General features: G+C 43.9%; 119 protein-coding genes and 3 riboswitches (2 of these 122 cut by a window edge). Of the genes, 86 read left to right on the top strand and 33 right to left on the bottom strand.

From position 1 onward, the window contains the following. Together pdxR and GC093_RS36240 are read left to right on the top strand one after the other, a co-directional pair. On the top strand, positions 1 to 122 hold the final stretch of the coding sequence (gene pdxR, locus GC093_RS33780) for a MocR-like pyridoxine biosynthesis transcription factor PdxR (protein WP_171656353.1). The gene continues 1,324 nt to the left of window position 1, outside the view; the window shows 122 of its 1,446 coding nt (coding positions 1,325-1,446); the start codon falls outside the window, past its left edge; the stop codon is at positions 120 to 122. Between the two features lie 56 nt (positions 123 to 178). Continuing rightward, complete coding sequence (locus GC093_RS36240; protein ID WP_246315803.1) at positions 179 to 394, top strand: S-layer homology domain-containing protein; 216 nt, start codon at positions 179 to 181, stop codon at positions 392 to 394. Between the two features lie 260 nt (positions 395 to 654). Here GC093_RS36240 and GC093_RS36535 read toward each other — a convergent pair whose 3' ends face one another. The 4 genes from GC093_RS36535 to GC093_RS33760 form a co-directional block, all read right to left on the bottom strand. Then, the gene (locus GC093_RS36535; protein WP_281365359.1) at positions 655 to 786 is read right to left on the bottom strand and encodes a hypothetical protein; all 132 of its coding nucleotides are present in this window, start codon (positions 784 to 786) and stop codon (positions 655 to 657) included. Continuing rightward, positions 786 to 995, bottom strand: a complete 210-nt coding sequence (locus GC093_RS33770) for a hypothetical protein (RefSeq protein ID WP_171656352.1) — start codon at positions 993 to 995, stop codon at positions 786 to 788. The genes GC093_RS36535 and GC093_RS33770 overlap by 1 nt, the downstream gene beginning before the upstream one ends. Before the next feature lie 109 nt (positions 996 to 1,104). Then, a complete protein-coding gene (locus GC093_RS33765) occupies positions 1,105 to 2,121 on the bottom strand; it encodes a phosphotransferase (protein ID WP_171656351.1) in 1,017 nt (338 codons plus the stop codon). 44 nt (positions 2,122 to 2,165) lie between these two features. Continuing rightward, positions 2,166 to 3,287 carry a glycosyltransferase family 4 protein gene (locus GC093_RS33760; RefSeq protein WP_171656350.1) on the bottom strand — a complete coding sequence of 374 codons (1,122 nt, stop codon included), beginning with the start codon at positions 3,285 to 3,287 and terminating at the stop codon, positions 2,166 to 2,168. 757 nt (positions 3,288 to 4,044) lie between these two features. Between GC093_RS33760 and GC093_RS33755 the strand changes: the two genes are divergently transcribed. The 3 genes from GC093_RS33755 to GC093_RS33745 all read left to right on the top strand — a co-directional run bounded on the left by GC093_RS33755 (position 4,045) and on the right by GC093_RS33745 (position 8,921). Next, complete coding sequence (locus GC093_RS33755; RefSeq protein WP_171656349.1) at positions 4,045 to 6,720, top strand: winged helix-turn-helix domain-containing protein; 2,676 nt, start codon at positions 4,045 to 4,047, stop codon at positions 6,718 to 6,720. Between the two features lie 109 nt (positions 6,721 to 6,829). Further along, complete coding sequence (locus tag GC093_RS33750; RefSeq protein ID WP_171656348.1) at positions 6,830 to 7,756, top strand: NAD(P)-dependent alcohol dehydrogenase; 927 nt, start codon at positions 6,830 to 6,832, stop codon at positions 7,754 to 7,756. A 118-nt stretch (positions 7,757 to 7,874) separates the two neighbouring features. Beyond that, positions 7,875 to 8,921: an NAD(P)H-dependent flavin oxidoreductase gene (locus GC093_RS33745; RefSeq protein ID WP_246315801.1), complete on the top strand. Its 1,047-nt coding sequence runs from the start codon at positions 7,875 to 7,877 to the stop codon at positions 8,919 to 8,921. Positions 8,922 to 9,125: 204 nt separating this feature from the next. Here the strand turns inward: GC093_RS33745 and GC093_RS33740 are convergent, their stop codons facing one another. Beyond that, the gene (locus GC093_RS33740; RefSeq protein ID WP_171656346.1) at positions 9,126 to 9,581 is read right to left on the bottom strand and encodes a CBS domain-containing protein; all 456 of its coding nucleotides are present in this window, start codon (positions 9,579 to 9,581) and stop codon (positions 9,126 to 9,128) included. Between the two features lie 192 nt (positions 9,582 to 9,773). Here GC093_RS33740 and GC093_RS33735 point away from each other — a divergent pair, with 192 nt between their 5' ends. Beyond that, the gene (locus tag GC093_RS33735) at positions 9,774 to 10,196 is read left to right on the top strand and encodes a MarR family winged helix-turn-helix transcriptional regulator (protein ID WP_171656345.1); all 423 of its coding nucleotides are present in this window, start codon (positions 9,774 to 9,776) and stop codon (positions 10,194 to 10,196) included. Between the two features lie 152 nt (positions 10,197 to 10,348). Here the strand turns inward: GC093_RS33735 and GC093_RS33730 are convergent, their stop codons facing one another. Both GC093_RS33730 and GC093_RS33725 read right to left on the bottom strand, forming a co-directional pair. Beyond that, complete coding sequence (locus GC093_RS33730; protein WP_171656344.1) at positions 10,349 to 11,134, bottom strand: SDR family NAD(P)-dependent oxidoreductase; 786 nt, start codon at positions 11,132 to 11,134, stop codon at positions 10,349 to 10,351. Between the two features lie 116 nt (positions 11,135 to 11,250). Then, entirely contained in the window at positions 11,251 to 11,889 is a 639-nt protein-coding gene (locus GC093_RS33725; RefSeq protein WP_171656343.1) for a TetR/AcrR family transcriptional regulator, read from the bottom strand. Positions 11,890 to 12,168: 279 nt separating this feature from the next. Here GC093_RS33725 and GC093_RS33720 point away from each other — a divergent pair, with 279 nt between their 5' ends. From GC093_RS33720 to GC093_RS33695, 6 genes are all read left to right on the top strand, one after another. Next, positions 12,169 to 12,456: an STAS domain-containing protein gene (locus GC093_RS33720; RefSeq protein ID WP_171656342.1), complete on the top strand. Its 288-nt coding sequence runs from the start codon at positions 12,169 to 12,171 to the stop codon at positions 12,454 to 12,456. A gap of 44 nt (positions 12,457 to 12,500) precedes the next feature. Further along, positions 12,501 to 14,585: a sensor domain-containing protein gene (locus GC093_RS33715; protein ID WP_171656341.1), complete on the top strand. Its 2,085-nt coding sequence runs from the start codon at positions 12,501 to 12,503 to the stop codon at positions 14,583 to 14,585. Next, entirely contained in the window at positions 14,582 to 15,898 is a 1,317-nt protein-coding gene (locus GC093_RS33710) for a globin-coupled sensor protein (protein WP_171656340.1), read from the top strand. The genes GC093_RS33715 and GC093_RS33710 overlap by 4 nt, the downstream gene beginning before the upstream one ends. A 475-nt stretch (positions 15,899 to 16,373) precedes the next feature. Next, positions 16,374 to 16,700, top strand: a complete 327-nt coding sequence (locus GC093_RS33705; protein WP_171656339.1) for a potassium channel family protein — start codon at positions 16,374 to 16,376, stop codon at positions 16,698 to 16,700. Positions 16,701 to 16,808: 108 nt separating this feature from the next. Continuing rightward, complete coding sequence (locus GC093_RS33700) at positions 16,809 to 17,435, top strand: nitroreductase family protein (protein ID WP_171656338.1); 627 nt, start codon at positions 16,809 to 16,811, stop codon at positions 17,433 to 17,435. 219 nt (positions 17,436 to 17,654) lie between these two features. Further along, complete coding sequence (locus tag GC093_RS33695; RefSeq protein WP_171656337.1) at positions 17,655 to 19,487, top strand: UbiD family decarboxylase; 1,833 nt, start codon at positions 17,655 to 17,657, stop codon at positions 19,485 to 19,487. Between the two features lie 251 nt (positions 19,488 to 19,738). Here GC093_RS33695 and GC093_RS33690 read toward each other — a convergent pair whose 3' ends face one another. The 3 genes from GC093_RS33690 to GC093_RS33680 form a co-directional block, all read right to left on the bottom strand. Then, a complete protein-coding gene (locus GC093_RS33690; RefSeq protein WP_171656336.1) occupies positions 19,739 to 20,473 on the bottom strand; it encodes a cupin domain-containing protein in 735 nt (244 codons plus the stop codon). Between the two features lie 442 nt (positions 20,474 to 20,915). Beyond that, complete coding sequence (locus GC093_RS33685) at positions 20,916 to 21,584, bottom strand: hypothetical protein (RefSeq protein WP_171656335.1); 669 nt, start codon at positions 21,582 to 21,584, stop codon at positions 20,916 to 20,918. A gap of 169 nt (positions 21,585 to 21,753) precedes the next feature. Further along, positions 21,754 to 22,332: a TVP38/TMEM64 family protein gene (locus tag GC093_RS33680; protein WP_312886678.1), complete on the bottom strand. Its 579-nt coding sequence runs from the start codon at positions 22,330 to 22,332 to the stop codon at positions 21,754 to 21,756. Positions 22,333 to 22,530: 198 nt separating this feature from the next. Between GC093_RS33680 and GC093_RS33675 the strand changes: the two genes are divergently transcribed. The 9 genes from GC093_RS33675 to GC093_RS33635 all read left to right on the top strand — a co-directional run bounded on the left by GC093_RS33675 (position 22,531) and on the right by GC093_RS33635 (position 28,959). After that, positions 22,531 to 23,100 (top strand): non-canonical purine NTP pyrophosphatase, encoded by a 570-nt coding sequence (locus tag GC093_RS33675; RefSeq protein ID WP_171656333.1) that lies wholly within the window; start codon positions 22,531 to 22,533, stop codon positions 23,098 to 23,100. Positions 23,101 to 23,203: 103 nt separating this feature from the next. After that, a complete protein-coding gene (locus GC093_RS33670) occupies positions 23,204 to 23,800 on the top strand; it encodes a YdcF family protein (RefSeq protein WP_171656332.1) in 597 nt (198 codons plus the stop codon). Between the two features lie 142 nt (positions 23,801 to 23,942). Further along, the gene (locus GC093_RS33665; RefSeq protein ID WP_171656331.1) at positions 23,943 to 24,611 is read left to right on the top strand and encodes an RNA polymerase sigma factor; all 669 of its coding nucleotides are present in this window, start codon (positions 23,943 to 23,945) and stop codon (positions 24,609 to 24,611) included. A 78-nt stretch (positions 24,612 to 24,689) separates the two neighbouring features. Further along, positions 24,690 to 25,163 carry a VOC family protein gene (locus GC093_RS33660; RefSeq protein ID WP_171656330.1) on the top strand — a complete coding sequence of 158 codons (474 nt, stop codon included), beginning with the start codon at positions 24,690 to 24,692 and terminating at the stop codon, positions 25,161 to 25,163. A gap of 13 nt (positions 25,164 to 25,176) precedes the next feature. Beyond that, positions 25,177 to 25,587, top strand: coding sequence for a VOC family protein (locus GC093_RS33655; protein ID WP_171656329.1), 411 nt, complete (start codon positions 25,177 to 25,179; stop codon positions 25,585 to 25,587). Between the two features lie 222 nt (positions 25,588 to 25,809). Further along, the gene (locus GC093_RS33650) at positions 25,810 to 26,868 is read left to right on the top strand and encodes an ROK family transcriptional regulator (RefSeq protein WP_376768698.1); all 1,059 of its coding nucleotides are present in this window, start codon (positions 25,810 to 25,812) and stop codon (positions 26,866 to 26,868) included. 5 nt (positions 26,869 to 26,873) lie between these two features. Further along, on the top strand, positions 26,874 to 28,106 hold the full coding sequence (locus GC093_RS33645) for an MFS transporter (RefSeq protein ID WP_171656328.1): 1,233 nt from the start codon (positions 26,874 to 26,876) through the stop codon (positions 28,104 to 28,106). A gap of 420 nt (positions 28,107 to 28,526) precedes the next feature. Next, a complete protein-coding gene (locus tag GC093_RS33640) occupies positions 28,527 to 28,715 on the top strand; it encodes a hypothetical protein (RefSeq protein ID WP_171656327.1) in 189 nt (62 codons plus the stop codon). Positions 28,716 to 28,770: 55 nt separating this feature from the next. Continuing rightward, complete coding sequence (locus tag GC093_RS33635) at positions 28,771 to 28,959, top strand: hypothetical protein (protein ID WP_171656326.1); 189 nt, start codon at positions 28,771 to 28,773, stop codon at positions 28,957 to 28,959. Between the two features lie 306 nt (positions 28,960 to 29,265). Here the strand turns inward: GC093_RS33635 and GC093_RS33630 are convergent, their stop codons facing one another. Both GC093_RS33630 and GC093_RS33625 read right to left on the bottom strand, forming a co-directional pair. After that, on the bottom strand, positions 29,266 to 29,946 hold the full coding sequence (locus GC093_RS33630) for an LrgB family protein (protein WP_171656325.1): 681 nt from the start codon (positions 29,944 to 29,946) through the stop codon (positions 29,266 to 29,268). Next, positions 29,943 to 30,314 (bottom strand): CidA/LrgA family protein, encoded by a 372-nt coding sequence (locus GC093_RS33625; RefSeq protein ID WP_171656453.1) that lies wholly within the window; start codon positions 30,312 to 30,314, stop codon positions 29,943 to 29,945. Before GC093_RS33625 ends, GC093_RS33630 begins: the two co-directional genes overlap by 4 nt. Before the next feature lie 115 nt (positions 30,315 to 30,429). On the opposite strand from GC093_RS33625, the gene GC093_RS33620 reads away from it, so the two are divergent. From GC093_RS33620 to GC093_RS36530, 10 genes are all read left to right on the top strand, one after another. Beyond that, positions 30,430 to 31,320, top strand: a complete 891-nt coding sequence (locus tag GC093_RS33620; RefSeq protein WP_171656324.1) for a LysR family transcriptional regulator — start codon at positions 30,430 to 30,432, stop codon at positions 31,318 to 31,320. Between the two features lie 82 nt (positions 31,321 to 31,402). Further along, entirely contained in the window at positions 31,403 to 32,092 is a 690-nt protein-coding gene (locus GC093_RS33615) for a metal-dependent hydrolase (protein ID WP_171656323.1), read from the top strand. Between the two features lie 142 nt (positions 32,093 to 32,234). Beyond that, positions 32,235 to 33,239 (top strand): AI-2E family transporter, encoded by a 1,005-nt coding sequence (locus GC093_RS33610; RefSeq protein WP_171656322.1) that lies wholly within the window; start codon positions 32,235 to 32,237, stop codon positions 33,237 to 33,239. Between the two features lie 672 nt (positions 33,240 to 33,911). Continuing rightward, positions 33,912 to 34,637 carry a metallophosphoesterase family protein gene (locus GC093_RS33605; protein ID WP_171656321.1) on the top strand — a complete coding sequence of 242 codons (726 nt, stop codon included), beginning with the start codon at positions 33,912 to 33,914 and terminating at the stop codon, positions 34,635 to 34,637. Between the two features lie 30 nt (positions 34,638 to 34,667). Further along, positions 34,668 to 35,141: a Cys-tRNA(Pro) deacylase gene (ybaK, locus tag GC093_RS33600; RefSeq protein ID WP_171656320.1), complete on the top strand. Its 474-nt coding sequence runs from the start codon at positions 34,668 to 34,670 to the stop codon at positions 35,139 to 35,141. A gap of 41 nt (positions 35,142 to 35,182) precedes the next feature. Further along, complete coding sequence (locus tag GC093_RS33595) at positions 35,183 to 35,410, top strand: helix-turn-helix domain-containing protein (protein ID WP_171656319.1); 228 nt, start codon at positions 35,183 to 35,185, stop codon at positions 35,408 to 35,410. Positions 35,411 to 35,460: 50 nt separating this feature from the next. Next, positions 35,461 to 36,234, top strand: a complete 774-nt coding sequence (locus tag GC093_RS33590) for a YhfC family intramembrane metalloprotease (protein ID WP_171656318.1) — start codon at positions 35,461 to 35,463, stop codon at positions 36,232 to 36,234. A 168-nt stretch (positions 36,235 to 36,402) separates the two neighbouring features. Beyond that, positions 36,403 to 37,011 (top strand): transglutaminase-like domain-containing protein, encoded by a 609-nt coding sequence (locus GC093_RS33585; protein ID WP_171656317.1) that lies wholly within the window; start codon positions 36,403 to 36,405, stop codon positions 37,009 to 37,011. A 154-nt stretch (positions 37,012 to 37,165) separates the two neighbouring features. Then, the gene (locus GC093_RS33580; protein ID WP_171656316.1) at positions 37,166 to 38,365 is read left to right on the top strand and encodes a PD-(D/E)XK nuclease family protein; all 1,200 of its coding nucleotides are present in this window, start codon (positions 37,166 to 37,168) and stop codon (positions 38,363 to 38,365) included. Between the two features lie 187 nt (positions 38,366 to 38,552). After that, entirely contained in the window at positions 38,553 to 39,971 is a 1,419-nt protein-coding gene (locus GC093_RS36530) for a peptidoglycan DD-metalloendopeptidase family protein (protein ID WP_281365358.1), read from the top strand. A 6-nt stretch (positions 39,972 to 39,977) separates the two neighbouring features. Here GC093_RS36530 and GC093_RS33570 read toward each other — a convergent pair whose 3' ends face one another. After that, a complete protein-coding gene (locus GC093_RS33570; protein WP_171656315.1) occupies positions 39,978 to 40,901 on the bottom strand; it encodes a LysR family transcriptional regulator in 924 nt (307 codons plus the stop codon). A gap of 307 nt (positions 40,902 to 41,208) precedes the next feature. Between GC093_RS33570 and GC093_RS33565 the strand changes: the two genes are divergently transcribed. After that, positions 41,209 to 42,477 (top strand): MFS transporter, encoded by a 1,269-nt coding sequence (locus tag GC093_RS33565; RefSeq protein WP_171656314.1) that lies wholly within the window; start codon positions 41,209 to 41,211, stop codon positions 42,475 to 42,477. Between the two features lie 48 nt (positions 42,478 to 42,525). On the opposite strand, the gene GC093_RS33560 is transcribed toward GC093_RS33565, so the two are convergent. Further along, on the bottom strand, positions 42,526 to 42,981 hold the full coding sequence (locus GC093_RS33560) for a chemotaxis protein CheX (RefSeq protein WP_171656313.1): 456 nt from the start codon (positions 42,979 to 42,981) through the stop codon (positions 42,526 to 42,528). Between the two features lie 96 nt (positions 42,982 to 43,077). Beyond that, positions 43,078 to 43,164, bottom strand: a riboswitch (cyclic di-GMP riboswitch). 217 nt (positions 43,165 to 43,381) lie between these two features. On the opposite strand from GC093_RS33560, the gene GC093_RS33555 reads away from it, so the two are divergent. The 9 genes from GC093_RS33555 to GC093_RS33515 all read left to right on the top strand — a co-directional run bounded on the left by GC093_RS33555 (position 43,382) and on the right by GC093_RS33515 (position 52,496). Continuing rightward, positions 43,382 to 43,681 (top strand): hypothetical protein, encoded by a 300-nt coding sequence (locus GC093_RS33555; RefSeq protein WP_171656312.1) that lies wholly within the window; start codon positions 43,382 to 43,384, stop codon positions 43,679 to 43,681. A 268-nt stretch (positions 43,682 to 43,949) separates the two neighbouring features. Then, positions 43,950 to 45,161, top strand: a complete 1,212-nt coding sequence (locus GC093_RS33550; RefSeq protein WP_171656311.1) for an aspartate aminotransferase family protein — start codon at positions 43,950 to 43,952, stop codon at positions 45,159 to 45,161. 252 nt (positions 45,162 to 45,413) lie between these two features. Continuing rightward, positions 45,414 to 46,622 (top strand): sn-glycerol-1-phosphate dehydrogenase, encoded by a 1,209-nt coding sequence (locus GC093_RS33545; protein WP_171656310.1) that lies wholly within the window; start codon positions 45,414 to 45,416, stop codon positions 46,620 to 46,622. 51 nt (positions 46,623 to 46,673) lie between these two features. Beyond that, positions 46,674 to 47,435 carry a DeoR/GlpR family DNA-binding transcription regulator gene (locus GC093_RS33540; protein WP_171656309.1) on the top strand — a complete coding sequence of 254 codons (762 nt, stop codon included), beginning with the start codon at positions 46,674 to 46,676 and terminating at the stop codon, positions 47,433 to 47,435. A 30-nt stretch (positions 47,436 to 47,465) separates the two neighbouring features. Beyond that, complete coding sequence (locus tag GC093_RS33535) at positions 47,466 to 48,518, top strand: ABC transporter ATP-binding protein (protein ID WP_171656308.1); 1,053 nt, start codon at positions 47,466 to 47,468, stop codon at positions 48,516 to 48,518. Further along, entirely contained in the window at positions 48,511 to 49,389 is an 879-nt protein-coding gene (locus GC093_RS33530; RefSeq protein WP_171656307.1) for a carbohydrate ABC transporter permease, read from the top strand. The genes GC093_RS33535 and GC093_RS33530 overlap by 8 nt, the downstream gene beginning before the upstream one ends. Positions 49,390 to 49,449: 60 nt before the next feature. Continuing rightward, complete coding sequence (locus GC093_RS33525) at positions 49,450 to 50,259, top strand: carbohydrate ABC transporter permease (protein WP_376768697.1); 810 nt, start codon at positions 49,450 to 49,452, stop codon at positions 50,257 to 50,259. A gap of 52 nt (positions 50,260 to 50,311) precedes the next feature. Continuing rightward, positions 50,312 to 51,655 carry an ABC transporter substrate-binding protein gene (locus GC093_RS33520; RefSeq protein WP_171656305.1) on the top strand — a complete coding sequence of 448 codons (1,344 nt, stop codon included), beginning with the start codon at positions 50,312 to 50,314 and terminating at the stop codon, positions 51,653 to 51,655. A gap of 19 nt (positions 51,656 to 51,674) precedes the next feature. Then, on the top strand, positions 51,675 to 52,496 hold the full coding sequence (locus GC093_RS33515; RefSeq protein ID WP_171656304.1) for a glycerophosphodiester phosphodiesterase: 822 nt from the start codon (positions 51,675 to 51,677) through the stop codon (positions 52,494 to 52,496). A 98-nt stretch (positions 52,497 to 52,594) separates the two neighbouring features. On the opposite strand, the gene GC093_RS33510 is transcribed toward GC093_RS33515, so the two are convergent. Continuing rightward, the gene (locus GC093_RS33510) at positions 52,595 to 53,353 is read right to left on the bottom strand and encodes a C40 family peptidase (protein WP_171656303.1); all 759 of its coding nucleotides are present in this window, start codon (positions 53,351 to 53,353) and stop codon (positions 52,595 to 52,597) included. Positions 53,354 to 53,557: 204 nt separating this feature from the next. Next, positions 53,558 to 54,340, bottom strand: coding sequence for a class I SAM-dependent methyltransferase (locus GC093_RS33505; RefSeq protein ID WP_171656301.1), 783 nt, complete (start codon positions 54,338 to 54,340; stop codon positions 53,558 to 53,560). A gap of 279 nt (positions 54,341 to 54,619) precedes the next feature. After that, a riboswitch (PreQ1 riboswitch) is annotated at positions 54,620 to 54,666 on the top strand. A 127-nt stretch (positions 54,667 to 54,793) separates the two neighbouring features. Here GC093_RS33505 and queF point away from each other — a divergent pair. Both queF and GC093_RS33495 read left to right on the top strand, forming a co-directional pair. Then, entirely contained in the window at positions 54,794 to 55,294 is a 501-nt protein-coding gene (gene queF / locus GC093_RS33500) for a preQ(1) synthase (RefSeq protein WP_171656299.1), read from the top strand. Positions 55,295 to 55,318: 24 nt separating this feature from the next. Further along, on the top strand, positions 55,319 to 55,960 hold the full coding sequence (locus GC093_RS33495; protein WP_171656297.1) for a queuosine precursor transporter: 642 nt from the start codon (positions 55,319 to 55,321) through the stop codon (positions 55,958 to 55,960). Positions 55,961 to 56,109: 149 nt separating this feature from the next. Here the strand turns inward: GC093_RS33495 and GC093_RS33490 are convergent, their stop codons facing one another. Next, positions 56,110 to 57,720 carry an S-layer homology domain-containing protein gene (locus GC093_RS33490; protein WP_171656296.1) on the bottom strand — a complete coding sequence of 537 codons (1,611 nt, stop codon included), beginning with the start codon at positions 57,718 to 57,720 and terminating at the stop codon, positions 56,110 to 56,112. A 180-nt stretch (positions 57,721 to 57,900) separates the two neighbouring features. On the opposite strand from GC093_RS33490, the gene GC093_RS33485 reads away from it, so the two are divergent. The 19 genes from GC093_RS33485 (at position 57,901) to GC093_RS33395 (ending at position 80,058) form a co-directional block, all read left to right on the top strand. Beyond that, the gene (locus tag GC093_RS33485; RefSeq protein WP_171656295.1) at positions 57,901 to 58,353 is read left to right on the top strand and encodes a GNAT family N-acetyltransferase; all 453 of its coding nucleotides are present in this window, start codon (positions 57,901 to 57,903) and stop codon (positions 58,351 to 58,353) included. Between the two features lie 141 nt (positions 58,354 to 58,494). After that, positions 58,495 to 59,607: a Gfo/Idh/MocA family protein gene (locus GC093_RS33480; RefSeq protein WP_171656293.1), complete on the top strand. Its 1,113-nt coding sequence runs from the start codon at positions 58,495 to 58,497 to the stop codon at positions 59,605 to 59,607. 130 nt (positions 59,608 to 59,737) lie between these two features. Continuing rightward, positions 59,738 to 59,929 (top strand): hypothetical protein, encoded by a 192-nt coding sequence (locus tag GC093_RS33475; protein WP_171656292.1) that lies wholly within the window; start codon positions 59,738 to 59,740, stop codon positions 59,927 to 59,929. Positions 59,930 to 60,040: 111 nt separating this feature from the next. Continuing rightward, complete coding sequence (gene gutB / locus GC093_RS33470) at positions 60,041 to 61,159, top strand: sorbitol/xylitol/iditol dehydrogenase GutB (protein WP_216624996.1); 1,119 nt, start codon at positions 60,041 to 60,043, stop codon at positions 61,157 to 61,159. A gap of 9 nt (positions 61,160 to 61,168) precedes the next feature. Continuing rightward, positions 61,169 to 61,927 carry an IclR family transcriptional regulator gene (locus GC093_RS33465; RefSeq protein ID WP_171656291.1) on the top strand — a complete coding sequence of 253 codons (759 nt, stop codon included), beginning with the start codon at positions 61,169 to 61,171 and terminating at the stop codon, positions 61,925 to 61,927. 76 nt (positions 61,928 to 62,003) lie between these two features. Beyond that, complete coding sequence (locus GC093_RS33460; protein ID WP_171656290.1) at positions 62,004 to 62,885, top strand: fumarylacetoacetate hydrolase family protein; 882 nt, start codon at positions 62,004 to 62,006, stop codon at positions 62,883 to 62,885. A 132-nt stretch (positions 62,886 to 63,017) separates the two neighbouring features. Beyond that, entirely contained in the window at positions 63,018 to 64,484 is a 1,467-nt protein-coding gene (gene gucD / locus GC093_RS33455; protein ID WP_171656289.1) for an alpha-ketoglutaric semialdehyde dehydrogenase GucD, read from the top strand. 110 nt (positions 64,485 to 64,594) lie between these two features. Continuing rightward, positions 64,595 to 66,544, top strand: a complete 1,950-nt coding sequence (locus GC093_RS33450) for a YjhG/YagF family D-xylonate dehydratase (RefSeq protein WP_171656450.1) — start codon at positions 64,595 to 64,597, stop codon at positions 66,542 to 66,544. Positions 66,545 to 66,799: 255 nt separating this feature from the next. Further along, a complete protein-coding gene (locus tag GC093_RS33445; RefSeq protein ID WP_171656288.1) occupies positions 66,800 to 67,456 on the top strand; it encodes an SGNH/GDSL hydrolase family protein in 657 nt (218 codons plus the stop codon). Positions 67,457 to 67,603: 147 nt separating this feature from the next. Continuing rightward, entirely contained in the window at positions 67,604 to 68,302 is a 699-nt protein-coding gene (locus GC093_RS33440; RefSeq protein WP_171656287.1) for a GntR family transcriptional regulator, read from the top strand. Between the two features lie 195 nt (positions 68,303 to 68,497). Continuing rightward, positions 68,498 to 68,854, top strand: a complete 357-nt coding sequence (locus GC093_RS33435) for a Na-translocating system protein MpsC family protein (RefSeq protein WP_171656285.1) — start codon at positions 68,498 to 68,500, stop codon at positions 68,852 to 68,854. A gap of 225 nt (positions 68,855 to 69,079) precedes the next feature. After that, complete coding sequence (locus GC093_RS33430) at positions 69,080 to 71,431, top strand: FdhF/YdeP family oxidoreductase (RefSeq protein ID WP_171656284.1); 2,352 nt, start codon at positions 69,080 to 69,082, stop codon at positions 71,429 to 71,431. 6 nt (positions 71,432 to 71,437) lie between these two features. Continuing rightward, complete coding sequence (fdhD, locus tag GC093_RS33425; protein ID WP_171656283.1) at positions 71,438 to 72,226, top strand: formate dehydrogenase accessory sulfurtransferase FdhD; 789 nt, start codon at positions 71,438 to 71,440, stop codon at positions 72,224 to 72,226. A gap of 236 nt (positions 72,227 to 72,462) precedes the next feature. Continuing rightward, positions 72,463 to 74,049, top strand: coding sequence for a glycoside hydrolase family 43 protein (locus GC093_RS33420; protein ID WP_171656282.1), 1,587 nt, complete (start codon positions 72,463 to 72,465; stop codon positions 74,047 to 74,049). 226 nt (positions 74,050 to 74,275) lie between these two features. Then, positions 74,276 to 75,793 (top strand): spore germination protein, encoded by a 1,518-nt coding sequence (locus GC093_RS33415; protein ID WP_171656281.1) that lies wholly within the window; start codon positions 74,276 to 74,278, stop codon positions 75,791 to 75,793. A gap of 31 nt (positions 75,794 to 75,824) precedes the next feature. Further along, positions 75,825 to 77,006, top strand: a complete 1,182-nt coding sequence (locus GC093_RS33410; RefSeq protein WP_171656280.1) for a Ger(x)C family spore germination protein — start codon at positions 75,825 to 75,827, stop codon at positions 77,004 to 77,006. Beyond that, on the top strand, positions 77,003 to 78,109 hold the full coding sequence (locus GC093_RS33405; protein ID WP_171656279.1) for a GerAB/ArcD/ProY family transporter: 1,107 nt from the start codon (positions 77,003 to 77,005) through the stop codon (positions 78,107 to 78,109). The genes GC093_RS33410 and GC093_RS33405 overlap by 4 nt, the downstream gene beginning before the upstream one ends. A gap of 28 nt (positions 78,110 to 78,137) precedes the next feature. Further along, positions 78,138 to 79,121: a cation diffusion facilitator family transporter gene (locus tag GC093_RS33400; protein WP_171656278.1), complete on the top strand. Its 984-nt coding sequence runs from the start codon at positions 78,138 to 78,140 to the stop codon at positions 79,119 to 79,121. A gap of 172 nt (positions 79,122 to 79,293) precedes the next feature. Beyond that, on the top strand, positions 79,294 to 80,058 hold the full coding sequence (locus tag GC093_RS33395; RefSeq protein WP_171656277.1) for a sugar phosphate isomerase/epimerase family protein: 765 nt from the start codon (positions 79,294 to 79,296) through the stop codon (positions 80,056 to 80,058). A gap of 75 nt (positions 80,059 to 80,133) precedes the next feature. Here the strand turns inward: GC093_RS33395 and GC093_RS33390 are convergent, their stop codons facing one another. Together GC093_RS33390 and brfA are read right to left on the bottom strand one after the other, a co-directional pair. Continuing rightward, complete coding sequence (locus tag GC093_RS33390; protein ID WP_171656276.1) at positions 80,134 to 80,277, bottom strand: DUF6254 family protein; 144 nt, start codon at positions 80,275 to 80,277, stop codon at positions 80,134 to 80,136. A gap of 114 nt (positions 80,278 to 80,391) precedes the next feature. Beyond that, entirely contained in the window at positions 80,392 to 80,625 is a 234-nt protein-coding gene (gene brfA, locus GC093_RS33385; protein WP_171656275.1) for a ribosome rescue factor BrfA, read from the bottom strand. A 186-nt stretch (positions 80,626 to 80,811) separates the two neighbouring features. Between brfA and GC093_RS33380 the strand changes: the two genes are divergently transcribed. Next, positions 80,812 to 81,102: a hypothetical protein gene (locus tag GC093_RS33380; protein ID WP_171656274.1), complete on the top strand. Its 291-nt coding sequence runs from the start codon at positions 80,812 to 80,814 to the stop codon at positions 81,100 to 81,102. 124 nt (positions 81,103 to 81,226) lie between these two features. On the opposite strand, the gene GC093_RS33375 is transcribed toward GC093_RS33380, so the two are convergent. Next, positions 81,227 to 81,853: an FMN-dependent NADH-azoreductase gene (locus tag GC093_RS33375; protein WP_171656273.1), complete on the bottom strand. Its 627-nt coding sequence runs from the start codon at positions 81,851 to 81,853 to the stop codon at positions 81,227 to 81,229. A 200-nt stretch (positions 81,854 to 82,053) separates the two neighbouring features. Beyond that, positions 82,054 to 82,311, bottom strand: a complete 258-nt coding sequence (locus GC093_RS33370) for a hypothetical protein (RefSeq protein WP_246315800.1) — start codon at positions 82,309 to 82,311, stop codon at positions 82,054 to 82,056. A gap of 284 nt (positions 82,312 to 82,595) precedes the next feature. Between GC093_RS33370 and GC093_RS33365 the strand changes: the two genes are divergently transcribed. Next, positions 82,596 to 83,264: a tetratricopeptide repeat protein gene (locus GC093_RS33365; protein ID WP_171656272.1), complete on the top strand. Its 669-nt coding sequence runs from the start codon at positions 82,596 to 82,598 to the stop codon at positions 83,262 to 83,264. Here the strand turns inward: GC093_RS33365 and thiO are convergent. Together thiO and GC093_RS33355 are read right to left on the bottom strand one after the other, a co-directional pair. Continuing rightward, the gene (thiO, locus tag GC093_RS33360; RefSeq protein ID WP_171656271.1) at positions 83,261 to 84,385 is read right to left on the bottom strand and encodes a glycine oxidase ThiO; all 1,125 of its coding nucleotides are present in this window, start codon (positions 84,383 to 84,385) and stop codon (positions 83,261 to 83,263) included. The genes GC093_RS33365 and thiO overlap by 4 nt on opposite strands. Positions 84,386 to 84,421: 36 nt before the next feature. Further along, positions 84,422 to 85,063, bottom strand: a complete 642-nt coding sequence (locus GC093_RS33355) for a thiamine phosphate synthase (protein ID WP_171656270.1) — start codon at positions 85,061 to 85,063, stop codon at positions 84,422 to 84,424. Positions 85,064 to 85,375: 312 nt separating this feature from the next. Between GC093_RS33355 and thiD the strand changes: the two genes are divergently transcribed. The 3 genes from thiD to GC093_RS33340 all read left to right on the top strand — a co-directional run bounded on the left by thiD (position 85,376) and on the right by GC093_RS33340 (position 87,599). Next, a complete protein-coding gene (gene thiD, locus GC093_RS33350) occupies positions 85,376 to 86,218 on the top strand; it encodes a bifunctional hydroxymethylpyrimidine kinase/phosphomethylpyrimidine kinase (RefSeq protein ID WP_171656269.1) in 843 nt (280 codons plus the stop codon). A gap of 121 nt (positions 86,219 to 86,339) precedes the next feature. Next, a complete protein-coding gene (locus tag GC093_RS33345) occupies positions 86,340 to 86,777 on the top strand; it encodes a DUF86 domain-containing protein (RefSeq protein ID WP_171656448.1) in 438 nt (145 codons plus the stop codon). A 186-nt stretch (positions 86,778 to 86,963) separates the two neighbouring features. Further along, the gene (locus GC093_RS33340; RefSeq protein WP_171656268.1) at positions 86,964 to 87,599 is read left to right on the top strand and encodes a helix-turn-helix transcriptional regulator; all 636 of its coding nucleotides are present in this window, start codon (positions 86,964 to 86,966) and stop codon (positions 87,597 to 87,599) included. Positions 87,600 to 87,660: 61 nt separating this feature from the next. Here the strand turns inward: GC093_RS33340 and GC093_RS33335 are convergent, their stop codons facing one another. The 3 genes from GC093_RS33335 to GC093_RS33325 all read right to left on the bottom strand — a co-directional run bounded on the left by GC093_RS33335 (position 87,661) and on the right by GC093_RS33325 (position 89,807). Beyond that, positions 87,661 to 88,401, bottom strand: coding sequence for a hypothetical protein (locus GC093_RS33335; RefSeq protein WP_171656267.1), 741 nt, complete (start codon positions 88,399 to 88,401; stop codon positions 87,661 to 87,663). Between the two features lie 14 nt (positions 88,402 to 88,415). Beyond that, the gene (locus GC093_RS33330) at positions 88,416 to 89,042 is read right to left on the bottom strand and encodes a YhbD family protein (RefSeq protein ID WP_171656266.1); all 627 of its coding nucleotides are present in this window, start codon (positions 89,040 to 89,042) and stop codon (positions 88,416 to 88,418) included. Between the two features lie 129 nt (positions 89,043 to 89,171). Then, on the bottom strand, positions 89,172 to 89,807 hold the full coding sequence (locus GC093_RS33325; RefSeq protein ID WP_171656265.1) for a bifunctional 4-hydroxy-2-oxoglutarate aldolase/2-dehydro-3-deoxy-phosphogluconate aldolase: 636 nt from the start codon (positions 89,805 to 89,807) through the stop codon (positions 89,172 to 89,174). A 200-nt stretch (positions 89,808 to 90,007) separates the two neighbouring features. Between GC093_RS33325 and GC093_RS33320 the strand changes: the two genes are divergently transcribed. Together GC093_RS33320 and GC093_RS33315 are read left to right on the top strand one after the other, a co-directional pair. Beyond that, on the top strand, positions 90,008 to 90,469 hold the full coding sequence (locus tag GC093_RS33320) for a DUF948 domain-containing protein (protein WP_171656264.1): 462 nt from the start codon (positions 90,008 to 90,010) through the stop codon (positions 90,467 to 90,469). 14 nt (positions 90,470 to 90,483) lie between these two features. Then, the gene (locus tag GC093_RS33315) at positions 90,484 to 90,861 is read left to right on the top strand and encodes a YtxH domain-containing protein (protein WP_171656263.1); all 378 of its coding nucleotides are present in this window, start codon (positions 90,484 to 90,486) and stop codon (positions 90,859 to 90,861) included. 93 nt (positions 90,862 to 90,954) lie between these two features. Here the strand turns inward: GC093_RS33315 and GC093_RS33310 are convergent, their stop codons facing one another. The 3 genes from GC093_RS33310 to GC093_RS33300 all read right to left on the bottom strand — a co-directional run bounded on the left by GC093_RS33310 (position 90,955) and on the right by GC093_RS33300 (position 94,921). Next, the gene (locus GC093_RS33310) at positions 90,955 to 92,097 is read right to left on the bottom strand and encodes a phosphodiester glycosidase family protein (RefSeq protein ID WP_171656262.1); all 1,143 of its coding nucleotides are present in this window, start codon (positions 92,095 to 92,097) and stop codon (positions 90,955 to 90,957) included. 93 nt (positions 92,098 to 92,190) lie between these two features. Further along, positions 92,191 to 93,999 (bottom strand): EAL domain-containing protein, encoded by a 1,809-nt coding sequence (locus GC093_RS33305; RefSeq protein WP_171656261.1) that lies wholly within the window; start codon positions 93,997 to 93,999, stop codon positions 92,191 to 92,193. A 265-nt stretch (positions 94,000 to 94,264) separates the two neighbouring features. Then, positions 94,265 to 94,921 (bottom strand): helix-turn-helix domain-containing protein, encoded by a 657-nt coding sequence (locus GC093_RS33300; protein WP_171656260.1) that lies wholly within the window; start codon positions 94,919 to 94,921, stop codon positions 94,265 to 94,267. 213 nt (positions 94,922 to 95,134) lie between these two features. Between GC093_RS33300 and GC093_RS33295 the strand changes: the two genes are divergently transcribed. The 3 genes from GC093_RS33295 (at position 95,135) to GC093_RS33285 (ending at position 99,012) form a co-directional block, all read left to right on the top strand. After that, positions 95,135 to 95,572, top strand: coding sequence for a hypothetical protein (locus tag GC093_RS33295; RefSeq protein WP_171656259.1), 438 nt, complete (start codon positions 95,135 to 95,137; stop codon positions 95,570 to 95,572). A gap of 168 nt (positions 95,573 to 95,740) precedes the next feature. Next, positions 95,741 to 97,780, top strand: a complete 2,040-nt coding sequence (locus GC093_RS33290) for a glycoside hydrolase family 15 protein (protein WP_171656258.1) — start codon at positions 95,741 to 95,743, stop codon at positions 97,778 to 97,780. Beyond that, on the top strand, positions 97,777 to 99,012 hold the full coding sequence (locus tag GC093_RS33285; protein ID WP_171656257.1) for a glucose 1-dehydrogenase: 1,236 nt from the start codon (positions 97,777 to 97,779) through the stop codon (positions 99,010 to 99,012). The genes GC093_RS33290 and GC093_RS33285 overlap by 4 nt, the downstream gene beginning before the upstream one ends. A gap of 135 nt (positions 99,013 to 99,147) precedes the next feature. On the opposite strand, the gene GC093_RS33280 is transcribed toward GC093_RS33285, so the two are convergent. Continuing rightward, positions 99,148 to 100,008 carry an AraC family transcriptional regulator gene (locus tag GC093_RS33280; protein ID WP_171656256.1) on the bottom strand — a complete coding sequence of 287 codons (861 nt, stop codon included), beginning with the start codon at positions 100,006 to 100,008 and terminating at the stop codon, positions 99,148 to 99,150. 361 nt (positions 100,009 to 100,369) lie between these two features. On the opposite strand from GC093_RS33280, the gene GC093_RS33275 reads away from it, so the two are divergent. From GC093_RS33275 to GC093_RS33250, 6 genes are all read left to right on the top strand, one after another. Beyond that, complete coding sequence (locus tag GC093_RS33275; RefSeq protein ID WP_171656255.1) at positions 100,370 to 101,668, top strand: alpha-glucosidase/alpha-galactosidase; 1,299 nt, start codon at positions 100,370 to 100,372, stop codon at positions 101,666 to 101,668. A 156-nt stretch (positions 101,669 to 101,824) separates the two neighbouring features. Next, positions 101,825 to 101,950, top strand: coding sequence for a hypothetical protein (locus GC093_RS36525; RefSeq protein WP_281365357.1), 126 nt, complete (start codon positions 101,825 to 101,827; stop codon positions 101,948 to 101,950). A gap of 21 nt (positions 101,951 to 101,971) precedes the next feature. Then, a complete protein-coding gene (locus GC093_RS33265; protein WP_171656253.1) occupies positions 101,972 to 103,012 on the top strand; it encodes a polysaccharide deacetylase family protein in 1,041 nt (346 codons plus the stop codon). A 232-nt stretch (positions 103,013 to 103,244) separates the two neighbouring features. Further along, positions 103,245 to 104,054: a glutamate racemase gene (gene racE, locus GC093_RS33260; RefSeq protein ID WP_171656252.1), complete on the top strand. Its 810-nt coding sequence runs from the start codon at positions 103,245 to 103,247 to the stop codon at positions 104,052 to 104,054. Between the two features lie 175 nt (positions 104,055 to 104,229). Then, positions 104,230 to 105,435 (top strand): M14 family metallopeptidase, encoded by a 1,206-nt coding sequence (locus GC093_RS33255; protein WP_171656251.1) that lies wholly within the window; start codon positions 104,230 to 104,232, stop codon positions 105,433 to 105,435. Between the two features lie 68 nt (positions 105,436 to 105,503). Then, the gene (locus GC093_RS33250; RefSeq protein ID WP_171656250.1) at positions 105,504 to 105,740 is read left to right on the top strand and encodes a hypothetical protein; all 237 of its coding nucleotides are present in this window, start codon (positions 105,504 to 105,506) and stop codon (positions 105,738 to 105,740) included. Positions 105,741 to 105,829: 89 nt separating this feature from the next. Here the strand turns inward: GC093_RS33250 and ytvI are convergent, their stop codons facing one another. Continuing rightward, on the bottom strand, positions 105,830 to 106,909 hold the full coding sequence (gene ytvI / locus GC093_RS33245) for a sporulation integral membrane protein YtvI (protein ID WP_171656249.1): 1,080 nt from the start codon (positions 106,907 to 106,909) through the stop codon (positions 105,830 to 105,832). A gap of 26 nt (positions 106,910 to 106,935) precedes the next feature. Next, positions 106,936 to 107,307, bottom strand: coding sequence for a winged helix-turn-helix transcriptional regulator (locus GC093_RS33240; RefSeq protein WP_171656248.1), 372 nt, complete (start codon positions 107,305 to 107,307; stop codon positions 106,936 to 106,938). Between the two features lie 177 nt (positions 107,308 to 107,484). Between GC093_RS33240 and GC093_RS33235 the strand changes: the two genes are divergently transcribed. Then, positions 107,485 to 108,351, top strand: coding sequence for an NAD-dependent epimerase/dehydratase family protein (locus GC093_RS33235; protein ID WP_171656247.1), 867 nt, complete (start codon positions 107,485 to 107,487; stop codon positions 108,349 to 108,351). Positions 108,352 to 108,426: 75 nt separating this feature from the next. Here the strand turns inward: GC093_RS33235 and GC093_RS33230 are convergent, their stop codons facing one another. After that, on the bottom strand, positions 108,427 to 109,338 hold the full coding sequence (locus GC093_RS33230; RefSeq protein WP_171656246.1) for a LysR substrate-binding domain-containing protein: 912 nt from the start codon (positions 109,336 to 109,338) through the stop codon (positions 108,427 to 108,429). Between the two features lie 138 nt (positions 109,339 to 109,476). Between GC093_RS33230 and thrC the strand changes: the two genes are divergently transcribed. The 7 genes from thrC to GC093_RS33195 all read left to right on the top strand — a co-directional run. Continuing rightward, on the top strand, positions 109,477 to 110,760 hold the full coding sequence (gene thrC, locus GC093_RS33225) for a threonine synthase (RefSeq protein ID WP_171656245.1): 1,284 nt from the start codon (positions 109,477 to 109,479) through the stop codon (positions 110,758 to 110,760). Between the two features lie 128 nt (positions 110,761 to 110,888). Continuing rightward, positions 110,889 to 111,191: an iron-sulfur cluster assembly accessory protein gene (locus tag GC093_RS33220; protein WP_171656244.1), complete on the top strand. Its 303-nt coding sequence runs from the start codon at positions 110,889 to 110,891 to the stop codon at positions 111,189 to 111,191. 76 nt (positions 111,192 to 111,267) lie between these two features. Further along, the gene (locus tag GC093_RS33215) at positions 111,268 to 111,489 is read left to right on the top strand and encodes a YuzB family protein (RefSeq protein ID WP_171656243.1); all 222 of its coding nucleotides are present in this window, start codon (positions 111,268 to 111,270) and stop codon (positions 111,487 to 111,489) included. Between the two features lie 233 nt (positions 111,490 to 111,722). Continuing rightward, positions 111,723 to 111,812, top strand: a riboswitch (cyclic di-GMP riboswitch). 105 nt (positions 111,813 to 111,917) lie between these two features. Beyond that, positions 111,918 to 112,193 carry a hypothetical protein gene (locus GC093_RS33210; protein ID WP_246315799.1) on the top strand — a complete coding sequence of 92 codons (276 nt, stop codon included), beginning with the start codon at positions 111,918 to 111,920 and terminating at the stop codon, positions 112,191 to 112,193. A gap of 208 nt (positions 112,194 to 112,401) precedes the next feature. Further along, positions 112,402 to 113,316: an exopolyphosphatase gene (locus GC093_RS33205; protein WP_171656241.1), complete on the top strand. Its 915-nt coding sequence runs from the start codon at positions 112,402 to 112,404 to the stop codon at positions 113,314 to 113,316. Between the two features lie 332 nt (positions 113,317 to 113,648). Beyond that, positions 113,649 to 114,851: an enolase C-terminal domain-like protein gene (locus tag GC093_RS33200; RefSeq protein WP_171656240.1), complete on the top strand. Its 1,203-nt coding sequence runs from the start codon at positions 113,649 to 113,651 to the stop codon at positions 114,849 to 114,851. A gap of 26 nt (positions 114,852 to 114,877) precedes the next feature. Then, positions 114,878 to 115,343 carry the 5' portion of an NAD-dependent epimerase/dehydratase family protein gene (locus GC093_RS33195; protein WP_171656239.1) on the top strand. It continues 377 nt past the right edge of the window, so 466 of the gene's 843 nt are visible here — the first part of the coding sequence; the start codon lies at positions 114,878 to 114,880; its stop codon lies beyond the right edge, outside the window.

The following is a 115,343-nucleotide window of genomic DNA, read 5'->3' as shown; positions in this document are numbered from 1 at the left end:
CCTATTGTTTGGAAAGTAAACGAAAGGGATGGGTGTTGGGGTTTGCAAAAGTAGATGAAGGATCGATTGAGCTGGGGATTTATCGTCTTGCGGAGTTGATCTTATATAATCTTAAATTATGAGCTTCTTTACTAGTATGTAGAAGGAACCAAGGCTACGTGATCCAATAAGTAAGAGCGTGTACGTTGAAATTTTTGGACATGTAGTATTGGGCAATCGACCAAGCCATTGGAGCCGATCCTATGCCGAGAGACTCATCGGTATGGGCGTCATTGAGGGGTTTGAGGATATTATCAGTGGTTTCCCGGATGGCACGTTCCGGCCCGGTGCACCCGCCACCTGGGCGGAAGCTGCAGCCATGCTGTATCGATTAATGGAGGCTTTGGATATTTGAGGTTAGATAGGACGTTAATCATTCACGCGATACTTAGCGTGTTTGGAAGAGTTCCGGCTCCCCTGTAGCGGAAGGTCTAGGTAAGTTTGTTTAATAAGGTAAGTCCTAATTGAGATCGCCGCCCGTAATCTTCGGAATACAGGGTGGCGGGGACTGCGGTATTCTCCTGGCGTGAGCTAATGTAGCAGGCTGCGGCAATCATTTCTGTGCTTGGATTATCATAGAACTGGCTTCGCGTATATTGGGCGGCTACTTCGAGACTAAGGACTAATGCCGCTGCGATAGGAAGCAATCGCTGAATTAGCGGTACTGAGTGGTCCGACCTCATTCAAGGTAGGCTCAAGTGTGGGCCGCAGCAGCTCGGCTAGGCGTGTGGAAGCGTTTCCGATCATCAAGAAAATCGGGCTGAAAGTTGAAAAAGTAAGATCCCGTAGGAGCCGCATATTCGCTCCAATGCCCAAGTAAATTCATGGGGCGGCACCATGTAAATAATGTCCGGGTACAGGTTCGGCATGCCATCGGCTAGCTGATAGCCTTTCCCTCCGTGACGATTGCATCTCGAAGGTGCTGTGGACATAGCATCCATGATATTTATCAGCATTCAAGAAAGTGATACTAAATATTCCCGAATGGACAGTAACAGGCCAGATGAGACCTCTGCATCCTTAGTCCGAGATATTGCTGGCAGTGCCTTAGCATCTTCGATAGTTCTATCTCCTTATCCCCGCGTAAGCATCGAGTTTCCTTAGAAATAAGCCCCTTTGCCGTTCGTGGAATAAAATTCGCGGGAAATCCCGTTCGACCTTGCGCTTCGCTTTCGCTGTACTAAGGTCATAATGATCAAGGAGTCTGCATATTCCCCGGGGGAATCGAAGCAGCACCCTCAACATTTCGTAGTCCTCGCGCTTCAGCTTGCAGACGGTCTGATAGCCGTCCAAAAGTGATCGAGCGACGGAGAAGTTCCAGTTTTGGCACTGACAGAAGTTATAAATAGCGCGGTTAAGATCATACGCGCGCAAATCCACTCTCAGCGTCTCAAAGTCGATTAAACTGATGCCTTTTCCCGTTCTGATCGCATTGGTCGGTCCGAAATCCCCGTGGCATAAAGTTGGCCTTGTTTTTCGGCATATCAAACGGTAACGGCTTCTTCGTAATGCCCGCATAGAGCTCCCCGCCATATTCAATAGTTCGCTGCCATGCGCCTGAAGCATGCGGTCAAGCGGACTATTAAAGCCGTTTCTTCTTGCCTTCCGGATGATGACGAGTAGTTTTCTCTGATCAAGGCGAAGTAAGGCGGGCCATGATCCCAACATATTTTGCTTCCCGCCGGCTGGAACTTTAATCTGAGCGCTGGATTGATGAAACTTAGCCAGAAGAATGCCGCATTCTCTCATTTGCTTCTTTGAAAGCGATGAGGGCCAAGCACCTTTCAACCATGGGATAAGAATAAAAGGTGGGCTATCTTGTTGTAGCTTGGCAAACAAGCGTTTGCCCGAATTTTCGCGAAGGTTGCGCCACCCGAGCCGAATAGATCCTTTGCGCCGCATCCGCTGCAGTGTCTTGTCAATCCAGCGAATCTGGCTGAGAGGATACGGCATTCTCTTTAAACAATAATCGGCTCCGTTAGCAGCCGTTATTCGGTAAACGCCATTTTTGACAACCTCCATTCGTTTCGCCAGGATGCCGAATTTTTCGGAAAGCTGCTTGACTTCCTGATTAATGCGCATGGTCCGATTTGACCTCCCTTATCGGTGGCACTCTTACTCTTAGATTAGAGCTGCCGGAACAGCTTCTTGTACCGGCTGGCAGCCACTGGCCATTGATAACGGGACGCCAGCCGTCGGCCGGACGCAATTCGCTTGTCAGTGAGCCGTTTGTTGTTCCACATCGCTTTAATGGAAGCGGCAATTGTGGTACCGTCCACTCTGGGTATCGTTTGAGCTACTCTGCTGTTCACAAATTCGGCAAGTCCTCCAGCACGGGTCGACACCAATGGAATTCCGCTGGCCAGCGCCTCAAGCGCGACCAATCCGAATGATTCCTGATTACTCGGCATCACCACTGCACCACATGTAGCATACATTTTCTGCACCTTGCTCTGATTGCGAAACCCGAGCCAATGCACCTCGGATGATATGCTAAGCTTTCTGGCAAGAGTCTTCAGATGGTGTACATAACCCCCCGGACCTGTTCCGACCAGATCCAGCCGAACTTTATTACCATCTTGTTTCAATTTTGAAATTGCCTTCAGGAGCGGTTCTATTCCTTTCAATGGAACGAGTCTGCCAACGTATAGAAGGTGTCGCCGTGAGGAGCGAGCTTCAGATTTACGCAAAACTATGCCATGGCTGACGATAGCGGTTTTTCCTGCGACGAAAGGATACAGCTTCTTCAGCTTGCCGAGCTCCGACCGGCTTGGCACTGCGATCATATTAGTCTTTTTAAGCAGTAATGCCTGTTGGCCCATAGTCATCCGTTTCCTCTTGCTTGAAGGGCCTTTTTCCAAAGCAACCAGAGAATGACTAGTATAAATAACCGGAATGCGGCGCTTTAATCGGAAATATTTGGCCACATTCATAAATTGCAGGCTGTGTATATGGATCCCGTCCGGTTTGAGGTATCCTTGTTGCTTGATCCATCGCTCTATAGCGGCGGGATTAAACTGCCGTGTCTTCGAAGAGTAATACGGGGCTCTTGCCGGGAAACGTACGATACACAGCCGCTTGCGGTTCGTAATACTGATTCGGGAATAGTTGCTCTTGCTCAAGACGGTGATATGAACGCCACTACGTACATATGCCTTGGTCAAATTAGTAACAGCTGTCCCTAAACCCCCAATAATATGCGGCTCATATTCAGTCGCGAGGATCCATAATCGTTGGGGTTGTCTCAAGATGCTTCCTCCCTCATTAAATACTGGCTTCTCCGTTTTTTTACTCTGCCCGATACAATACACAGAATATGACGCGCGAAGCTTGCTGCTTGTGCAGAAGGCTAGAGCAAGAAAATAACTGTAGTTTGGTGCTAACTTGTTTTCACATAAAGGATTAAGAGCGATCAATATACAGGAAATTACATCAATAGTCGGTATCAGCGATGGATAAATGACAATGTACGCCGATAAAACAATTAAGTTTGATCCGGCTAAGTCAGCTGAATGAAGGAGATTTTGTACTAATATCCAATGCCTTTTTTGCTGAAATTGAAAGCGAAAATTTGTAAATCCCCATGGCCGCGGACTAAAGCCGACCGACAACAGAAGAAGTTGCCTCATTGAGCTTGATCGATTAATTTAGAATTCATGATCTTTTCGACAGCTGATACCCAGCACGGTCACATTTCTGGTCACACTTTTTCATTTCTAGGAGCCGCGGCGCACTCGAAGGAAGAAATTTATAAACCCAAAAAGACTTGTCCCACAAGACTTTCTTTTGATCTTTCCCTAACGTACAAAACCCTATCTCTCCACTGGCAGTGATGAGGTCAGGGGTTCGATCCCCTTGGACTCCACCAAATCAACAAAGAAATAGAATATCGTAGCTCATTGGTTTGCTGACAAAGGACGCAAAAGGGAATTACAATTAAACTGTCGAACATAATAATAAAACGTATCAAACCGCTGCAACTGTCGGCGTAGAACGGTGGTAATGATGTCTAAGCCAATTGTATTCACTAAACTATATATCCCCTCGCCACGTTCTAAAGCTGTTCTACGCCCCCGCCTGATCGAGCGTCTGAACGAGGGGATACAACGCAAGCTGACTCTTATCTCTGCTTCCGCCGGTTGTGGCAAAACTACGCTTGTCAGCGAATGGATCGCCGGTTGCTCGCAACCAGCCGCCTGGCTGTCACTGGAGGAGGGAGATAACGACCTTGTTAGCTTTCTAACATACCTCATCGCTGCTGTGCAGACGATTGCGACGAATATTGGAGAAGGCGTTTTTGGTTTGCTTCAATCCCCTCAGCTGCCACCAGTCGAATCCATTCTAACGATTTTGCTCAATGAAATCGCTGCACTCCCGAGCAATTTTGTACTTGTCCTTGACGATTATCACGTAATTGATGCTATACCGATTGACAATGCTATCGCCTTTTTTCTGGAGCACATGCCACCACAAATGCATCTGGTCATCGCCACACGCGAGGATCCGCGCCTGCCCTTGGCACAGTTACGTGTTAGTAACCAATTGACTGAAGTGCGCGCCACAGATTTGCGTTTTACCTCCACAGAAGCGGCAGAATTTTTGGGCCAGGTGATGGGGCTACAGCTTTCTTCTGATAACATCGCCTTACTGGAATCCCGTACAGAAGGCTGGATTGCCGGACTGCAATTAGCCGCGCTTTCGATGCAGGGACATGAGGATCCAGCCAGTTTCATTAAATCCTTCTCTGGCAGTCACCATTTCGTACTAGACTATCTGGTTGAAGAGGTACTGAAACAACGCTCTGTGAGCATACAGACTTTCTTGCTATGCACATCAATCCTTGACCGGTTGTGCGGCCCTCTTTGCGATGCCGTTCTTCGCAAAGGAGTTGGGGAAAACATCGCTCCCACTGCTTCAGGACAAGAAACCCTGGAATATCTCGAACACGCCAATCTTTTTATCGTCCCGCTGGACAATGAGAGGCGCTGGTACCGTTATCATCATCTCTTTGCTGATTTGCTGCGGAAACGGCTGCGCCAGAGCATAACCTCGAATATAGGGGATGATGTGAGGGGCGTGGCTGAATTACATATACGTGCGAGCATTTGGTATGAAGACAATGGACTAGAAATTGAAGCTTTTCAGCACGCTACCGCCGCCAATGATACCCAGCGCGCTGCTCGCCTGATGGAAGGAGAGGGGATGCCCTTAATCTTTCGCGGAGCGGCGGTCCCTGTATTGAATTGGCTAGATTCAATGCCGAACGACGAACTGGATGCACAACCTCAATTGTGGGTGATGTATGCCTCTGCAATGCTGATGGTGGGTCAAATGATCAGCGTTGAACCGAAACTTCAAGCTGCTGAAAAAGCCCTGCAAGGTAACGAGCAAGACGATAAGACCCGGGATCTTATCGGACATATTGCCGCCATACGCGCCACGCTGGCTGTTAGCAAGCACCAGGCAGAAACTATAATTGCCGAGTCGCGTCGTGCCCTGAACTATTTGCACCCGGACAACCTGCCTGTCCGCACAGCCACTACCTGGACGCTGGGATATGCTTACCAGCTCCAAGGGGATCGTGCCGCGGCTAGCAAGGCCTATGCTGAAGCATTATCGATCAGTCAGATGATTGGGCATGTCATGATCACTCTTATGGCTACACTCGGCTTAGGGAACATACAGGAAGCACAAAACCAGCTTCATGTGGCGGCCGAGACTTATCGGCATGTTCTAGATATGGCAGGTGATCCGCCGCAGTTGGTTGCTTGCGAAGCGCACCTAGGCTTAGCCCGTATATGTTATGAATGGAACGACTTGGATGCCGCTATGCACCACGGTCAAAAGAGCGTTCAACTGGCGAAGCAATTTGAACATACAGACAGAGTCGTTGCAGGTGAGGTGTTTCTCGCCCGACTGAAGCTTGCACGGGGAGAGGTGAGCGGGGCTGCTGCTATTTTAGCTAAGGCTGACCATTTCGCTCGCCAACAAAACTTCGTAAATCAGGTGCCCCATATTGCTGCCGCACATGTGCTTGCGTTGCTTCATCAGGGCAATCTGGTGGCCGCCGTTCATTTGGCACAGAAGCACGAGCTTCACATCAGCCAGGCTCGTGTACACCTGGCACAGGGAGACGCGTCCGCAGCGCTGGCATTGTTGGAAACATGGCGAGGGCAGGCGGAGGAAAAAGGTTGGGAGGATGAACGGCTCAAAGTAATGGTTGTACAAGCGGTTGCTCTGTATGCGCACGGCGAAATATTCAAGGCTGTGCAACTGCTTGTAGATGCTCTGACGATGGCCGAGCCTGGCGGCTTCATCCGGATTTTTGTCGATGAAGGTATTCCGATGCTTAGGTTGTTGTCCGAAGCAGCTGCTCATGAAAATATGCCAAACTATCTAGGGAATCTGCTGGCTGAATTTGATGCTGAGGAACTGAATACTGAAATCAATTATGCTCAGCGCGAAGCCAAGCCTGCCCAACCCCTTATCGAGCCACTGAGTGGGCGGGAGTTGGAAGTACTGCACCTTATTGCACAAGGACTCTCTAATAGTGAGATTAGCGAGCGACTTTTCATCGCGTTGACTACGGTTAAAGGGCATAATCGGATTATCTTTGATAAACTGCAGGTTAAACGGCGCACCGAAGCTGTAGCACTTGCCCGCAAGCTGGGTCTGTTGTGAGATTTACCCACTTAATAGCCGGAATAATTTCAAAAACAATACTTTAGTATCTACATGACCCTACCTTGTTGCAGATATACTAATTGCATATTGAGGTTGGAGGAAACCCATGAGAGCGATTGTATGCACAAAATACGGATCACCCGAGGTTCTGGAGCTCAAAGAGGTAGAAAAATCTGTTCCCAAGGATAATGAAGTGCTGGTAAAAGTTCATGCGACAACCGTAACATCAGGGGACTGTAGAGTTCGAAGTTCCAACATTCCTATCTTGTATCAGATCCCAATGCGATTATTCTTAGGTTTCAGAAAACCAAGAAAATCTATTCTGGGGACGGAGTTAGCCGGAGAAGTTGAATCAATAGGCAAAGATGTAAAACGATATAAGAAGGGCGATCAGGTTTTTGTATTTACTGGGATGAGTTTTGGTGCTTATGCCGAGTACATGTGTATGCGTGAGGACGGATTGATGGCAATAAAACCGGCCAATATGACCTATGAGGAAGCCGCTTCCGTACTTTTTGGGGGAACCACAGCATTGCATTTTCTTAGAAAAGGAAATATCCAGAACGGTAAAAAAATGGTTGTCTATGGAGCTTCTGGAGCTGTAGGGACCGCCGCGGTACAGCTTGCCAAGTACTTTGGGGCAGAAGTTACGGGGGTATGCAGTACTACAAATATAGAATTGGTGAAATCTCTGGGAGCGGATAAGATCATTGATTATACGAAAGAGGATTTTACGAAAAGTGAAGAACATTATGATATCATCTTTGATGCAGTTGGGAAAACCACAAAATATAATTGCAAGAAAGCACTAGTTCCGAACGGGAGATATCTGTCAGTTGAAGGGCAGGGGGTCGCAAAGGTTCGTACGGAAGACTTAATTTTCCTCAAAGAGCTTATAGAGATGGGGAAGATAAAATCGGTCATAGATAGATGCTATCCGCTAGAACAAATTTCTGAAGCCCATCGATATGTAGAAAAAGGGCACAAGAAAGGAAATGTAGTTATCATGGTGAAACATGATAACAAAACTTAGCATATAATCGTGGTGAAGATCAACAAGCGGCAATACAATGTGGCTAGCGAGTAATAGGAATAGGTTAAATCAAGGAGGAAATCATCTGAATATTCAACTCAAGACGGATCTTTGCGAAATGTTTCATATTCGTTATCCACTCTTTTTAGCAGGAATGGCTGGGGGGCCATCGACGGTTAAGCTGGTAGCTGCAGTGTCTAATGCAGGGGGGCTTGGAACGCTGGGTGCAGCATATATGGAGCCGACTGCAATTCGTGAATCCATCATAGAAATCCGTAAGCTGACAGATAAGCCTTTTGCAGTTAACCTTTTTGCGGCTCAGACTTCAGACAACAATACTAGAATCGGAGAAGTTCAGCGAGAGTTAAACCGGATGCGGGATGTGCTTAAAATACCCCATGCCGTTGCGGATCCCGTGAGGACTCCAGATCTATTTGAGAAACAATTTGCTGTTTTGCTCGAAGAAAAGGTACCTGTCATCAGCACAGCATTCGGTATTCTTCCTGAGCCTTTAATGCAGCAAGCTAAGCTAGCTAAACTTCTTGTTGTTACGATGGTAACAACTGTGAGTGAAGCACTCTTGGCGGAGCAAGCAGGCTGTGATGCAATAGTTGCCCAAGGCAGCGAAGCGGGTGGGCATCGAGGAACGTTTGATATTACAGAGCACCCGATGGGCGCCAATATTGGGACGTTTGCTTTGGTACCGCAAATTGTGGATCTTGTTAAGATTCCAGTTATTGCTGCGGGAGGCATTATGGATGGACGTGGACTTGTCGCCTCACTTGTACTAGGAGCACAGGGGGTTCAGATGGGTACGCGATTTCTGACAGCGATTGAATCTGGTGCGCATGAGGTCTACAAACAGGCACTGTTGGAAAGCACGGAAGAAAGCACAGTCATAACCAAAGTGTTCTCAGGTCGACCTGCAAGAGGAATACGAAATCCATTTATTAGGCAGTGGGATGCCAGTGGTATAGAGCCTCTGCCTTTTCCAACACAGAATACGGCGACTCGTGATATAAGAAATGCCGCTAGCCGTCTGAGCAATCCAGACTATATGTCATTGTGGGCAGGACAAGGTACAAGACTGCTGACTTCTGGACAAACTGCAGAGGATATTGTTGCTGAGACAATCCGACAAGCACATTCGATATGCCTAAGATAGCAAATCCCTTTGACTTATATATTCTTATACCCGATTGAAGAACTGGGATTATTTGTTTAACAGTTTAATGGTAAGGCAGCATTTCAAGCTGAAGTCGATAAAAATGCACCTCGCGTTGTGGTTAATGGTGGTAGTAGGCTCCCATTTTCCATTTTTCGCTTCGGTGCATTTTGATTATTAATGAAACTGTTATTGATGGAACCTTTAAAGGATCGCATTAAAGGAGTGACGGATGACATCACCGCGGCTAATGATACCCACTAAAACCCCATTACGCTCAACTGGCAATTTTTTGATTTGCTTTTCACCTAAAATAGCAGCGACATATTCAATTTCTTCATCCCATCTAGCTTTGATTACCTTTTTCTTAGCGATACTCAAAACATTTAAATCGAGTATTTTCTTTGCCCTTTCCTCAAACTCCTCATCGTCTCCTTTCACCACGTTCACGAAGTAAACTGTATCCAGGATGATGTCCTTATGCTTGCCGATATATCGCATAATATCACCGTCACTTATATAAGCAACGATTTCATTTCTCTCGTTAACAATTGGAAGACCGCTGATGCGATGCTCAATAAACTTTTCGATGACTAAACGAACAGTATCGGTTTCTTTGACTTTATAAACGTGAGTATTCATGATCTCATGAGCTTGCATGCTAATCCCCACCTTTTTATCAGGATATTGATTCATAGAAACTAGTTGTATTATACAACTACATGGCTGTACGATACAACCATTAAATAAAGTCAAGAATGTGGTTAGCTGGAAGGCTGAGTGAAGAATTGACAAACGGCTGTGGTGGGTTATCATGGTTCCTATGAGGAATAATAATGGGGTGGTAAAGGAATGAATGAACACTCACTTGAAACCATAGAGCTTGAAATGGCGGTCTTAGTTCGACGCATCAATTCTCTTACATCTGACTTTAGGAGACTGGACCGATCTGCTTATTTGCTTTTACATCAATTATCCATTGAGGAAGCCTCAGGAGTAAAAACCTTGGCTAACAATCTCAAGTTGGATATTTCCACAGTAAGCAGACAAACCGCAGCTTTGGAGCAAAAAGGCTTTGTTTCCAAAGTTCCCGATCCACAGGACGGAAGATCCCATTTTTATCAGATTACGGATTTGGGATCCAAGGAATTGATCGAATACAGACAAGAACGATTGGACAAAATGGTAACATTGCTAAATGGATGGTCTGATGAGGAGTGCCAAAGCTTCGGGGATTTATTGAAAAAGTTTAATGATGCATTGATGAGAAATTAAAAGATAACGATTGAAAGATAAACGCCGAATAATAGCATATAAGATATAAAGTAAACGTCACTACTTTAGCGTAGTGACGTTTTCCTTGAGTATGAGATCCACCGCGGGGCAGAGTGAAAGCGTAGAAGCAGATTTTAGAGTAGTCCTAATATTTAATTACGTGGTCGGAGAGTACGTTCAACAATGCCTAGTGTAAAATGACGGGAGAAAAATCTTGAAACCTGGGCGACCAAATAATTTTGACGACCGGATATAATATGACTACGCCCTTGCTCGAGAGCTCTTAGAGCATTAGTTACAACGGCTTCGGGTGTTTGCCTGGAGCCAACGGATGCTTCATTCGATCCTACAATATCAAAGAATGAGGTATCCGTTGCACCTGGACAGAGTGCGAGAACCTTAAGCCCACGTTTACGATTTTCAGCCCAAAGCGCTTCACTAAAGGAGAGCACGAACGCTTTGCTTGCTCCATACACGGCCATATAAGGATCGGGCTGAAATGCGGCCGTGGAAGAGACATTAATTAAACCGCCATCCCGATTACGTAACAAATCAGGCATGAATGCATGTGTGATGTCGACTAGAGCAGCAACATTAAGCATCACTTCTTCATGCTGTCTTTCTGCAGAAACTTGCTCAAAGTACCCATAGGTGGCGAAGCCTGCATTGTTGATTAAAAGATCAACCTTTAAATGATGTTTTTGAACCTCATGGAGTAAAGCTTGTGAAGCTCCCGATGTGGAAAGATCAAGTACGATGACTGTTGCTTTAATCTTGTAAGCAGCTGAAAGCTCTGCAGCCAGCGCATTTAATTTCACTTGATTACGTGCAACCAAAATGAGATTGCATTTCTTGGCAGCCAGTGAATGGGCAAATGCCTCACCAATGCCGGATGATGCACCTGTAATGAGAGCCGTTTTATTGGAATAATTAAACATAAAAATTAACCTCCGTAGTAACGTAATTTTATTTTGGTAACACTGTTTCTTAGGACTAAAGATGAACTGAAGTCATCTGTTGAAGGGACTTCAGTATACTTTATTTTTGATTCATTTTATGATAATATGGAAGGCTTCTTAAATGCAGAGAGCGTATTATTCAGTGTGAATGCATAGATCTCTTGGGCCATACTTAAGCTTGAAAAATGACCGGCAAACTGAAGATGTATGACTCCGTGTAAAGCTGACCAAAGCATTTGAACAATAAGTAACGGGTCATTATCTTTAAATTCACCTTGCTCAATAGTGCGTATGACGGTTTGCTGAATTCGTGAAAGTGCAGTAGCAGTGCCCTCGAGGCTTTGTTCATCCGGCTTGAAATCAGATAACGCCCCACCGAACATCATTTTGTAATAGCTGGAGTGGAGCTGTGCAAATTGCCAATAAGCCCAGCTAAGAGCATTCAACTCATCCATTACTTTTTCTGTGACAGGTACTTGTTGAAATGCTTCAGCTAATAGCCGGCACCCATCCATATACATTTCATTGGCAAGACCGTCTTTACTGCCAAACATACTGTAGATAATTTTGGTGGAACAACTTAATTTCTGAGCGACTCGTCGCACGGTTACTGACTCAGGCCCTTCCTCTATAAGGAGGAGACATGCGGCATCGATGACATTCTTACGAAGTAATTGTTGCTGTTGAAGCTTCGCTTCCGAATAGGTTGTATAGGAATGCGAGGGCTTTGACATAAATTAATACACCTCCTTAAAAGCCTTATTGAAAAAAGCTTAATGTTCTTTTGGGAACGGTAACAGTGTTTCTTTATAGAATCATTGTATTATCGTTAGGAGTCTTTGTCAATTATTGAAATTTGGATCCAATCAATACTTGACCACGAATGTGATCAATATCATATGTTAATATTGGCAATTAAGGTATAGTCAGGTATAACTACCCTATTTAAGCCTAATAGGGAATAATTCTACATCATGACAATTTCGTTTGGAAACTCCAAAGGAGGTTTGCTTATGTGCTATGAAATTAAAAATAGCGACCAACATATTGACGTCTTACTCACAGGAATTATCAGCGTTCAAGAAGCGACCTCTATCAGGCAGAAATTGTTTCCCCTCATCCAACAAAGATTTCACAGCCTCACCTTCCATCTAGGAACCGTCACGGAATTGGATAGCTCGGGTCTAGGTTTATTACTAGCGGTCCAGAAAATAGCTATGGATTGCAATGCACATGTTGCATTTAAAGATGTCAACGCACAGCTGAAAGAACGTCTAAACATGGCCGGTATTACGTTATAGCATTTGGATGCAGCAGCGGTATTGAAGTAGAGAGGGGTTCATAAATGTATCGAAATATAGATACCCTTTGGAGTAAACACGCATCAGAACACCTCGTATTGCCATATGCCCACATATTTCATGACTCGCGGGAAGCCATTATGGTTACGGACCCGTATGCGAGAATTGTGAACGTGAATCCAGCATTCATCGCCATTACTGGCTATTCAGAATCGGAAGTCATCGGACAGAAGCCAAGCATATTGAAATCAGATTGCCAAGGTTCAGATTTCTACGTCAAGATGTGGGCAGCCATTCATAAAGATGGCAAGTGGCATGGAGAGATATGGAATCGCAGAAAAAATGGGGATATTTATCCAGAGTGGCTCTCTATTCATTCCGTAAAGGACGAAAATGGGGTTTTGATTAATTACGTGGGGATGTTTTCGGATATGACTCATCGTAAAGAAACCATTTCCAAGCTTAGGCTGCATGCACAAGTGTTCAGTAATGCCAGTGAGGGAATTATGATTACGGACAAGCAGCTCCAAATTTTGTCGGTCAATCAAGCCTTCACCAAGATGACTGGATACACGGAAGAGGAAGCTTGCGGGCATACTCCAAGATTGCTTCACTCCGGCCGACAGAATCAAATCTTCTATATTAAAATGTGGGAAAGAGTTCACGCGACTGGGTTTTGGCAAGGAGAAATATGGAATAAAAGAAAGAACGGGGAGATTTACCCCGAGTGGTTGTCCATAACGACCCTGCGTGATGAAATGGGGAATATTACTAATTACCTGGGAATGTTCACCGATATTACGGAGCGCAAGCAGTCGGAGGATCATCTGAAATATTTGGCTCATTTCGATAAGCTGACAGGGCTGCCTAATCGAGCTTTACTTGGTGAATTGGTGAATGAAGCAATCGAGAGGACGGGAAAAGCCAACGGGATTTTGGCTGTTTTCTTTATTGACCTTGATCGGTTTAAGATGGTTAACGACTCCTTGGGACATAACATTGGTGACAAGCTTCTTCAGCAGGTTGCTGAACGGATGCGCACTGTTGTGGGAAAGATAGGTATCGTGTCTCGGTTGGGCGGGGACGAATTTATTATTGTATTGCAGGAATTGCAGGAGCAGGAAGAAGCTAAGCGTATTGCCAAACAGGTAATTGCTAGTATCAAGAAACCGTTCTGGGTGGAGGACAATGAGCTTTATATCAATGCAAGCATCGGAATCTGCATATACCCGATGCATGGCGGTGATTTCGAGACATTGCTCAAGCACTCGGATTTAGCTATGTATCAAGCCAAAATCCAGAATGGCGGCTGCCAGTTTTTTAACGATAGTATTATTAGAACCTTCCTTCGAAAGCTTGATCTGGAGAACGAGCTTAGATGGGCGATTTCTAGAAATCAATTGACCTTGCTTTATCAACCGCAGGTCAACATAAAAACAGGTCATTTGAATGGAATGGAGGCGCTAATCCGCTGGAATCATCCTACGCTTGGCCCCGTCTCCCCAGTAGAATTTATCCCAATTGCGGAGGAGACCGGTATCATAATGGACATCGGCAAATGGGTGCTTATAGAGGTTTGTAAGCAGCTCAATAGATGGCTCTCTGCATCGTTGGTTGTACCGACAATTGCTGTTAACTTATCAGCAAGGCAGTTTCTAGCAAGGGACTTGGCTTCATCCATAAGTGATATTGTAGGCGAGAACTGCTGCGACCCTCAACATATTGTAATTGAAATAACGGAAAGCAGCAGCATGAACGACATTGAATCGGTCTTGCCCATTTTGCATGAATTTAAGGCATTTGGCTTCCAGATCGCTATAGATGACTTCGGTAAAGGCTACTCAGCGCTTGGTTATATGAAGCAGTTTCCCATCGATATACTGAAGATTGATAAAAGCTTTGTTCAGGAGCTGACAAGCGACTCGAAGAGCGCGGTTATTACGAAAGCGATTATCGATATGTCGCATGGCATGGACCTTCGGGTAATTGCGGAGGGTGTCGAGACGCAGGAGCAACTGGACCGTCTGCGCATGATGAACTGCGACATCATACAAGGCTATGTGATTGATCCGCCAATGTCGACGGAACAGCTCGAAATTCGTTACTTAAAGGGAGTGCGGTCCACATGACAAAATGGTTTGGTAAATCAACCCATCATCGCCTCATGCCATCGAGCGGGTTGAAAGATGTCCTGTTAAATGAAGTTTCTATTGAAGTGGATAATCACAATCAGGAGCTAACCACGCAATTGAAGATGATTGATCTGTCTGCAGAAGATTTGCGACTTATTCGTTCCATGCAACCAGTGATTGTGTCGAACATCGACGAAATCATCGATGCTTTTTATGCGACGATTCTTGAAGTGACGGATCTTAAAGAAATGATTACCAAGCACAGCACACTTGATCGACTCAAAGGTACCCTGAAAGCGCATATCATTGAAATGTTCAGCGGCAGTATTAACGATGCTTATATCCAGAAACGTTTGCAAATAGCCGAGGTCCACCAGCGAATTGGGCTGGAGCCGAAATGGTATATCGGGAGCTTTCAGAATCTGCAGAGTACTTTTCTGAACATCATTTACCGATACACCTTAGATGGTCAGCAGAGCTTGATCTATGGTAGGGCGATAACCAAACTGCTTAACCTGGAGCAGCAGCTGGTTATCGAGGCATATGATAAGAAGAATGTAGAGCAGAAAGAACGATACAACAAGCAAGTGCGAGAAGAAGTGAAGCACAATATTGGTCTTGTAAGCCAAGAGCTTGCCGCTTTAACGGAACAGACGAATGCTTCAACCCAGCAGTTGATCGCTAGCAGCTTTCAGGTGAATGAATCGTTCCTGCATAGCGCAAATATGGCCCAGAGCTCACGTGTGCTGGCGCTAACGGGGTCAGAGAAGGTTAATGAGCTCGAATGTAGGATTGCGTCCATTCATAATCGTTCCTTATTGATGGGGGATTCTGTTAAGCAGCTCATCGAGTCTTCTGAGCAAATTATAACGATTGTGCGGATTGTGCAGAATATTTCCGGCCAGACGAAGATACTATCGCTTAATGCTAGTATTGAGGCAGCAAGATCAGGTCAGCATGGCGCTGGATTTGCAGTTGTGGCGGGAGAAATGAGAAAGCTGTCTGAGGATAGCAGCAAGGCGCTAAAGCAAATTAATGAATTTATGGAACAATCCAGCACGCATACGCATGAGGTTGTGAAGTTAATAGAAGAGGTCAAGCATCAGGTATCTTTGGGGCAGCTAGAGTCAGAGCAAACCCGAGGGATGTTTAACCAGATCCTGCTTTCTCTTGAAAGCAGCTTAAGCGAAATTAATACAGTAGAAACGGAGCTAGAAGCGTTAGTTAAGGTGATTGAAGAGGTTGGCTCGGCGACATTGAAGGTCGCAAGCTCTGCCGAAGATCTAAATGTGGCTACTCAGAATTTCTAATATTTTGAATAAGGAGGCGAAGGGACCGCTAAAACGGTAGGTTCGTCTTTTTGCTATGTCTGTTATTGCGTGGGCTTTTCTACCAACTGAGTCTTGAGAGGTTTTTTCTATTATCATTTCTCCCTAAGATAGCAATCCGGAAGAAATAGGGGACTACTTGATAGGGTGCTCCACAAGATACCCTTCAGCACGCCAACTGTGGCGTGTTTTTTTGAGTTTAATCGAAGCTCATAGAGGGAACAGTGTTCCACGTTTGAGGGTTGAATGTCTTTTCTTCACTATCCCATCTGATCAGGAATGGTTGCTTCGCATAGCATAACAACGGCGGGAAAGCTTGCTAGAGAAATGGAAATTTTGCATAAAGATGAATTTTACAGTAAAGAGTATAGGTACATTCAGAATGCTACATGAACCGATAATTATACGATTAAATCATGCAGGCCTAAACTGCCTTAGACGAAGGGATATGGGCAAAATGATATCATTTTTGTTGACTTTAAAACGATTGCTGAGCGGATTATGGAGAGCATTCAAGCAGAAGAACTTCCAGACACTTTTTGTACTCGTAATGATTATGTTGGCATCAGGTACTTTGTTCTATGTGCGTGAGGAAGGGATCTCGGCGATTGATGCGCTATATTTTTGCGTAACTACTCTCAGTATGGTAGGGCATCCTAGCTTTCAGCCTCAAACGATGCTTGGCAAAATATTTACGATGGTCTATATCATAGCTGGTACCGGTTTATTCCTTGGAATGGTTGGACATATTTCCTATGCGCTCATCAAACAATCGGAAAAATAGGGTTATTTGCTTACATATAATTTTTTACTTACATTTTTAAAGTGACTATGTTATTATAACTAATAGAAAGTTGTTGGAATAATTTACATACGGGGGAGTGAAGATAGAATGAATGCATTTACTGAGCTATTAAAATCCAGGCGGTCAGCTAACAATTTCATATCAGATGTGGAAATCAGCAAGCAGGAGCTGGATGAGCTGTTCACTCTCGCTAAGTTTGCTCCATCAGCCTTCAATTTGCAGCATACGCACTATGTGGCTGTAACGGATAAAGAATTGAAGGAACAAGTACATGAAGCTGCCTTCAAGCAGTATAAAGTACTAACAAGCTCTGCGGCGATTGTTGTGCTTGGAGATTTGGAAGCTTATCGCAATATTGGGCCTATTAACGAGGGATTGTTAAGCCTTGGCATTATAGATCAGCGGGAATTTGATGAGACAGTTAGTAGCGTGCATGCCATGTATGAAGGCGGGGGTGAGAGATTCAAGCGTGATGAGGCAATCCGTAATGCAAGTCTATCTGCTATGTTATTCATGCTGATTGCTAAGGATAAGGGATGGGATACATGTCCTATGATAGGCTTCGATCCTGAACGTATGCAACAAGCTCTTAACATACCCGATCGATATGTACCGGCTATGCTGATTACGCTCGGAAAGGAAGAGCCAAGCAAACAAAGGCCACGCGGCTATCGTAAACCGATTGGGGAGTTTGTTAGTTATAACCGTTTTTAAGCTGGGACTCGATGGTAAGTAACTCAAAAGTAAACCGTGACCTGGAGGATGGACTCTTATAAAGAGCGCCCGTCTTCCGGTTTCTTTGCGTTTATAAAGATTGTAAGAGATAGTGGTGGAGGGGAATTGTCCTTTAAAGGGGCCATTGTTTGACAACTATCCTAAATTCATTTTAACTATAATTAATAGACCTGTACCTTCAGAGATTGGAGAAATTCAATGATATACAGAAATTTGGAAGAATGCATTATCGATTTAGAGAAGAATGGACATTTGGTTCGTATTCATGAAGAAGTTGATCCTTATTTGGAAATGGCCGCCATTCACATAAAGGTTTATGAGTCCGGTGGACCGGCATTATTATTTGAAAATGTAAAAGGCTCGAAGTTCCGCGCAGTATCTAACCTTTTCGGTACAGTAGAACGAAGTAAGTATATATTTCGGCAGACCTGGGATGCGGTACAAGACGTAATGTCCTTGCGTAACGATCCTATAAAAGCAATAAAGAATCCGTTTAAATATATGGGAACCGGTTTGGCTGCATGGAAAGCCCTGCCTCTAAAATCGGATAGTCATCCGGCTGCATTGCAGGAAATAAGTATATCTGACCTTCCTCTTATTCAACATTGGCCGGAGGATGGAGGCGCATTTATCACCTTGCCCCAGGTGTACACGGAGGATCCGGATAAGCCGGGAATTATGAATTCCAATCTAGGTATGTACCGGATACAACTCAATGGAAATGAATACGAAATGAATAAAGAAATTGGTCTGCATTATCAGATTCATCGCGGTATCGGAGTACATCAAGACAAAGCTGTTAAACAAGGAGAGCCTCTTAAAGTGAGTTGCTTTGTTGGGGGGCCACCAGCACACACATTGTCAGCTGTTATGCCCCTGCCGGAAGGCTTGAGTGAAATTACTTTTGCGGGTTTGCTGTCGGGGCGGCGATTCCATTACAGCTATATCGATGGTTTCTGTATTAGCAACGATGCTGATTTTGTTATAACCGGAGAAATTTATCCGGGAGAGACCAAACCGGAGGGTCCTTTTGGCGATCATTTGGGCTATTACAGCCTTACACATCCTTTTCCTGTAATGAAGGTTCATAAAGTGTATGCCAAGCCTAATGCTATATGGCCATTTACCGTTGTGGGCCAGCCGCCTCAAGAAGATACAGCATTCGGTCAGCTGATCCATGAGTTAACAGGCGATGCGATCAAACAAGAAATCCCTGGAGTAAAAGAGGTTCATGCTGTAGATGCTGCGGGTGTGCATCCCTTGCTGTTTGCGATTGGCAGTGAACGCTACACACCCTACCAGCAAGTGAAACAGCCGGCCGAGCTGCTGACGATTGCCAATCGTATTTTAGGTACAGGACAATTGAGCTTGGCGAAGTATTTGTTTATAACGGCAGAAGAGAATCAACCTTTAAGTGCGCATCATGAAGTTGATTTTTTGACCTACATTTTGGAACGTATCGATCTGCATCGAGATATTCATTTTTATACCCAAACAACAATAGATACCCTTGACTACTCGGGAACTGGATTGAATAGCGGGAGCAAGGTTGTGTTCGCAGCATTTGGAGATAAAAAAAGAGAGCTATGCACAGAGGTTCCCAACGTTTTGAATGAGTTACGGGAGGTTGAGCATGCACGCTTAGTGATGCCTGGTATCGTAGCAATTCAAGGGTCCAAGTTTATCAATTACACTGAAGCTCAACAGGAAATGAAAGATCTGAGCGATGCTATTCAGGCAAAAGGTCCGCTCCCTTCTTGTCCGATGTTAATATTGTGTGACGACAGCCAGTTTATGAGTGAAGCCATTAATAATTTCCTTTGGGCTACATTCACACGCAGCAATCCTTCCCACGATATTTACGGTGTCAACAGTTACTACGAGAATAAGCATTGGGCTTGTGATAATGTGATTATCGATGCCCGTATCAAACCGCATCAAGCACCGCCATTAATACCGGATCCAACGGTTGAAAAGAACATCGAGCGACTATTTGTCAAAGGTGCTAGTTTGGAAGGTATGAGGCTGTGATGAGTGGAAAAAGCAGCTAAAAGCATTAAATAGTCAATGCAATAATGAGTGTGAAAAGTAGGTATCCGCTTAAGCAGTCAATGCAAATAAGTACAAAAAGAACCTTTTAGCCCACTATGAAGTGGTAATCTGTAACCCGAAAGACGCGCACTTTTTAACAAAGTGTCTGACTATCTTTCGGATTACGGTTCATGCTAAAGGTTCTTCTTTTTAATCTATATTGGCGTGCGGGGAATTCGAGGGGCCCTCCGTTAGTAACCTTGATTGTTTAAATAGTCCCATCCATTTCCGATGTAAGTCTGTTGTTGTTGCAGGTGCTGCTGATATTGCTCGTATTGCTGCTGCTGTTGATAGTCATATTGTTGGCGATTAGGATGAACGGGGGCCTGGTTGTTGTAAGGTTGATTCGAATAAGGTGAATTGGCGACAGAAGTTCCTTGGACACTATCTTTCTTACAATCGCTAGGAGGTCCGATGAAAACTGTTTTTGTGATGGGTGCCAACGTATCCTTCACTTTTGCCTCATTAAGGCAATACGTATGAGCCAAAACACTAGCTGGAGTTAATCGCAGCAGGTCGGAGCCTCCTATGAATTCCGGAGTTGGTGCATCGAATATGGCCAATAAATGGGTGTTATCCATCGTAGCAATTTCATAATGCCACCAGCCCTGAGGCACATTAGCCACTTGGCCCGGCTGGATTGAAAAGTTGAGGAGCTCTTTTGTAAATGGGTTTACTATAGAGACAACGGCTGCTCCGGAAATACAGTATACCAATTCGGAAGCATTTTGATGGATGTGGGGTTCAATTACGTTTCCCGTACTAAGAAAAATGTCCAGCAGAGACGTATTACCTAATGTGTTTAGTTGCTCGATGGAAAGCACATTAATGTAATTCTGAGTATCCTTTTTGAAAAAGAGGTTGTTATTTACATCGTACGTGAATTGCACGGATGGTGATGTGAAGTCCATATATGAAACCGTCATTTTGTTCCCTACCTTCATGTAATAATAGGCTTTTGACTAATGGGATATCTTATGTTTTTTCCCTAAAGTAAGTGCACTATTTTTTTGGAGGCATTTCAAAACGAATTAATCCTTTGCTGTTAGCCTTCTTCAGAAGCGAAATGCTGTGCGTTAGCACAGAAGCACCCCCGCGCGCCCGCGATCCGGCGACCGAGCACCCACGCGCCCCGTGACCATAGAAAACTGCCCCTCCGCCCCCCGCACTCCCAGACTCCCGCAAAACTGCAAAAGTGCAGTTTTATTCAAGCGAAACCACTGGTTTGGAGCAAATACCTACAATTATGCAGGAATTTTAACTTTTGATTGCTTAAGATCGAGTTTGAAAGTCAAAAAGATGTACGATTGCAGGAATGCTTCGTCGTGAACATATGAAGAATCAAAAAGATGTAATTTTGCAGGCTTTCTACAATCGCTTCATCGCTGTGGGGTGGAGCTCGTACCTTACAACATGCTTGCCTTCCGCCCCAGTTACTGGGGAAAACAATCCCTTTGCGCAGAGCGAGTGCAGGATTCGAACGGAAGTGCGGTGGTTTATGCTTAAATGAGTCTCCACATCGATAGGACGCAGCGGACGAGCAAGTATACAGGCCAGACGGATGATTTCCAGTTCCGCCACACTCTTCATGCTTGTAGGAGAAAATTCCGGTCGATAGCGGCTAAGTACCATTCGCAGCAGCGTTAGGCACAGATCAGGACGGTGAGCAACATCATCGTAAGCAATTGAAATCACCTGAAAACCCATAGCTGCTAAGAAAGTTTCCCGGTTCAGTTCATTGCAATATTTTTGCCTGTCCATATCCCGCACGTGCGGGCCGAAACCTTTGATTTCTATGATTAGCTTCACAGGAGAAGTTATCAAGGCGAAATCACAGAAGTAGGATAGCCCCCGCCAATCGAGCACTTCGAATTCTGGATGCAAATTGTCAAACTTCCCCTCTAGAGGCCACCAGATGTTACGGCAAAACAGCTTCTCAGCATCCCGATGTCCCCTTTCCAAGCGTCCTTTTCGTTCACCCGTTCTCCTCTGCAAATGAGATTGAATAAATGCAAGGTGCGCGGCATCAAAATTCATTTTTATCATCCCTCCTGTATTATTAAAAAAAGAACGTCCCGATCCATTCGCATCGGAATGGATCGGGACGTTCTTCGTCTCTTACAATTCATTATAATAAAGAATTTATAGTTGTATATAGTACAAAGCCAGCAATTGGAGTAGAATAATCTGTTGAGCGTTGAATGCTTCACCTGGCTTGAACCCAGCGACGGTAAATCAGGTATGTCAATAATAAGAATAGAGCATAGATCCCTATTGCCATTAGAATCTTATCCACACCGGAGAACAGATGTTGTCCGATATAAGCGTATACCAGCATAGCGGGAATTTTACCGACAGCTGAGGCTACTGCATAAGTTAATAACCGAATGGATAGAAGGGCTGAATACACGTTGACTAAGGATTGGGGCAAAACCGGGATCATGCGGGCAAAGACGATCGTCCAGAACGGATGATCCTCGATGGTTAGCGTAAGCTTTTCCAGTCGGTTAAATTTGGCTAAATACGCTCTGCCTTGTTTTTGGAAAAAGACTTGCACCAACAGGTAAATGATTACACTTCCTACTGATGCAGCCAGCCAGCTTATTAATGCACCCAGCAAAGAGCCGTAAAAGTAACCGAGCATTCCAATAATAATTTTGAAAGGAATGACGGGAAACAGGATGAAGCCCACGGCTATGAGAAAAATAAGGGCCAGTGGAGCTTCCCCGTTCTGAAGCCAGTTCACGATTTCGTTTCTGTAAATATAGCAAATTATTATTGCCACAGAATAACAGACACCTGCGATTATGCTTTTCATAATATTTAAATGGAGCCCCACTTCATCTAATAGCTATACAATTAGTATTGAATTAGTAAATAATATCAATTATAACAAGCTTGCTTGTCCAAAGAAAGAAACGTAGATATTCAACCCATTCAAAATTATGGTGACCAAAGAGAGGTCCAGAGGGGCGCGATTTAATTGGAAATTATTTATGCAACTTCAAATGCAGTGAAATTTGAAATTGCGACAACGGTTCTTAGAGAAACGAATATGACTTTGAAACAAAGTAATATCGATGTTCCTGAAATACAGAGTATGAAGGTCGAAGATATAGCACGATTTTCGAGTATTTGGGCAAGAGATAAGCTTGGTAGCTCGGTAATTGTTACTGATGTTGGATTATACATAAACGCTTTAAACGGATTTCCTGGGCCATTTGTAAAGTTTGCTAATTACTGGCTAACTGCGGAAGATGTTATTAAGTTATTAGAGGATAAAGAAGACCGCACCGTTTACATAAAAGAATGTTTGGCTTTTTGTGAAATTGATTCTGAACCGTTGATTTTTCAAAAGCAGATTAAAGGTACAATCACTAAGGAAATCAGATCGGAGAATGGTTCGCTAATGGATAAGTTGGTCATACCTGAAAATGACAGTTTACTATTAGATATTCCGAGTAATGAGTTCATTAGCTTTTGGGTGAAACACAGTGCGTTTAATCCATTTAAGGAATGGATTCAAACTGGAAAGACATTCGATAAATGCTAGGTCGGTCACCAGGATGAGGCTGCCGGCATGAATAAATAGTCCCGCCGCGTTAAAGGACAGGATTGTTGAAAGTAGTATAAATTTGTAAAAGGGTTGGATAAGAATGCTAAAAAAAATAATAGGCAGATTGTTTAAAGTACTTATTCTGCTTTTTGCAATTTTTATTTGCTTTTCAGCCTACAGTATTTGGTCTTATAGCAAAATCAATCAATTAGTTAAATCTGATGCTGCAATTGTTCTGGGTGCAGCTGCTTGGGGCGATGAACCGTCACCCGTCCTAAGGGAACGGATAAATCATTCAATTTGGCTTTATGAAAATGGATATGTAGATAAAATTATTTTCACAGGTGGCAAAGGTGTCGGTGATAAATATGCGGAATCAGAAGTTGCCAGGGATTATGCAATCAAAAATAAGGTTGTTGCAGAAGATATTTATATTGAAACTGAATCAAAAATAACGGAAGAGAATCTCCAGTACGCAAATATAATTGCCACTAAAAATAACTTTAAGACATTCATCATTGTAAGTGACCCAATGCATATGAAACGAGCGGTTTTAATGGCTGAAAATAGGGGGATGGAGGTATATTCATCACCGACACCTAGTTCGGCCTATAGGTCGTTAAACAGTAAACTTCCTTTTTTCTTACGAGAATTATTCTTCTATATAGGATATATTTTCAGTCTGCCATTTCGGTAATTGAAAACGGTCAATTGGTAGCAGAAGGGAAACTATGGCCCGATAAGCAACCAGCAAGAGGCTGTCGGCATGAATCGGTAGCCTTGTCGCAGGAAGAATCTTTCATAAAAGGAAATAACAATTCGTCATAGAATTAATAAGGATGGACTGGAAACCTATCTTATACCAATATAGCATGCGGATTACAGGTAACCGCTGGGATGCTGATGATTTGACGCAAGATGCATGGTTTAAAGTAGTTGAGGCTGTCCGAAATAACCCGGAGAGGCCTATAACAAGAGCATTCCTGTACCGTGTTGCGAGAAATGCGTGGATTGACGTTCAAAGAAAACAAAAAATCCGAACTGTGCCGTTTGATCGAAGTTATGAAGCGGCTGCTCCGGATCCATTGTTATCTAGTCGGGAGCTGTTGGAGCAACTCGCGGAACGGCTGTCGCCTAAAATGGCCGTTATTTTACTGTTAATGGATGTATTCGATTTTACAGCAAAAGAGACTGCGGAATTCGTGCGAATGAAGGAAGCTACAGTACAAGTAACTTTAGGACGTGCCCGCTTGAGACTCAAGCAATTCTCTCAGGACTCATCCTCAGATAGACCATCTATAGTTCCGAATGAAGATAGGGCGTTTCCCATTGATTTTGATGGACTGGTTGAAGCTTTCCGCAGACGTGATCCAGACGCAATTTACCGGGCATACATCGGTTTAACCAAGGAAGAAATTCATCTTACTCAGCTTCAGACAGTGGGCGCGCTATTGCATTTTACATTCAGAGATCCTGACGGCAACATATTCAGAGTCGTTTCAAATTAATAATAATCGATTGTTTGATTTTGTTCCGTCTTTCCGTTACTTAGGTTGAAGGAATTAACAATTGAAGGGATGATTAGGATGTCTGGAATTTCGAATGAATTTATGGGAAATGCATTGAAGGCTGTATGTTCGGTATATGTGCCTGTTAGAAACCCGATAAAGTCTGCACAATGGTGGCAGCAAAACTTTGGATTGGAGTACGCGGTACCATTCAATCCTTTAGAAGCTCAAGCGATTATGAAGCTTGCCGATGGACAATGGTTGCATTTGGTCGAAACTGCGGGACAGATCGATAACCAATTCTCTAACAAGTCGGGTTATGAAATGTTTAGGTTCACCTTTGAGGTAAGGAGAATAGAGGTACTGCATGGCCATTTGCAATCAAACGGCGTCAGGATCGAGCATCTTAAGGACCGTGACAGCTGCGGCATTAACTTCGTATTTTACGACCTGGACGGAAATAAATATGACGTGAACGAAGTTGTCAACGTTCATCGAACGCCTACAGAAGTAGATAAGTTAAAGGCTCATTTATTCAGTCTTGCAAAATAAGGAGGATTAAGAGATGCCGATTCAACAGATTGGCGGTTTATTCATATCCGTGAGCAATTTGGAGCGGTCCATTTCATTTTATACGGAAACTCTTGGACTTGTTTGTAGGGGAATAGAGGATTGGGGAGATGGCAAGAGGGGCGCTACGCTATTTTGCAATCCTCATCCGGATCATGCGGCATTGCTAAGCTTGGCGGAAGTGAAGGGACCATTCACAGTGATCGATCGTCCTATGTTTAATTTCAAATGCAGCGATGTACCGAGTATGCACAAAGCAATAAAGGCGAAAGGGTACCGAGTTACCGAAATGGTAACGTGGGATTCTCCCTGGAATAAACATGTCATGTTCGACTTGTTTGATCCAGATGGGAACTTGGTCAATCTGATTGAAATGGTGCCTATTAATGTTGAACAAACAACCTAGCAGTTGTGAAATTTAGTAAGAATCAGCTAACCGTAACTATATCTCGATAAGCAACCAGCATGAGGCTGTCGGTTATGTGATCGGCAGCCTCGCTGCGTTACGAACAGGCTGTATAGTTCAAAAAAAAAGAAAATTTCTTTTCATGGCTTAGAATTTTTGATATTATCGTAATAACTTATTAAATGCGTTTAATAAGTGTTGCGCTATGAGGTGGTGATCATTGTGGATGAGTTACTTGCAACTCCAAAAGAAATGAAGAGAGTTATCTTCCGTGGTATACGTGCAGCTCTTCTGGCACTAGGAAGTGCAACGAAGGTTGAACTGAGTCACAAATTGGGAATTAGCTTTCCTACAATCAGTAAGTTCCTTACGCAAATGGAAAAGGACGGGGAGCTAATTTTAGTTGGTCTTGATGATTCTAGTGGTGGAAGAAGAGCAAAAAGATATGCTTATAATCCGGAGTATATGCTGGGTTTGGCTATTTTTTTAGAAAAAACAGAAACCAACTACATGATTTTTAATTGTTTAGGAGAAGTGAAAGAACAAGGTAACACAACAAGTGTCCTAATGGATGATGTTCTAAGCTTAACGAAGCAGATTGAAGACATCATTGTAAATAATCCGAAGATCAGTTCCATATCAATCGGTGTACCTGGTGCGGTCAAAAATGGCCGAATTATTTATATGCCAAGCTACGAGCAGTTTCATAATTTGGATTTGAAGGGATACTTTGAAGAACGTTTATCAATACCTGTCGTTGTAGAGAACGATATGAATGCTGCTGTACTTGGATACAACAATAATAGGCGAAATAAAGAGAATTCTTCCTTGATCTATTTGTATATGGGTCACAATGGTCCTGGTGCTGGTATTTTGATTAATGGAGATCTGGTGCGAGGAAGTACGTTTTTCTCAGGTGAAGTTTCATTCGTCCCTCAGTATGATGACAGAAACTTTCTACAATCTTTAAACAATGGTAGCACGACTGAAAAAGAAACAGCGAATCTTAGGAAGGATGAAGAGATTGATGCTATTAGTCGGTTGGTAGCTTCTTTTACAGCTATGATAAACCCCCACACGGTTATTTTTTGTAACAATGAAGTGAACCAAACAATTATCAACCAAATAGCAATTAGGAGCGCAACCTATATCCCAGAAGAACATCTTCCAGAGCTTACAACAAGTGATTGGAAACAAGATTATTTGTACGGATTACAGAAACTCGGACTTGACCTTATGATCTCTGGAACAAAAATATCAAATGATCAGGAGAACAGGTAAACAATATGGCTACATTCTTTTTGTTAATTATCTATTTGGCTTTCATCAGCTTGGGATTGCCTGATTCATTGCTGGGAGCAGCGTGGCCTGTCATGCAATTGGACTATAAAGTGCCGCTTGAGACGGCCGGCTTGTTATCTATGACAATAGCGGCTGGCACGATTGTGTCCAGTTTGGCAAGTGGAACCGTACTTAAACGTTTCGGAACGGGTAAAGTAACACTGGTCAGCTGTATAATGACAGCCGGCGCTTTGCTAGGCTTTGCTGTTTCTCCATCGCTTGTTTGGTTATTGATATGTGCTATCCCTCTAGGATTAGGCGGAGGATCGGTGGATGCAGGACTAAACAATTACGTTGCTGCTCACTACAAAGCACACCACATGAGCTGGTTGCATTGCTTCTGGGGAGTCGGGGCTACACTCGGTCCGATTATTATGGCTCAGTTTATTTCGGGGCAAAACTTCTGGAGACAAGGTTACCTGACGGTTGCCGGAATTCAGTTTGCCCTGGTTGTCATCCTTTTTATCACGCTGCCTTTATGGAATCGGGTGGCTAGTAATAGCAAGGTCCCATCAAGTGAAGAACCGGAAGATAGCAAGGGGCAAGCAGATGAAGAATCATCTGAAAATAATAAACCTTTGCAGATTAAGGGGGTTAAGCTGGCTCTGTTCTCCTTCTTGTTTTATTGCGGTGTCGAAGCAACGATGGGGCTGTGGGGAAGCAGCTTTCTTGTAAATGTGAAGGAATTGCCCGCAGCGGTAGCGGCACAATGGGTTTCCCTATTCTACGCGGGCATCACAATCGGCAGATTTGTTACCGGTTTTATTACTTTCAAGATGAGTAACCGTGTTCTCATTCGGGGAGGGCAAATCACGGCATTAGTCGGTGCGGCGCTACTATTCTTGCCATTGCCTACCGGCTTCTCGCTTGCGGGTTTTATGATAGTCGGATTAGGTTTGGCACCGATTTATCCGTGTATGCTGCATGAAACGCCGGTACGTTTCGGGAAAAAGCATTCACAGACCATTATGGGTTATCAAATGGCTGTAGCCTATACGGGGAGTACGTTTATGCCTCCTCTTCTCGGTTTCCTAGCTTCCTATTCAACCATCGGAATCTTTCCGTTTTTTATCGGTGCTTCTGCTGCAGCTATGTTCTTGTTTTCAGAAAAATTGAATGGCTTCTTGAAAAGGAAAGATTTTTTAAATGAGCGTAAATCGAATTCCACAGCCTTTTAATCACAAGTTCCTTTTTTCGCAACGCGTATTACGGGTTTAAAAACTCATGAATAATAATGCAGCAATAGAGCCATAATACAATTAACGGTGAAAAGAGAGGTGTGGTTCCGTTGGGCGATCTAACGAGCAATACTAGGGAATTTGTTGTTGAATCGATATAGAAGCGGAGGGATGTGCCAAATACACGTTAGTGTAGTACACGTACTGCAATATTGTGGATAGGTTATACTGAGCTTTCGTTAAGATTCATGGCATTTGTACCAACAATCAATTCACCGTTGAGAGGGGCCTCGAGAGAGGTCCTTTTTCCATTTAGAATAATCTTTGAACTTTGTATGTTAGAATAATAAGGAATAGAATTAATTGGTTAATGCTAAATACTGTGAAAGTCCAATTTTATTTGCACGGGAGAGGGGAACTATGGATAAGGAATTTTTGCTGCAAAATGCAATTGAAATAATGGCAGACCGTTACAAAGAAGCCCAAACTCCAGAACTGGAGCTTGGTGCCGATCTATTTGCTGTGAGAATTAAAAAGAAGCTGATTAAGGACGGGTTTACTGAGGCAGAGGCCGAAGCGGCAAGATTAAAAGCTAAATTCTCTAAATAAGGAAGGCTGAAATTAAATACGATAAACTATTAAGTTCATATGAGGGAGAAAACTTTTGGACGAATTAAATGCAAGAGAAGAGTTAGGGGTCAGATTAATTATAGCAGAGCAAGAATTAAAAGCAGCTGAGGAAGAATATAAGCTCTTCTTAAAACAATTAGAACAGTATAAGAAAACAATCGATGAGCATAAAATGACCATTTCATTAATTAGAAGCAAAATGGGTATGCCATCTATTCAATAATCTAATTTTTCATATAAAGGAGCTTTATTAATGTCACAAATGCTAAGAAGCTTGTATTCATTTTGCCAAAAAACAAAACATAATTCCAATAAATTAATAGTCTCACAATATAATCATAGTAAAGAAGTTACTGAGTTTGCTTGTGATCGTATTGAATTTGAAACATCTCCTGAACCTAATTGAGGACAATGGCGAAAGGGTATTATCCTTCATGATTCAAGATTGTGTTATTAACTTCGATGGGAATAGCGCTAAAATACATCATTCAAATAAAATATACTTAGAATTTGATTTTCTGGATTAGGATCATTGAAACATTAGAACGAGCCAGGGCGCTGCAATCAGTGTAATGAAAGCAGTTGCCATCATGGCTATAGCAGCAATGGAACCGGAGACGGCATCATACTCCATAGCTTTGCTGATTCCTGCCGAATGTGCGCTGGTTCCATACAGAACGCCCCGCGCAAGGGGATGCTGAATACGGAACCATTTAACGATTAACGGGCCTACGATCAAGCTGAGCAGTCCAGTGAAGAGAGTGGCGACAGCGGTTATCGTAGGAATACCTCCGATATTGGATGATATAGAAATAGCTATTGGAGTTGTGGCAGAACGCGGTGCCAGACTGTCCATAATTTCCGGCGATAGCCCGAGCAAATAAGAGAATCCTGCTGAGGTCACAATAGCCGCAATTGCGCCGCAGCCGACGCATACGATAATGGCCCAAGCATTCTTCTTCAAATGATCCCAATTTTTGTACAGAATTACCGCAAGTGCAATAGTAGCAGGCTCCACCAAATCGGTAAGCCAACCGACTCCTTTATCATACGTATTAAAAGAAACACCTGCCCATTCTATGACAGTGATAATGATCATCGGCGTAACTAACAGCGGTGTCAAATACATTTTTTTATAAGTACGGTATAAGCATTTGGATGCCCAATAAACTAATAGGGTGCCGAATAACCAGAAAATGGCGCTCATCATCGGCTTGACCTCTCTTTGCGCCCCATAAATAATTGGCCCATGAGACCGGTGCAAATCATGACGGCGATTGTGCTGCATAAGATTATGATTGCTATTCGGAATCCGCTATGGATCACCAGATTTTTATAATTGATGATCGCAACCGTTGAAGGAATGAAGAACAGGAGCATCTCGGATAGCAGCCACTTGGAGCCATACTCAATCCAATCCAACCGGAGGACTTTGAGTTTAAGAAGCGTGAATAGGATGATAATGCCTATAATACTGCCGGGCACTGGAATATGAAGCCATGCAACGATTAAATTGGATATTCTGGCGAGGACGATAAATAATAGGACCTGGATGATTGTTTTTAACAGCAGCTTCATTATTTCCGCCCCTTTCTTCTCTACACCTAGTATACGAAGTTGGTTAACATGAGTAAAATGAATATATAGAATGATTTTCATTCCATTTGTCTATGAGAACGAGGGGTTCTTATCCATGGAAATACGCCATTTAAAATATATTTCCGAAATCGTACGTCATAACAGCTTTACAAAAGCTGCCGAAGCGTTGCATATCACACAGCCGACGATCAGCAAAATGATCAAAAATTTGGAGAATGAACTCAATATTGAAGTGTTTGCTCGGGATGGAAAACAGATTAAACTGACGAATGCGGGTGAAGCGATATTGAATCATGCCGGCCCGATTCTTCAGCTATACGATGGTCTGATGACGGAAATAAACGACCTGACTTATTTGAATAAGGGCAGCATTCGGATGGGGCTTCCTCCAATGGCCGGATCGAGGTTTTTCCCTGAGGTGCTCAAACGGTTTCAGGAGCAATATCCGGGAATTACGATCAAGATGGTGGAGGACGGGGCAAGGAAAATCGAGGAAAGTATTGCGGACGGAACACTTGATGTTGGAGTTCTCTTAGGTCCTGTTGATCAGGCGGAATTCGATACGTACCCTCTCATAGAGGATCGGCTGAAGGTTATTATGCATCCAACGCATAAACTGGCGCAGCGGCCGCAGGTTGAACTTACGGATTTGGCGGAGGAACGTTTTATTCTGTTCAGCCGTGATTTTGCATTGCATGACCGGATCATTAGCGAGTGCCGCGCAATAGGTTATACACCCTATATCGTTTATGAAAGCTCTCAATGGGATTTTATCGGTGAAATGGTAAGTGCTGATTTGGGCATCGCCATGCTGCCTGACATCATCTGCAGGGTACTTAATCCTAATAAGATTAAAGCGGTTTCTTTGATCAATCCAACTATTCCGTGGGAGCTGGTGATGGCTTGGAGAAAGGAGGGATACATGTCCTTGGCGACGAGGGAATGGATCTCATTTACGAAACAAATATTTAATGAACAGACATGAGGAATCGTAATAGGATGTCTCCGTTTGATCCATATTGTATAATGAGCATTAAACTCGTATTCAAAGGAAGGGTGTTGAGGAAATGAAAATTATTTATCACGGACATTCCGCAGTACAAATAGAAACGAATGGAAAATCGCTTATTATTGATCCATTCCTCAGCGGCAACGCATTAGCGGTTGTGAAGCCGGAAGCTATTAAGACGGACGCCGTCCTCTTGACCCATTCTCATATGGATCATATTCTCGATGCTGCGCCAATCGCCCAAGCGAATCATATTCCCGTAGTCTCTAATGTAGAGCTAGCTGCCTATATGTCTTGGAAAGGAGTCGAGACAATCGGTATGAATATTGGAGGAACAGTTGATCTTGGCTTCGCTCAGGCTAAGATGGTTCATGCGCTTCATAGCTCTGGCATCGTTGATGAGGAGAACAAAACAATATTATACGGGGGGCTGGCTGCAGGATTCATCATACGTGCGGAAGGTAAAACAATTTTGCATACAGGTGATACTGGACTATCCCGAGATATGAAGCTTATAGGCAAACGTGAAAAAATCGATGTAGCCTTCATACCGATAGGAGGGCATTATACGATGGGGCCGGAGGATGCGCTCCAAGCAGCCAAATGGTATAAGGCAAAGCTGGTCATTCCTGTCCACTATAATTCATTCCCTATAATTAAGCAGGATGCTGAAGCTTTCGTTAAGCAGTTGGAAGCACAGGGGATTAATGGTAAAGTGATGGTGCCAGGTGACGAGATAGAAATTTAGGTGATACTAGTTCATAAGGAGTGCATATACATGCACTTTTTGTAATATTTTATCGAATTATTTGATTGCCATAAAGCTTCTATTTCTGTAGACTAAGTGTATAGACTAAACATAGTTAGGCTACTTGAATGGAGACGAATCGATGGACAATATTAAGCAATTTTTTTTGAATTTAACGGTAAGACGATTTTCGATCCTTTTTCTAATTTGCTTGTTGATGATTAGTATTAAGGACATGTTGAACCTAGTACTTTTGACCTTTCTAATAGCCTTTATTATGAGTAGTATTCAACGGTTTTTGACAAGAAGGCTTAATAGATATGTGCAGATTAACAGCAAGGTCATTATTATATTGCTATATGTCACGATGATTTCCATCTTAGTTTATGCGATCGTTAATTACTTGCCGAAGGTCTTTGTTCAGATCATACATTTAAAAGAAATTTTGATCGGTTTGACGAGCTTGCCTGCACCTGATGATGAGCTTTCCCGATATGTATATAAAACGTTAAAAGATCTCAATTTACAAGCTTATGTTAAGCAGGGCTTCGAATATATCCTTAGGTTCAGCAACTGGGGAACAACCTTTATTCTATCGACCATTCTAAGCTTGTTCTTTATTCTTGAGAAGAATAGAATTGCTGCATTTACCTCCAAGCTCAAAACAAGCAAAGTCTCCTGGCTCTATGAGGAGCTTGAATATTTCGGCAATAAGTTCATTCTGTCCTTCGGTAAAGTTATTGAGGCTCAAATTCTTATTGCCCTCTTTAATACTATTTTCACTGTGATTGGGCTATGGATTCTAGGCTTCCCGTACCTTTTTGCTCTGGCGGTTATGATCTTCCTGCTTAGCTTGATTCCTGTGGCTGGCTTCCTGATTTCATTGATTCCACTATGCATTATCGGCTATAACGTAGGCGGTCATATGATGATCATCTATGTGGTTGCCATGATTGCTGTGCTTCATTTCCTTGAAGGGTATTTCTTAAATCCGAAGCTTATGTCTTCCAAAATGAATCTCCCTATGTTCTATACGTTTATTGTTCTTATTTTCTCTCAGCATTACTTTGGTACGTGGGGTTTGATCGTGGGGATTCCAGTTTTCGTCTTCCTATTGGATATTCTCGATGTGGATACATCCACTTAAAAGGTAATATATGTAAATAATTGAAACCTCTAAGAGGTTGTTCCAAGTAAGCAGCTTTCGACAAATCCAAAAGGTCCTCCGCCGAGTAATGACTCAGACGGAGGACTTTTTTGCTGCGAGTTTCTATGAGGGCCTATCTTCTCATTGAAGCCTTTGCTTTTGTAGTGAGAAAATGGATTCAACTTCATAAGCAGTGCTTGACTCTCCTCTGATCATCAGCCTGCACAAACCTGCAAACATGCAGTTATTAGCTACCGAAATTGGCTTGTGAGAGGAAGAACTGCAAAAGTACAGCAATTTATTGCAAAGCGACCCGGTTTCAGCTAAGAATGAAAAAAGAGCTGCATATTTGCATGAATTTACCAAGACTGCCGATTAAACGGCCAAAAGGCTGTATAGCTGCAGGATTTGAGGGTAAGCCGATAAAACGGAGGCTGTATAGATGCAGGATTTGAGGTGAGGGTAGGCAGTAGCTCTCGAATAATGCTTGTGCGCTGTGAGTTGCAGTTCGTAAGGTCTTGTTAAGCGCTGAGCTGGGTAAGGAGCCGAAATCGAGTGATTTCGTTAAGCGCTGATTTCGGTACTGAGCCAGAAAATTCGGGGAAAATTTTAGACATTGGCCGTTACTAATGGTAAATTTAAACTTAATGACAATTTGAGGAGTTGAATCGTATGAAGATTGCTTGTATATCCGACATCCATGGGAATGCGCATGCATTGGAAAAGGTATTAATAGATATCAATAAAAAGAATGTCGATAAAATATATGTGATGGGGGATTTATGTTACCGCGGCCCAGAACCGAAACGATCCATGGATTTGATTCGTTCCTTGAATGCAGAGGTAATTAAGGGCAACGCAGATGAGTGGGTCGTTCGTGGTGTCCGCAAGGGCGAGGTTGCCGATACCGCTTTGGAAATGATGAATCGCGAACGGGATTGGGTTGTATCAAAATTAGATCAGACCGATATCGATTATTTGGCTCAGCTGCCTACAGAAATCAATGTTAGGGTCGAAGGCGTAGCTCTGCACCTTTTTCATGCCACACCGGATAGTTTGTTTGAAATTGTACCTCCTGGTGCGGATGATGAAATTATTAAATCCAAGCTGATGTCATCCAAGGACGCTCAAATTTACATCTACGCTCATGTTCACAAACCCTACACCAGATATTTGAATGGTAAAGTGATCATGAACACAGGGAGTGTGGGGCTCCCCTTTGACAGTTTGGCTATGGCCTCCTATGCTACTATAGAGATAACAGAAGGGGCTATTAGAACCTCTATTGAACGAGTAAGCTTTGATATTGAAGAGGTTGTCATGCAGTATCAAGCTTCAGATTACCCCAATGCGGAAATGATGGCCAAGGTCCTCAGGAACGCACGAGTTAATATATAATGAAATCTAGTGAAGGAGCAAGGAGAAGCTATGTCAGCGAAAACGAATGCCTGCCGAATGTTAGATTCGGCTCATACATCTTATACATTGTATGAATATGAGTGGAATGAGGATCAGCTAGATGCCTTTACAGTGGCTGAAAAAGTAGGCTTGCCGGTGGATCATCTATTCAAAACGTTAGTATTGCGCGGTGATAAAACCGGAATTATTATGGCATGCATCCCTGGGGACAAAGAGCTGAACTTAAAAGGATTGGCTCAAGTGAGTGGAAATAAGAAGGTCGAGATGGTTCCGGTAAAAGAAATTCAAGCTCTGACGGGTTATATACGCGGAGGGGTATCGCCTTTGGGTGTTAAGAAGAAATATCCCTTGTACATGGATCTTTCCGTTTCAGAGGTTAATCCAGTCAGTATAAGTTCAGGCCGTCGAGGGCTTCAAATATTTCTGGATGGCAAAGCTTTGGCAGCCGTTTCTGAAGCTGTTCTAACAGACCTTACCCTGTAGATTAGGGAATACAAATGACGAAATGATACGGAGGCAGTACATTGGATTTTTCTAGCAAGCTTAAGGAACTACGGCAGCAAAGGGACATTTCATTACGCAAATTAGGAGAAAAGGCGAGCATTAGCTATTCGATACTCAATTCAATAGAGAACGGCAGATTCCAGCCCTCCAAAGAAATTGTAATTTCCTTAGCCTACGCACTGAGATATGAGAATGTTGAAGAATTGTTAGTCATCGCAGGGTACCCGACGAGCATAGACAACGAATGATACATCACGAGGGTCTACTTTGTCTAGCCTTATATAAGGAGTGAGAACAAATGGTGAGTCAGGGTTCCATCACGGCAATGATTGTGCAGGTCATCTTGGGAATAATCATTCCTTTGGCGCTTGTGTTATATTTTCGCAAAACTAGTGGTATTTCTTATCGTGCCATTGGCGTCGGAATACTCGTCTTTTTCATTTTTTCGCAGGTTTTGGAAAAAGGGCTGCATTATTATGTATTATCCGTAAATAAATCGACGGTAGATTTGTTCAAGAATCCTTGGCTGTTTGCCATTTACGGAGGGCTGGCCGCGGGTATATTTGAAGAGGTAGGACGTTGGCTAGGCTTCTCCTTACTGCTGAAAAATCGGCATGAACGCAAGGACGGCATTTCCTTAGGAATCGGTCACGGAGGTATTGAGGCCTTTTTGATAGCTATTGTTTCCGGTGTACAGGGGATAGTCTTCGCAACGATGATTAATGCGGGCAAGCTTGAACAATCACTTGGAGCAGGGCTGCCGCCGGAGCAGGTTGCTCAGCTCAAGGAACGACTGATCCATACTGCGCAGAGTGAATTTTGGCTGGGAGGGTTAGAGCGGATCCCGGCGATATTTATGCAGATTGCGTTCTCGCTAATTGTCTTGTATGGAGTTCGCTATCGGAAAAGTATGTATTTACTTTATGCAATCCTGCTTCATGCTCTTGTCGACTTCGCGCCCGCCATGTATCAAGCTCATTTCTTATCATTGTGGGTAGCTGAGATTGTTATATGGGTATTAGGGATTGGGGCTATTGTAGTAATAGTAAAGTCGAAGAAATGGTTTGGCTAGAAATAGGAACAGTCTCAGCTTATGGGGCCGTTCCTTTTTTGCGTGCAGCGTATTTGAACCCAATATTTGAGTTGAATAATTATTCACTTTGTTGCATTATTATTACAGTTGCTTAAATGTGATCCTGAAACGTTAGTGGCGGTTAGTAAACGTATGAGGAGGAAAAGAATGCGACTAATATGCGAATCCAGTTCTTTAGATGATTATTTAGAAGAAACCGAAGAAATTGATTTCAGTCATTCCACGATAATTGATAAAGCTGCGGAATTAAATAGCCATTCGCTAAATGAAATTAAATTTGTTATGTCTGCTTTTGAATTTGTTCGTGATAATATATCTCATTCATGGGATATCCAAAGTTCACGCATTACATGTAGAGCATCCGATGTTCTATTCTTTCAAGAAGGAATTTGTTATGCAAAATCGAATTTATTGTGTGCTTTATTAAGGTCCGAAGGAATACCGACTGGTTTTTGTTACCAACGTCTGACCTTAGGAGATACCCCTGATACAGGTTACGTTATTCATGCGTTAAATGCTGTGTATCTGAAGTCAATTGGGAAATGGATTCGTTTAGATGCGCGCGGAAATAAAGCGGGTGTGGATGCACAGTTCTCGCTAGAAGAAGAGAAATTGGCTTTTCCAATACGTGAACTATTTGATGAAATGGACTATCCTGTGATTTACAAGACACCAAGCATAAAAACAACTGCCGTATTACGTTCACATTCAGATTGTATGGCGATGTATCTTCATGGTTTACCTTCAGAGTTGTAGCAGTTCAATTTATAGAACTCATTTTGTAAGTTATTGGTAAAATCAAGAGGGCTTTAGTGGTTTTTGTCGAATAAAAAGAACAGGCAAAACGTTAAAACGTTATGTTTCCAGCAAGCTGCCAATACCGATAATGAATACATCCGAGGAGAACCTGATGAATATATTTAAAATTTTGGCTTCTAATGATGGATCCATCAATGAACCGAATGTGAGCTCCTTTCTCGCTTACCTGCTTGATCCGAACGAAAATCACGGATTGGATTCCGTGTTCCTGGAATATTTTCTGACCCCGGTTATTCTCGGTAATAAAGATAGCTTCAAAGAATTGATCTACAACGACCGAATCAGAAATTTATCCAAGCGGTCACCTTACAGCATCAGCGTACAGGCGGAGATGACCGTCATGCTGGACACCGAAACGAGCAAACAGAAAACGAGAGATATCGATATTTTGATTGAGATCTTTCATAGCTCCGATCCACATCGTGCCCGCTTTGCTTTCTGCATTGAAAATAAAATCAAGGACGGCGCCATCCAGAAGGGCGGGAACCAGCTGTACGAGGAGCTGACCGGACTGATTCAGTATTATGCCAGCCGAAGCGCAGCAGACGGTCGGGGGGTATCTTCTGCTCAGATTCCGGCGCTGTCGTTTATTTTTCTTACTCCTAAACGGAACATCCGGGCAGTGGAAGAGTTCGCTGAGCTCGTGGACAAGCTGGAGTTTACGGATTCCATAAAGAATATCCCTTGTTATCATATGACTTGGGGGCCGGATGCAGCGCAGACACAAGAGGAAGCGCCTGCCCATGTCGTCGCCATGTTGAACCGGACACTACAAGACGAGGCCTGTGGCAATATCGAACCGATTTACGACTATACCAAGCACACACTGAAATCATTCCTGACATTTATCAAATCCGACTTCCATTCGTATAAGGAAGAGAAGACAGCGGGAACCGAACGTCGAAGCTATGGAAAAACCATTCCTGAATTTTATTATGATGTATTCACCGAGCTTGAGTTTGATAGGGATTATGCTTCGAACGATATTAAAAACAGGGTAAAAGAGCTAGTCTTGCGAAGTTCCGGTAATGAAGTCCGTAAACCTACGCTCGATGCCACACTGATCTTCACGACCGTCAATAACTCGAATCGTAAGCACCAAGGCGTTACCGATCCACAAAAGCATGAAATTAATCTGTTCTATTGTCCGGACGAAAACAACAAAAAGATGATTCGCAAGCTGAGCCAGAACGACCCGCCTGCTGACATATATATTTACTGGAAGGATAACAGCAGCGACGACAAAACAGGCAAGTGTTTGTTAACTGAAATTTATCCAAGCCTCAGGTAGAGCTTCTACTTTGTGGCTTGGCTTTTTTTTTGCGACACCTCTTACTTTTACTTAGCCGACTGTTGCTCGCTTCACTATTAGTGGACAATTTGTTATGGATTCCTTTAGGAGGGTGTCGTACTATATATAGTAGCGGCCAATAGAATTGGACCGTCTATGGATGCCAATAAAGAGAGGGAATTTACATATGAGACGTGAAAGTACCGGAAAACGAACGCAATCCAGCCGAAAAGGGAAATATTTGCTCGCTTTATTAGGGATAGCAGCTGCGTCATGTTTGTCGATTATTATTCTTGTACCGGATTTTGCAAGCAGCTTGATGATACCAAAGAGCGGGACTGGAGCTACGCAAGCAGCAGAGAAAGCCATACCGGCCAAACCTCCAAGAGAGGCGCTTGATTTCCAAATGGACGATTTCATGCATGGGTGGGTCTCCTATACGGATGGAATTATGAAAACCGATGATGGGGGAGTTAGCTGGTATGCTGCCGCTACTTCTGCGGTTCAGATGGATCAGTCAAGTCAGACATCCAAGGCTATTGTCGAAAATGAAGATCTAAAATGGATCAAAGGGAGCTTGCCGAGCATTCAGAGAATTGCAGCAGGAGCGAAGGAATTGGAAGTGAAGAAGTCACAGTTTCTTACTGAAAATGTCGGATGGGCGCTGATAGCCAAGGAGGGGCAAGACTCTGCGCCCTTGTGGACAACAACAGATGGTGGTAGAAGCTGGAAACAGCAGGTTACACCTGAGCTTGTGAAGCAGATGGAAATGGAGAGTCTGCGACTGCAAAGCATAGCGAAGGAAGCAGAATATTATGCCGACAGTGAGACGGCACGGAAAGCTATTCAGTCGGAGTGGACGTTAATGCCTGAAACGGCAGCCCGCGGGGACATTGTACTGGTACGTCACCGTTCTCCCGGTAATGTGGAGTGGCAGGGAAAAACATATGAGCTTCAGCCATTCGCTTCCGGTTACTTTACTTATCTGCCGATCCCCATGAATACTAAGGCAGGGAGCTATCCAATCGGAGACAAGACGCTTACGATCAAGGAGAAGAAATTCGAAACCCAATACTTGCAAGTGACGAAGCAAATGGAAAGCATGAAGCAGGATACAAAAACCATTCAAGCGGATCAGAAGAAAATAGACCTGGCAAGAAGTAAGTCCGAGCCGGAATTTTTATTTTCCTCCCCGTTTATTCAACCTATTGAAGGCATCCTGACTACACCGTACGGTTATACGAGATATGTGAACGGCAAGCTTGACAGCAGTCATATGGCTATTGATCTTGCGGCGAAGACGGGGACTCCTATCAAGGCGACTAATGACGGTATTGTAGCTCTCGCCGAGAGTCTTTATTTGACAGGAAATTCTATTTATATCGATCATGGTATGAACTTATTCTCCCAATATGCTCATTTATCTGAGCTGAAGGTTAAAACAGGAGACCATGTGAAGCAGGGGGATATTATCGGCCTTGTAGGGACAACTGGGTTTTCCACCGGTCCCCATCTGCATTTTACATTTTGGGCGCACAATATGCAGGCTAACCCCAATTTGTTTTTTAATACCAAGCCGTTTAACTGGTTTCAGCCTGCACCTTAGTCATTATTAGAAAGAGTCATGTTCATCAGAATCGACGGGGTGGAATGGTTCCATAGCCTTTTGAAAATGACGCAAAAATAAATAATCCACGCTGTTTAATTCTTCTTCCCGATACATGAGAAACAGTTGATTGAGCGGGAATGGATTTTGCTCGATGGGAATAGCGTACATTTCTCCCGAATCGATCTCCGCCTGAATGTAAAGAGGGAACGACAGAAAAATACCTAACGTGCTCTTGATCCAATGTTTAATCAATTGCAAATTGTTTGTTTCATAATGGGCATTATAATGCAGGTTCAGATCATTGAAGGTGAGATCTATTTTTTTGCGAAACATGCTCTCAGGCTCGTAAAGAATGAGCTGTTCCTTTAATACATCCTGAAGCTTCAAGGATTCACGACCGGCATACGGATGCTCCTCCGAAACGATGGCATAGACTGGGTGCGAATGCAGCAGCCGGAAAGTGATTGAAGGATCATTGGCTGTATAACGTGTAATGCCGAACTGAAAATGCTTGTTCTTAATCATCTTGATTTGCTCTTGGGTAGTGCAGCAAAGCACCTGCAATGCGATGTTTGGGTAAGCTTTACTAAAGCTATCCAGAATCGGAGGCAGGATGATACTGGCAAATGAATTGACGCAGCCAAAAGAAAGCTTGCCAGTCAATCCTTGCTTGAGATGATCCACAGCCTCACGGCCTTGGTCAAGAGCAGCCAGCGCATTTAAGGCATAGGGGAGGAAGGCACTGCCTTCCTCAGATAGCCGGACTATTCCATGGGCTCGAATAAGTAAAGGCTTGCCCAATTCTCTCTCCAACTGCTTGATTCTGTGTGAAACCGTAGGTTGGGGCAAGTACAGCCTTTCCGCGGCTTTGGAAATGCTCCCTAAACGGTAAACCGTCACGAAGGTTAAGATTTGATCAAAGGTCATGAAACACCGCCAGTTTCTTAGTTTATTGGTTTAATGCTATTTGTCGACCGTCTTTGTGGACTATGTATTCAAAAAATGAATAAGGTCATTCAGATTTGGATATATACTTGGCATCAAAATCGCCATAAAATAAAGATAAATAAGGAGTACGGAAGATTGTTCAGGACATCGTCCTGGGCTGTTTATTAGTTTCATAAATACTAGGAGTGAGAGCTGCGGGTAACTAGTACCTCTCCTTAAGTTAGAATATCCCCTTAAGCTCACCAATACAAGAGACAATTAGAAGAGACAAAGAAGGTGACTTGCTGTGAATTCGGAAAAAGCGGTGCGAGCGATTGGGATTTATGGTGGAGGTGTGTTTTTCGGAGTGATGACGGTGGCCCAGCCGTTTTTTACGCTTTATGCGGATGCGCTTGGGGCTTCTACTGCGTTGATTGGATTAATTGTAACGCTCAGGTCTCTGTTGCCCATGTTTATTGCAATGCCGATTGGGCAAATGATCGATACCTTGGGACCCCTTCGGATGACTAAGATCGGCTGCTTATTGCTTATGACTTCATTAGCGATCATGTCATGGAGCAGCACGCTGTTAGTGCTGGCGGTTTCGCAGGTTCTTCTTGGAGCTAGTATGATAATTATGGCTTCCTCGCTACAGGTTCTTGCTACGGATGGGGAGCAGGATAAGGCCAGACGCAATAAGAACATCAACCGCTTCTCCATGTGGTCTTCTGTAGGTAACATGGCTGGACCGCTCTTAGGAGGACTAGTCGTTTCCTATTATGGTTCTTCATTGTGGAGCTACCGCTCTGCTTTTATTGCTTCTTTTATCGTATGCTCAGTTTGTTTTATCCTCGTTTCGATGATCAAGAGTCCAGATGGACCTGGACAGCTGACACGAACGAAGGAGCTTTTTAAACCTAAGGAAATGCTGAACAGCTATATCAGCGGAATTCATTTAACCCGCCACAGGGGTGTCCAGTTTGGACTTATGGGTACATTTCTGATTATGTTCATTCAGTCCTTATACGGTAGTTTCATTCCGCTTTATTTAAATGAACATGGCTATTCTGCCTTAATTATTTCATCAGTTATCTCGCTGATGGGCTTGTCCGGTCTGGTATCGCGATTCTTACTGGGGCAGTTTATGAAACGGGTAACATTGGAAACGATTCTGCTCACTGCAGGCTGCATAGCTTCAGTGTGTCTGATCTTCATTCCTGTGGCTTCCTTGCACATTATCGGAATTGGCATAATCACGTTCTTGCTTGGCAGCTCAATTGGTATGAATTTGCCCGTGACCATTATGATTATGGTGGAGGAAACGAAGGAGTCGGAACGAGGAAAGGTCATGGGGCTTCGCCTCTTAACAAACCGTTTATCACAAATGACCGCTCCAGCCATGTTTGGTCTACTGGGACAATCGCTAGGTTTGACCGCAGCGTTCTACACAGGCGGCGGTATGCTCCTTGCAACGATGCTGGGCTTTGCCGTTTACAGTTCCAACCGCGCTGCACCTGTGAAAAGCGAAGCCGTAACTTCTACTTCCGCTTCCGCGGAGCCGTCATCCAAACTTTGAATACAACACCATTACGGCTCTGCGGTCGAAGAGAAACCGACTCTGATATTAACCGGGTATTAACATATGGATATGAAAATCTCCTACATTCGTTATTGATAATGGAACGGCAATCACTTTGCTATCCAAGGAAATATGATGATCAGCTAAAATATTCGGAGGTGTGATGTCCACATGAATTCCGTCGTTATACAGCATCGTGCTGGCATTGCCGCTAATCATGTTGCCTAGCTCGGAAATTGCGCTTTGACACATTTCGTCCAATTCGGTTATTGCGTATCCCCCCATCATGGCGGATACGATTCTCATGGCTACTTGCTCTGGAAAGCCGAATACAACATCACCCTTGAAATGCCCAACGATTCCCACTTTTAACCAAATGTGTTTTTCCACCAGCTCTAATTTCATTACGGTAAGCTGGCCGATCGAAGGTTTTGTTTGTACAAAGGTTTCGATCACATGGATAGATGCTGCCAAAAATGGATTGATATAGCTTGCTTGCATAATGAATTCCCCCTGCCTGATTTAGATAGATTAAACTAAAAAGGACTGCTCCGAATGGGAGCCGTCCTTTTTCTGAAAAAAAAAGTAAAGCTGCATTTCGGCAACCCAGCTATCCTAGGAATGATTTCCCTTAGACCTGTGGCTTTGCGTCCCTGTCTTTCGACAGGTTTGCTATTATCGTTGTAGCATGTAGGTTATAAGAACTGGTTACAAAGTACTAAAACTATCATATCACACTGCTACAATATTAGGAATGAAAAATAAATCATTCAAACGATGTGAAAATGATAGTAAATGAATAATGAAAATAAAAAAGATTATAGTACTAAAAGTTGTAATCTCCTAATAGTATAATACTAGGCTTGGGTTAGAGCCTGGGCTACTAATGGAGGGATAAAATATGGAAATCGAAGCAGTAGAACAAGAAGTATTGTTGTCGGATGAGGAAGCTATCGAAGAGGCTGAAGAAGTAGAAGCAGAGGAAGAAGAAATTGAAGCAGAGGCTGCAGATGAAGCAGAAGAGAGTGAGGAATCAGATTCCGAATCCGCTGATGAGGCAGAGGAAGAAGCTGACAGTTCAGAGGAAGAGTCTGCCGAGGAATCAGCTGAAGAATCAGCAGAGGAATCCGAAGAAGAGTCCGCTGAGTCTGAGGATTCCGAATCCGATGAGTCCGGTTCAGACGCGGAAGCGACTGAATAATACTGCTTCGATCCCTTCTCTTACATTTTGAATCGAATACTATATCATATAGCTTATGATGACAGCAGCACCGCAATATGCGGCAGCTGCTGTTTTTTACTGTTTGAATAGAAAGTACAAGCAAAAGCAAACGTGTTGGATTTGATGATCAATACGGGCTGCAATGTGAAATGCTTTTCGTAGGCCAAGAGATATAATATATTACAAAATGATTGAATTAATATTCATAAATATGTATAATTATTCATTATTGATTAGGGGTGATGGTATGGAATATCAAGTGGCCTTGGAAACTTCTCAGCTGTTGGATGAAGCAAAGAAATCGATTTTATTTACTGCGGCTCGCCCAGAGCTTGTAATGGAACGTGGCGAAGGCATGTACTTGTGGGACACGGACGGTAAGCGGTACCTGGATTTTGTCGGGGGATGGGCTGTTACCTGTTTGGGGCATTCACCCGAGATTATCCGAGAGGCACTGAATCGACAAGCTGGCACTTTAATTAATTCGAGCCCTTCATTCTACAATAAACCGATGATTGAGCTTGCTAGCTTATTAACAGGAAATTCGTGCTTCGACAGGGTATTCTTTGCAAGCAGTGGGGCGGAAGCCAATGAAGGCGCAATTAAATTAGCGAGAAAACATGGTCAAAAAAACTTGGGTGGAGCTTTTGAGATTATTACAACAACAAATAGCTTCCATGGACGTACCCTAGCTATGATGTCTGCAACTGGAAAACAGCAGTGGGAATCCTTATTTTCACCCAAAGTGCCGGGCTTTAAGCATGTACCATTGAATGATATAGAAGCTTGTTTAGAGGCTATCAATCCCAATACTTGCGCTATTATGTTAGAGCTTATTCAAGGTGAGGGCGGGGTTCATACAGTTGATGCCGAATATTTGAACCGCTTGCGCAAAGTGTGTGATGATTTAGGCCTTATGCTGATTTTTGATGAAATTCAAACAGGACTTGGAAGAACGGGAAAACTGTTTGCTTATGAGCATTATGGAATCGAAGCGGATGTCATGACATTGGGCAAAGGAATTGGCGGAGGGTTCCCTCTTTCAGCCTTATTAGTTAAAGAGCCTTATAACATCTTTGAACCCGGAGATCAAGGGGGCACTTATTCCGGGCAACCCTTGGCTATGGCAGTGGGATTTGCAGTAGTTAATGAAATCATTAATAAGGAATTGTCCTATCAGGCAGAGGAACAAGGAAATTATTTGATGAACAGCCTGCGCGAGATTGCTCATAGCTATCAATTAAAACAGCTGCGCGGCAAGGGCTTGCTGCTTGCCTTTGACCTCCCGGAAGCTAGGGGGACTGAACTAGTCTCTGAATGTCTAAAGGACGGCTTGCTGATCAACTCTCCTAATTCATCCACCGTTCGCTTGATGCCTCCTCTTATCGTATCAAAGGATGAAATTGATAACATGCTTCAAATATTATGTGGAGTACTGGACAGATTGCATATTTCGTAAGGTAAGCTTATTTGGTAGAAGAATTAAATAAGAATACAATCGGACCTTTTTATCTCATGGATAATAGGGTCTTTTTTTTGCTGACGCCTCCTATCCCCTATTAATTTTTACAATTTATTCATGCCGGTTTAATACTCGCAAAATGTTTAATTAATATAATCAAAATGAACATAAACGAGCAACGGATAAATAAAATAAACAATATATGATTGTTTTTGTTTGAAATGTACATAGCAGAAAGGAAGGATCCTATTGACCGATATTTTAACAAAAATCAAATTGGCGGCTGCGGGCTGTGATGAAAATGTACTTAAAGCAATTGATTTGGATCTCATCCGCATTGAAGCAGGGGCTATCCTGGAAGTGGCTTCCTACTTACAAGGGAAACACTACCGAAAAGTTATTATAGCAGCGGATTCAATAACTTATGAGGTGGCAGGTAATAAGCTGAATGAATTCGTAGAAAACGCCTCAATTTCCGTACAAGTAACGATCATCAAGCCAGACCGCCAAGGCGACGTTATAGCCGACGAAGCTTCTCTGATTCAATTGATAGCTGATATCAAGCAATATGCTGCGGAAGTCGTAATTGCTGTGGGCGGGGGCACCCTTCATGATATCGTCAGGTACTCGGCTTATATTTCGGGAATTCCCTTTATCTCTGTGCCAACAGCGCCTTCGGTAGACGGATTTAATTCCAAAGGGGCTCCAATCCTCATACGAGGGGAAAAGGTAACCATTCCTGCAATAGGCCCGGATGCTATTTTTGCAGATCTTGATGTTCTGGTGAAGGCTCCGGAAGCTTTGGTAGCTGCGGGGTTTGGCGACATGCTAGGTAAATATACATCATTGTTTGATTGGAAATTCGGATCGTTAGTTGCTGGGGAACCTTACTTGCAGGCGGCAGCAGATATAACCAAATCCGCTTTGCTGCAATGCGTAGAGCATGTGGATCTAATCGCTGAAAGGCAGGCTGAGGGAATCCGCACATTAATTAGTGCGCTGATCGAATCAGGTCTTGCCATGCTGTTATATGGTAACTCTCATCCGGCCTCAGGTGCTGAGCACCATTTGTCGCATTACTGGGAAATGGAGTATATCCGTCTAGGCAGAAGACAGCTGCTGCATGGAGCTAAAGTAGGCGTTGCTTCTATGGAAATCTCCAAGCTGTATCATAGGATCGCCCAGGAAGGCTGGAAGCAACCTTCATTGTCGGGTGAAGAAGAGAAGGCTGACGCAATCACAGCTAATTGGGAGCAGATTCGCAGGGAGATTCTAGACATTCCTAATGATGAGAGGCTTAGAAAGCTTTTGAAAAAAGTGGGCGGCCCTGTATCGGTTGAGGAGCTCTCAGTTAGTGATGAGCTGCTGGATCGCAGCTTGCGTGAAGCCCATCAGGTTCGTCTCAATCGCTTTACGCTTTTAAGAGCTTACAATGAAAGGTTAGACATACAAGAGTAAAGAAGATTCGCAAGGAAATCAGCATGATTTATGCAAAGTGAGGGATGTTTTTTGTTAGCAGTGCAACGAAAAATGAGAATTGTGGAATTTGTAAGGCAGTATCGCACAGCGACCATTGCAGTGCTTGCCAAGGAATTTAACGTGCATGAGGCGACGATCCGACGAGACCTTACTGAAATTGAACAAGAGGGTCTCCTAAAGAGGACACACGGTGGAGTCATTGTTGAGCAATGGACGCATGACGAGCCTCCTTTTAACGAAAGAACGAATCAGTGCCTGGAGCAAAAGATGAGAATCGGTCAAATGGCAGCAAGTTTGGTGGAGGATGGAGAAAACATAATCATCGATTCCGGGACGACTACCCTGCATATCGCGAGAAATTTGGTTCATCGATCTAATATTACGGTGGTAACCAATGATATGAACGTAGCAGCAGAGCTGCGTGACGCACCGAGGGTTAAGGTTATTTTGACCGGGGGAGAGCTGTATCCATCCAGTTATATGCTCAATGGTATGTTCACGGATTATGTACTCAAGTCGCTGCACGTGGAAAAGGCGTTTATAGGAACTCCTGCTCTGCATCCGCAGCACGGGTTAATGCATCCTGAAGCTCAGTTGGTGCCGGCAAAACAGGGAATGATCCAAGCTGCCAGAGAAATTGTAGTGGTCACAGATGACAGTAAGATTGGTAAGCTTTCACTGCATTCAGTGGCTCCCAATAGTTCAATTCACACATTGATTACGGGGAAGGAAGCGTCCGACTTCGATCTCAAGCCATTTCAAGAATGGGGAATTAACGTAGTAACGGTTTGAACGTTCTAAGGAAGAGGAGGGGGAATACTCTTGGCATCCATCGAGTTTGTCCGTGTTACGAAATCTTTTGAAAAAAGCGTGGTCATCAAAGACTTGGATTTAAAAATTGAGGATGGAAAATTCACCGTATTGGTAGGTCCTTCGGGGTGTGGGAAGACCACGCTTCTAAGAATGATCGCAGGGCTTGATCCTCAGACATCAGGCTCTGTGTTCATCGATGGTAAGGACGTGACCCGTACTGCACCTGGTCAAAGAGGCGTAGCTATGGTTTTCCAAAACTATGCACTTTACCCTACCATGTCGGTTCGCGAGAATATTGAATTTGGATTAATAAACAACAAGGTAGACAAAGCAGAAAGAACGAAGCTGGTAGAAAGTATCAGTGCCACGGTAGGATTGAAGAATTATCTTGACCGCAAGCCATCCACTTTATCTGGGGGCCAGCGTCAGCGTGTTGCTCTGGCTCGTGCCATGGTTAAGAAACCATCGGTATTTCTAATGGATGAGCCCTTGTCTAACCTGGATGCCAAGCTCAGAGCGCAGATGCGCCTTGAGCTGATCGAGCTCCACAAAAAGCTGGGTACCACTTTTGTATATGTCACTCATGATCAAGTTGAAGCTATGTCGATGGCCGATACAATCGTCCTTATGAATCAAGGTCTTATTAAACAAGAGGCTCCACCGGAGGTGATTTATAATCAGCCTAACAATCTGTTCGCTGCTCAGTTTATTGGAGTTCCTCCGATGAATGTAGGAGACCTTGGTGTGGATGGCGTGAAATTCGGATTTCGTCCAGAGAGTGCAGTATTGTCCAACGAACCAGGTGAGCTGCATTACTCCACACAGGGAGTGATTGCTACGAGAGAGATGCTTGGATCCGAAACTCTATATCAAGTGAGAACCGACCGCGATTCGTTCATGATTAAATGTATTGAAGATCAGTTTTCAGTTGATCAAAAGGTACATTTGGGAGTTACAGCTGCCAAAATATATTTCTTCGGAGCGGATGAAAACCGTATAGGTGAAGACCACATTCATTTCCGTAAATATTTGGACGTGCTGAGAGGGTATCGGAATGGATAAAAAAACAATTTGGGAATCCGTTCGTCCGTATCTTATGATCGCTCCGGCTATGGCAGGCATTTGTATGTTTGTCATGTACCCTATCATTTACTTAATTTATTTAAGTTTTTTTAAGTACAACCTGATGAACCAAGCTAAAAGTAAATTCATCGGATTGGATAACTTCACTCAAATTTTCACTCGAGCAGATTTTTACAAGGCTCTGACAAATACACTGCTATATTCAGTTGGTGTAGTTATTCTGACGATGATTCTATCTCTGCTTATTGCGATATGGCTCTCTAAAAGGAGCCGATTTAATGCAATAATTCAAGCTGGCCTATTCACACCGCATATCGTTTCCATTGTATCCATTTCGCTGGTTTGGCTGTGGCTAATGGAGCCTAACCATGGCTTGCTCAACTTTTTGCTCAAGTCGCTGGGCTTACCGACATCCCAGTGGCTGCAAAGTTCTAATACGGCGCTAATATCAGTCATTATTGTATCGGTGTGGCAGGGCATCGGCTACTACACTTTAATTATCGTGGCCGCTCTTCAGAGCATATCTCCCGCGATTTATGAAGCTGCAGCATTAGATAACGCCAGCAGGTTCAAGATATTTTACAAAATCACACTACCGCTCATTTCACCGCAGCTGTTTTTCATTCTAATTATTATGACCATCGGTTCCTTTAAGGTCTTTGACACTGTTCAAGTTATGACAGGAGGGGGCCCGAACGACGCAACTAGTACTATTGTTTATTATATTTTTAAGTATAGAACAACGAATATTGGTTACTCAGCAGCTACCGGAGTGGTTCTGATGGCGATCATCGGACTTTTGACCTTTGTTTACTTCCGAGTGTTGTCCAAAAGAGTACATTATCAATAGGTGGTCAATCGGACCACCCCAAAGGGGAATTCGTACTTGAAAACATATGAATTCAAATATATGAGGCTGACATGGGGCTTTTTATTAAAACTGATTGTTCTAATGGTTTTCATTTTCCCGTTTCTATGGATGATTTCCACCTCACTTCAAACGTTTAGGGAGACCTTATCATTTCCGCCAACCTTGATTCCGGCATCGCCACAGTGGATCAATTTTGTAGAGGCCATGAGTGCCGGACCCTTTCTGACGTATGCTAAAAACTCTGTAATCATCACGGGCTCCATCATTATTCTCCAGTTGATTGTGATGATTCCTGCGGCTTATGCCTTCGCCAAGTACAAATTCCGTGGGAAAAACATCTTGTTCGGCCTGGTACTGCTGGCTTTTATGATTCCTGGTCAGATTACCTTCATTCCCGTCTATTTGATGATGGCTGATTGGGGGATTAGCAAGACGCTGCTTCCACAGATCATTCCCTTCATGTCCAGTGCATTCGGCATTTTTCTGCTGCGCCAATATTTTATGCAAATTCCGCAGGAAATTGTAGAGGCGGCCAGACTGGATAATGCCAGCGAGTTTAAAATTATGTGCCACATTATGATTCCTATGTCCAAGGCAGCACTGGCTACAATCGCGCTTTTTAGCTTCGTCAGTCATTGGAATGATTACTTCTGGCCTTTGATTATGACAGATTCAGCTGCGATCCGTCCGCTTACGGTGGGCATCGCGATGCTTCGGGAGACTGAGGGCATTAGCAACTGGCATATTATCATGGCTGGCAATGTGGTTTTGGTTGTCCCCATTCTTGTCGTTTATCTGTTTTGCTCCAAGCAAATTGTGAAAGCTTTTGTTTACTCAGGGATTAAGTAAGAGTGTAGTCCCTTTCAAATAAAATATAAAAACTCACATGGAGGTAATTTAAATGAGAAACAAGCTAAGTAAAATGTTGGCAGTGCCAGTCGTTTTAGGATTAATTGCAGGCTGCTCCGGGGGTCAGCCCGAGTCAGTAGCTCCAGCGGCTGCCAAGCCTTCAGAGCCTAGCAAGACCACTGAGCCTGCGAAGGCAGCAGAGCCTGCCAAAGCCGGTGGCAAGGTAACTGTGCAGTTCTGGCATTCCTTGGGCGGCAAGAACGGTGAATACACGGATGCCATGATCAAAAGGTTTAATGAGAGTCATAAGGATATTGAGGTGGTAGGAACCTTTCAAGGGAGCTATGACGAGACGGTGACCAAGCTTCAGCAGGCGATTGCCTCGAAGAATGCTCCGGATGTGAGTATGCTGGAACGAGCTTATGTAGAGCTTTTTGCAGATGCTGATGTTTTGGAGGACATGACACCTATGATGAAAACCTCTAACATAAGCGTTGATATTTTTAACCCAGGTTTAATGGGACATTCGACTTTCAATAAAAAGCTGGTATCCTTACCGTTAAACCGTTCGACTCCAATTATGCATATTAACAAAACGATGCTGGATGAGAAAGGGCTTGCGATACCAACAAATTGGGATGAATTGAAGAAAGTCGCCGAAGCGCTTGTCATCAAAGAAAACAACGAATATAAGCGTTATGGTGTAACTATGCCTTATGATACTTGGTATCCAATTGCTATGATTTCGCAGGCTGGCGGTAAATTCTTTAGTGATGATAAAAAGACAATCGGATTTCAAGATAATGGAGTCGGAGTTAAAGTGTTTAACTACCTTAAGAACCTTCAAAGCACAGGGGCTTTATATTATCCGCCAGCTAAGGATTCGGGAAATATTACCACACAGATGTTTGTTGATGGTAAGGTTGGGATTATGTACGGATCAACTGGAAGCATTGGAGGTTTGGCGAGCAGCGTTAAGTTTAACTATGTAACGGCATTCTTACCTCAGGATAAGATGTATGCCAATCCTACCGGTGGGGCTAATATCTCTATGCTGTCTTCTTCGAAAAACAAGGCAGCTGCATGGGAATTTATACGTTGGATGGAGACTGATTCTCAAGGAGCTTTACCGTTCATTCTGCAGTCAGGCTACCTTCCTTTCACTAAAACTATGGTTGAATCCAAGGAAATCAAAGAGCTCTGGGCAAAGGAACCGAATCGTAAAGTGGCGTATGATCAGCTTCAATATGCTGTCGATACGAATAAGGATGTAGCTTGGCCGGAGGTTATGCATGAGTTTTTCTCAGCAATAGAAGCTGTCATGTATGACAGTAAGAATGTTCAGTCCACACTGGACACGTTCAAAAAAGAAGCCGAAAGAATTCTAGCTAAGTAACCGCGAGGAGCTGAAGGAGATGTCTGTACTGGATAATCAAGGAATTGCGCGAAAAGTTCATTGGCAGGCCCACCAAAGCACGAATACGGAAATGCCAGAGAATACCATGTCAGCCATGCATTATGCATGGGAGCTTGGTGGTATCCCAGAAATTGATATTCGACAGACAGCAGATGGAATCATTATCGGCATGCATGATGCAACACCGAAGCGGACGACTACGGCGTCTATTGCAGATCAAGACAGGTTAATCTCTGAATGTACTTTTGATCAAATACAGCTCTGGGATGCAGGAATTAATTTTAGCGAAACGTTCAGAGGGGAGAAGATTCCAACGCTTGAACAAGTGCTGGATGTTCTATCTGATCATCCCGAGCGTGAGGTTTATCTGGATTTCAAACAAGTTGACCTGGTCAATCTAGCGGCTGTAATTCAAAAGTATGGTGTCGAACGGCAGGTGATTTTCTGTCATAGGGATCATGAAAACTGTAAGACTATTAAACGGTTAGCCCCTGAGATTCGGACAATGCTATGGATACCTGATAAAGAGATTGATATCCGATTTGGAGAAGTGCTTGAAACCGGATTCGAATCTCTCGATATTATCCAAATCCATTTGGTAGATTCAGAATTAGAACGTGCTTGGAGATACAGGGTGCAGCGCCAATTTTTGCAAAATGCGTTGGAAAGACTGACCGAAGCGGGATTGGAACTGGAAGTGTTAATCTTTCACTTCGACGAGTCTTCATTATCCGAGCTGCTTGATCTTGGAATTCGGAGGTTTGCTGTTGACGAGCCCAAGGTATTTGTAGAAACCTTGGAGAATTATTTCAATAAATAATAATATGCCGAGCTTGATACAAAACTCAAAGGATGTTTGGCAAGCTGGTTCCGGTGTTCTACTGGTGCCAGCTTGCTTTATATTATTAAGGAATCTAATTACTTAACGTCCAGCACAGAACCCCCCAGGACAAAACGCCACTCCAGATGGTTGCCGAACACGTTATCGATTCGAACGCCGCCAGTGGCTACTGAAGCAGTATGGATCATTTTCCCATTCCCCAGATAGATGCCGGTATGAGTGATTTCTTCGATCGATTTGTTCTTATTGCGGTAGCTCTGTGGATCAGTCCCGTTGAAGCTAATGAAGAATAGTAAATCCCCGCGTTGTGCGTCATAAATGTTGGTGTAAGGATGATTGGAATAGGTTTGCACGTATAATGCCTGATTGCGAGAATCCTTCGGCAAATCCATTCCAACGGAGGAAAGAAAAGCCCATCTTGTAAAATCGGAGCAGTCAAACGTCGAAGGATCAGAACGGTCTGAGCCGTACTCGTAAGGTGTCCCAAAGTACATAGTTGCAGTAGAGATTACATTTTCCGCATAGCTTCCTTGAGTGGGGACGACTGAGGGGTTAGGCCAAACTTCGACAAGCTGTTGGGCTCCTAAACCGTGAATTTTGAAGGTTTGTTTGCTTGTTGTGGGGGTGTCTTGAACATGATAATCCTTCATTTCTTGTTCAATCTGGGCGTCTCCTTTTTTCAGCCACCTATCATGTTTCGTAAGGTTAGCATTAAACAGCCTCTCATCCATACCCCCAAACTGTGTGGCAGCCTCATTATTTTGTGAAACCGTACTACATCCAGACAATACCATCGATAGTGCCGCTGCTGCAAATAACTTCTGTTTAAGTCCCAATGGTTAAGTCCCCTTTATTTAGAAGATATCCATATCTTGCATTAATCGGGTGTGTTCTATTCAGCAAAATGGGATAAGGGCTTCTCACAACAGATCATGTGCAGGGGAGGGAATGCGGAACGTTTGCCTGCAAGCAGTTCGGCGAGTATACAAATATATGCCTCTAGCTCGTTTAGCATATCCTTCAAGAAGGAAGGTAAGACGTTAAGATGGCCGTATTGCTTGCAAATAAACGGCTTCCCCTGAAAAACTTGATAGTCCGCCTGATTCATCGGTTCGAATAGAGAAGAAATCTTGCAGCTCCTTCGAGGCTTGCAACATCTTGGTCTGCAATAAAGCTGTTTCCTCTTCCGGTAGACCGGATCGCTCACACCAGTCATGAAACTGGAATGGTTTAGGGAAACAAACGATCATCTCGATGCGAAAACCTACGTTCTCTAAGAGGTTGATCCATTCTGACTTTTTCCATGCCCGGACATGGCTCGGGTCTCTTTGTTTTTCTATCTCATTGTAGAATTGATCGAATCTATCGTCTTCAGGACCCACATTGTCTATAAGCAGCAGCTTGCCACCCGGCTTGACGACTCGGAAAGCTCCTTCAGCGAAAGCGGGAATATTCGGAAAATGATGTGCCGCAATCCGGCAAGTTACGAGATCGAAAGATGCGTCAACAAAAGGAAGTTGTTCAGCGTCACCCTTTACAAAATCGACGTTTGAATGGCCGTTCCCGCGGATAAATTCAGCAGCGGTCTTTAACATTTCTTCGGTCAAATCATAGGCAGTTACACGACGAACCAATGGGGCAAGGGCGTTCGCCACATGCCCACCACCCGTTGCAATGTCAAGCACATCCATATTCGTATCGGCTTTGGAAGATGAGACGAGCAACGACAAATCTTCTCCTTTGGCATGACGAATGCTTGTGACATATTTTCCAGCGTTTTTAGCAAATTGCTGCTGTACTTGATTTTTAATTGAATCTTCCATCGTTGATTTCCTCCTTATTTGTAGACCGAGATTTTTCGTTCTTTTGTTTCATTTAATGAAACTTAATATCACATTATGAAACTAAACTAAATTTACCATACATTCTTTTAGCTGTAAATAGGGGGAGTGCCGGTGCAGCTGTCAGCAGACAAAGAGCGATTTTGTCGCATTTGATTACTTTTTGACGATATTAAATAGGTATATAAGTTTTGAATTAATTACCATTTGACGTATGGCTAGGTATTCTATATCATATGAAGATAAGATACCCGTACTCGAACGGGAGAGGTTCATAGCAGATACCCTCTATAAAAAACTATGGATACATGACAATATGCCATGTCCATACTGGACGTGGCTTTTTTATGTTTTTATCCTTTTAGTTACAATAGAATGTGGAGCAGATCTCTCTTGAAAAAGTGTTGGGATACATTTTACAAGGGGGTTTTTACTATGTCTGGACGAAGCCATGAAGAAGGTTTAAAGGATTTAACGTTATTGGGTAATCAACATACAAAATATTCTTTTGATTATGCACCTGAGGTATTGGAGGCCGTTGACAATCTTCACTCGAATCGGGACTATTTCGTGAAGTTTAATTGTCCGGAGTTCACTAGTTTATGCCCATTGACACATCAGCCTGATTTTGCAACGATGTACATCTCGTACGTCCCAGATCAAAAAATTGTCGAGAGTAAATCACTGAAGTTGTATCTTTTTAGTTTCAGAAACCATGGAGATTTCCATGAGGATTGCGTCAATATTATCATGAACGATTTAATTAAATTACTCGATCCAAGGTATATTGAGGTTTGGGGGAAATTCACACCACGTGGAGGAATTTCTATTGACCCATGGTGTAATTATGGAAGACCTGATACTAAGTATGAAGAGATGGCACATTTTCGTTTGATGAATCATGACCTTTATCCTGAAAAAGTGGATAATCGATAATCGATATAAGGAGGAGTGAAAGCAATGATTTTATATTTAAATGGAATTTTTGTAGGACTTTTAATATTGGCAAACATTGTGGCTGTTAAACTTTTTAGCATCGGAAGTTGGGTCATGCTGCCCGCCGCCGTTATCATCTACATATTTACTTATCCCATTATTGATGTGATCGTTGAGGTTTATGGAAAAAAAGAAGCACGGAGAACGGTTAATGCCGGATTGATTATGCAAATTCTTGCCCTTATTTTCATCACCATCACGATAAACTTGCCTGCGGCACCAATATTTAATGACCAGGAGTCATTCCAGACCATTTTAAACGGGAGCTTCCGGGTTATTATTGCAAGTTTAATTTCATACGTGGTAAGCCAAAATCTGGATGTGTTCGTGTTCAATAAATTAAAAACCATCCATGGGCAAAAAAAGCTATGGTTACGTAATAATGCTTCCACCATGCTAAGCCAGTTGTTAGATACAACTATTTTCATTACGATTGCTTTCTATGGAACGATGTCAATTGCTGTTCTAGGCAGCTTGATTCTAACTCAATATGTCTTTAAATTTTTTGCATCAATGGCCACTACTCCTATTGTCTATTTACTCGTCAACTTAATAAGAAAACAGGAAACGGTTGTTTCAATGCAAAAAGAAACTCTAGTAAAGTAAGCAGGAATTTATCGATAAGAAACATGGCAAATATGTATAATCCCCCTCAATGGAGAACGCGAAAGAACCTTAAGGCCCATTTTCACAATGGGTTTTAAGGTTCTTTTGCATGCCTGCTTATGGATAGCTACATTTTTATTAAGAGTTGATTATTGTTTCAGTACGGTAACATCGGCGGATACCCGTGTACCTGTGGTTGTTATTGCTGTTAAAGTAAATTGAGTTACATTGCCGCTAACATGAACGGTTCCATCGGTGTCGATTATGACAGTTCCTACAGCCCCGCTATTCGGATCTCCAACAATATCTTGCGGAATCAATGCAATACCTAGTGCATCTTTATACGGGGAGATTTCTGCTCCTTCGTATTCACTGCCATAATTATCGGTAATGATCATATCCATTTTTTCAAAAGCATTGAATTGGGCAGAATACACACCATTAGTGACAGTTACATACTGACTAAAAGAAGAGTCTCTTGCTTCTATCTTTTGGGCAGCATTCGATTCGCTTTTTACAACGACAGGAATGGAAATCTGTTTAAAGCTGCCGTTAAGAGTTGAATAAACAATGTCGATAGATGCCGTTCCTACTTTATTGCCTAGAATGTATCCTTTATGTTCAGATGACACGGCAGCTTTTACAATAGACGGATTCGATGAAGAGATGGACTGAATAATACCGGGCATGGCGACTTCTTCACCGGATGCGTTGGTAACAGTGAATTCAATTTCTTTGGCGAATTTACTGATAGTTGGGTCTTCTGCTTCCGTTTTACTTAATCCAGGAACGGATGCAGCTATTCCGCTATCTATAACATTACTCAATTCATATGAATTGGGAAGTGTAAAACGCAGGTCACCTGTTGAAACGGTTGTACCGATAGTAAGAGTGCCGGATGCTGTTTTAATAGATGAGCTATCAAGACCGCCCAAGGTTACGGTATAAGTTCCCATAGAAAGCTTCGTATCTGACGATAGAGTTAGTGCAGCTGATTTTTTATCGTTGGACCATGTAGTAGTAACGGGAATATCGGTACCGTTTTTGCTCAAAGACCATGTAGCCTTGGAGGTGTCGACGGCTTTATCCAGTGTTACTTGCACAGCTTGATCGCCGGTTGCCTGAACGGAGGATACGGATACGGGTTCTTTAACATTTTGGGCAGCTTGCAACGATCCATATGCACCGATCACCAGGTCGGCTCGAGTTGCGATACCGTCACCGCTTTTGTCGACAGGATGGATGTTTAACTCCATCGCTTGCTTGACAGCATCGGCATACCACGGACTTGTTGAAGTAGTAACTTTTTTGCCAAGTCCTTTGACTAGCACCGTATCTAATTGGCCTACTGTAACATTCTCTCCTGGCGCGAAGGATGTGTCAGTCATTCCGTCAATAAGACCCGCTTTTTTAGCGGCTTCGATATAGGGAATCGCCCAGCCGTTGGCTGAATCATTGGCACGAACATCTGCGAAGCTGGAAGTCTGAAGCGTTGGATCAACTTGAAGACCAAACACCAAGGAAGCGACTTTCGCGAATTGGGCTCTAGTCATGTTTTGCGAGATGCCAAAAGTATCGCTGGAGACACCTTCAAAAATGCCTTTAGAAAGAAGGTTATCGATCTTGTTTTTTAACCCTGCTTCAATACTTGTTAAGTCTTTATAATCAGAAGTGGTTTTTACATTATCAGCCATTGCTGTAGTAGCTAGCATAGAGAAAGCTACAGCTGCTGCTGCGATAAGGGTTAGACTTTTTTTCATAGCTTCGTTCCTCCAAAGTTATTAGTATTGATTACTATTGATTAATCTATCAACACTAATCATACTACTAGTACAAAGCAAATACTAATTTTGCAGCAATGTAAATATTGGGCAGTCAGATAGCAGATTTCTGTATCTCATAGAATGATGCTAGGATATCGGATGTTGAGGAGAGAGAACATGGAAATTCAAAAATTACTTGCAGATGAACAGCCTCCAATGGAATTGCTTTTATTAGCGGACCCTTCACGGAAGCTGGTTGAGGAATATATTCAAAGAGGTCTATGCTATGTAGCTACTATGGATGATGAAATCATAGGTGTCTATGTTCTGCTGCAAACAAGACCTGAGACTGTGGAGATAGTAAATATAGCAGTTGATGAGCGGCATCAAGGCAGGGGAGTGGGTAGACAATTGGTGAACCATGCCATTGCAAATGCCAAGCTTCTTGGATTTAGAACGGTTGAAGTCGGCACTGGGAACTCTAGTGTAGGACAGCTGGCTCTCTATCAGAAATGCGGATTCAGAATTACCGGCGTTGATAGGGATTTTTTTATTAGACATTATAGTGAAGATATTTATGAGAATGGGATACAAGTTGTGGATATGATTCGTTTATCTCAGGATTTGTAGGCAGCCCTTCTTTTACTGTGTAAGCCTTTTCTCTCTTGCCCATTGCTGATAGAATGAAAATAGTGGAAAACACTATTAAAGCAATCCGAATGAAACTATCATGGACGTAAGTAATTTACAACTAATGAAGGGGAATAGGATATGAAACAGCTGAAATTAGGTATGGTCGGCAGCGGAGACATTAGCAATCGCTTTTTTGAGCAGGCGGCGAAGCTGGAGAATGTCACGTTTGTGGCTACCTGCGCAAAACGCTTGGAGAATGCGAAAAACAAGGCCGAGGCTTATAACGTAGCTCGCTGGTACGATGATTATATCCAAATGATGGACACCGAAGAACTCGATGCAGTTGTCGTAACAACTCCTCATTCTGTTCATGCTGAAGTTGTTTTGGCGGCGTTGGAAAGAGGTCTTCATGTTCTCAATGAAAAACCGATGGCTACCAGCTTTGATGATTGTAAAAAAATGGTTGAGCTTTCAGAGCAGAATAATAAAATTTTCATGAGCCTTCCCTATGATTTAAATCCAGCTTTTACTACAGCGCTTGAATTTATAAAAGAGGAAGTAATCGGTAAAATTACTGGTGCTGAGGCACAGCTTAACATTCCCGGTCCTGGTAGGGATAATTGGTACTATAATCGTGAAATTTCCCATGGCGGAGCAATTCTAGATTGTATGGTATATCCGATAAGTCGTTTAATTTCTCTACTCGGCCCCGCTCAGAGCGTTACGGCGGAGGTCAACACCTTAATTCCGAATCGAATTGTGAAGGGCGGCAAGGAAATACATAGCGATGTGGATGACAATGCCACTGTGATCGTAGAATTTGCGGGGGGGCAGCATGCCGTATTCCGTACATTGTGGGCAACCTCTTTTAATACGAACAATACGATAATTTATGGTCGCAAGGGTACTGTAGCTATCAATGATTGTGGATTTCCGTTAGTTGTCCATTCTCCCAATGTACCGATTCCAGATGCTGAGGAAGTGACTTGGCGCGGCGCAAAAGAATGCTATGTACCAAAGCTGCTGCCTTCTGCCAGCTCCGAGCAAAACATTATGAGCCATTTTATTCATTGCTTGAGAACCGGCGAGCAGCCGAAGCAGACAGCAAGGTTGCAGCTGCATGTGCATGAAATTATGTTCGCCGCGTATAAGTCGGCGGAAAGCGGGCAGCGCTATATGCTAACTACCACTTTCGAGCCTTGGCATAAGCTGGACACGGGAATATTTGATACGAAAAGTCAATTTATTTAATAGGATGCAGGAGTTCGGGAAATCGAGCTCCTGTTTTTTGCTAATTGAATAGTGTTATAAATTGAGGTTTGAAAAGAAAAAGAGCCTGCTGTAAACTGGGTCTTGAAACTGCAAGAAGGGACCTGAACTTATGAAGATGATTATTTTTATCGTATTGCTCCTCATGTACCCATTGTTTTTACATTGGATCAAGATTTCCGACCTCCGGGTCATTCCCTTGGTTGCCCCTTATGCGCTTGGGGTTTTGTCGATTACTATTATGCTGACGGGAATTACTGAATTCATAGTAGGAAAATTTAAGAAGAGATCCGATAAACAATAAAAAAGCGTTGAAATTTTAAACCGGCAGGTTTACAATAAAAGGCATAAAGTGTTCAGTAATGTAGTCAGTTGTTTTATAATATAGAACAAAAAATGCGGCGGAAGGAGATGAATGAATTTGTCAAATCAAAGCCCCAACACAGCTAGTAATCCTAAGCGTGATTTGATAGACCTTACGATCCCAGCTACAATGAAAGCCGCTTTAATGACGGCACCCCTTCAGATTTCAGTGGTCGAGCTGCCAGTTCCGGAAGTCGAACCTGACGAGGTATTGGTTAAAGTAATGGCTGTCGGTGTGTGCGGCTCTGATATCCATTATTATGAGCATGGCCGAATTGGTCCTTATGTTGTAAAGAAACCGATTATTCTCGGTCATGAATGCGCTGGTATTGTTGTAGCTTGCGGCGAGAAAGCCAATCGTTTCTCTCCGGGAGATCGAGTGGCCATCGAGCCAGGAGTTACTTGCGGTCGTTGTGACGCGTGTAAGCAGGGCAGGTATAATTTGTGCCCGGATGTACAATTCCTCGCTACGCCACCGGTTGACGGAGCTTTTGTACAGTATATAGCTCATCGCGAAGATTTTCTGTTTCCGATTCCCGATCATCTATCCTTCGAGGAAGCAGCCTTGAACGAGCCGTTTTCCGTAGGGATTCATGCTTTGAGGCGGGCGGGCTTCCAGCCTGGTCAGACTGTAGCGATTATTGGCATGGGGCCGGTAGGGCTGATGGCTGTCGCCGCAGCCAAATCATTCGGTGCAAGTCGAATACTTGTAAGCGATGTAGAAGTGAATCGTTTGAAAGCGGCTACATTGCTTGGGGCGACCGACATCTTATTGGCGGGAGACGATGCTTCGGCGGAAATTATCCGTTTGACGAACGGTGTGGGAGTGGATGTTGCATTAGAGACGGCAGGGCATCCAAGGGCGTTGAAGACCGCATTAAGCTCACTGCGCCGGGGCGGGAAGTTATCCATAGTTGGCCTGCCTCCTGTGGATGAGGTTGGAATGCAGGTTCCTTTTATTTGCGATAACGAGATTGATATTTACGGCATATTCCGTTATGCCAATACGTATCCGCAGGGGATTCAATTTTTATCATCGGGTTTAGTGGATATCCAGACGATGATCACGGACCGCTATCCATTAGAACAAGCTCAGGAAGCAATGGAAAGAGCACGGACGAACAAAGCGGGCAGTCTGAAGGTCATGGTTTATCCCAACCCTATAGCTTAAGGAGCCGACATGCCGATCATACAATCATTGGACCGTGCTTTGAACATATTGGATTTGTTCGATGAGCATACGAAGGAATTGAAAATTACCGAAATTAGTACCCGTATTGGACTGCATAAAAGCACGGTACATTCTTTGCTCAAAACGCTGCAAATGCACGGTTACATCGCTCAAGATTCAGACAGTGGCAAATACAAGCTAGGTTTGAAGCTGCTGGAGAAGGGCCAGCTGCTGCTACAAGGAATGGATATACGCGCGACAGCCCGTAAACATTTGGTATCACTATCCGAGCAAACCGGTCAAACGACGCATCTGGTCATTTTGGATGGCAAAGAAGGTGTTTATCTCGATAAGGTGGAAGGCGACAAAGCAGCGATTCGCTACTCCCGAATCGGACGCAGAGTACCTTTGCACAGCAGTGCAACAGGTAAAGCATTAATTGCCTTTCGCACAACTGAGGATATAGAGAAATTGCTGAATGGCTATCGTTATGTCCGGCAAACGGGATTTACTAAAACAGATAAAGAAAGCTTCGTTCATGAATTGGCCGACATTCGACTTCAAGGCTATGCGATAGACAATCAAGAGAACGAGCCCGGAGTTAGATGTGCTTCGGTTCCAATCTTCAATCATGCTGGAGATGTAGCGGCAGCGATAAGTATCTCTACGATGATTTCCGTTGTGGATGATGAGCAATTTCAACAATGCATTCGATTACTGTTAGACGAGGCTGCCCAAATTTCTCAGCTGCTAGGATATAAATCATGATAAGGCAGTTCATTTCCATTTGGTTTTTCTAAAACTTTCTATAGAACATTGGTCCACTATGAGAGGATGGTTGAGCATGAGGATTATTCGTTACAAGACAGCGGCTTCCCAGATCGTATTGGCTGCATTGACTGAGGAAGGCAAGCTGGTTGAGCTGCCACAGCAGGACTTTTTAAGCGTGGTAAAGCAGGCCCAAGAAGAAGGAAAGACTGTACTTCAGTACGTGCAATCCATTACTGATTCCAAGGAGGGCCTTCCTTACTCTATGGAGGAGCTTGATCTGTTAACACCTATTGAGGCGCCTGAAGTGTGGGCGGCGGGAGTTACCTACGAGAAAAGCCGTGAAGCCCGGAATTATGAAGCAACAGGCGGCAAGATGGATGCGAGCACATTTTACGACAAAGTATATGATGCGGTCCGCCCTGAAATATTTTTTAAATCGACAGCAGCTCGCACAGTAGGACCAGGACAAGGCGTGCAGCTTAGAAGCGATTCCGAATGGCAAATTCCTGAGCCAGAGCTTGCCTTAGTACTTGACAGCAGCGGTACAATCTTAGGCTACACGATTGGCAATGACATGAGCTGTCGCGATATAGAAGGTGAAAATCCACTCTATCTGCCTCAAGCGAAAATGTGGAAGCGCTCTTGCTCCATCGGTCCAGCCATTCTGTTAGCTGATTCCGTGGAGAACCCTTATGATTTTCAAATTGCATGCCGTATTTTCCGTGATGGGGAAAAGGTCGTAGAAGGCTCAGCGAGCACTAAGCAGCTGAAGCGGAAGCTCGATGAATTGGTTTCTTTCCTGAAGCGGGATAATGAGCTGTTCGAAGGTACGGTGTTACTCACAGGAACCTGCATCGTGCCGCCTAACGAATTCACGCTTGCGGGCGGAGATCGGGTAGACATCGAGATCAGTGGAATCGGTGTCCTATCGAATCCGGTTCTTGCCGCACAATAAAGGGTGCTTATTGATGATGTGAAGGGCGAATTAGCTGCAGAAATTCCAGTTAATCTTTACTCTTCCGACCTGCCAAACACTGATTTTGGATTTTATCCTTTAAAGTAAAAAACAACTCAAGGAGGAACAAACATGTCTACAGCAGTCAACGCACCAACGTATCAAAACTTTATTAATGGTGAATGGAGCCCATCCGTAAGCGGTGAAACCGTTTCAAGCATCAGCCCTGCGAATAAAAATGAAGTGGTCGGCTACATTCAATTATCTACAGCCGAGGATCTTGACCGTGCCGTACAGAGCGCTAAGCATGCGCAAAAAGCATGGAGAAAGCTCGCCGGTTCAGCCAGAGGGGAGTTTCTCTACAAGGCTGCCAATGTAATGGAGAAGCGGTTAAATGAGATCGCAGAAACGATGACTCGCGAAATGGGAAAAACGTTGCCTGAAGCTAAGGGAGAAACGGCGAGAGGCATCGCCATCCTGCGTTACTATGCAGGTGAAGGCATGCGCAAAGTCGGCGATGTGATTCCATCGACAGATGCTGATGCCCTTATGTTCACAACTCGTGTGCCTCTTGGCGTGGTCGGTGTAATTGCACCTTGGAATTTCCCGGTTGCGATTCCGATTTGGAAAATGGCTCCAGCCTTGATTTACGGCAATAGTGTAGTGCTAAAGCCTGCACAGGAAACAGCTGTCACAGCTTCTAAAGTCATCGAATGCTTTGCAGAAGCAGGTTTTCCAGCTGGTGTCGTCAATTTAGTCACAGGCAAAGGCTCTGTAATCGGACAAGGGCTTGCTGAGCATTCAGATGTGAGCGGGATTACCTTTACAGGCTCCAACCAGGTTGGTAAGCAGGTGGGGCAAGCAGCATTAGCGAGAGGTGCTAAATATCAGCTTGAGATGGGCGGCAAAAATCCGGTAATCGTTGCTGCGGATGCCGATCTTGATTTGGCGGTAGAAGGAACAATCAGCGGAGGACTCCGTTCGACTGGCCAAAAATGTACAGCGACTAGCCGTGTTATTGTACTAAGCGAAGTTTACGATGAATTTAGAGAAAAGCTGATGGCTAAGGTTCGTACGATTAAAGTTGGAAACGGGCTTGAAGGTGACACTTGGATGGGGCCATGCGCTAATGAAAACCAGCTGGAAACCGTACTTTCTTATATCCAAAAAGGAATTGAAGAAGGAGCTGTATTACTTCATGGTGGCGGCCGTCCTGAAGATCCGGCATTAGCCGATGGTTTCTTTGTAACACCGACCGTATTCGATAATGTTAATTCGTCGATGACCATTTCCAAGGAAGAAATCTTTGGACCTGTACTGGCTTTGATCAAAGTTGACACTATGGAGCAGGCGATTGAAGCAGCTAATGAAGTCGAGTTTGGACTGAGCGCCTCTATCTATACGGCAAGCATTAGCAATCTGCTTACCTTTATTCAGGACATGGAAGCTGGACTTGTAAGAGTGAATGCCGAAACTGCCGGTGTGGAGCTGCAGGCTCCGTTCGGTGGAATGAAGCAGTCGAGCTCACATTCACGCGAACAAGGACAAGCGGCAATTGAATTTTTCACTGCGATTAAGACAGTGTTTGTAAAAGCATAGCATGAGCTTGCGGTCACATTTACGTTCTCTTTTACGTGATGTGACCGTAATTTGTATAGAAGGACAAAGGAAAGGTGTGGATTGCGTTGACAGAGTCGTTACTCGGAATTATGGGTGCTTCGCAAGAAGATTTATATGAGATTCGAACTAAAGCTCCGGGCCCGGCAGGCTCTTTACCTCTAACTCGCGACATGCTTCTGAATGCTCCAAGCGGGGAGCTGTTCGGTCTTTCGCAAAATGTCGGAATGGGCTGGTCTCCCGAGCGACTTGGGGGAAAACAGTACCTAATTCTGAGCACTCAGGGCGGTATTCGCAAGGAGGACGGAACTCCAGTCGCTTTGGGTTATCATACCGGCCATTGGGAGGTAGGCCTGCTCATGCAGGCGGCCGCGTTGGAGCTCTCCGGCAGGGGAGGCGTCCCGTTTGCCGGATTCGTGAGCGACCCTTGTGATGGTCGCTCGCAAGGAACTGACGGCATGTTCGATTCCCTGCCGTACCGCAATGATGCAGCCATCGTATTCCGCCGCCTAATCCGTTCGCTCCCCACACGCAAAGGCGTGATCGGGGTCGCGACCTGTGATAAGGGGCTGCCGGCGATGATGCTCGCTCTGGCTGCGATGCACGAGCTGCCCTGCATCATTGTTCCCGGCGGGGTTACCCTGCCGCCGGAGCAAGGGGAGGATGCAGGGAAGATCCAAACCATTGGCGCCAGATATGCCAGCGGAGAGATGACGCTGGAGGAAGCGGCCGATCTGGGCTGTAGAGCCTGTGCGACGCCGGGGGGCGGCTGTCAGTTCCTCGGAACTGCCGCAACGGCACAGGTCGTTGCCGAAGCGATGGGGATGACGGTTCCGCATTCGGCCCTATCACCATCCGGCCAGCCGATGTGGGAGGAAGTAGCCCGGCAGTCTGCCCGGGCTGTAACTGCCATGGAGGCCAGAGGCCTCCGGATGAAGGACATACTTACGGATGGAGCAATCCGTAACGCTATGGTCGTACACGCAGCTTTCGGCGGTTCGACCAATCTATTGCTGCATATCCCGGCAATAGCACATGCGGCAGGACTTCATGTGCCAGATGTGCAAGACTGGACCGAGGTAAATCGCCGAGTTCCCCGTTTGGTAAGCGTGCTGCCTAATGGACCTGAATACCATCCGACGGTCAGAGTGTTTCTGGCTGGCGGTGTGCCGGAGGTTATGCTTCATCTGCGCCGTCTCGGGTTGCTGGACGAAACTGTCCTAACAGTTACAGGTGAAACGCTCGGAACGGTGTTAGACTGGTGGGAAGCAAGCGAGCGCAGACAGAAGGTACGTGAGCTGCTGGTTCAATTGGACGGAGTCGATCCAGATGACGTGATCATGAGCCCGGAGAAAGCTGAGAGCAGAGGGTTGACGTCTACGGTGACGTTCCCGACCGGTAACATCGCTCCTGAGGGTGCTGTGATTAAATCAACCTCCATAGATCGATCGGTACTGGATAGCGAAGGCGTTTATCGTCACAGGGGCAAGGCCAAAGTGTTTACGACGGAAAGAGCAGCCATTGCCTCGATCAAAACCGGCGGTATCCAAGCTGGAGATATTATGGTTCTAATCGGTCGCGGACCGTCTGGAACCGGAATGGAAGAGACGTATCAGCTGACATCGGCGTTAAAGCATCTCTCCTTCGGCAAGTATGTATCCTTAATTACGGATGCCCGTTTTTCCGGCGTGTCTACCGGTGCTTGCTTCGGGCATGTCGGTCCAGAGGCGCTGGCGGGAGGACCCATCGGTAAGCTGCGGGATGGCGACTTGATCGACATTGTAGTGGATACACACAAGCTGGAGGGAACGGTTCATTTTATCGGCAGCGAGGACCAGCCGGTCAGTCCAGAAGCTGGCGCTGAAATATTGGCTGCAAGGGAGCCTCATCCTGAGATGAAGCCGGACACGAAGCTGCCGGATGACACCAGGTTGTGGGCTGCGCTCCAAGCGGTAAGCGGTGGAACCTGGAAGGGCAGCGTCTACGATGTGGATCGAATTACTGCCGCCCTTGAGGCTGGTAAGAAAGCGTTAGGTTGGTAAGGAATTATTCTCATTTATAACAATTACAAAAAACTAGCGTGCAAATGCTGAATTTTACAATCTGGAATGATCACAAAAAGGTCGAGAACAGGTTATAAAAACAGACTTGTCACGCTATTTTTAGTTGGATTTTTAAATCTACAATTTAGGGGGAAGGCATTAAATCTGATAGAAAAAGCTTGAAAAGCCCATCCTTCATGGGTATTATCTTATTGATAACAACACTATAGCAGCAGAAAGAAAGGTAGAATAATTATGATATTCAGCAAAAATGACAAGCTAGTCATGATAGGCGATTCCATCACCGATACAGAGCGCAAAAGACCCTACGGAGAAGGTCGTGGTGATGCAATCGGCAAAGGTTATGTGGCTGCTGTTAGCGCTCTCATCAATTCCGTTTACCCTGAATTATCTATGCGGATCATCAATATGGGGATCAGCGGCAACACAGTGCGCAATCTTAAGGAACGTTGGCAGACCGATGTGATTGATTTGCAGCCTGACTGGGTATCCATTATGATTGGCATCAATGACGTCTGGCGTCAATACGATCAATCGGTAATCAAGGAAACCCATGTATATTTGGAAGAATACATAAGGACGCTGGATGAGCTAGTAAAATCAACAAAGCCTTTGGTGAAAGGGATCATCCTTTTTACTCCTTTTTATATCGAACCTAACGCTAATGATGCAATGCGGAAGACTATGGATGAATATGGCAGAGCGGTTAAGGAAATCGCGGCCTCTAATCAGACGAAGTTTATTGATGTTCAAGAGGCTTTTCAACCTGTTTTGGAGCATACCTATCCAGCTGAGCTGGCGTGGGATCGTGTTCACCCTAATATGACTGGGCATATGGTGTTGGCCCGCGCATTTTTGAAAGAAGTGGGCTTCGATTGGAATAAAGAGTAGCTCGAAAAGCCTGCGGTTTCTTCTTAATAGGAGAAATCGGCAGGTTTTTTTGCGCGATAATGGAAATAATTATTGGATAGTTGATATGTATACAAGTACACAAGTATAATGACTAATAATGAGCTATATAAGGAAGCGGGGGAACTTATGAAATTTGCCAACCTACAGTCGACTCGGCAAACCTTGGGTGAAAGAGCGTATGAATCGATTCGGGACGCCATAATCTCGCTTCAGTTTGAACCAGGGCAAATGATTTATGAAAATGAATTAGCGGCATCGCTTGGAGTCAGCAGAACTCCGATTCGAGAAGCTTTTCGTATGCTGCTGTCAGAGGAACTAATCGAGATTTTGCCGCAAAAGGGAGCAAAGGTCACCTTAATCTCTGAAACGAAGGTAGAGGAGACGCGTTTTGTTCGTGAGAGCTTGGAAACGGCCGCATTCCAGATCGTGGCACGAAAATGGGCGAATGATCAAGAGCCTTATATAAGTAGCGGGAAGCTAGTTGATCTCCTTATTGAACAGCAGAAGGATGCTGCTCAAAACAATGATGCTGTCTCGTTCCTGCAGCTGGACGAGTCGTTTCACAGGCACATTCTGGAGCTAAGCGGTAATCAGACCTTGTTGACGGTTGTCAATCATATGCGTGGTCATTTAAATCGGCTGCGTTTTTTGACGCTCAGACAGTTGAACAACATGCATGATTTAACGGATCAGCATCGACGGATATGGGCTGCAGTTCGAGCAAATGATGAGCAGCTAACTGGCGAACTATTACGTGTGCATTTAAGCCGATTGCCTGGGGAAATGGCTTCATTAAAAGGGCAGTTTGACACCTATTTTAGTTGAAGGTTTCGATGGAACAACCTATTCATGCCTCCCACCACTGTAGGGTAGCAGTGGACGAAAGCAAGCCAGCAACAGTAAGAGAGGCCGAAATCGTAACGGTTCTCTCAAGTAATAATTGTACTCTCGTCAGGTCCGTGATAAAATTTGAAGCAGCAAGAAAAGTTTCAGATCGAAAGAAAATGAGGAAATCCGTTGATGAATAAAGTTGAAGCGGAATTTAGCAATTTAGTGAAAGCGTTTCGAAAACGTCATATGGGCAAAGGGCCAAGAGAGATCCGGACCACCTTCTGTAAGTATTGGGCGATTTGTGAGATGGAGGGGAACCTCTCGCCTGTTGAAAAGTTCATAGCATCAGGAACGGATGGTAAGCAGGTTCTGCGTAATGCCAGAACAGAAATGGTTAAGGATATGTACCGTAATCACCCGCCTGTAGAGATGGAGCAGCTATTGGGAGCCAAATTTATCGAGCTGTTTGTAGATATTGATCTTGATAAAGACTTCGGGATGTCGATTTTCGTGTTCGATCAAAATATCCAGAGTAAGTTCTCTTAGGCATACTTTTATACAGCAGCCTGTTTTTAATAACGAATGTAGCAATCATCACCTTACAAAATGATACATGTGCCGTTGGCACTTAGCAGCGATCCTGCTCAAGACTAACAGCCGTAATAGACACTTTCTTTGTTGAACGATAACCAACAAACGAGGGCACGTCTGTTGCGGCTTTTTTCGTAGAAACAGGGGGCACTACATATATTTATGGAGGAGGAATTATCAATGGGAACAACCAAACATACGGGCCCCATTCGCCTGCCGAAGCAGCTGGACCCGAAGCTGTGGGTCAGTAAGGTTCCTTTTGGATTAGGCCAAATTAAGCCTCATCATATTAATGATACACTCAAGGTCGCGTGGGATAACCGCGACCAGCTGCCTTACGCTTACCGCATCCTGACCCAAGGGGTCTGTGATGGTTGCGCGCTAGGCGTGTCCGGCTTGTATGACCGGACACTGGAGGGGCCGCATCTGTGCACGACGCGGCTGAATGTGCTGCGGCTCAATACGATGCCGCCGATCAAGCCTGAGGTGCTGCACCAGGACATCTCCGCTCTGCGGAAGATGGACAGCACCGAGCTGCGCAAGCTCGGCCGGCTCCCGTATCCGTTGATCCGGCGCAAGGGCGAAACCCGCTTCTCCCGCCTATCGTGGGACGAAGCATTGGATTTCATCGCGGCCAAGATTCGCGCGATTGATCCCAAGCAGCTCGCCTTTTACCTTACCGCTCGCGGTATTACTAACGAGTCGTATTACGCTGCCGCTAAGGTAGCCCGACTCCTCGGAACCAACCATATCGACAATGCTTCACGGATTTGTCATTCTCCTTCCAAAACTGCTCTTAAGCGCTCCATAGGAATCGGAGCATCGAGCTGTAATTACAAAGACTGGATCGGCACCGATGTGCTTATCTTTTGGGGTAGTGTAGCTGCGAATAACCAACCGGTGTCAACCAAATATATGTACGCTGCGAAGCGCAAAGGAACTAAAATTATCGTAATTAACCCTTATTACGAGCCTTCGATGGAGAAATATTGGATTCCGTCCATTCCTGAGTCGGCGTTGTTCGGAACCAAGCTGACCGATGACTTCTATCAGGTTAACATCGGGGGAGATATTGCTTTCATGAACGGTGTCATGAAGCATTGGTTCCAAATGGAAGATCGGGTGCGAGGCTCCGCGGTAGATCATGAATTTATTCGCATGCATACCGGCGGCTATGAGGAGCTTAAAGCTCATGTGAAGAAGCAGGATTGGGAGCTTCTGGAGCGCTCCTCTGGGTTGAGTCGTGAGCGCATGCTCGAATTTGCGCAGCTGCTAGCCGGAGCGAAGTCAGCTGTGTTCGTCTGGAGTATGGGCTTAACCCAGCACCGCTTTGGCACGGATAATATTTCGCAGGTAGCGAACCTTGCGCTGCTGCGCGGCTTCCTCGGTAGAGCTCACTGCGGGCTGATGCCAATCCGCGGTCACAGCGGAGTGCAGGGCTCAGGCGAGATGGGGGCTGATCCGTTCAGTCTGCCGGGAGGTGAATTCAAACGTCCCGACATCGAGCGGATTGAACAAGCATGGGGCTTTAAGCTGCCTAGGTGGCAAGGAGATATAGTCGGTGTATCCTTAGAAAACGCGCAGCTGCCGAATGGTCATGAACGCAAGCTGAAGCTGTTTTATACATCAGGCGGCAACTTTCTGGAAACAATGCCTGATCCGGCTTTCGTAGAGCATTGCTTGGAAAGTGTTGAGCTTCGAGTTCATCAGGACATTGTATTGAACACATCAACACTGGCAGACGCCAAGGAAGCTGTAGTTGTGCTTCCGGCGATGACACGCTATGAACAGCCAGGAGGAGGAACATCGACTTCTACGGAGAGAATGGTCTACTTCTCGCCTCAAATCGATGGCCCGCGAATAGGGGAAGCACGGTCGGAGTGGGCGATTTATGCAGAGCTTGCCGCAAGGGTTAACCCAGCTTACAAGCGGCTGGTTGCTTTTGAAAGCGCTCAGGATATCCGCAGCGAGATTGCAGTGGCTGCGCCTTACTATGATGGTATTCAGCATCTAACCCAACGAGGTGATGTTTTTCAATGGGGTGGTGCCTGGTTGTGTGAGGGAGGAGCGTGTCCCACCCAGGATGGCCGTGGACGATTAATTCCTATCGAACAGCCTGAGCTTCGCAAGCCTGAAGGGCATTTCCGCGTAACTACGAGGCGAGGCAAGCAATTCAATTCCATGATTTACAGTGATATAGATCCGTTTAACGGGGCAGACCGCTACGATGTACTGTTGAATCCTGAGGACGCTAAGTCGATGGGGGTGAAGGAGGGCGATGCCATTGTCGTTTACAATCAATACGGTATGCTGCATGGAAGGGCTAAGACGGTGAGAGTTCAGACGGGGAATATTGAAGTGCACTGGCCGGAGGGCAACTCATTAATACCCAAAGGAGTGTATGAACCGCACGCCGGTATTCCTGAATATAATACGACAGCAATAGTAGAGAAAGCGGAAACGTTCCATGCCTTCAAAGATACCAAATATGTGGAGAAGCGGATTGCGGAATTGGAAACGGAAATGGAGTGATCGCGAGTGGATAAACCAGTCACAGTAGTATGGCAGATTACCAAATATATCGGTGGAGAACTGCAGCAGCAAGATGATGAGGTCGTGACCGAGTTTCCGCTTACCATCAAGCTGGACCGGGAGGAGTTTGCAACCATTGTATGTACTCCAACGGATTTGGAGGATCTGGTGATTGGTTTTCTTGCCTCCGAGGGGATCATTCGGTCAGCTTCAGAGCTGCGCAGCTTAAACATAGACGATAGCCGAGGGATAGCTGAAGTAGAGCTGGCTATTAAGCAGAACACCGCTAAGGATTGGGTGAACAAGCGATTTATTGGTTCCTGCTGCGGCAAAAGCAGACAGTTTTATTTTCATAACGATGCCCGTACGGCCAAAACCATTCCATTAGGAAACACCATCATTACTGCTCTGCAGTGCTTGGAGCTGATGCGTCAGCTTCAGCATGCTTCACTAGAGTTTCAGAGCACGGGCGGGGTTCACAATGCAGCACTATGCGATATGGAAGGGGTACTTATAACACGTACGGACATTGGCAGACATAACGCATTGGACAAAATTTATGGCTACTGCATTCGCAATCATATTCCACTAAAAGGAAAAATAATTGCATTCAGCGGCAGAATATCCTCGGAAGTGCTGCTAAAAACAGCTAAGATTGGTGCGGGCATTATACTTTCCAAATCGGCTCCAACGCAGCTTGCGCTGCAGCTTGCTGAGGAACTGGGCATTACGGTGATTGGTTTTATTCGCGGGCAAACTTTCAATGTGTACACTCATCCGGAGCGGATCAAGTAGCCCAGTGAAATTTAAGGGCTGAATTTCTACTCTCCCAAATATAAGCTTTGTTGTATGGACTATAATGCGAAATAAGCACAGTCCGGAAGGAATATGCCACTTATAACGGCTTATAAGGCGATATTTTTAAAATAGGTTAAGATCGGCTTATAGACCGTTATAGCTTTGAGAACGTATATTGAAAGAGTGGAAAATGACGTATAAAAATTATTCGAGTAGTCGGAGGAGATCATCTTATGAGTAAAGCAGAGATTACAGCCGCACTAAGCGGTTCCGTATGGACGCCTGATTTGGGCGACGGTACATTTCAAAATCCTATTGTGCATGCAGATTATTCGGACCCAGATGTAATCCGGGTGGGTGCTGATTTCTATATGACAGCTTCTAGCTTCTCGCATGTGCCGGGATTGCCTATCTTACATTCCAAGGACTTGGTCAACTGGACCATTATCAGCTATGCATTCGATCGGCTGGATTTGCCTGGTTATGATCTTCCCCAGCATGGTAAAGGAGTATGGGCTCCGAGTCTTCGTCATCACGACGGGAAATTCTGGATTTATTTTGGCGCACCGGATGAAGGTATTTACATGACCACAGCGGTTGATCCTCGTGGACCTTGGACGCCTCTACATAGGGTCAAGGAAGTGAAAGGCTGGATCGACACATGCCCTTTATGGGATGATGATGGACAAGCTTATCTGGTTCACGCGTTCGCTCACAGCCGCAGCGGTATCAAGCATAAGCTGCAGGTTTGTAAAATGAGTCAAGACGGCAAAACACTGTTGGACGATGGAGTTATTGTATTCGATGGAACGGTAAGTCACCCGACCTTGGAAGGACCTAAGATCTACAAACGCAATGGCTATTATTATTTGTTTGCTCCTGCAGGTGGAGTTCCGACGGGCTGGCAACTAATTCTACGCTCGCGAAGCATTTATGGCCCCTACGAGGAGAAAATTGTTCTCCATCAGGGCGACTCTATCATTAACGGACCGCATCAAGGCGGTTGGGTGGAGCTGGAGTCAGGCGAGTCCTGGTTTATTCATTTCCAAGACAAAGAAGCTTATGGACGTATAGCCCATCTTCAGCCCGTCCATTGGGTTGATGATTGGCCGCTAATGGGTATCGATACGAACGGTGATGGAATTGGCGAGCCGGTACTGCGCGCTAATAAACCGAATGTGGGTGGTAGTTGGCCAATTGCGGTGCCTGCTACGACGGATTATTTTGAAAGTGAAACGCTTGGTTTGCAGTGGCAATGGCAGGCTAATCCTCAAGATAGCTGGTATTCGCTAAGGGAGAAGCCAGGCTATCTGCGCTTACAAGCTTCGGCGCTTCCTGAAGGGGCTAATACACTCTATGACGCGCCGCAGCTGCTGATGCAGAAGTTTCCTGCCGAGGTATTTACGGTGACGACTAAGGTTGAGCTTCATTCAGTGCATCCTGCAGACCAAGCAGGTCTTGTGGTGTTCGGCTACACGTATGGAAGCTTGACGCTGCAGCAAACGGACGAAGGCTTGAAGGTAGTCATGCTGAGAGGCGAAGCCGGGAATGATTCCATCAATGAGCAAGTAGAAGCTAGTGCACAATTGAAGATCACTTCGGGTCCACTGTATTTGCGGGTTGCTGTTAGTGGAAATGCTCAGTGTCAGTTTAGCTACAGTATAGATGGCAAGGAGTTTCAGTCGATAGGAGCCAGCTTTCAAGCTCGCGAGGGCAGATGGGTTGGTGCTAAAGTGGGGCTTTATGCATTAGGCAGCACGGAAGCTTCTACAGCTTCTACAGGCTTTGCAGATTTCGAATGGATTACTTTTGAAAAATAGCGGATAAATTGAAAATAGAGAAAGCCCTTTATTCTTAGGAATGAGGGGCTTTTTTAGTGCGTGTGCCTAGCGACAATGAATTCGAGCAGTTAGAACCAAGGAAGAGGGGCATTCGGATGTCGGATTATATGTTAGATTACACCTGTATTGGGAAATTACTGAATAGTCCGTTGATTTTAGGAGCATAACAATAATTAAATGATAGTGAAATTAAGGGGAGTTTGGAATGAGCACAACGTTTCCGGCAGATCCAAGTATAGACAAGGAAGTATTTCATACCGTATTGTCGGATGATCTTGCTCGGAACGTCAGCTATTTAAAGACTTTGTTCTTAGATTGCGCTGATGTAATTTTTCATGATTTTAGTATGGACAGCGGTATGAAGGTATCCGTTTTGTATATCTTAGGCTTGGTGAACATAGAGCTTCTTGACGGGCATGTTATTGAGCCTCTTAAGAAATCCGGTTTGGACCTCTTCGAGTCTTTATTTAGGGCTAGAGAGCAAATAACCGTGTCAAATAGCAAAGAGCTTCAAACCATCGGTGAAATACTCCATGAGGTTCTAGCAGGTAGACCGGTATTGTTGATCGACTCGCTTCAAGGTGCGCTATCAATCGGGTTAACCCAATACGATAAACGGGCCGTCGAGGAGCCTTTGGCCGAGTCAGTCGTCCGTGGATCTCGCGAGGGTTTCATTGAATCCATGACAGTAAATACTTCCTTAATTCGAAGAAGGTTAAAGACACCTGCGTTAAAGTTCGTGTCGTTTAAAGTTGGCAGTTATTCGAAAACGGATATCACTGTTGCGTACATCCAAGGTATTGCGAAGCCGGAAATCATAAGTCAGGTATCGGAACGAATCTCGCAATTGGACATAGATAATGTGGCCGAGAGTGGGATCATTGAAGAATTGATCGAGAGCAACAACTATTCACCGTTTCCCCAACTGCAAACAACCGAGCGTCCAGACGTGGCAGTGGCATGTCTTATGGAAGGTCGAATTATTATTATTACGGATAACACACCTATGGTTCTCATTGCCCCGGCTACCTTCTGGTCGATGCTGCAATCACCCGAGGATTATTACCAGCGCTTCCTTATCGGGACCCTTATTCGTTGGCTTCGATATACATTTTTCTTAATCGCGATGCTTGCTCCGGCAATTTATGTAGCTGTTTTAACTTTTCATCAAGAAATGGTACCCACTACTCTGCTGCTTCGTATTGTCAAATCAAGAGAAGAAATACCATTTCCTGCGCTCGTGGAAGCTCTTATTATGGAAATTACATTCGAAGCGTTACGTGAAGCCGGGATTCGACTTCCTAGGCAGGTTGGATCTGCTGTCAGCATTGTCGGGGCGCTGGTTATCGGTCAAGCGGCCATACAAGCAGGGCTGGTTTCTGCGCCAATGGTGATGGTTGTAGCTATTACCGGGATATCATCATTTATGATGCCGCAATATCCAATCAGCATCGCTTTAAGAATGCTTCGATTTCCGATCATGATTTTTTCGGGATTATTAGGTTTATTCGGTCTTATCATGACTTTGTTGTTGATAATAAGCCATTTGTGTATTCTCCGTTCTTTCGGCGTTCCTTACCTGTCTCCATTGGCGCCGATATCTTTAAGTGGCATTAAGGATGTATTGATTCGTGCTCCTCTAAGTAAAATGAAATTTCGTCCAGCCTTTTTTGCCCAAGGCAACATGAAAAAACAGGGTAACAAACCGGATGGACGAGAATGAATGTAAGAGATATATGAAGAGGAGGAGGGATATGAGGTTAGGCTTATTCTTCATATTACTAATACTTCTGTCACTGCTTTTGGCAGGCTGCTGGGATCGGATAGAGGTCAACGATATGGCCTTAATCATATCCGCAGGGATTGATAAAAGCGAGGACGATCAGATTGAATTGACCGTACAAGTGTTTATACCGAATCCGACCGGCGCAGGATCAGAGGGAAGTGGAGGTGGAGGGGAGGGCAATGTTTACACCATGTCAGCTAAGGGCAGATCAATGGCTGATGCTTTAACTGATTTGCAAAAGAAGCTTCCGCGCTATTTTTCTTGGGGGCATGCAAAAGCTTATTTTTTTGGCGAAGCATTGGCCCGGCAAGGTATGTATAACGAGTTCGATTTCTTATTTAGGGATATTCAACCACGGGAGCAGGCTAATTTTTTTGTGTGTAAAGGGTCAGCCAAGAAGCTTCTAGAATCGCAAAATGACCCCAACACTTATGAAACCTTAATTAAGCTTTCTCAGAAGCCAACGACGCGTTCTTCAACAATGCACGAGGTAGAGGAGTTGTTTAGCGGAGAATCCGGAGCCTTCTTACTTCCTGTTGCCTCCTTAACCTCAATGATCTCTAATCGATCTGAAAAGTCTATACTTTCTGTCGATGGGATGTCAGTTATCCAAAGGAAAAAGCTTGTGGGTTTTTTAAGCAGTCGGTCTCAAATAGGAATCCGGATATTAAAACATGCAGAGCTTGGCCGAAATATCACCATAACAAGAAAGGAGGACGGAGGAGAAATTGTAATAAGGGTCATTAACAGCAAGGTTCGCATGCTTCCATCTATTGAGAATGGTAAATGGAAAATGAGAGTGAAATTGAAGCTGGATGCTGATGTGGTACAAAATTCGACCACCCTTATTATAGCGAACGGGTCTAACAATCTGAGAAAGATAGAGGGACCGTTCAATGAGGAAATAAAGAAATTGATGGAAAATACAATGGATCAGCTGCAAAAAGAGCTAAAAACGGATGTTGTCGGCTTTGCCCGGGCCTTTCACAAAAAATATCCGCATGAGTGGAAGAAAGTAAAAGAGAATTGGAACTCTGTTTTCCAAACGGTTGATGTTCAGTTAGAGGTGAATAGCACAATCCATAGACCCGGAATATCCAACATCCCGGAATTGTCCAATCGTCGAGGTAGAAATGAGGGAATACAATGAATGATATGGCGTTAACAAACCGGCAAATATTTTGGATGATGGTAAGCATGCAGATCATTATGACCATTCTTCTCACCACCTCCCCGGCTATTCGAATAGCTCAACAGGATGCATGGATTTCTAGCGTATTGTCAACGGGGATAGGTATCACCATTGCTTTTATTTGCGGGAAGCTCTGTGCGATTTTTCCAGGTCAAACCTTAATTGAATATAGCCGAGTTCTATTAGGTAAATGGCTGGGCGGATTTATTGCTGCTTTGTATATCTTGTTCTGGATTCTCACCCTCGCGGTTATATTAAAACAATTCAGTTTGTTCATTACCGGCACGATTATGCCCAAAACCCCGGTACCTGTCATTGAAATCTTAATGCTTATCATCGTACTGTATCCTACATTACACGGGATAGGTGTTATTGCCCGTATTTGCGAATTGACAGGGCCGATTATTTTGGTTGGTGTTGTAGGGCCTATGTTTTTAGGTATCAATGAGATGGAGTGGGATCGATTGCTTCCGGTATATTCGGATAGCGGCTATATGGTAATAATGAAAGGTGCGCTCCCAGCAGCAACTTTCTTAGGTGATTGCGTTATGCTCCTGATGCTTATATCTTTTGTAGCCTATCGCAAGCATACTGTTCGCCATGCGGTTGGAGGCGTTATGCTCTCGGGTATGCTTGCCTTAATATCCGTAATTGTCAGTATCATCATGTTTGGTCCTAACGTTGCTGCAAGTTATCCGTATCCGATGTTAATGATTGTTCGTTCAATATCCATCGGGGGAATTATTGAAAATTTGGACGCTATCGTTATTACGGTCTGGATAATGAGCATTTTTACAAAGTTGGCTTTATATTTATTTGTTGCAAGCTACGGAACTTCACAGCTTTTGGGCATGAAGGATTGGAGAAAAACCGTATGGTTTATAGCAGTTGTTGCAATGATTATGGCTCTAATACCTCTAAACTATGAGGAAATATCCGTCATTTTCCCCCGAAAAATAGCTATTCCCTATTTGTTTCCTGTGTTTATGGCGGGAGGACCGCTTTTCCTGCTTATTCTAGCGCTTATTAAGCGCAAAAAAATGGCAGCACCTGCACCCTAACAGGCATTGGATCAAGGAGGCAAATCTTATGCATAATCATCATCAATTACATGCACAATCACAAGATTCTCACCATGAACACGCTCACGGACACAGCCATAATCATGGTCACGGGCAGGGGCATCATCACCAACCATCATCATCAGAAGGGAACCGTAAAGGATTAACGATTGCATTGATAATCACAGCAAGTATTATGCTGCTGGAGTTTTTCGGGGGAATTGCTACCAATAGTCTTGCCTTATTGTCCGATTCCGGACATATGCTTAGCGATACAGCGTCCTTACTGCTAAGTCTGATAGCCATTTCGTTTGCTATACGACCTGCCTCATCCAACAAAACCTTTGGTTATTTGCGGTTCGAAATTCTTGCAGCATTGTTTAATGGCGTCACTTTGTTTGTTGTTGCCATTTTTATTTTGTGGGAGGCTTACCATCGGTTCTTGCAGCCCCCAGTTGTCGCAAGCGGTTCCATGATGTTAATCGCGGCAGTTGGCTTATTAGCGAATTTGGCAAGTGCTTGGTCCCTTATGCGCAAGGGAGATGTGAAAAATAATTTGAATCTTCGCAGTGCCTTCCTTCACATAATAAGCGATGCTTTAGGGTCCATTGGAGCCATTATAGCTGGTTTGTTTATGTTGCTATTTTCCTGGTACATTGCTGACCCGATAATTAGCGTTATTGTGTCATTGCTCATATTGAAAAGTGCTTGGGGAGTCATTAAGCATACCGTTCATATTCTGATGGAAGGGACTCCAGCTTCGATGAATAGGGATGATGTAAGGAAGGCATTAGAGGGAATTGAAGGAGTTATTGATGTGCATGATCTTCATATTTGGACGATTACTTCAGGGTTAGACTCGTTAAGCTGTCACTTACTAATAGAGGATGATCAAGACAATCAAAGTATATTACAGCAAGCTATTCGCCAGTTGGAGGAGCAATTTCATATTCAGCATTCAACGATTCAAATTGAGACATCAAGAATCCATCACCAGCTGCTTAAAATATAGTGCAATATATGTTGAATATAAGCATTATCTAGCAATAAACGTTCGGAAACATCGCTCTTTTTGCTGTAAGATAAAGAGAGATGAATGCTTATACCAAGGGCAATAACGAATGGTTGCAAAAGCGTCATAAGTATTCTTCTGCTGCTCGCCCCAAATTGGAGGAGGAATTGAAATGACTGCTTTCGGTTGGTGTTTACCTATTGAACAAGCCAGTGAATTAAAAGAATACGGTTATGATTATATTGAATGCACACTGGCGCCTTTATTAACTAAGGATGAGGACGCTTTCAAGAAAGCGCTGCCATTGTACCTTAACAGTCCATTACCTGTAAAAGCATGGAACGTCTTGTTCCCGCGTGAGATTAAAGTAGTCGGACCTGAAGCTAATGATGAGGTTACGAAGCAATATATAAGCAAAGCAGTAGAGACAATGAATACGGTAGGCTCTTCGATCTTTGTATTTGGCAGCGGCGGATCCCGTTCCGTACCTGAAGGCTGGGAACGTAACCGTGCAGAAGAGCAGCTGCTGAATGTGTTAAGCTGGTTTGCAGACGAATGCCAAGGGACGAAGCTTACTTTGGCAATTGAGCCATTGAATACGAAGGAAACCAACATTATTAACAGTGTTAATGATGGAGTACACTTGGCTAAGCTGATTAATCGTTCATCGATTCGTGTATTGGCAGATTTTTACCACATGGATGAGGAACAGGAGCCACTTGATACGATAGTTACGAATAAAAATTGGCTGGCTCATATTCATATCGCAGATACGGGTCGACTTGCTCCCGGAACAGGGCAATATCCATATGAGACTTTTATTGCACAGCTTAAAGCAGCCGACTATAATGGATTAATCTCTGCTGAGTGTACAATCAATGATCGAGAGAAGGAAATCCCTCAGGCGCTTCAATTTTTACAGCGACATTGGGGATGATGTAAGTTGTAGAGACCCTGATTCCTACAAATTTGTAGAAGAAGGGTCTTTTACAGTTTCAATCACAGGATAGATTTAAGACTGTTGTTCATTCTCTGATTGCTGATCGGCTTCATATTCCTCGGCAAATTCCTCTAGAGAAGTGATATGTCCGTGAGGGTGTTGCGTTTGTTTACGGATTTCGGCTTCATTTTCTTCGCGGTTTTTTGATTGGCTCATTGTGGATACCTTCTTTCCTAAAGAAATAGGTGCTAGACGCTTATATAAGCTTCCTATCCTAGAATGACTTACTTGAGCAAAAATTATGTACTTTTATTTAGAGAATAGCTGTATTTAAGCCGTAATTAGTGCTGTGGAAAAACAAATGGAACCATCACTGCTGCCTGGCAGGGTGAGGTTCCATTTGTTTTTGTGCTTATGCTGCAGCTTCTCTCTGCGTTCTGCTACGGTTGGTGTCTTTCGTTCAACAGGAATAATACCATTCCAGTCTAATCTGTTGATCTCGGGATTTAGCTTGCCTTGCTGCTGCCACTTCATCCTTTGCTTCTTTGCTTTGCTTTGTGCCATATTTAAAGGCCTCCTCGTTATTTGAAAATGGGACTGTTTTAATTATACGCCAATTAATCCAAAACTGCATCAAGTGAATAGTTTGACAGATTTGAAACAAAATGCAGGAACGGTTGTTTTCCCCATGTTGTTTTGGTAACCTAGGAGAAGATTGTTGTCGATTAAATGAATGCAGGAGTGAGCACGATGTCCTATGATTTTTATTACTGGTTTATCATGAGCGCTGCCTTTATCATTACGAATGGCTTAGGTGTTGGGCTTATGCTCAAAACTCAAAAGCTGCTGTTATCCACTCTTGTGTCTTTTATTGTGAATTTGGCGATTTTTGTGGTTGCCAGTATTTGGTGGGCCAGTCTGTTTGAGGGCTTTGCACGTATGTTCGGACTGTTCGGATTTGGAGTAGCCTTTGTTAATATTGAAGTCTTGTTGTTTTTCGGACTTTTTATAATGAAGAAGAAATCAACCCCACCGGTTTGATAGCCATATAGACTTTAGAAAGCCTGTGATTCCAAGTGATTACAGGCTTTTCTTTGTCCCCAAAAAACTCCCGCATCTCTTAAGGATGGGGGAGTCGCTTTATTTGATGAAAGAGCTGTAGAAATTAGAAGTTTTGCGCAGCTACAGCAGCTTGTTTTAAACCTTCTTCGATAATAGCTTGGGATTTGTCAGGGAATTGGTTATGACCTTCAATGACTACAGTTGTAACATCTTGAATACCAATGAAGCCCATGATTGTTTTAACATAGTTCAGGGACATTTCGATAGCGGCAGCAGGACCTTCGGAGTATACGCCGCCTCTTGCGTTCAGCAAAGCTACTTTTTTATCAGGCTGCAATCCTTGAGGACCTTGTGCTGTATAAGTGAAAGTTTTGCCTGCTTGAACAACATAGAACAAGTAAGTCAGCAGCTGAGCAGGGATTGTGAAGTTCCAAAGCGGGAATGCCAATACAACTTTATCAGCTGCAAGGAATTGCTCTAAGTATTTGTTTACATTAGCTGCTCTTTGTTGTTCTTGCTCAGTCAGTTCAAAGCCTTTTCCAAGCTTAAACAAACCGTTCAAAGTGTCAACATCATAGTAAGGAAGCTCCTCGGCAAACAAATCAAGCTCTACAATAGTATCCCCAGGATGGGATTCTTTATATTGATCCAAAAATGTATGATACAGTTTAACACTTGCAGATTGCTCCAAAGGACGACCATTAGCTTTAATAAATAAAACAGTAGACATAAATTAAATTCCTCCATTACTATTTTTATAATATCAACTCACTATACGTAAGTATAATAAATGATTAACTTACTTTTGTCAAGCTACTTATAATGAAATGAAGGAAGGTTTGATGCGGCGTCTAAGCTCTTACTAAAAAACAGAATGAAACAAAAAAACAGGGAGCAAAGCGGAATAATCCGTCTGCTCCCTGTTTGATATTAATGAGATTGAAACATCCGCTCCCGGGCGTCCCAACGAAAATTAGCGATGAAAAATCCAAGAATTCCAAAAACAATGACTCTAATATATACCCAAGATGTCGTAAATGATTGCTGGGTGATCCACTCCATACCCGTAAATAGTGCTGCTAATATGATACCCCAGGTTACCACACCGTAAAACATTACATATTTCGATTTGCCCATCATTCTTCTCTTGCGCCATTTATTAGCCTGTTCGGCAGTCATCTTACTCATAATAGGTTGTTCCCCCTGCATTAAATTCGATCTACAACCTTTCGCTGCGAGACAGCTGAAATCCTTCCCGTCCTCAAATTGTTCACAACTAAATAGTCTATATTTGGATAACATAACAAAAGAACACCATGACTCCATTTGCAGGAATAAAAGCGCTTTGGTATGGTGATATTAGGGCATTTGTAATGAGCATTCCCGAATCATTGCACTTTAATACACAAAAAAGTAAACAATATATGTTACAATGATTGGTAAAAAACAGATAGGGGAGGCATTATAAATAAATGAGCAAGGTGCTGTTGTTTTTCTTATTAACTTGGCTGACGGGTAGTCCCATTGTGGCGATTCTTGTTCTGCTGGTTGTTTTTTATGTGCTGGATCGGCGGTTTATTGGTCTAACTCCTAGTATTTTGAAACCTATTCAAAGAGCAAGGAAGCTGTCCAGATTGCGTCAAGAGCTGCGGTTGAGTCCTCATCAAAACTCATCAAAGCTGGAATTGGCGAGGGTATTGATGGAACGCAAGCAATATGTGGAGGCAGCGGAGCTGCTTGAGCAGGTTGCTTCTGTTATTGATGATTCTGCTGAGGTTCGGGCAGAGCTTGGCTTATGCAGACTGAAGCTTGGCCAATTGGAGCTAGGAGAGCAATTGCTGCTGGATGCCGTAGAAATGAATCCAAGGGTCAAATATGGAGAGCCTTATTTGCGTTTAGCCGATGCATGGGCAGACCACAATCCAACTAAAGCGATAACTTATTTGGAACAGTTCAAGGAAGTGAATTCATCCTCGTGTGAGGCTTATTATCGTCTGGGTCAGCTGTACGATCGTTTGGGACGTAAAGAAGAAGCCCGCGGAGCTTACCGTGACACGATTGAGCTGTACCGCGGGCTGCCGAAATATAAACGGCGCTTTGAGCGTAAATGGTCTTTACTAGCCCGGTTTAAGCAATTTTAAGTAATTTGCTGAACTGGAGCTAATACACGATCTGGAGTAAATGACGATAAGTTGATACTGGTCGGCTCGTCCATAATTAGCTGCTTGATCAGTTTCCCCGTTGCAGGTGCAAGTAGTATGCCATTGCGGTAATGACCAGCTGCTATGATTAAACCTGGCATCTTCACTGACTGGCCCATGTATGGAAGGCCATCAGGTGTGCCTGGACGCAGGCCAGCCCAAGTGCTGACGAACTCAGCATGATCGAGTTCTGGAAGCAGTTGGGTCGCGGCGGAATGCAGAGAACCGATAACCGAGGCGTGGCAGCGTTTGTCGTAACCGCATTCCTCCTGAGTTGCTCCAATGATCATACTGCCGTCCAGTTTTGGGACGATATAGCAGCCTTTAGTAAAGACAGTGCTGCTTATGATAGGCGCTGCTGTCCTGAGAGAGATACATTGGCCTTTGACCGGGAATAACTGCAGCTTCAGTCCGAATGGTTCCGTTAAGGCGGACGCCCAAGCTCCCGAAGCAAGGATAACCTGATCGGCTAATAGTTCACCGTCAGCCGTCCTGACGCCTTGGATTCGCCCATTGTGCTCAATGAGGCTAAAAGCTGGCGTCCACTCGCGAATCTCACAGCCGAGCCTAAGTATGCTCGCTTGTAGAGCTAATGCCAGCTGTACTGGATGGACCTGATGGTCCTGCTGAAAGCGCAGCCCTCCTCGTATATCACGGGATAAGCCAGGCTCTATTGTACGCATTTCCTTTGAAGTAAGCCATTCAGCATTATGAATCCATGGTAAGCGGCTCCGCAGCTCTAGCTCATCCTCTTCTGTAAATGCAGCCCGAAGTATTCCTTTCTCTATGTATTGCGGAGAAATTCCTCCGGTTTGTAATAGATCTTCCGTCCATTTATGATACAACTGTTGACTCCATTCGCACAGCTCGTAGAAAGCGCCTGGATGATGCATTTCTACCTGTGCTCCCAGCATACCTGCAGCTGCAGTGGAAGCTTCTTTGTTAAGTGCGCCTTTATCGATAAGGGTTACTTGGATGCCTGCTCGCAATAATTCAAATGCTATGCTGCAGCCGATAATGCCTCCCCCGATAATTAACGCTGATCTGTTCCTGCTATTCAATGTTAACTCCTCCTAAGAGTTTCGCTTTAGCGAAGTTTACTTCGTAAGCTTATACTTTGGAATATGCCGTGTTTGTTCCAAAGTTTTGTGAAATCTTGCTATCTGACCTGCAGGATCTTGATGCAGCAGTATTTGAGATAGCACGGCGATGCCCGAGCACCCTGTCGACAGCACTTCATCGACATTATCCGGCTCGATTCCACCTATAGCTATTACCGGTATTGGACAGGCTTCGACGACCTCACTCAAGGCAGCAGTGCCGCGGGGCGGCAAGCCTGGCTTGGAGTTAGAATCGAAGATATGTCCGTACAGGACATAATCAGCGCCATTTTGGGCTGCCGCAGCGGCCTCCTCGGCAGAGTGCACGGAGCAGCCGATTCGCACATTAGCAGGCAGAATACGACGGCTTTGGGCTACGCTTAGACTGCTATAGGCCAGTTGGACGCCAGGGGCGCCAACAGCCAAAGCCGCATCAAGCCGGTCATTAATATATAGAGCCGCAGGTTCAAACAGCGGCTGTAAGGTATTATACCAGTCGGCCAGCTCCCGAGCGCCGCATTGCTTTTCTCTCAGATGAAGGGCATCAATGAGACTTGTCGGGCATTGATGAGCAATAGCTGCCACTTCGGTTAGCGTCTGCTTACCGGTCGTTATGACATGCAGCTCGTGTTTCTTCATTACGAGCACACTTCCTTATCATAATTTCTGAAAAAATAGTACAATACTTTCATCATAGCGCAGCCTGTTAAGACCGTCAAAGCGTTTGCCCAAGTTGTCATAAAAATATCAAGAACAGTGAACTTGACGGTAGTAATAGGGATAGATAAACTGGTATAAGTAAGTTTGGGAATGGACAGTACGGGATTAGTTCTTAAAGTCCATTTTAAAAGCAAAAATTGCATACAGGCAGAGATAGATTTTAACCTTTGGCCTAAGAAAAGCGGCAGTCTTAAAAAGCAGCAGGCACGGCTAAGAAAGGGAGCTTACATAATGGGACAAATATATAAAGCGTTAACGATAGCAGGCTCAGATAGCGGGGGAGGAGCCGGTATTCAAGCGGATTTAAAAACATTTCAAATGCTGGAGGTTTACGGGATGTCAGCCATTACGGCAGTTACATCCCAGAATACCTTGGGTGTGAACGGTATCTACGATATCCCGTTAGAAGGAATAGAAGGTCAGATAAATTCAGTTGTGAGCGATATCGGAGTAGATGCCGTAAAAACAGGTATGCTGTCACAGCCGGCAGTGATCGAATTAGTAGCTGCTCAAGTGATTAAGCATAAGATTACGAAGCTTGTGGTGGATCCCGTCATGATTGCCAAGGGAGGAGCAAGCTTGCTCGCAGAACATGCACAGGATACGCTGCGGAGCAAGCTGTTGCCGCTGGCTTCATTAGTAACGCCGAATATTCCGGAAGCAGAAGTTATTACTGGTATGCGAATAACTTCGCTCCATGATATGAAGGAAGCAGCACTTAGAATCGTACAGCAATACGGTGCAGGAGCAGCTGTTGTAAAAGGTGGGCACAGCACCGGAGAGCCGACAGACGTATTGTACGATGGTGAGCAGTTTCATTTGCTAACAGCGACACGTTATGAGACTCGTCATACCCATGGTACAGGATGTACCTTCTCGGCAGCTATTACAGCGGAGCTTGCCAAAGGCAGCAGTCTATTCGAAGCCGTGCAAACGGCCAAACGTTTTATTACGCTTGCTATCCGATATGAGTTAGGGATTGGCGGGGGGCATGGACCAACCAATCATTGGGCTTATTGGCGGTATAGTACGGACAACCGCGACAAGGATACGAAGGAGTCAACGGAGCTATGACAGCTAAATTGAGTTATGAATATTTAATGCAAGCCGTCTTATTGATTGGACTTGTAATCATAAGTTTTCCCGCCATCATATTATGGTCCAGATGGAAGAAGAAGAAACGGAGATAACGCCCATGTACTATGTGAATCACGAGCAAGTAGACCTGCGTTTACGATTTATTCCCATATTGTCAGAATCATGCGAAAGATTAGCAGCACAATGGGAGAACACTTCTTCAAGCGATCGCTTGCTCTTGCAGTTTGCTCAAGAACGTACGCTGCATCTGGCAATTGAGACGGTTACTGATGTTGGAAGTCTCTTAATCGACGCTTTTATGATGCGAGACGCTAGCAGCTACGAGGATATTATTGAAATTCTCCAGGGTGAGGGTGTATTTGAACCAAGTCTAGGGGCCACCTTGCGTCAGCTTGTTCAGCTTCGTAAGCCGCTTGTCCAGGATTATTCAGCTTTTCCACGGGAGATTCTGCATCCGTTAATCAGCGAGCTTCCGAGCGCACTATCTACTTTTGCAGAAGCTGTACCCGTTTTTATCCGCAAGGAAATGGTGTAATTCAGGGAAAATAAAGTTATTGCAAGAAGAATTATGTTAGCATTTTCCTCTCCTAGTATTTTTGATACATTTTAGTATATTAATTTACTTATAGTTCATATTCGTATACAATAGCTGTAATAACTTGCTTATCAGCTCATTTCTGAAGAAAGCAAGGTTTGCTTGAAGAGGCGGTGAAAAGACCAGATGAACCAGGAGATGGATGTATCCACACGAAAAGTCATACTGACCATGTTGAAAACACAGGGATCCCTTACCGTTAGCGATATGGCCAAACAGCTAGGCATTACGGAGATGGCAGTTCGGAGACATCTGAACACGCTGGAGCGTGACGGTCTGATCGAAGCGAAGCTGGTACGGCAGGCAATGGGGCGGCCGACCAATTTGTACTCCTTGACGGAACAAGCGGATGAGCTATTTCCGAAGAAATATCATCATTTGACGCTTGATTTATTGGGCGAGCTGGTTTCTGAAGCAGGAGAGCAGCAGGTAGATCGTTTATTCGAGCGTCGTAAGGAGCGAATGGTTAACCGTTACGAAGAACAGATGCAGGGGAAACCGTTGGAAGAACGAGTCAAGACACTTGCTGAGATTCAAAATTCCAATGGGTATATGGTGGATTGGAATACAACCAATGAGGGGCATTATGTCATTAACGAGCATAATTGTCCTATTTCACAAGTTGCCAATCAATATAATCATGCATGCCAATGTGAGCTTATGATGTTCAAAAGCTTGCTCAACGCTAATGTCGAGCGCACGGAATGCTTGGTCAAGGGCGGAATTAAATGCTCCTATACCATTCAAGAAAAAGATAAATAAAACCATCTCTACGCGGTCTGCGTCGATGATGGTTTTTTTGTTTGAACATCCGTGAAACCTATCAAAGCTTGCTGAATTCACTCACCTGAGCACCTTTTACCTGTTCAAAATGATCCTTGTACTCTACATGAATGATTTCGCAACCAGGACCAATGTTAACACGGTTGCCTCGAACGATCTTTGCAGTCGTATATTCGAGATAAATATCGTCACCTTCGATAGTATCCACAGTCAAACGATCTTCAAAGCCCGTAATAAATAAAGAATGAATGATCTTGTGGAGACTGAGGGCCAATCCGGTTCGTTTTACACTGATCGTTTCGCCGCCTATCTCTTTAGCCTTGCACGGACCAAACAATTGAATGTCTATTTTCCCGGCATTTAGCATACCACCAATAATAAAGCTGCCTTTTTGTAAAAAGGTCTCGGCTTCACAATCCCTCTGAACCTTCAATTCGCCGCCGATTTCCAATAGGTCGCCAGTCAGATTGCCGCCAATATCAGATTTGCCCTGCAGCTTGAGGACCCTAACTGAAACATCGCCCCCTATATCGGTCTGACCATTAACATTTAATTGTTCTGCATCTACATTACCTTCAATTCGTGTGATGCCGTTCACCTTTATAATTGTTGACTTTACATTACCTTGGGTACGGGAGCTTCCATTTGTTTTGAACTCAATACTATCTATATCTCCCGAGATGGTTCCTTCTCCATTAATTTTTACGTTATTGAACGTACCGCCGGCTGTGCTGCCGCTTCCAGAAATAATAAGATCGCCTCGAACATCAGGGTTTGTCATGTAAAATGCCTCCATCATCCGTTTATTTTAAATTTCAATTCTTCCATACAGCTAGATATAAGCAAACGGGCAACAACTCGAATTTTGGGCTCGAAATAAACATTTGCGGGAACTTCGGCTAATACTAATGTGGAAAAGCCCATTTTCCTAATAAAAATGAACTCACCGTTATTTCCTTGCAGCTTGGGATAATGCTCATTCATAACCTGAAGCAGCATATATCCTTCATCAAGACTTATTTCTCCCGTATGAAGCATTTTATCGAAAATAAAGAGTTGTAAAATTCGATCAAAATCAAACAAATCAGAGCTTCCTTGTCGCTCGCAATACATATTGAAGCTTTCTAATGAAACAATGTTACGTTCTGTTAACTCCTGTTTGGTAAGAGAAATCTCCGTAGGATTGGGTGACAATAAGTTTGCCAGTTCATCGAGAGATAAATCATCCTTCATATTTTTTATTTTGTCGATCCGCCCAAGTATCTTATCCTTCGGGAAAAAGGTTTCCTGTCCGGTGAAGGCAGATTTCCTTATGAACCAGTCCTCGGGAATTAAATTTTTTCGTTTCCATCGATATAACTGACCATAAGAGAGGCCAGTCAATTCGAGTAGTTCTTTTTTAGAGATTAATTGTGTTTCCATCCATCAATTCCTCCTAGTGAAAACAGTGTAACATAACATTGTTACGTTGTAAATGTGATGAGAGTTTATTTTTTTATGAAAAAAACGCCCATCCTCAAGAGGATAGACGTTCTGTATGCTGTATTCTAATCAAAGCTTTGCATTTGCTACAAGACGTGCTGCTTTATCCTTAATCCAACCGTAATTGCCAGCTGTGATCTCCTTTAAATTGACCAGAGAGCCTCCAATACCAACGCCATGGCATCCCGCTTGAATAAATTGCGCGATATTATCCTCGCTGACACCTCCCACAGCAACCATTGGGATATGGTTGAGCGGACCTTGAAGCTCTTTAATGTAGCCAATGCCGAGGCTTGCGCCTGGGAAAATCTTTACGGCTGTCGCGCCCGCTTTCCAAGCCTTCACAATTTCAGTAGGAGTCATAGCGCCTGGAAAGATAGGAATTCCTTGCTCTGCCGCGTAACGAATGACATCTTCATCTATATTAGGTGTTACCAAATAGGATGCGCCAGCTTCAATAGCCTTCTTCGTATCGTCTATATCAAGCACAGTTCCAGCACCTATATACATTTGTTCACCGAATTGCTTCTGCAGCTGTGCAATCATCGTAGTGGCGCCTGGCGTGTTCAATGTAATTTCCATTACTCGAACGCCTCCGTCCAACAGCGCTTGAGCTACACCGGTGATATGTTGTTGCTCCACACCGCGTACAATGGCGATTATACGTGTTTGTTCAACTAATTGTAGTCCTTGTTCCCGATTCATGTTTGCATCCACCTCATCCCCAAGTTATAGGTCTATTATGACATTCTTTTCGATCTTTTCATACAGTGAGTCATCGATCTGACAAAAAAGTTAGGATAAATTCGGATATTTAGTGTCAAAATGCTTCCCTCCTACTTATAATGTACTATTCCATAGGCATTCGTCTAGGGCGTTGCTTGTCAGGAAGGGGGTGGAGGCAAATGCTCTGGCAAATAGCAGTTCTTATTGTTTCTATCGCAGTGGTTGTCTTAATCGGATTCCTAATTCCAACACTAATTGAAACTCGTAGGACGATAAAGGAGACACATATTACGCTTAGTCAGCTCCAGACAAGGCTCGAGCAGACAGCGGTAGAATCGAAGCATTTGATCCAACTTACTCAGAAGCTAGTTGAGGATGTCCAAGAGAAAATCAAAGCTGCTGATGGTTTTGTAGATGCGATGGAGCAGACTGGGGCAGCGGCCAGCCGTTTATCCCAATCTGTAAGGCTTGTTTCCCGTACTTTGTCGGATTCAGTCACGGAGGCAAGCAGCACTCTGCATAACAGCAAAGATACGATGCGAGACCTTCTTGAGCTTACCTCTATCAGCATGCAGCTATGGCAAAGGTGGCAGGCCTCCAAATCTTCAAAAGCAAAAGTCCAGACGGGTGAACAACAATGAAGGAGATGAATGAAATGGCAGCGGAAAAAAAAGGGAAAGATTTATTGATCGGAGCCGTTGTAGGTACATTATTAGGAGCGGTAACAGCGCTACTGTTTGCGCCTAAATCAGGTCGTGAGCTGAGAGCCGATATCTCGGAAGGGGTACACAATGTTACTGAGAAAACGCAGCAAGTAGCGGGGACGGTTGCTGACAAATCTAAGCAAATAGCTGGCACGATTAGTGATAAGACACAGCATGCCGTGCAAACGATTGGCCGTCAAACATCGGAATGGGCAGGAAAAGCTAAGGAAACGGCTCTTTCTTGGAAACATCCAAAAGCTGAAAGCTTGGAATCGTTGGAAGCACCTGTTGCTGCTACGGTTGTAGAAAGTGAAGAAAACGAGAAATAAACCGATAACATAGGAGACAGCAAATAAGAAGCCTCTTGCTTTGGAGGCTTCTTGTTTGCTTTTGATACTGTTACTAGTATGAGAACCTAGTACCTACCATTTGGATGGATCAATTTTGCTAGGATCAAGCCCCTGCCAAATATTTCGAATGTCTGCTGATTTGGGGCTATCAAAAACGAGCCAAGCCGTAGGCAAATAACGTTCGCCATATTCGCTGGAAGGGCGGTTTATTATTTTATTATCATGCACCAGAACGGTGGAAGAGCCTCCATCCAGATTGGCTGCTGTAACAGCTCCATGCTCAAGGAATATGTTTTGAATATCGAATAAGGTTGCGCCGATACTATGGCCCGGTTTCCTGCCATCTATGATAGCGAACATGATCGTGCCATCTTCCTTCTGAGCCATTGCTGTACGAGGCGCAATACCCCAACCGTCGGCTTGGTTTTTAATCTGCCCCACACCATTTACAATAAAGCGTGGTGCAAAGGTGACCGCTTCTTGAACTCCCATCTGGAGCAGCTCACTCGGCTTGTATTTGCCTGCAATCATTCGTCCATCTTTATCGATGCCAACGATATGATTGGGGGTATTCATCCCACCGTCATTATAAAAAATCGTGCCACCTGACATCACAATTCCAGTAGGTTGAAAGCCGTTGCCCATCCATTCAGGATCTACGAAGCCTCCGGCATTTACTCCTGCCTCTGCTCCAAGACGTTTGACCATAGATGAAACCTTTTCCCCTTTACCTTGCGTTCCAGGGACTGCAATTCTTAGCTTTTTGGGATCGTTGACAATGAGAAGATGACCTTTGAAATTGGTGCCTGATATCGGTTCGATCTCCACCAATGGCTTTTTTTGTGCCGGCTTAGCTGAGCTGGTGTCCGGCTTGGTAACATGCACTAGCTGCTGATCCTTGACCTCTGCAAAGTTATCGAACTGCTGCCAATAGCGGTTGACCCTTCGATCCAATTCTTCTTGCCCAATTAGGTAAGTCGCCCAATGACGATGCTGTGTTGTAATTAGCGTATCAGCCATCAAGAAGCGAAGATTGGAGCCGGAACTCGTCATAAAGAACCAAAAGCTGAATAACATCCCCATTAGGAGCAGAACACTGACCGTATACAAAAATAAAGTTAGAAGTGCTGACGATTTCTTCGTTTTTTTGGGTGAACGAGGTTTTGGTTTGGGACCGCTGCCGGCATTCGCATTACGTGATATTTGGGTTGCCATGAATTCTGTCCTTTCACATGTCGGTTGCTTCAATGTTATAAACGTAAATAAGAGGAAAAAGTTTCAGTTAACAACCTCACTTTTTCCTCTTATTTACATTTGGTACAGCTGCTTGTTTTCTTTAATCATAAGTTCAAACTCATGCGCAGGCATAGGCTTGCTAAAAACATAGCCTTGTATCTCGTCGCAGCCTTGATTAATCAGGAAGTCGAGCTGCTCTTGAGTTTCCACACCTTCTGCCAACGATTTTATTTTTAATTGGCGGGACATAGCGATTAAAGCAGTTACTATAGCCGCATTTTCTTCATCAACCGTTACATCACGGATAAAAGACTGATCAATTTTTAAGGTATGGACCCTAAACCGTTTCAAATAGCTAAATGATGAATAGCCAGTACCAAAATCGTCGATGGAGATTCGTACTCCCAGTGCTCTCAGCTTCTGCATGGTGTCCATAATATAAGCGATATTGGTCATAGCCACATTCTCGGTTATTTCCAAGCATAGAAGCTTGGGCTCCAAGCCCGTTTCCTCAAGTGTCTTCTCTACAAGCTGTACGAATTGAGGCTGGTGAAATTGTATCGCGGAAATGTTGACAGAAACACATAAGGGAGGATGTCCCATGTTTTGCCATTTTTTATTATTAAGACAGGACTGTTTCAATACCCAATTGCCAATCGGTATAATTAACCCGGTTTCCTCGGCAAGAGGGATGAATTCTGCAGGGGATATCATACCCCATTCAGGGTGAGCCCAACGTATTAAGGATTCCATGCCATAAATCTGTCCCTTGCTTAAATCAACAATGGGCTGATAAAATATGCGAAATTCGTCACGCTCCAATGCTTTACGCAGATGGATCTCCAAATTTAATCTATGTAAGGAACGCTTGTTCATCTCTGGCTGATAATAATGGTACGAATTCCCACCCTTCTCTTTGGAGCGATACATGGCTATGTCAGCGTTTTTCAGTAATGTTTTTACGTCTGTGCTATCATGGGGGTATAGACTTATTCCTATGCTGGCTGTTACAAAGAGCTCTTGGTTTTCAATAATAAAAGGTTCCTTCAATAATTCTGGAATCCCTTTGGCGAACTGTGCGGCTTCATCGATATGTGTAATATCTGAGAGCAATATGATAAATTCATCGCCGCCGAATCGTGCTACGATATCTTTTTCTTTCACATAGATCTGGAGTTTCTGGGCTAGTAATTGCAGCAGCTGGTCGCCAACATGATGACCGAGCGTATCGTTGATTACTTTAAAGCGGTCAAGATCGAAGAAGATAACCGCCATCATGCCACCGATTTGTTCAGCATGTTCGAAACAAGTCTTAAGTCTTTCATCAAAATGAAGACGATTAGGCAAATTCGTCAATGAATCGTGGTAAGCCATGTGAACTATTTTTTGTTCAGCACGCTTGCGTGCATTGACTGCACGAATAGTAGCATAGGATCGAAGAAACTGTTCATCGTTTGTCTCACTAATAATTTTAGCGAACAGCTCGTCTTGTTCTGCTTGATTTTGTTGTGTGTTGTTAGGATCAGTGGTCTCCATGATTTGCATGACATTATGAATATGTTCCTTATGTATTCGGGCAGCGGAAGCAGTTTTGGAATACTTCCGGTCCTCTTTGTCAAGATAAACAATACCTTTTTTAGAGTCATATTCACCGACATGATTCATATTCACTAGATTTGCGCTGTCGAGAAACCTGAATCCGTCTTCAAATAACCATTCTTCTAAGTTATCAAAGGAGAGATCCAGATAGTATTGCTGGTCTTTTGTATGAATGACTATGGATCGGTCGCGGATTCGTTCGATTTTTATAACTTCGCTCGAATCAATAATAATAATCTCTGACCCTCTCTTGCCATCTCGAGTAACGGGAATTTTCTGCATAAAGACTCAGCTCCAAAGAGAAGGATTAAGATAATGAAGTTAGATGAATAATTAATATAAATACGACAATGGCAGCAGTTAGTGCAATACTAAATGGTGTAATAGTTAGATTAGAAAGCAATGAATGGAAAATATTTCAAAAAAACTATACTATAGTTTACTTTTTCAGTTTATATTAGATTTTTGTAATGTACAAGCAGAAAGTTGTCGAATTAAGCGCTTACAGCTACTGCAAAACACATATAATACTAGGGATTATAGTGTTTCAGTCCACCGAAGATAAGAGTGATTGTAGCATGCTGTTCTTACCAAATGTAATCTCATAGCTGGTATTATTGTTAGTAGCAATTTGGGGGTAAATAAGGTCGTGGTATTTGCACTGATAGGGTTCGGACATCTTAACGGATAGTCCAACTCCTAGTGAATCGAAATAAAGCTTGCCGAGGTGTTCATCATATTTACGAATATGCTGGAAGTTTACATAAATATTTGTGTCCACTTTCTTAAAATCATGCTCGTCTACTAGATCGAGAAATTGACTGAAGTCTCTAAGGGATTCGATGCTCTTTGTTATCCTCGTAATTTGATTTAGGCAATATATTTCTTTCGTTCCGATCTCAATATAAAATACAGCGGTCAAATCTACCTGAATAGGGGTTAGATAAGATCCAGAGAAGTCTTGTTCCATTAAATGTCCCGCTTTGATCATAAGCTCCGTATAAGGGTAACCATAAGCCCCAGACAATTTTTTTAAAGTGTCAGGCGAAGGGGTGATTTTCTCGTTTGTAGAACGGTTTTTTTCCAATTCCAAATCGCGAATGTAAGCGTGTGAAAGACCGCACTTTTTGGCGGCTTCTCTTAATGACATATTACCTCGTAAACTTTCTAAAAATTGACCAAAATTAGGAATAGCTTCCCCCAAAATGTTCACCTCTCTCTAGAAGTATTGTAAAGGAGAATTTCGGTAAATGAAATAGTTTTGTTAAAAAAATGTAACAATTATGTAACATTGGAGTGCTTTTACGAGATTCTAAAATATTGTTAATATAAAGCTGTAAGCCTTGACGCATTGTAGTATAAATACTACATTTAAGATTAAAGTCGGCATACTACAACAAGAAGGGGGATCCTGTAGATGAGAGACAAGATCATGAACCGCTGGAGCACCTATGAGCCCTTTTATATCCAATTTAATGGATTCAAGATTGCCGATATAGTCATAACTAGCCATGCGCTGTCACGTTGGACAGAACGAATTGGTAATGAGCATAGCGGTATTGATTATATATGCTCGTATATATGGGATGTCTTGAAAAATGAAAGAATGCATCCTTATTATGAAAAGGAGAAAGATGTATATTTGATTGATGAGGATTTGGTAGTTGTTGCTGAATTTATGCTGTTGAAGGACGAAATCGACATTGCCGGAAATCCTTTGTACAAAATGATAATAGTAACCTTTCTTGGGAAAATCTCGGAAGATATACAGCTGCGGGATTTGAAAGCGTATTATTCTTGGCTAAGGCATTCGAGGCGAATGACGCTTGTCAAACATGGCAGAAAGCGCAAATAACAACTATTAATTAAATAAAAGTAACTGTAAGCACATGGGGGTAGCCAGGGTGCTTTTTCGTTTTGCCCTGAGATGAATAATTTGTTGGTATTTTCGGCAAAATTTAGTTGGAATGTTATTAAATTTATGATGCGAGATATTTATGAAATTCGGAGGAGGATTAAGCAGATGGCACGTGATTTGCCTCTTGGAAATGGAAACGTATTGGTGAATTTCGATAGAAATTATAATTTGCGGGATATTTATTTCCCGTATGTCGGGCAGGAAAATCAAGCAGCTGAGCATCTATCACATTTTGGGGTTTGGACAGACGAGGGCTTTTTCTGGATTGATCATCCCGAATATATGAAGCAAGTCTCTTACTTAAACGATTCGATGATTAGTCATGTAGAAGGTTCTCACGAACGCTTAGGTTTGAAGATGCAATTACGGGATGGTGTTGATGTTCAAGAGAACGTGTTTCTACGCAAGGTAAATATTACCAATACCTGGGGTAAGGAGCGTACCGTAAAGCTATATTTTCATTTGGATGTGGATTTATGCGGTAACGGTATAGGAAATACGGTTTATTATGATCCGGATCTTCACTCGCTTGTTTATTATAAAGGGCATCGCTACATGACCTTATCGAGTTGGACGAATGAGAACAATTCGGCCAATTGCAGCGGTTACGCTATTGGGCAAAAGGGCTTCAATGGGCTTGAGGGCACATGGAAGGACGCTGAAGACGGTAAGTTGGGATGCAATCCAGTAGCACAAGGCGCAGTCGATGGCACAATAGAGTTGACACTAACTCTTCCGGCGAATGGTTCAAAGGAAGCTTGGTTCTGGATATGCTTTGGACGTGAACTGCAGCAGGTTCGCAAGCTGGAAAATAAGGTTCGAGAGTCGTCCCCGCAAGCGCTATTGCAACGGACATATAATTTTTGGAAAGAGTGGTTGGAGCAGGATCAGCATGATTTGGGTCTGTTGGATCCCAGTATGGCTTCCTTCTATAAAAGAAGCCTCCTGATAATCCGGAGCAATATGGATAACCGCGGCGCGATTATAGCGGCTAATGACTCGGATATTTTGAAGTTTGCAAAGGATACTTATTCGTATATGTGGCCGCGTGATGGTGCTCTGATTGCACATGCATTGGACCGCTCGGGTTTTGTAAAGCTAACATCGCAATTTTATCAATTTTGTAGACGAGCTATTACGGAAGACGGTTATTTGCAGCATAAATACAACCCGGACGGATCACCTGGGTCGAGCTGGCATCCGTGGGTGAATGCTGCAGGAGAAAAACAGCTGCCCATTCAAGAGGATGAGACAGCGCTTGTTCTTTATACGTTATGGCATCATCACCAGTTAGCCAAGACAATGGATGATGCGAGAGAGGATTACGATAAACTGGTTATACCTGCTGCGGACTTTATGATCAGGTACAGGGATGCTTCAAGCCTGCCACTCCCTTCATATGACTTGTGGGAGGAACGGTATGGGGTTCATGCTTTTACCGTATCCAGTGTATATGCAGGCTTGCTAGCTGCGGCTAATTTTGCCGAATATTTTAAAGATGAGGCTCGGGTAATTCACTATAGAGATACGGCAGCCAAAATGAAGAGCGCCGTTGAGAAGCAGATGTACTCGGAGCAGGAGAAACGATTTGTAAGATCCTTATACTGGAATAGGGAAAAAAGCAAGTATGAGCAGGATTTGACCTTGGATGCAAGCCTGTATGCGTTGTTTGATTTTGAGATGTTTGATGCTGGAGATCCACGTATCGAGGCAACAATGAAGGCGATCCGGAATCAGCTGTGGGTACAAACTGAAGTGGGGGGGATCGCTCGATACAGCGACGATTATTATCACCAAGTCACCAAGGATGTTGGTAAAGTGCCTGGTAATCCATGGTTTATTTGCACTTTATGGTATGCGGAATGGGTGATTGCTACTGCGAAAACGGAAGAGGGTCTGAAGGAAGCGGCCGATTTGATTCGTTGGACGATGAGTCATGCTCTTCCAAGTGGTGTATTGGCGGAGCAAGTCAATCCGTATACAGGTGACCCCATGTCTGTCTCGCCTTTGACTTGGTCGCATGCATCCTTTGTCAAGGTGGTTCAGGAGTACATGTCTAAGCTGAAGATGCTTAAAAACAAAGGCAGCGGGAAAGAAGATGTCAGCGATGCCAAGCTTCTGGCAGGGGCTGGTGTTCAGCAATGAAGACGGTTCGGTTACGAGGGCTTCAATCTGAAGCAGCGGGTGAGAAGACGAAAGCAGGAGCAGACAGCCGAAGTGACCATGAGTCGAATGTGAGGCTGGAGCTGAGAGAGATAGAGCAGCCGGTACGAAAGCAGCCTGATGAAGTACTGGTTCGTGTTCTGTGCATAGGACTCGATGGTACGGATCGGGAGCTGATGACCGAGAAGTATGGTGTACCTCCAAAAGGGGAATCCGAATTGACGATTGGCCATGAATCTTTGGGTGTTGTTGAGGAGGCCGGGGAGGAAAGCGGTCTAATGCGTGGTGATCTGGTCTGCGCCTTGGTCAGGCGGCCTTGCAAGGTGCCTGACTGTGTGAACTGTCGAAATGGCCATGCTGATTTCTGTGAGACTGGGCAGTATGTGGAGCGGGGCATCAAAGGCAGTCACGGGTATTTATCCGAGTTCTATGTTGAGGAAGCAAGATATGTGATCAAAGTGCCAAAGGAATCCTTGGCTTACGGGGTATTGACAGAGCCGCAGAGCATAGTGGAGAAGGTGTGGCATGAAGCCCAACGCATTCAACAGAGGCTGATTTGGCAGCCTAAGACTGCGCTGGTGCTAGGCTCAGGGCCGCTCGGCTTGCTGGCGGCCTTCACTTGTCGGTGTCTTGGCTTAGACACCGTGGTATGGTCCATGTCGCCGGCAGATGGACCGGCGGCGGAGCTGGTTAGGGCCTGCGGGGCGGAGTACCGACAGGCAGGCAGCTCGGATGGCGCGGGGGCAGGGAAATCCGCTGAGACACTCAGCGGATTTCTGAAGCAGAGCGGCAAGCGCGTCGATCTGATCTTCGAATGCACTGGCTACAGCCCGCTGGCATTCGAGGGGATGACTGCATTGGGAGCTAACGGCATATTAGCTTTATTGGGTGTTACGCCAGGCAACCGGAGCCTGCAAATAGATACAGATCACATAAATCAAGAGCTGGTCCTGGAAAATAAATGTATTTTGGGATCTGTGAATGCATCGCGTAAAGATTTTGAGACTGGATTGTACCGACTGAAGTTAATGGAGGAGAAGTTTCCTGGCTTGCTGGATAGGCTTATGACGAACCGTTTAAGGCTAGAGGAAGTGCCAGATCTTGATTTTAAAGCAATAGGGATTAAAGCGGTTGTGGATGTTGTTCCCCAATCGAATTGGGCGAATCTGATCAATGAAAAGGCAGCCCCAGTAACCTACAGCTTTTCTGTATAAGGAACTCCAATAGCGCAGAAACCAATCACTAAAGCAGTGGACTGGATTTTGCGCTTTTTTTATAAGCTTATTTAGTGTTATTTAAATTTTCCAGCTTAGAAAACGCTCCATGATTCCCCGGGAAATATTGCTAGGCTATTGTCTGCAATCATAGGGATTGGTAGTTTGATCCTGCCTATAGTCGGAGGGGGAGCGGCCGAACCATTTTCTGAACTGCTTTGAGAAATATAGAGCATCGCCAAAACCGACTGAAGACGCTACCTGATCTATCGTTAAACTCTCTTGCAGCAGTAGTTTGGCACGTTCCATCCTTATTTTAAGTAAAAAGTTCATGGGCGACATTCCGGTATGCTGCTTAAACATTTTGGAAAGATGGGTTCGGTGGTACCCAAGGCTTTGAGCCATTTGTTCTATGGAAATAGGTTGGTGGTATTGTAAGGTAAGCCAACGTATTGCTTGCTCTATCTGCTGCTGTATACCTTGTGAATCTTCAACAGGAACATCAGTCTTAACCAGCTTTTGGGCATATTCAGCGAGAATAAGCCTCATATAGCCTTGAGATTGCATATCACAATTGGACTGTCTTTTATGAAGGGTTTGCTCAAGCTGGTAGAACAATGCGTTCATTTTACGATTATGTTGGGTGATATTAACTGGCTGATGCTGAGATAAACCTAGTTTATTTAATAATTCGTCAGCTCTTGTACCTTTGAATCCTACCCACCGGTAGCTCCAGGGCGCTGTTTCATCAGATACATAGCTTACCAGCTCACCCGGAAATATAACAAAGCTGCCTCCCTTTTCCATATGATAATCATGTCCCATACAACGGAAGGTTCCGCGTCCAGAGACAACATAATGGATTAAATAGTAGTCCAGCACTTGAGGACCAACCTTATGAGCGGGCTTGGTTTGGGAGTTTCCACTAAATAGGATGGATAATTCACCTTTGCTTGGGTTCGGATTGAAGGCTACGGAATGATGGGGCTCTATCACAAGGAACACCTCGGTTGAGATTTATTTATCTTAGTTATTACATTCGAGAGACATGACTACAAATGTCTTAAATCTTTAACCTAGTTAATGAGGCTCATGGAAGTGCATTATCTTGTCAAATCCATGTATACAAGCTGTTTTTCTGTCCTTAAAGTAGATGGTTGTACTCATTCGTGATTATACTTGGCTCTACCGTGTTGTGCAACCTCGAATTTGCTTCATTCAGTAACATTCCTGAAAACAGCAAACAAACTACAATCGTCCATATAAAAATGGTTTGTCTCCATATGATTACTTAGCTATGAGGAGTATAGTTTAAGTAAGGTTTAAAATACATTTTACATTATGGGAGGCAAGGTTCATGTCAAAAATTACTTTCCTGGGTGCCGGCAGCACTGTATTTGCTAAAAATGTGTTAGGTGACTGCATGATGACGCCCGCATTACAAGGCTTCGAATTGGCATTATTTGATATTAATCCAGAACGTCTTAAAGACTCCGAAAATATGTTGAATAATTTAAAGATTACTGCGGGCAGTACTTGCGTTGTGAAAGCGTATACGGATCGCAAGGAGGCGCTTCGCGGTGCCAAATATGTTGTTAACGCGATTCAAGTTGGCGGCTACGATCCTTGTACGATTACGGATTTCGAAATTCCTAAGAAATATGGTCTTCGTCAAACCATTGCCGATACTTTGGGAATTGGCGGTATTTTCCGAAATCTTCGTACGATTCCAGTTATGCTAGATTTCGCCAAAGATATTCAAGAAGAATGTCCTGATGCTTGGTTCCTGAACTATACAAATCCGATGGCTGTATTGACCAATGCAATGACTACTTACGGAGGCGTGAAAACGGTTGGCTTATGCCACAGCGTTCAAGGCTGCATGCCGCATTTATTCAAAGCGCTCGAAATGGACACTGCAGGTGTGCAAACTAAAATAGCGGGTATCAACCATATGTCTTGGCTGCTTGAGGTAACGAAGGATGGCGTGGACTTGTATCCAGAAATTAAGCGTCGTGCTCGTGAGAAGCAAAAGGAGCAGCACAAGGATATGGTGCGTTACGAAATGATGTTCCGCTTTGGCTATTACGTTACGGAATCCTCTGAGCATAATGCTGAATATCACCCGTACTTTATTAAAAGAAATTATCCAGAGCTGATCGAACGCTTTAACATTCCTTTAGATGAATATCCGCGTCGTTGTGTACGCCAAATTGAAAAATGGACATCCATGCGTGAAGAATTGGTTAATAACAAAAATTTAGAACACAAACGTTCTAATGAATATGCGTCCTTTATGTTTGAAGCCATGGAAACGAACAACCCTTTCAAAATCGGCGGAAATGTAATGAATAATGGTTTGATTACAAATCTGCCGAAGGAAGCTTGCGTCGAAGTACCTTGCTTAGTTGATTCCAGCGGTGTTACACCGACCTATGTAGGCGATTTGCCTCCACAGCTTGCTGCTTTGAACCGTACCAACATTAATACGCAATTGCTGACTTTGGAAGCTGCTATTACCGGGAAGAAAGAGCATATTTATCATGCGGCGCTGCTAGATCCTCACACTGCTGCTGAGCTTTCTATCGATGATATCGTAGCAATGTGCGATGATTTAATCGAAGCGCACGGTGATTGGCTGCCTAAATTTGTATAAGCTTTACGATTAATAGTAAGTTCAAGAAAGCTCCTTGTTGGCTGTAACTGCCAGCAGGAGTTTTTTTGGTTTGGTAGAGGGATTCAATTGGTGCTATTGCTGTCTGTTTTGTCAGCCATTAATGAGTGAATTATCATTTTGGGAGAGGGAATATCATTGCCAGAACCTGCGCCTTTTGGTAAAATATACACGAACATCAATTCGTATTCGGTAGAGCTGCCATGCAGTTCCTTTACAATCGATGAATGGCTAAGTGTAGTCACAGAATTGCCTAACGAATAACGAAATGGAGCTGTCAACAAGATGAAACCAACGACTCTAACCAGAAATATCGGTTTGATTGCTTTTGCCCTCTGTTTGTCCGCTTTAACCGCTTGCTCGGAAGCTGCACAAACCAGTGGGGCCGCTAAGGAGGCCCAGTCACCCTTGCCTGTTGAAACCAAGGCACAGGATGCTTCTAAACCAATGAAGCCTGAAGAAAGCAGTCCAGCCAAAGAACCTTCAGCAGCCGCGAATGCAGCAGAACCCGCACCCGTGCCATTGAAGGAAACAGCAGGAACACAGCAAGAGTCTAATCAAGCAACTGCAACAGGCTCCACGTACAAAGGGGCATCACCAGCAACAGGGAAATCTGCTGGACAAGCTAACATTGCCAATGACCGTAAGGCTGTATCCTGGTATTACATGAAGCAGCCGAAGGGAAAGGTTCCCAATTTTCCAAATGAAACGAAGCTGTATACAGATAATATGAAGGCGTTATGGGTGGGGACGGGCAAGAAAGTCTATTTGACAATCGATACCGGCGGTCCTCTTGGCGATATGGATTTGTTAGTTAAATCTTTAAAGGATAACGACGCGAAAGCTAACTTTTTTATTGCAGGCTACAATGTGAAGAAAGCGCCTGAATTTGTTAAGACACTGGTTAAAGATGGCCATCTGGTAGCTAACCATACAATGACACACACGGATATGAATTTACAAACCGATGAGCAAGTAAAGAAGGAAATTGAAGATTACGAGAAGCTATATAAAGAAGTGACTGGCAAAGACATCCAGCCTTATTTCCGGTTTCCTTATGGACGCTATAATATGCACTTACTTAGTTTAGTCTCGGATATGGGTTATAAATCTGTGTTTTGGTCAACTGCGATGAAAGATTGGGAGCCGCGGAAGAACGGCGCAGAGGATCCTTATAACGATATAATGAATAATCTGCATGATGGTAACATCATTCTGATGCATCAAGGATCCCCTGAGAATATTGAAGCGCTTGACCGCATTATTAAGGGCGTTCGACAAGCCGGTTATGAATTTGCTTTGCTAACAGATATCCAGACCCCGTAGAATTTAGAGTTGTTATTATTAAAATCAGATATTTCAGTCAAATTAAGACATCATTGCGTGGCAACCTTCCACTCCATCTGGTATTATAAAATGATGCTTCAGACTTAAACTAATGACAGGTACCTTTCTTTATCTACCATCATACTTTAATAATAGAGGCAGTTATAAAGTAATATGAACATTTGGAGTAGAAGCGTTTCATCAATTCACAGACAGAAGGAAGCGAATACTTGTGCAGCAAGCGATAGCCATACTGGATTCCGGAGTAGGTGGGCTCACTGTAGCCAAAGAAGTCATGAGGCAGCTTCCTCAGGAGAAGATTATTTATTTCGGTGATACGGCACGTACTCCGTATGGTCCAAGATCTCCCCTAGAAGTGATACAATTTACACATCAAATTGTAGATTATTTGCTGCAATTTCAACCCAAGATGATTGTTATCGCCTGTAATACTGCAACAGCGGTTGCTCTTGATGAAATACGAGCAAGATTGTCTATTCCTGTTGTCGGAGTTATTCATCCGGGTGCCCGGGCAGCAATAAAAACAACTCGAAATGGTATGATCGGCGTTATTGGTACGGAAGGTACGATCAAAAGCAGTGCTTACGAGCTTGCACTGCGTCAGATTTCCCCTCATATACAGGTCGTAAGTCAGTCGTGCCCACAACTTGTGCCATTGGTGGAAAAGGGGCTATTTCGTACGAATGAAACCCAATTGGTGGTAGAGCAAACGCTTAGGAATTTAACCGATGTTCCGATGGATTGTTTGATTCTCGGCTGTACTCATTATCCTTTTTTGACGGAGGCCATTTCAACTGTAATGGGTCCTAATGTGACATTAATCAGCTCAGCTGATGAAACAGCACGGGAAATCAGTACAATCTTATATCATAAAGGGATGCTGGCAACCTCGAATTCGATTCCAGTGCATCAATTCTTTTGCAGTGGCGACCCCTATATGTTTAAGAAAATAGCGCAATCCTGGTTGAATGAAGAAACGAGAGTGACTCCAGTAGTTTGGCAAGTACCTCACATTATATGAGATGAGCAGCTAAAAGAAGCCAGTGGTTAGGTAGTGGACGATTTCGAAGGTATCCCTCGAAATCGTCCTGTTTTTGCTTCAGGAGAACGTCATCAAACAAGAATACATCTGCATACAATATAAGCTACCAGCATGCTGCAGGATTACTGCAGTCAAGGAAGGGAGCTTTTTATTGATGTCTAATCTCTATGTAGTGCAAAGTGGAGATACGGTATTTCGCATTGCTCGTCGTCATGGGATCAACTTAACCTCTTTATACAGTCTGAACCCACAGCTAATGGAGCAAGGCTACATTTCCCCAGGACTGGTGCTGCAAATTCCGCCACCATCTGCACCTTTATATTTGATTCAAGCCGGGGATACTACTTTCTTTGAGATTGCATGTCGACTAGGGATTTTACTAGAGGATTTGGTAGCAGCCAACCCCAAGGCAGATCCTGAGAGCTTACAAATTGGCCAGACACTAGTACTTCCGTACAATAAAAGAAAGTCTATAGTTCATACGGATAGTGAGTATGGTTATACGGAACTGATCGTGGATTTAGAGATGCTGAGGCAGAGGTATCCGTTTCTGGTTACGGGTTCCATAGGGGACTCTGTTCTGGGGAAAAGCATACCTGTAATTCGTCTGGGCAGCGGCCCCAAACAAGTTCATTATAACGGAGCCTTTCATGCAAATGAATGGATTACGACCTTGCTGCTGATGAAGTTTATTGAAGAGTATGCAGAAGCCTATCGATTGGGTAATTTATTAAGAGGCAGAGATGTACGCAAGCTTTTTGAGCAAACATCCCTATGGATTGTGCCAATGGTTAACCCTGACGGGGTAGAGCTTGTACATGTGGGAGCAATGCCGGACAACCCTTTCTACGAATTGCTGTTAGAGTGGAACTTTGGTTGCTCAGATTTCTCAGGCTGGAAGTCCAATATCCGCGGAGTAGATTTGAATGATCAGTTTCCAGCCGGCTGGGAGCTTGAGCGGGATCGTAGAGAAGTAGTGGGCTCAGGACCTAGGGATTACACAAGTACAGCTCCTTTAACTGAACCGGAGGCCAAAGCGATGGCTGATTTTACTAAAGAGCACGACTTTAGCCTAGTGATTGCTTTACATACACAAGGGCAAGAAATTTACTGGAATTATCGCGACTTGGAGCCTATTGAAGCAGAGCAATTGGCCAAACGTCTAGCGAAGGTGAGTCGATATCGGGCAGTAAAGCTGCAAGGGAGTGACGCAGGCTATAAGGATTGGTTTATTCAGGAGTTTCGGAGGCCTGGTTTCACGGTTGAAGCGGGTTTCGGGGTAAACCCTCTACCGCTCACACAATTTCGCAGTATGTATGATGAGGTGATAGGAATCATGCTGGAAGGACTGGTCATATAGAGTTATAATAGATTATAGACAACAAAAACTAGTACTTTTAATTCGTTACACTCTAGGGGGGATCGTACATGTGGAAACGATTGATTTCGTTCCGTTACTGGGGCCATGTTCTCCGGCGCATCGGACCTCTGTTATTTTCACCAAAAATCCCCATTTGGGAAAAGCTGTTGTTTGCAGTTCCTGCTCTTGTTTATTGCATAATACCGGATGTTATGCCGTTAATTCCTGTAGATGATATTGCGGTAACCTTATTTTTGATGAATTTTTTTACACAAAGGGCGGAACGGAAGTACTTGCAGCAATAGTCTGCTTATCCCAATAAACCAAGACAGCAAATAACCCATTCTAACAGGAGTGGGTTATTTGCTATTTAAGCTATAAGCTGAACAGCTGATTATTCACCTTCCGGCCAACGAATCCAGCGCTGTAGATAGCCTTGCTCGTACAATGCTTTAATTGTGATGATCAGAATAGGGGATAGTATCAGTCCCGACACTCCGAATAAGGAGAGTGAAATGATCATGAAGGAAAGCATGGTAAAAGCCGATACGCCTAAGGAATCACCAGTAATTTTTGGTTCCATGATTTGCCGAACAAGAATTACAACTCCGAGCAATATGGTTAACCAAACAGCTAGAGCCGTTTGACCGACAACGAACAAGTAGATGATCCAAGGTATAAATAAAGTGGATACACCGAGCAACGGAAGAACATCGAAAATAGCCGAAAGCAAGGCAATAGAGAAAGAATTATTAACCCCAAGCAGTACCAATGCGATAAAAATAACAGTAAAGGTCAGACTGATCAGCTTTGCTTGGGCTTTAATATATCCAATAATGCCCTTCAAAACATTGTCCTTCAAAAAAGTATAAGCCGACTTAAATGTTTTTGGTGTCTTATCTTTAGCTATGCGGTTCCAGGTTTCGATTTCGATACTAAGGAAGTAGGCTAGAATAATAGCTATTACGAAATTAACAACGAATGTAGAAAAGCTGGTCAGTAAAGTAAAGGTTCCCGTCAAAAACGATACAGCAATAGCGGTTGCTTTTTGTGTGATTTGAGTCGTATATTCAGCCACTTTTTGGAGTACATCATCCGGCAATGCTTCAATCCTGTTCTGGAATAAAGCAGTTTTAGAAATAAGCTGATTTTGCAGGATTGCTGAGTACTCAGGTAATTTGTCCTGAAGATTCATGATTTGGCTCGTGAAGATAACACCAATTCCAGTCATCGCCCCAAGAATCACTAGTACGAAGATGAAGGTCGAGATGGCGGAAGCTATACTTTTGGCCAGACCTCTTCTATGCAAAAAGCGAGCTAGCGGCTCTATGATCAAATAGATGACAAACGCTAGAAAAATCGGTGTAGCGATTCGGTATAAGTAGCTAAATAGCAGCATAAACAAATACACTGTAAGTATTATTAAAGCGATATCAAAAGCGGTTTTCCAATATTTCCTGTAAAATGCAATCATTCAGGCACCTCGTCAAAAGGGAGATATTAGGTCCATTTGGCGGACCAGAGCTTCATTTCTTTTAATATCTGGTGAAGATCTTCCCCTTTAGGTGTTAAGGTATATTCTACGGTGACGGGGACGGTAGGGTAAGCGGTGCGCTCTAGAACACCTTGCTCCTCCAAGTGTCGAAGTGTTTCTGTAAGTGATTTGGGGCTGATGGAATTGATCTTTTTTTGCAGTACTCCAAAGCGCTTAGTTCCTCCGAACAATTCGCGAAGTACTAGAAAGGACCACTTGCCTCCAATTACATCCAATGTTCTTTCAATGGAACATGCAATATGAACGGGTTGTTTGGGTACGTAGTTTTGCTCTTCCATCTTCGTTTTTTTGCTGCTTTCGTTTTCTAACAAAGACATTTCAGAATCATCCTTTCCTATAATAGATGATTACATACAGGTAACTAGATATATTTCCTGTAATAAGGTGATAATATATTCACTACTTTCCATAGTAAAGAAGAAGCGATAAAATAGCAAGAGTAGCTGGAATGCAAATTAGCTAAGAAAAATGGACTGAAAAGAGGGATATTATTTATGAAAAAAAGGATTATAGTTACAGGCGGAAGCGGTAAAGCTGGAGTTTGGATATTGAAGCATTTTGTTGAACAGAACTATGAAGTTATTAATTTGGATTGGAAGCTTCCAGAGGAGCCTATATGCCGGACGATTATTGTCGATTTGAATGATTTGGGACAGGTTCATAATGCTTTGGCTCCGTTCAGTGGACGTAACCGGGAGAAAGTGGAAGGAATCATTCATTTTGCCGCAATTCCGCAAGCGTTTACACATCCTAATGATGTTTGTTTCCGTAATAACGTTATGAATACATATAATATATTAGAGGCCGCAGCAAACCTTGGGATTGGGAAAGTGGTGCTAGCTTCTAGTGAGTCGTCTTACGGAATTGTTTTTGCCAGTGAATTTTTCACTCCCAACTATTTGCCTATTGATGAAGCGCATCCACAGCTTCCGGAGGATAGCTATGGCTTATCCAAAGTGGTTAATGAGGTCACTGCTGAGGCTTTTCACCGTAGAACGGGTATGCAGGTAATCTCGTTCCGATTGGGTAATATTCTGGTTCCAGAAAGCTATGCAGCCATTCGGGCTAATTTTGCAGACACAGAAAGCCGGAAACGGATTTTATGGTCTTATATCGATGCTCGTGATGTGGCTTCTGCTTGCCGACTTGCTATTGAGAAGGAAGGGCTTGGAGCTAGGGCGTTGATTCTTGCCGCGGACGATACCTCGTCAGATCGCACTAGCAAGGAGCTGGTGGAGAAGCACCTTTCTCAGGTACAAGAGCTTCGTAGTCCGCTGGAAGGGCGTGCTTCATTGCTGTCGAACTCCTTGGTGAAGCAGCTTCTGGGCTGGAAGCAGCAATACTATTTTATGGAGCAATAGCGGTATACGGTTAATGTCTTGTAGGATTGGATAAAAATTTGGATGCTATAAATGTACAAAAATCCGCCAGGAGCCTTAGCTCAAGGCGGATTTTTGGCGTAGATGCATCTGCTCACGGATGAAGTCCAGAAACTGAGCAGCCGCAGGTGTGAGGTCTTCCTCTGCTCTCCTATATATAGATATAGGATTTGTGAGATATACTTCCTCTACGTAAATCCTCGCTACTGCACCTTGCCGGATGTAATCGCTCACCTCTAATGCGGATAAGAAGTTGACGCCGTATCCCGCCATGACCGCTCGAATCGTCTCATTTAGGCCGTTGAATTGTAAGCCGACCTTAGGTTGATTGACATTATGTAGTTTGCAGAGAGCAAAGAGCTTTTCCCTAGTCGAACTACCCTCCTCACGTAAAATAAACGGTTCTTTCATAACCTCTGACAACGTTGCGCTCTTACCTGCGAGATGATGTCCGGAGGGGGCGATGAACCATAACTCATCCTCTAGCAGTTTCTCATGAACCAGCCCGGAGGGTGCTTCTTTACTGCCTCCTATAACCGCTAGATCAGCTTCATAATGGAGCAGCTTGTCATAGGCATTCCTCGCATTGGCTGTTGTTAGCGTCATATCGATGCCTTCATTTGCTTGCTTAAAAGCAGCCATCCATCCAGGCAAAAGATGATTAGCAGGGAGGTAGGTGGCGCTTATGTGCAGCGAACCGAATCGGCCTTCACGATAATCCTTCATCTGGCGAGATATCTCTTGCTCCAAAGCAAATAGGCGAGAAGCGTATTTGTATAGGAGTTGTCCAGCTTCACTTAACCGACTGCTACTCCCATGAGGCAGCAACAATACTAATCCGAGCTCTTGTTCTAAATTTCGGATTTGGGCAGTTACAGCTGGCTGGCTAATGTGCAGCGCTTCGGCTGCTTTGGAAACCCCTCCACGGGTGGCCGCTTCGTAGAACAGCTTTAAAGCATGCAGGTTCAAATTGGTTTACCTCCCAATACATCAATTTAATTTATGAAAGAAAAGAAAATATATATTAGTTTTATATAATTACATCTCTTATTGTATAAGGTAGAACAGTGCTTAAGCAACCTATACCAAATAAGGCGGTGGGTATTTATGAGTTATTTTTATTGTATGGATTGCAGCAGGCAGTATAAGCTAGAGGCAGTGAGAAATCCTTTTCTATGCGAATGCAAGGGGCTGCTAGAGGTTATACATGATTTTCGCAGCCTAGACAGTGAGCGGTTGAAACGAGAGTTTGATCGAAGGCTCTCAGAGAGAATGACTAACTATTCTAGCGGAGTGTGGCGTTACAAGGAGTTGATTCTGCCTGAGTTACCCGATGCTTATATCACGACTAAATTCGAAGGGAATACAGGAATGTACGATTCCGATCGAGTAGCGAAGTATGCGGGGATTCGTAAGCTAATGCTCAAAGCACAAAGTGAGAATCCGAGCGGCTCCTTTAAAGATAACGGTATGACGGTAGCTGTATCGCACGGACGTTCTGCGGGTTATACCCGTTTTACATGTACATCTACTGGCAATACTTCTTCTTCATTAGCCATGTATGCAGCTATAGCAGGCTGCTCATCTTATGTGTTTCTGCCTAACCGAAACATTTCAATGAATAAGGTATTGCAAACATTAGCGTATGGTGCGCATTTGCTATCGTTCAATGGCACCTATGATGATGGAATACGTTTTAGTGAGACAAATAGTGAGATCCTAGGCCTGTATGTATGTAATTCAATTAATCCGTTTCGAATAGAAGGACAAAAAAGTATAATCTTTGAAATTGCCCATCAACTAAGATGGAAGCTTCCCGATTGGATCATCGTTCCAGGTGGAGCATTGAGTCATGCAACAGCATTAGGCAAAGGGCTGCAAGACTTGCTGGATCTAGGGTTTATTGATAGATTGCCCAAGGTAGCTGTCATTCAGGCGGAGGGTGCGAATCCGTTTCACCGAATGGTTGCACAAGGGGAATCGAAGCTGACACCGGAGCTCCAGCCATTCACTCGTGCTTCCGCAATGAATATCGGCAATCCTCCGAGCTGGAAGAAGGCTTTGCATTATACAGTGCGACAAACAAACGGGGTAACAGCGTCTGTTACGGATGAAGAAATTATGAATGCCAAGGCTGTAATCGATCAAAGCGGAATAGGCTGCGAGCCTGCTTCAGCAGCATCGGTAGCAGGATTAAAAAAGCTTGTGGAAGAAGGGGTGGTAGACCGGGAAGCGACAGCCGTATGTCTTTTGACCGGAAATATGTTGAAGGATACGGATGCCATAAGGGAGTATCATCTCGATTCAATGAGCGAAGGAATATTTGCCAATAAGATAATTCCTGTGAGCTTGGATTTTGAGTCCTTACAAGGTTATGTTCCTAATTTATAGCTTTAAATTGATCAATTAAGGTTGATTTCCGATTCGTGTTTCTTTATAATATCAGGAAGTATAAGTTTGAAGCGAAGATTTCAAGGAAAACAACCTCTAATAAATATAATTTAGGAGATGTATATCGTATGAACTGCAAAATCTCACGCAATGCGGCTAAAGTGCTATTGGAAGAGCTAGAGAAAGAAGAAAATAAAGAGATGAAGCTTCGCGTATATATTACGCACAGCCATGGGGATCATGCCCATTATGGAATGAGTCTGGACACTCCTACGAATGATGATGTCGTAGTCAGCACGGATAAGGGAATCGACGTTATCTTGAAAAAGGACGAGCCGTTGCTTGATGGAGTACGCATTGATTATTTCTATACTCCGGAAGAGGGCTTCGCAGTGACCAACCCAGGTAAAGGGAACCACGGAGATCACTAATTTACGTTGCACGAATGCTTCACACAACCTCACAAGCTTTATTCATGGGCAAAGGGTATGAAAGGATTTGTAAGACATGGCGAATGACATTCGCGTCTGCGATAAATGCAAGCATATGAAAATGAAAACAGCTGTGACTAAGCTTCAGAAGCTGGCTCCCGATTCTGAGATTAAGGTAGGCTGCAAATCTTATTGCGGGCCGTGCTCAAGGTTTGCTTTCATTTTCGTTAATGGTCGTTATGTAACTGGGGCAACTGAGGATGAGGCCATCGAGAAAGCTCAAAAGTACATTAAATAATTACAACAGCTCGTTTGCTCCCTTGGAGGGGGAAATGAGCTGTTTTTTATTTTAGACAAGCTATATAAAGTATTTGAAAAGAAATAGGCCTAATTAACTACATTGAACTCATGAAATTAGGTAGAGAGGTGTATGTATTCCTTTTAGCCTATCTTATATGCTAAGGTTGTCGTATTTTGTATTCATATATCGATAGTATGACAAAATACTACACAAATCATATTTTCTTAAGGACCCGATAAAGGCAAAGCAGGTGAAAGCTTGTGACGCAAAGCTAGAGGGGCTTCAGATGCACCCCAGCATCATGCCAGCCAGCTGTCGAAGGAACGGTGATGCGCATAGATCTGCGACTCCTGACCGGATGATAAAGGAGTCTTTACGTATTAGGAAGGTGGATCATATTCATGTTGAGCGGGGAACGAAAAATCATGACCAGAGAAGGTTTTTATACCAAGTCAGGTAATGATAGAATTGGCGTATATTTATCAAACGAAGGTCCTAGACTATTTATTAACAGTGAGGTATTTGAACTGCAAAATCCTTGCTGGGATATTGAAATGGTGATGGGAAAAAGTAGTCATCTGGTCACGTTTTATTGGCAGGGCGAAGTAAAGCTTTCAACCCGATGCAGTAATGAGAATGAAATGTTCCTAAGTTTGTATCATTATTTGAGCTGCCGTACTGAAGCTAAGCGGTTAGCTTAACCGGAGTCATTGTTCAACAAAATGCCTCACAAATGATAGACATTATTGTTTTGAATAACTATCCTTAAAGGTAACAAAAAAGCATGTTTTGAGCCAACTGGGGCTTAAAGCCTGCTTTTTTCTTTTTCAAGCTATTGTCTGCCAGTTGAGCTTTGTTTATAATAAATAGGAATAATTAGTACTGCAGCACTATTGGGGAGGATCTGAAATGCGTTTAATAACACGTTCTGATTTTGATGGTTTGGTTTGCGCGATGTTGTTCAAGAAGATGGGTATGATCGATGAAATGAAATTCGTTCATCCTAAAGATATGCAGGATGGATTAATCGAAGTCAATGAGAATGATATTTTGGCCAATGTACCCTATGTGCCGGGCTGCGGTTTGTGGTTTGATCATCATTCTAGTGAATTAGAGCGGACAGGCCCCCAAGTTGAATACAAAGGTGAAACGCGTGTAGCACCTAGCGCTGCTCGTGTTGTGTATGATTATTATGGAGGTAAAGAGCGTTTTGGTGATATCGATGATATTATGGCGGGCGTGGACAAAGCAGATTCAGCGCAATTTACCGCAGACGATATTTTGAATCCCAAAGGCTGGGACTTACTTTCTTTTATTATGGATGCTCGTACTGGACTCGGTCGCTATCGTGATTACAAAATCAGCAATTACCAGCTCATGGAGGATTTGGTTGATCATTGTGCAACAATGTCAGTGGATGAAATTATGCAGCTTCCTGATGTCATCGAACGGACCCAACGGTATTTTGAGCTTGACGCCCAATATAGAACCATGCTTAAGGAGTACACGAGAGTAGAAGGCAGTGTAATTGTAACGGATTTGCGGAATGTAGAGACCATCTACCCAGGCAATCGTTTTATCGTGTACGCTCTGTATCCTGAGCAAAATATTTCTATCTGGATCGTCGACGGCCGAAATAATCAAAATTGTGTGTTTGCCTGCGGCCATAGCATTGTGAACCGGACAAGCCAGGTCGATGTCGGCACCTTGATGCTGCAGAACGGCGGGGGAGGACATAAAGCGGCAGGAACCTGCCAAGTCCCCTATGATGACGCTGATAAGGTGCTAAGTCAACTAATAGAAACGATGAATCACAAAGGATAATGACATTATAAATAATTTTCTAAGCATAGATTTTTATGCAGTCTTGGCATTTAGCCAGGGCTGTATTTTTGTTATAGGAAATAGCTTAAATAACCAATATATAGATAACTTTTTTTGTCGAATATGCAGAAGAATGACCTTGAATGAACTATTGGGAGTAATGGTTATGAAACATAGGTAGAACAGGCTTAAAGGAGTATTCATGCCTGTTTTTACTTAATTGAAGATACTTGGTATAGATGAAGCCTTGAAGATTATATGATACGGTAATGAGAGTATTTGTGAAAACGCATACAAGCAATGTAGTGATAATTGAAAGGAGAGGTTAAGCCTTGGCCCCAATTACGATCCGTAATGTAAAAACCATTCTTACAGCTCCACAAGGAATTAATCTAGTCGTAGTAAAAATAGAAACATCGGAGCCAGGATTATATGGTCTTGGCTGTGCAACCTTTACCCAGCGCTATTTGGCTGTGGCTGTTGCAATTGATGAATACTTGAAGCCTTTTTTAGTAGGAAAAGATGTTAACCGAATCGAGGATATCTGGCAGTCTGCCATGGTCAGCTCCTATTGGCGCAATGGACCGGTGTTAAACAACGCACTGTCTGGTGTGGATATGGCGTTATGGGATATAAAAGGGAAAATCGCACGGATGCCGCTTTATGAATTGTTTGGAGGAAAATGCAGGGAGGCTGCTGCCGTATACCGTCATGCTGATGGTCGAGATGTGCAAGAGCTGGAGCAAAGTGTTGCAGGTTTCAAGGAGGAGGGATACCGTTATATTCGCTGTCAAATGGGTGGTTATGGAGGCAAGCATAACCATTTGCATACACCTGAGGGGGCTCTCCCTGGGGCTTACTATGACCCGCAGGCCTATGCACGCAGTATTCCGAGAATGCTGGAGCATATCCGGAATTGTTTTGGTTTTGAGCTGGAGCTGCTGCATGATGTACATGAGCGATTAGCTCCAATCGATGCGGTTAGGCTAGCTAAAAGCTTGGAGCCATACCGGCTATTTTTTCTGGAAGATGTATTAGCGCCGGAGCATATGGATTATTTTCATATGATTCGCAGTCAATGCTCAACACCTCTGGCAATGGGTGAGCTTTTTGTTCATCCTATGGAATGGACTCCTCTGATTGCAAACCGATTGATTGACTATATTCGCGTTCATATCAGTGCAATTGGGGGCATTACTCCAGCAAGAAAGCTGGCAGCTCTTTGTGAAGCATTTGGCGTACGCACGGCTTGGCATGGTCCCGGGGATGTATCTCCAATTGGGCATGCAGCCAACGTTCATTTGGACGTAAGCAGCCATAATTTTGGAGTTCAAGAATGGACGCCACTTGGTGAGGAACTGCAAACGGTCTTCCCGGGCTGTCCACAAGTGAAGAACGGTTATGTATATCCGAATGACGCTCCTGGACTAGGCATTGAGCTTGATGAAAAGCTAGCAGCAAAATTCCCTTGTACGAATAAGCTGCCTGAGTGGACATTAGCGAGGATACCAGATGGGACTTCAGTTCGACCTTAGAGTTCTAATCAGAAAGGAACCATGTGATGAAAATAGGTGTGACGGGGGCAAATGGCAAAGTTGGCAGCTATGTGGTAAATGAGCTGTTGGAGCATGGCTATGAAGTGAAGGCAATAACGTGGAAGCATTGGGATGACTCCCCGGTTGAGCAGGTGCAGGCCGATATGACAAGCTTAGAACAGGTGCAGCGAGCGGTTGAAGGCTGTGAGGGAATCATTCATTTGGCGGCGTTTGCAAGTCCATCGGGGGCCGTAGAACCTTTTGTTTTTCAAAATAATGTTATGAGTGTGTATAATGTTCTGCTCACTTCAGGATTAGCAGGAATTCAAAGGGTATCAGTGGCGTCAAGTGATTGCGCTTTTGGAATAACCTTTAGCCACAAGGAAACGAAGCCAATTTATTTACCAATGGATGAACTGCATCCAACGGTGCCGGATAATTGTTACGGGTTATCCAAAGTAGTAGGGGAACAGGTTGCGGAAGGAATGGCCA

Origin of the sequence: Paenibacillus foliorum (assembly GCF_013141765.1) — a bacterium.
Classification (GTDB): domain Bacteria; phylum Bacillota; class Bacilli; order Paenibacillales; family NBRC-103111; genus Paenibacillus_S; species Paenibacillus_S foliorum.
The sequence above is the reverse complement of the archived record's forward strand: the minus strand, read 5'-3'. Positions and strand labels throughout refer to the sequence as shown.

Excerpts from the sequence above, each read along its gene's own strand:
- GC093_RS36535 (WP_281365359.1), bottom strand. The coding sequence starts at position 786 with ATGATCGGAAACGCTTCCACACGCCTAGCCGAGCTGCTGCGGCCCACA.
- GC093_RS33770 (WP_171656352.1), bottom strand. The coding sequence starts at position 995 with ATGCTGATAAATATCATGGATGCTATGTCCACAGCACCTTCGAGATGC.
- GC093_RS33765 (WP_171656351.1), bottom strand. The coding sequence starts at position 2,121 with ATGCGCATTAATCAGGAAGTCAAGCAGCTTTCCGAAAAATTCGGCATC.
- GC093_RS33755 (WP_171656349.1), top strand. The coding sequence starts at position 4,045 with ATGTCTAAGCCAATTGTATTCACTAAACTATATATCCCCTCGCCACGT.
- GC093_RS33750 (WP_171656348.1), top strand. The coding sequence starts at position 6,830 with ATGAGAGCGATTGTATGCACAAAATACGGATCACCCGAGGTTCTGGAG.
- GC093_RS33745 (WP_246315801.1), top strand. The coding sequence starts at position 7,875 with ATGTTTCATATTCGTTATCCACTCTTTTTAGCAGGAATGGCTGGGGGG.
- GC093_RS33740 (WP_171656346.1), bottom strand. The coding sequence starts at position 9,581 with ATGCAAGCTCATGAGATCATGAATACTCACGTTTATAAAGTCAAAGAA.
- GC093_RS33735 (WP_171656345.1), top strand. The coding sequence starts at position 9,774 with ATGAATGAACACTCACTTGAAACCATAGAGCTTGAAATGGCGGTCTTA.
- GC093_RS33730 (WP_171656344.1), bottom strand. The coding sequence starts at position 11,134 with ATGTTTAATTATTCCAATAAAACGGCTCTCATTACAGGTGCATCATCC.
- GC093_RS33725 (WP_171656343.1), bottom strand. The coding sequence starts at position 11,889 with ATGTCAAAGCCCTCGCATTCCTATACAACCTATTCGGAAGCGAAGCTT.
- GC093_RS33720 (WP_171656342.1), top strand. The coding sequence starts at position 12,169 with ATGTGCTATGAAATTAAAAATAGCGACCAACATATTGACGTCTTACTC.
- GC093_RS33715 (WP_171656341.1), top strand. The coding sequence starts at position 12,501 with ATGTATCGAAATATAGATACCCTTTGGAGTAAACACGCATCAGAACAC.
- GC093_RS33710 (WP_171656340.1), top strand. The coding sequence starts at position 14,582 with ATGACAAAATGGTTTGGTAAATCAACCCATCATCGCCTCATGCCATCG.
- GC093_RS33705 (WP_171656339.1), top strand. The coding sequence starts at position 16,374 with ATGATATCATTTTTGTTGACTTTAAAACGATTGCTGAGCGGATTATGG.
- GC093_RS33700 (WP_171656338.1), top strand. The coding sequence starts at position 16,809 with ATGAATGCATTTACTGAGCTATTAAAATCCAGGCGGTCAGCTAACAAT.
- GC093_RS33695 (WP_171656337.1), top strand. The coding sequence starts at position 17,655 with ATGATATACAGAAATTTGGAAGAATGCATTATCGATTTAGAGAAGAAT.
- GC093_RS33690 (WP_171656336.1), bottom strand. The coding sequence starts at position 20,473 with ATGACGGTTTCATATATGGACTTCACATCACCATCCGTGCAATTCACG.
- GC093_RS33685 (WP_171656335.1), bottom strand. The coding sequence starts at position 21,584 with ATGAATTTTGATGCCGCGCACCTTGCATTTATTCAATCTCATTTGCAG.
- GC093_RS33670 (WP_171656332.1), top strand. The coding sequence starts at position 23,204 with ATGCTAAAAAAAATAATAGGCAGATTGTTTAAAGTACTTATTCTGCTT.
- GC093_RS33665 (WP_171656331.1), top strand. The coding sequence starts at position 23,943 with ATGGACTGGAAACCTATCTTATACCAATATAGCATGCGGATTACAGGT.
- GC093_RS33660 (WP_171656330.1), top strand. The coding sequence starts at position 24,690 with ATGTCTGGAATTTCGAATGAATTTATGGGAAATGCATTGAAGGCTGTA.
- GC093_RS33655 (WP_171656329.1), top strand. The coding sequence starts at position 25,177 with ATGCCGATTCAACAGATTGGCGGTTTATTCATATCCGTGAGCAATTTG.
- GC093_RS33645 (WP_171656328.1), top strand. The coding sequence starts at position 26,874 with ATGGCTACATTCTTTTTGTTAATTATCTATTTGGCTTTCATCAGCTTG.
- GC093_RS33640 (WP_171656327.1), top strand. The coding sequence starts at position 28,527 with ATGGATAAGGAATTTTTGCTGCAAAATGCAATTGAAATAATGGCAGAC.
- GC093_RS33630 (WP_171656325.1), bottom strand. The coding sequence starts at position 29,946 with ATGATGAGCGCCATTTTCTGGTTATTCGGCACCCTATTAGTTTATTGG.
- GC093_RS33625 (WP_171656453.1), bottom strand. The coding sequence starts at position 30,314 with ATGAAGCTGCTGTTAAAAACAATCATCCAGGTCCTATTATTTATCGTC.
- GC093_RS33620 (WP_171656324.1), top strand. The coding sequence starts at position 30,430 with ATGGAAATACGCCATTTAAAATATATTTCCGAAATCGTACGTCATAAC.
- GC093_RS33615 (WP_171656323.1), top strand. The coding sequence starts at position 31,403 with ATGAAAATTATTTATCACGGACATTCCGCAGTACAAATAGAAACGAAT.
- GC093_RS33610 (WP_171656322.1), top strand. The coding sequence starts at position 32,235 with ATGGACAATATTAAGCAATTTTTTTTGAATTTAACGGTAAGACGATTT.
- GC093_RS33605 (WP_171656321.1), top strand. The coding sequence starts at position 33,912 with ATGAAGATTGCTTGTATATCCGACATCCATGGGAATGCGCATGCATTG.
- ybaK (WP_171656320.1), top strand. The coding sequence starts at position 34,668 with ATGTCAGCGAAAACGAATGCCTGCCGAATGTTAGATTCGGCTCATACA.
- GC093_RS33590 (WP_171656318.1), top strand. The coding sequence starts at position 35,461 with ATGGTGAGTCAGGGTTCCATCACGGCAATGATTGTGCAGGTCATCTTG.
- GC093_RS33585 (WP_171656317.1), top strand. The coding sequence starts at position 36,403 with ATGCGACTAATATGCGAATCCAGTTCTTTAGATGATTATTTAGAAGAA.
- GC093_RS33580 (WP_171656316.1), top strand. The coding sequence starts at position 37,166 with ATGAATATATTTAAAATTTTGGCTTCTAATGATGGATCCATCAATGAA.
- GC093_RS36530 (WP_281365358.1), top strand. The coding sequence starts at position 38,553 with ATGAGACGTGAAAGTACCGGAAAACGAACGCAATCCAGCCGAAAAGGG.
- GC093_RS33570 (WP_171656315.1), bottom strand. The coding sequence starts at position 40,901 with ATGACCTTTGATCAAATCTTAACCTTCGTGACGGTTTACCGTTTAGGG.
- GC093_RS33560 (WP_171656313.1), bottom strand. The coding sequence starts at position 42,981 with ATGCAAGCAAGCTATATCAATCCATTTTTGGCAGCATCTATCCATGTG.
- GC093_RS33555 (WP_171656312.1), top strand. The coding sequence starts at position 43,382 with ATGGAAATCGAAGCAGTAGAACAAGAAGTATTGTTGTCGGATGAGGAA.
- GC093_RS33550 (WP_171656311.1), top strand. The coding sequence starts at position 43,950 with ATGGAATATCAAGTGGCCTTGGAAACTTCTCAGCTGTTGGATGAAGCA.
- GC093_RS33530 (WP_171656307.1), top strand. The coding sequence starts at position 48,511 with ATGGATAAAAAAACAATTTGGGAATCCGTTCGTCCGTATCTTATGATC.
- GC093_RS33525 (WP_376768697.1), top strand. The coding sequence starts at position 49,450 with ATGAGGCTGACATGGGGCTTTTTATTAAAACTGATTGTTCTAATGGTT.
- GC093_RS33520 (WP_171656305.1), top strand. The coding sequence starts at position 50,312 with ATGAGAAACAAGCTAAGTAAAATGTTGGCAGTGCCAGTCGTTTTAGGA.
- GC093_RS33515 (WP_171656304.1), top strand. The coding sequence starts at position 51,675 with ATGTCTGTACTGGATAATCAAGGAATTGCGCGAAAAGTTCATTGGCAG.
- GC093_RS33505 (WP_171656301.1), bottom strand. The coding sequence starts at position 54,340 with ATGGAAGATTCAATTAAAAATCAAGTACAGCAGCAATTTGCTAAAAAC.
- queF (WP_171656299.1), top strand. The coding sequence starts at position 54,794 with ATGTCTGGACGAAGCCATGAAGAAGGTTTAAAGGATTTAACGTTATTG.
- GC093_RS33495 (WP_171656297.1), top strand. The coding sequence starts at position 55,319 with ATGATTTTATATTTAAATGGAATTTTTGTAGGACTTTTAATATTGGCA.
- GC093_RS33490 (WP_171656296.1), bottom strand. The coding sequence starts at position 57,720 with ATGAAAAAAAGTCTAACCCTTATCGCAGCAGCAGCTGTAGCTTTCTCT.
- GC093_RS33485 (WP_171656295.1), top strand. The coding sequence starts at position 57,901 with ATGGAAATTCAAAAATTACTTGCAGATGAACAGCCTCCAATGGAATTG.
- GC093_RS33480 (WP_171656293.1), top strand. The coding sequence starts at position 58,495 with ATGAAACAGCTGAAATTAGGTATGGTCGGCAGCGGAGACATTAGCAAT.
- GC093_RS33475 (WP_171656292.1), top strand. The coding sequence starts at position 59,738 with ATGAAGATGATTATTTTTATCGTATTGCTCCTCATGTACCCATTGTTT.
- gutB (WP_216624996.1), top strand. The coding sequence starts at position 60,041 with ATGAATTTGTCAAATCAAAGCCCCAACACAGCTAGTAATCCTAAGCGT.
- GC093_RS33465 (WP_171656291.1), top strand. The coding sequence starts at position 61,169 with ATGCCGATCATACAATCATTGGACCGTGCTTTGAACATATTGGATTTG.
- GC093_RS33460 (WP_171656290.1), top strand. The coding sequence starts at position 62,004 with ATGAGGATTATTCGTTACAAGACAGCGGCTTCCCAGATCGTATTGGCT.
- gucD (WP_171656289.1), top strand. The coding sequence starts at position 63,018 with ATGTCTACAGCAGTCAACGCACCAACGTATCAAAACTTTATTAATGGT.
- GC093_RS33450 (WP_171656450.1), top strand. The coding sequence starts at position 64,595 with ATGGGTGCTTCGCAAGAAGATTTATATGAGATTCGAACTAAAGCTCCG.
- GC093_RS33445 (WP_171656288.1), top strand. The coding sequence starts at position 66,800 with ATGATATTCAGCAAAAATGACAAGCTAGTCATGATAGGCGATTCCATC.
- GC093_RS33440 (WP_171656287.1), top strand. The coding sequence starts at position 67,604 with ATGAAATTTGCCAACCTACAGTCGACTCGGCAAACCTTGGGTGAAAGA.
- GC093_RS33435 (WP_171656285.1), top strand. The coding sequence starts at position 68,498 with ATGAATAAAGTTGAAGCGGAATTTAGCAATTTAGTGAAAGCGTTTCGA.
- GC093_RS33430 (WP_171656284.1), top strand. The coding sequence starts at position 69,080 with ATGGGAACAACCAAACATACGGGCCCCATTCGCCTGCCGAAGCAGCTG.
- GC093_RS33420 (WP_171656282.1), top strand. The coding sequence starts at position 72,463 with ATGAGTAAAGCAGAGATTACAGCCGCACTAAGCGGTTCCGTATGGACG.
- GC093_RS33415 (WP_171656281.1), top strand. The coding sequence starts at position 74,276 with ATGAGCACAACGTTTCCGGCAGATCCAAGTATAGACAAGGAAGTATTT.
- GC093_RS33410 (WP_171656280.1), top strand. The coding sequence starts at position 75,825 with ATGAGGTTAGGCTTATTCTTCATATTACTAATACTTCTGTCACTGCTT.
- GC093_RS33405 (WP_171656279.1), top strand. The coding sequence starts at position 77,003 with ATGAATGATATGGCGTTAACAAACCGGCAAATATTTTGGATGATGGTA.
- GC093_RS33400 (WP_171656278.1), top strand. The coding sequence starts at position 78,138 with ATGCATAATCATCATCAATTACATGCACAATCACAAGATTCTCACCAT.
- GC093_RS33395 (WP_171656277.1), top strand. The coding sequence starts at position 79,294 with ATGACTGCTTTCGGTTGGTGTTTACCTATTGAACAAGCCAGTGAATTA.
- GC093_RS33390 (WP_171656276.1), bottom strand. The coding sequence starts at position 80,277 with ATGAGCCAATCAAAAAACCGCGAAGAAAATGAAGCCGAAATCCGTAAA.
- brfA (WP_171656275.1), bottom strand. The coding sequence starts at position 80,625 with ATGGCACAAAGCAAAGCAAAGAAGCAAAGGATGAAGTGGCAGCAGCAA.
- GC093_RS33380 (WP_171656274.1), top strand. The coding sequence starts at position 80,812 with ATGTCCTATGATTTTTATTACTGGTTTATCATGAGCGCTGCCTTTATC.
- GC093_RS33375 (WP_171656273.1), bottom strand. The coding sequence starts at position 81,853 with ATGTCTACTGTTTTATTTATTAAAGCTAATGGTCGTCCTTTGGAGCAA.
- GC093_RS33370 (WP_246315800.1), bottom strand. The coding sequence starts at position 82,311 with ATGAGTAAGATGACTGCCGAACAGGCTAATAAATGGCGCAAGAGAAGA.
- GC093_RS33365 (WP_171656272.1), top strand. The coding sequence starts at position 82,596 with ATGAGCAAGGTGCTGTTGTTTTTCTTATTAACTTGGCTGACGGGTAGT.
- GC093_RS33355 (WP_171656270.1), bottom strand. The coding sequence starts at position 85,063 with ATGAAGAAACACGAGCTGCATGTCATAACGACCGGTAAGCAGACGCTA.
- thiD (WP_171656269.1), top strand. The coding sequence starts at position 85,376 with ATGGGACAAATATATAAAGCGTTAACGATAGCAGGCTCAGATAGCGGG.
- GC093_RS33345 (WP_171656448.1), top strand. The coding sequence starts at position 86,340 with ATGTACTATGTGAATCACGAGCAAGTAGACCTGCGTTTACGATTTATT.
- GC093_RS33340 (WP_171656268.1), top strand. The coding sequence starts at position 86,964 with ATGAACCAGGAGATGGATGTATCCACACGAAAAGTCATACTGACCATG.
- GC093_RS33335 (WP_171656267.1), bottom strand. The coding sequence starts at position 88,401 with ATGACAAACCCTGATGTTCGAGGCGATCTTATTATTTCTGGAAGCGGC.
- GC093_RS33330 (WP_171656266.1), bottom strand. The coding sequence starts at position 89,042 with ATGGAAACACAATTAATCTCTAAAAAAGAACTACTCGAATTGACTGGC.
- GC093_RS33325 (WP_171656265.1), bottom strand. The coding sequence starts at position 89,807 with ATGAATCGGGAACAAGGACTACAATTAGTTGAACAAACACGTATAATC.
- GC093_RS33320 (WP_171656264.1), top strand. The coding sequence starts at position 90,008 with ATGCTCTGGCAAATAGCAGTTCTTATTGTTTCTATCGCAGTGGTTGTC.
- GC093_RS33315 (WP_171656263.1), top strand. The coding sequence starts at position 90,484 with ATGGCAGCGGAAAAAAAAGGGAAAGATTTATTGATCGGAGCCGTTGTA.
- GC093_RS33310 (WP_171656262.1), bottom strand. The coding sequence starts at position 92,097 with ATGGCAACCCAAATATCACGTAATGCGAATGCCGGCAGCGGTCCCAAA.
- GC093_RS33305 (WP_171656261.1), bottom strand. The coding sequence starts at position 93,999 with ATGCAGAAAATTCCCGTTACTCGAGATGGCAAGAGAGGGTCAGAGATT.
- GC093_RS33295 (WP_171656259.1), top strand. The coding sequence starts at position 95,135 with ATGAGAGACAAGATCATGAACCGCTGGAGCACCTATGAGCCCTTTTAT.
- GC093_RS33290 (WP_171656258.1), top strand. The coding sequence starts at position 95,741 with ATGGCACGTGATTTGCCTCTTGGAAATGGAAACGTATTGGTGAATTTC.
- GC093_RS33285 (WP_171656257.1), top strand. The coding sequence starts at position 97,777 with ATGAAGACGGTTCGGTTACGAGGGCTTCAATCTGAAGCAGCGGGTGAG.
- GC093_RS33275 (WP_171656255.1), top strand. The coding sequence starts at position 100,370 with ATGTCAAAAATTACTTTCCTGGGTGCCGGCAGCACTGTATTTGCTAAA.
- GC093_RS33265 (WP_171656253.1), top strand. The coding sequence starts at position 101,972 with ATGAAACCAACGACTCTAACCAGAAATATCGGTTTGATTGCTTTTGCC.
- GC093_RS33255 (WP_171656251.1), top strand. The coding sequence starts at position 104,230 with ATGTCTAATCTCTATGTAGTGCAAAGTGGAGATACGGTATTTCGCATT.
- GC093_RS33250 (WP_171656250.1), top strand. The coding sequence starts at position 105,504 with ATGTGGAAACGATTGATTTCGTTCCGTTACTGGGGCCATGTTCTCCGG.
- ytvI (WP_171656249.1), bottom strand. The coding sequence starts at position 106,909 with ATGATTGCATTTTACAGGAAATATTGGAAAACCGCTTTTGATATCGCT.
- GC093_RS33240 (WP_171656248.1), bottom strand. The coding sequence starts at position 107,307 with ATGTCTTTGTTAGAAAACGAAAGCAGCAAAAAAACGAAGATGGAAGAG.
- GC093_RS33235 (WP_171656247.1), top strand. The coding sequence starts at position 107,485 with ATGAAAAAAAGGATTATAGTTACAGGCGGAAGCGGTAAAGCTGGAGTT.
- thrC (WP_171656245.1), top strand. The coding sequence starts at position 109,477 with ATGAGTTATTTTTATTGTATGGATTGCAGCAGGCAGTATAAGCTAGAG.
- GC093_RS33220 (WP_171656244.1), top strand. The coding sequence starts at position 110,889 with ATGAACTGCAAAATCTCACGCAATGCGGCTAAAGTGCTATTGGAAGAG.
- GC093_RS33215 (WP_171656243.1), top strand. The coding sequence starts at position 111,268 with ATGGCGAATGACATTCGCGTCTGCGATAAATGCAAGCATATGAAAATG.
- GC093_RS33210 (WP_246315799.1), top strand. The coding sequence starts at position 111,918 with ATGACCAGAGAAGGTTTTTATACCAAGTCAGGTAATGATAGAATTGGC.
- GC093_RS33205 (WP_171656241.1), top strand. The coding sequence starts at position 112,402 with ATGCGTTTAATAACACGTTCTGATTTTGATGGTTTGGTTTGCGCGATG.